This window comes from Alteromonas sp. CI.11.F.A3, assembly GCF_032925565.1.
GTDB lineage: Bacteria > Pseudomonadota > Gammaproteobacteria > Enterobacterales > Alteromonadaceae > Alteromonas.
The window spans coordinates 287,087-402,429 of sequence record NZ_CP136708.1; the positions used below are offsets into that span (position 1 = coordinate 287,087).

Below are 115,343 nucleotides of genomic sequence, written 5' to 3' on the forward strand. Positions count from 1 at the left end.
CTAGACGATACTCGCACCCCAGATTACAAAGATACTTCGCTAACACAAAATTCAAGAGCTGCTTATCCGTTAAGCCATATCGAAAAACGCGTTGAAGCAAACCGTGGCGGCGAGCCACGCTCTGTCGTGTTTTTAACCTGTGACGTAAGTGGTGTGTTACCGCCAGTGTCAGTGCTAAGTGAAGAAGCTGCGGCCTATCATTTCTTAAGTGGTTACACCGCGAAGGTAGGCTCTACAGAAATTGGTTCAACCTCAGACATTGAATCGACCTTCTCTACTTGCTTTGGCGCACCCTTCTTCCCACGCCCAGCTGGCGTGTATGCCGAGTTATTAATTAAACGTGTTAAAGCGTTTAACGCCAAAGTGTACTTGGTGAATACCGGTTGGACTGGTGGGCCTTATGGTACTGGTCAACGTTTCGATATTCCTACTACCCGCGCCATTATCGATGCCATTGTATCCGGTGATTTAGCCAATGTTGAAACCCAACATATTGAAGGCCTAAACCTTGATGTACCTGTTGCAGTATCAGGCGTTGACGAGAAATTATTGGTGCCTAAGCAAACGTGGGACGATGCAGAAAAATACGAAGAATATGCGCAGAACCTAGTAGATAGCTTCAAACAAAATTTCGAAAAATACGATGTTAGTGACGCCATTGTTAAGGCAGGTCCTGGCAACTAATTCTCGCTGCGTTTTTAGGGGCGCAGTTAGATGTTAGGGGAGGCAACCCTTCCCTTCCCAACCTTCATCACACTCAACGTGATTGATGTTTTGCCCGCGCTTAGCCGCGGGCTTTTTTCGTTTGGTCGTAAATGAATGTAAATGAGATTGACTAAAACAAAAATTTGATAGGGTGTTTATAGTGTTGTAATCTCGAATTATGTAAAAAGTTTCTTTTAAGTTAACACTCACATGCAATTTTTTATCTGCATTAATTGGGTTGTACATGAGACTAAGCTATTACCGGTTAGGTAAAAAACATCGCTCCTAACTCGACTTTTTGCTACCGCGATTTATCGCAATACATATAAAAATATAAAAATTATTTGAATTGCTCATTTTGAGAATTCTGTTTGTAAAGGATTACGGTAATGCAAATTAGCCGCTCAGTTTTAGTTCTCTTGTCAATGTTATTAATGCTAATTAGTAGCATTGCAGATGCCAGTGAAGACCAACCTTCTATTTATGAAAAGAATGGAGTTTATTACTTAAAAGCTTCTCCCACGTGGATCCCTATCAGTGGCTCAAGATTTGTAATAGTTCCCGTTTATGACGATGGTGACATAATAGAGTTAAAGCGCTCAGGCAATGGTTGGGTTTCAACAGCCATTAGTTTTTCACAATTTAATTCAATATCACCAACGATAAAAACGGGTTCTACATATGAATATGCAGACGTTAATGGCGATGGATTAAGTGATTTCTTAATAGACCTGCCGGGAGAAGAGTTGCAGTTGCAGTTACTTGCTTCCTCGGATGGTGGATATCTTGCCAGCAATGTTTCTACTATTAATAATACTAATTGGCTTACTAAAGGCGGCAGCGCAGCTGAGCAGAAATTCTCAGCCGCATCGATTGCTTCTACAAATTTCAATGGGCAAACTTCAGGCTCGCCTAGTGTTTCAGGGGGGGCCGCAGCGTACTCTATCCCTATCGATGTTGTCCCAGGGCGCGCGGGAATACAACCAGATATTAGTCTCCAATACAATAGTAGGTCAGGTGTGGGTGTTGCGGGAGTAGGCTGGTCTCTCAATGCTAATAATTCAATTTCCCGATGCGCAGCTACACTGGCTCACGATGGTGTAGTTGGAGCAATCAAGTTCAGCTATTCTAGCGATAAACTTTGCTTAAATGGTCAACGCTTGATAAACGTTTCAGGATCATATGGCTTTGCAAATACCGAATACAGATTCGAAATTGATAACTTTACTAGAGTGTTTCAAAGAACAGGTAACACTGATTCAAGCTCTACCTATTTCGAAGTTAAAAGCCCAGATGGTTCAATTTCATATTATGGGCAAACTACTGGCTCAAAAGTTTCTCCAAGTGGCACATCAAAAACACTGTCTTGGCTACTAAATAAGACTAAAGATGTCAGTGGTAAAAACCACATGAGCTATTACTATACCAACTATGGTGCAGGCGAAAAATTATTAACAAGTATTAAGTACACAGGCGATGGCACTACAGATGGAAATCGTAAAGTTGTATTTGTGTACCAAAACAAAAGTAAGCCCAGAAATTCGTATCTTTGGGGCACACTAACAGAAAGCACAAAACGATTAGATTACATCGACACCTTTTACAATAACTCTCGCGTTAAACGCTACAACCTTAGCTATAGTGCAAGTCGAGCATCTGGACGCGACTTGCTGTCAAACGTACAGGAGTGCGGTTATATAGGAAGAACACTCTGTAAAGAAAAAACGTCTTTTAATTGGAGTGATGATACGCCTTCAGTCGCCTTTGAACGATTCAGTTTCAATTCTAATGTGATGTATTCGTCTGAGAAGAAAATTGAACACATACTTCCCAGAGGTGATATCAATGGTGATGGCGTAAGAGATTGGAAAGGGTATTTTGTTAACGCAGAAGGTAAGTTAACTGGTACAACAACAAAGTCAATTAACCCTTGTCATACGAACCTTTATAAAAGGGTAGTGGTTTGTGCCGAGGGAGATTTTAACAAAGATGGCTTAACCGATGATTGGAGAAACCACAACGGTACGCTTCAGTTAAAACATTCATCAAATACTAATGGAAGTAGCTGGTTTTCAACCGGAATTTCATTAGCGAAAAAGAACACTTACTACTCAAACTTCCAAGACGACCATATTATGAACATTGCCGATTACAATGGTGATGGCTGGCCAGATCTAATGGTTTACAGGTTTGAAGATTATGAAAACGCTAAATTATGGTTTTATTCTCACACGGGTAACGTTTCTTCGCCTTATTCTGCACAACCTAAACTCGTTTATACTTTTCAATCGACAGGCAGGGTTTCTAGGCCATCAGAAATTAGACCGTTAACATCTGTCCAATTTATGGGCGATATGGATGGTGACAGTACTCCAGATTTATTGATTGCGAAACATAGTACAAATTCTAAGTACAGCATTGAATATCCTCAGCCTCAGCCATTGGGGTTCTTGTATAATTCGGGTAATGGTTATAGTTACACTACATCATCTTTTTCATATGTTGCTAGTGGTTCTTCGTGGGGGTCAAAAACTTTTTTCACCTATTTCACCGACATCAATGGCGATGGTTTGCAAGATTGGATAGGCTGGAAAGAAAATCCAGACAGTGACACTGAAAGTTTGTTAGTTGCCAAACTGAACAAAGGCAATAGGTTGTTTGGTGAAGAGCAACTTATTCAAGGTGACAACCTTGCAACTAAATACTCCTTTGTTTTCTTTCCTGGTGGTGGAGACGCAGAATTTACCGCACCTAAGTATGGCCAGGCTATCAAAGTGGCCGACATAGATGGCGATGGCATTGCAGAATTGCTTGAGCCAGGGCAACGCTTAGTAACGGGATGCATGGAAGTCACTGATCACAATGGTCGAATTCAACGGCGGTGTGGTGATAGTATTTATGGGGCGTATAGAACGAGTAGTGAATCAGTTGCGCACATTAATGCTAGCGAGAATGACGATAGTATTTATAAATGGAACGCATTTCACTTTAGTCAAGATTCAAACGGCACTATCAGACTAACAAAAAAATCAACTAATTATATTGGCCATGGCTATCAATCCGCGTTCGTAGATAGTCATGGTAAAGGTTTACCTGATCTAGTATCACTGCATACTAAGACGTGGCCTACAAACAGTTTTCAAAATACTGGAAGTGGAACTGTGATGGCCGCTCATTTTGAAAATTATGGTGCGTATTATAGTCGGAATAAAGGGGCGGCAAGAGGCAGTGAGCTTTACCTTCCTCATGACCTTCTTGAATCGGTTTCTGCACCTAAAGGTGTGTCTGCGACATGGAAATATCGCCCCCTTAGTAGTGATGAATACGATAGATCCGGCACTAACGCTCAACCTTATTATGAAACCGATTTCGATTACACGGAACAGTTAACGGGTGGGGAAGGTGAATACCTTCATTTTGCATCAAGTATGTATACCGTTGCTGAGTTTAATATTGATAATGGAGTCGGTGGAAAAAACAAACATCTTTATCGCTATAAGGGCGCTGTTTTCAACACGAAGGGACGCGGCTTCATGGGATTTAGGGAAATTACTCATGAGAATGTAGCAGCTAAAACCATTTCAGGCGTTGAATTTGGTCAAATGTTCCCTACGACTGGGTTAGTTGAAGCCTCTAGCGTAACAGAAGTTGGGCAAACAAGACCTTTCATAGTTACGACCAACGATTGGGTAGAAACATCAGCTTATAACGGAACGAATACTTATAAGCTTCACAATGCGAGACAAATAAAGCGAGAGTACGACGTAAACTCTTTGTACTCGCAGTTATCTGCAACGACTACCAGTATTGCGCAGTCTGATATTGACGCAAGAGGCAACGTACTTAAAAGTAGAACGGTAAAGGTCGATGAGTATAGCGAGTTAGAAATCATTAATACGGCTTCTTATAGTGCTTCAAATGATTGGCCGCATAAGCTTAATTGGAAAGCGACAACCTCCCACCTAAGCCCCAAAAATAGCTCAGTGTTGTGGGGAACCACCAATACCTTCTCACGCTCATCTTCTACCAAAATAGAACAGTGGGATACTGTACATAGAAAGCCGAAAGTTGTTGTTTCTACTGGTTCATCCAGTAAATTTTCCCGCAGCCAGTGCCTAAGCACTTCAAACGTAACGCCATGTAGTGTGGTAGAGACTACTTACAATAGCTATGGTTTACCCTCAAAGCAGCAAACAAAAGGCGTTGTTTTGAAGGGAAGTGGGAATAGCAAAGCGGTTGAAACGCGCACAGTAAGTACCACTTATTCAGATAATGGTTCTACAGAAAGTGCTAAGGGGTACTTCCCTTTCAAATCAATTCATGAGAACGGAAATTATGATCTTGTAACGACCGCGCAAACTAGTCCATATTTTGGCGGCGTGGAAAAAATTACAGATGCTAATGGGTTAGCTACTTCTACAAAGTACGACAGTTTATTTAGGCCGACTGAAATTAATGCGCCTGGTGTCGCGAAGCAAACGTTTAATTACTCTTCGCCAGATAGTGCAAAAGGTTCTCAACATGTGCTTTACATGGTTTCTACAAGCCAAGCAGGCATGCCTGGAACAAAAACGTACATGGACGAATTAGGCCGAAGTTTGCGCGAAGCTACTGAAGGTTTTGGCAGCGGGCAATGGAGCTTCATTGATAAACGGTACAACGCGCTAGGTCAACTAACGCATGAGTCCCTGCCCCATGGTGGTACTCCGGTTTATACATACTTTTCTGGTTACGATGTTATTGGAAGACTAACTGGAAAAACAACGCCAGCTGTAGATAGCCGCGAAGATTTTACCACTGAATATACTTATTCAGCGCTAAAAACGGAAATTGAAACTTATGCTAGCGATGGTCATAATTTATCGATGAGCCGTTCTCACGACAGCAACGGCTTACTGATGCAAACCACCGACGCAAAAGGTGGTGTAACACGTTATGGATATGATTCTCAAGGCAACCCTGTAGTTATTGAAGATGCTGCAGGAAACCAAATAGTGGCGCATTACGATAATTTTGGTCGGAAGCTTTGGGTTGACGATCCTAATCAAGGTAAAACCACCTTTACCTACAACGCATTTAGTGACTTAGAAAATGAACTTGATGCAAATGGTGATTACCAGCGTTACGACTACGATTTATTAGGCCGGGTGAAACAACGCTATTCTAGTGACGGAAATGCAACGTTTACGTGGGATACTAGAAAGCGTGGTTTGTTATCAAAAACATCTGCGTCAGGTGTATCGAAAGAGTTTTATTTCGATAGTTTGGCACGACCCAGCGAAGTAAGAACCTCCATAGACGGCACAGTTTATTCTACTAAAACTGCTTATAACGCTAGCCACGGCTTCGTTAAGTCCATTACCTACCCGAACGGGCTTAAGGTCGCTATGGACTATAATAGCAGGGGCTATTTAACAACGGAGAAAAATGCGGCAAGTGGCTATGTTTATCGTAAAATAAACGAGCAAGACAGTTTAGGAAATATCAAAAAAGCGAGTATTGCTAACAATAAACAGCAAGGTGAATACTTGTATAGCCAACGAACGGGCCAAATGTTGATGAGTTTAGTCACGGCAAATGGTTCGAATGTACACTATCTTGATTACGACAACTACGACAGCTACGGAAACCTGCGTAGCCAAGTGAACCGAGCAGTAAGCTCACCCCAACGAGATACTTATTCTTATGACAATCTGCAAAGGTTAACGCGTTCTGCAATCAGTGTTGGTAATACGACGACTTATATCGATTATGGTTATGACGCAGTTGGGAACTTGAAGAAAAAGTCGGATTATTCTACCAATAGCAATAGTGCGTATTTATATCAAAGTGGCACAAACAAAGTGACTTCAGTGGCACTTAAAGCCGGTGGTACAGCGACGTTTGGTTATGACAGAAAAGGCAACTTAATTAAGCGAAATAACGTTACCGAGTTTACTTATAACGTTATGAATAAGCCCACGGTAATTAATCGCCTAGGCTCGCGAGTTTCACTTTCTTACGACGCTGATTGGACGCGATTTAAGCAAGTTAGAACAGTAGATGGTAAAGCAATCACTACGCATTACATCGATAAGCTGTATGAAGTTGAAAAAGAAGGCTCAAATACAACACAAACGTCTTATGTCAGTGATGTTGCGGTTATTGTTGAGGGCACGAATCAGAAGAAAATACGCTTTACACATAGAGATAGATTGGGAAGTGCTACCACTCTCATGGATCACAATAACAACGTGATGGCCTATCGTTTTTATGACCCGTTCGGGAAACCGCGTATGGGTGACGGCAGTTTAATGCAAAGTTTTGGTAAATCCGCTCGTCTTGGAAATAATTTACTAGATGTAGATATGTCTACACGACGTGGTTTTACTGATCACGAGCACTTGGATGAAGTTGAAATCATTCATATGAATGGCAGGGTGTATGATTACAACCTTGGTAGGTTTATGTCGGTTGATCCTTTTGTGCATGGTGGCTCGCAAGGTTTGAATCCATATTCGTATGTTATGAATAATCCATTACGATTTGTTGATCCTACAGGTTATACAGCTGAATCTCCTGAGGAAGAACGAAAACCTTTAGAGATTGTAATTCGTTGTGGAGGAAATCAACCATCGTGCGGTGATAAGGATGAGGGTAAGACTGATGGAGTAATAAGTACCCACAATAAAGAAGGTAGAGAGGGAGATTCAAAGCGAGATAACAAGCCTAAAAGTAATGGTTCAGAGGGGCAGCCTCGCAATGAAAAACGAGATATACCTGTTAGCGATATCGGTTCAATGGGAACTCTTGCGCTTCAAACATACAGTGGAGTCAGTAACGGGAGTGAATCTAAGGGGTCTCATAATCAAAATCCAACCAGACATTCATCGACAGTCACTCCATCATGGCATAAATATATACCCGTATATGGCTCCATAATGCAGGCAAAAGAAGATTTTCAAAATGGTAATTATGGATGGGCAGTGTTTAATTCAGCCATGGCTGTCTCCGATGTTTTCCTTGTTAATGCTATTGCAAGAGCAGGAATGAGGGTTGCAATGGGGACAGCATGGAAAAAAGGATCTCATACTTGGGCTGCTACAAGGAGATGGTTAGGGAATACAGGGCAAGCAGCCAAAGGGCAACACGTACATCATTGGTTTGCACATAGAAATCAAGGGCCTTTCAAACACCTTCCCGATTCAATAAAGAATCAGCCTTGGAATCTGATGAATATGCCAAGTGCAGCAGTTCATACTGCCATTCATGGTAAAGGAAGAAACCCATACAACTTGGCCGGCAAGCTTTATTATGGAACTCCTCAGTGGGCAAAGGCGGCGAGCGCTTACGCTGGAGGAAGGTTAACTAATGAAGTTGCAAATGAAAATTATTAAGGAGGGTGGGTGTTGTTTCCAGCTGTGTTGTTAGGTCATGATGGCTCTATAGAAATTATCAAGCATGAACGACAATTAAAAGTTTGTGGTAAATCAGCCTTGAGTAATAAGTTTTATGAAAAAGCTTCTTTAATAGACTCTAATAGAGATATCATCAATTTTGATGATATACAGCTTGAGAAAAATCACGGTTGGTTTAGCGGATTTAGTATCTTTTCGGAAAGAAAGGTCGAGATATCGTTTCAGGAAATTAAGGTTGTAGAAGGAGCTTCACTGTTAGAGGTTGTACAAAAAATTATTAACTGTATGAAGGTTGATGAGTATTTTTGGGAGTCTACTGGAAGTATCGAATCTATTGAGAAGGAGCTACTTGAAAGCAGCGACTTTTCACATTTAATAGAGGTGCTTTCCCGATACTTATAGGACCAAAGCGGTCGTAGTAAATTGATTTGCCATGACATGTAAAGCAAAGCTTGCCCCGATGGCAGGCTTTGTTGTTTCTGGGGTTAGGCTGCCAGTTCATGTTCAGCCTGTTTGCTGGCTTCTTGCTGTGCCTCCTTTTCGGCTTGTTGTTCAGCAATGTACTCACTGGCCATGGCCTTGTGTTTATTGATGCTCATGCAGCGTGCTAAGGTTTTCAGCCGTGTTGCCATATCAGGCGTTTGGCCTTTATCGGCCTGTCCGCTTTGGGCATCCAGCTCTTGGCCGTTCACGAACCAGTGGCATTGGTCTTTGTGGCGGCTTCCGGCTACGTAGCTTGCGGCCCTGTCCATGGCGGTGGTTTACAGCACAAAGGTATCGCCATCGATGGTCGCACCTTGTGATGAATAGACCGTACAGGCATAAGCTTGCACCAGTTGCAGTCTGCCTTGCTCATCGGAGTAATCCGATTGATAAAAGCTCACGGTACGGCCTGAATCGAGCTTGACGGTAAAGCGAATATCATCCTCAAGCTGTAACACCTGAGTAATGGTGCCTTGCTCACCATTGGTGAAATCGCGCTTATAGTCGTTCTTGGTAAAGCGTACCCGCTCACCCTTTGAGAACGCAAAATACAGACTCTGATTGGACACCACGCATTCGGTTAAAATGTTCTCTGTGCCTAGCTTACCTTGGTCTTGATAGACGGTGCGCACCAAATCATTTAAGGGTTTAACGTCTTTCCAGCGCTGCGCCATTATCATGGTTTGCTTGTCGGGATTGGCCTCCACATATGAATTAAATAGGACACCCACCTTAACTGGCCCAAGGTTCAATTACGTGGCTTGTTAAAATAATCCAATAATTAAATAGGACATCCACCATAACTGGTCCAAGGTTCAATTACGTTGTTGGTTAAAATAATTGAAAATAGCGGTCATCAAAGTTTATATGGTGGCCGTGATGCCAATAGGACACCCATCATAACTGGCCCAAGGATCAATTACGTGGTTGGTTAAAATAATCCAAAATAGCGGTCATCAAAGTTTATATGGTGGCCGTGATGCCTAGAGCCAGAAATTCTCAAATCAGCTTGTCAGAAACCCCCTACTATCACTGCGTATCACGGTGTGTACGCCGTGCTTTCTTATGCGGTGAAGATAAGCTTACAAGCCAAAGTTATGAGCATCGTCGCCAGTGGGTTGAAGATAGAATTCACTACCTTACTGAAGTATTTTCCATTGATGTATGTGCCTATGCAGTAATGAGCAATCATACGCATTTAGTACTACACGTTGATTTAGAAAAGATAAAAACAATGACCTCTGAGGAAGTGTTTACCAGGTGGCATAAAGTGTTTAACGGCACGCTGTTAACACGCCAGTATCTGGTTGAGGAAAGCCGAGAGCGCATGCGAGAAGCACAACTAAAAACCATTGAGGCAACGATAGCGGTATGGAGAAAGCGCTTATGTGACATTAGTTGGTTTATGCGTTGCTTGAATGAATACATAGTAATTACTATGGACAGGCATCGTTAATTAAACTGGACACCCACCGTAACTTGAATTCAAATCCAGCTTCGGCGGGGTTTATATTCAATAAAAGAGAACTAATAGGACACCCACCTTAACTGGCCCAAGGTTCAATTACGTGGTTGGTTAAAATAATCCAAAATAGCGGTCATCAAAGTTTATATGGTGGCCGTGATGCCTAGAGCCAGAAATTCTTAAATCAAGTTAAGCGGGATATCCACTAATTAAACTGGACACCCACCGTAACTTGAATTCAAATCCAGCTTCGGCGGGGTTTATATTCAATAAAAGAGAACTAATAGGACACCCACCTTAACTGGCCCAAGGTTCAATTACGTGGTTGGTTAAAATAATCCAAAATAGCGGTCATCAAAGTTTATATGGTGGCCGTGATGCCTAGAGCCAGAAATTCTCAAATCAGCTTGTCAGTAATTAAATAGGACACCCATCATAACTGGCCCAAGGTTCAATTACGTGGTTGGTTAAAATAATCCAAAATAGCGGTCATCAAAGTTTATAAAGTTACATGGACACCCACGATAACTGTCATAGGGTTCAATTACTTCAAGCAATTAAATAGGACACCCACCATAACTGGCCCAAGGTTCAATTACGTGGTTGATTAAAATAATCCAAAATAGCGGTCATCAAAGTTTATATGGTGGCCGTGATGCCTAGAGCCAGAAATTCTCAAATCAGCTTGTCAGAAACCCCCTACTATCACTGCGTATCACGCTGTGTACGCCGTGCTTTCTTATGCGGTGAAGATAAGCTTACAAGCCAAAGTTATGAGCATCGTCGCCAGTGGGTTGAAGATAGAATTCACTACCTTACTGAAGTATTTTCCATTGATGTATGTGCCTATGCAGTAATGAGCAATCATACGCATTTAGTACTACACGTTGATTTAGAAAAGATAAAAACAATGACCTCTGAGGAAGTGGTTACCAGGTGGCATAAAGTGTTTAACGGCACGCTGTTAACACGCCAGTATCTGGTTGAGGAAAGCCGAGAGCGCATGCGAGAAGCACAACTAAAAACCATTGAGGCAACGATAGCGGTATGGAGAAAGCGCTTATGTGATATTAGCTGGTTTATGCGTTGCTTGAATGAATACATAGCACGGCAAGCAAATAAAGAAGACCAATGTACAGGTCGATTTTGGGAAGGGCGATTTAAATCACAAGCGCTACTTGATGAAGCAGCATTAATGGCGTGCATGACTTATGTTGATTTAAACCCTGTAAGAGCAAAGATGGCAAATACACCTGAACACGCTAAGCATACCAGTATCCAATACCGACTCAATGCTGCAAAACGCAAGGTAGCACCTAAGTACCTTATGCCGTTTGTAGGTAACCCAAGAAAGAATATGCCAAAAGGATTGCCATTCTCGTTGATGGATTATGTTCAGTTAGTCGATTTAACTGGTAGGCAAGTGCGAAAAGATAAAAGAGGAGCGATAGCAGATACCGAACCGCCTGTTATAGCTCGCTTAGGGTTAACCGCAGAGCATTGGTTTGAACTTGCAACAACGTTCGAATATTGTTTTTCAAGCGCCGCTGGAAAGCTGGAATATCTTGAAAACTATTGCAAAAGCCAATGTATGCAGCGGGTTTCTAGCCGGGCTAATGCTATTAGGTTGTTCACTTAACTGTTAATTCTACATTGATTAAATGAATATTTACTTCGAACTTAACGATGATTTAGAAACTGTCTGTATATGAAAGGAGTGGTTAGTATTTGTATGTTATTTTTTTGTGTACGTTGAAATATCAGGGTTACATGTACATTAATAAAAGTATAAATGAAAGATTCTAATGGCCTTATAAACATGCTAGCTTTATTTGTGAATTATCAAATAAATATGGGATTGGGTTACGTGATAAATTTTAAACATTTATTCTTGAGCTTTGCTCTATTTCTAATTAGCTTTAGTAGCTATTCTGCAAGTTGGAGCTATGGAAAAATTACTAAATTAGAATCGTATGCTAACTCAGTATATGTACAATGGGATGGCCCAAATACTGAAAATTGCACTCAGCAAACGATAATTATGTCAGCAACAACTCTCGGCAGTGAAGCAGCTCTAGAACGAAGTTTTTCAATAGCTCTGGCAGCAGTCGCTTCTAACAGTTCAGCACTATTCCGTTTGGTCGGCTGTGAGAGAGATAGGCAAAAAGCCGTTGCTGTTCAATTTTGCGCAAAAGATAATTGTGCGTACTAATTAGATAGAATAATTGGACGCCAAAAACTTACTATAGAATTGAACTTCGATAAATACATAATGTAGGTTCAGCGCTTTCCTAGCTATATGGTATTAAGGTGAGTAATTCAATAAATGCTGAATGACAATACAGCTTCCGAACAAAATTATATTGGCTTAGTATAAGTTAATTTTTTAAAGGATTAGATTATGAAGTTAAGATGGATCTTATTTGCCTTTTTTTTATTTGGTACTTTCGTAACTAAAGCAGATGGTTTAATTACAAGTATAGTGTTTTCAGGTCCCGACGATCCCTCACATCAGGATATTGTGCAAATTCAACTGGAAGGGGGATTTTCTGAATTTACCAATTGTAATAGCTCATACTCGGCAATCCGTAACACAGAAACTAGAGAGGCTATGATTAGTTTTGCTCTTTCAGCCTACTTAGCAAAAATACCTGTCGCTGTGAAATTAAACTCAAATGACAAGTATTTTTCTGACAGGTGCACTATAAGTCGTATTTATGCCCAGTAAAGAAGTGGGAGCCACCTTATTGTGGCACACCCACTCCGGTCAAGTTTAGAAGTAAGTTATGATATTAAGCGTGGGTAGTAAATCGTAACGGTATCTAATCACAGATACGGCTGTAGCAAAGAGCTATTTGATTTGTTAGCTTTACGTAGTATGGAAGCTCCAAAGATTAAAATTAGGATTTGTATTAAAATGATAAAAATCACAGTATTTACAGCATTAATTCTATTTTCAAGTATCGTGAATGCTTGGACGCCGAGTGGCTCCTCACTAACGGTAAAAGGAATTATCGAATGGGAAGGAAACGAGCATGTGGTAGTTTGGTTGTCTAATGATATAAAATGTTATGTCCCTTCAAACGAGTCCAATCTCATTAGTTTTGTATATGCCCTTTACTTAAATCAAAAGTCGGCCTCATGGCACTGTCATGATGCAGAGACAAATGTGGGTGGATATAAAGCGCATCGTTTGCACCGTGTGGTTGCACTTCAGTAGCTCGTATCTTTATAAATGGCTGTTAAGCGAGCTTAAATGTAATTTTCTCGACTTTAAAAACGAGTGAAGTTATCGAAAATTAAATCAAAGTATGTTTTGCCCGCTTCTGAGTGACTTATACTAAAGGCTTGGTAGTTTAAATAGGGAACCCACCTTAACTGGCCACAAGTTCAACTACCAGATTAGTTAAAACAAGCCGAAATAGCCGTCATCAGGAGGCGGGATGGCATTAATTTGATAAGTAAATTTTAACTGTAGTAAAAAGAATATAAATGTGTCAATGAATAAGTATCGAGGTTATATTTTTATCGGTGCCATTGACGATGCACTTGCCAACTGTTAGGACACCCACCGTAACTTGAAACCAAACTCCTCGTTTGTTGAGTTACTTTTGATTAGAATTAGCAACTAATGGAATTACCCATGAAGAGCGATATTCTCTTCACCATATTGTATCGTAGATAGAGTTGGGTGGTGTTCATTTATGAAAACTAAGGAAAGTAACTAAAGGAAAGTAACTAAATAGGACACCCACCATAACTTGAATTAAATAGGAAATTAAATAGGACACCCACCATAACTGGCCCAAGGTTCAATTACGTGGTTGGTTAAAATAATCCAAAATAGCGGTCATCAAAGTTTATATGGTGGCCGTGATGCCTAGAGCCAGAAATTCTCAAATCAACTTGTCAGAAACCCCCTACTATCACTGTGTATCACGCTGTGAAAGACCCAGTGCCAGTCACGTTCAATCAATGCTTGCCAGTAGCCAAGCCAAGGGCGTAAGGAATGGTCAAAGACCAAACCGGATACGCTATCCAGCCAATAGTCGATATGGACGCTTAACGCTGGCCATGGCGTAAGCCATGACCACGACCAGATAAGCAGACCGATGAAGGTAGGCAGCCAGACAATACCTGCTACCGTGATAATGCTCGCCCAATCTTGGCGACGATACGAAGTGGGTAGTGTACTCATTAGAATTTCACTCCCTTATCGTGCGATTGGCTTAGGGCTTGTTTGTGATCTTCTGCGGCCAAGTCCAAGGTGGTGCAGAGCATCTCAAATTGGACTTTGCGTTGACGCTGTTCAAGTTTGAGCAAAAGCTGTTGCAATTGTTGTTGCTCTTGGTAATGTGTCCAAAAGCTTCGAATGACATCGGCCACCGTGCAACCACGGCGCTCTGCTTCAATTTGCAGACGGGCGTGATCCTCGCCAGAGAATCGTGCCGTTACGGCTTTGTTTAAGTGTTTATTCATGGGGGAAATCTCCCGTTGCGTGAACAAGTTCAAGGGATTCAGGCTTTGTGCACCGTGGTAGCGGTGCACAGAGCGAAATCATTCTGGCAGTACCAGATACGGGAGTTTGTGAGCGATGACGCTGCGCCAGCGCGGCCACCACCGGTGAGTGGGGTTTGTGCTCATAATCTCTTGTTCGCTAGGAACCGAGTTGAAGAATCTCAACGTAGCGTGATCTGGGTGCTGTAGCTCTTCATCAAGGCGGTACAGATCGTTACGCACGGTTGAGAAACCGAAGCCGGGCAGCTTCAGACAGTCTTCATTCAACAGTTCACAGGCGAGTTTGGCGATGGCCTCACGGGTCAACGTGGGGTCGTCATACTTGGCGTAAATGGTCAATCCAAACAAATCTCGTCGTCGGCGTTCAGCATGAGACAGCCCATCCGCGAACAGACGTTGCTGAGCGTTACTGACGTAACGGGCTTTCATCTCGTCTAAGTCGGGGATGTAGTCTTTTGTGGCAGGCTTTGCGGCCAAGGCCCGCAAGGGCCCGACCAAGTCATGAGTCAGTAAGTCTTGCGAGTAGGCCCATTTGCAGAAATCCTGAGGGCGGATGTACTGCTCACCGTCTTTCTCAATGATCACCAACTCTTCGAGCAATACCGCATCTTTGATGGCGTCTAACAGGGTTTCACGCTCTTCACGCCAGCCGTTGTAATATTGCCCCGGCTCAAGGTGGTAACACAGCGGATCCATGCCCACACCCAAGCAGGCAGCCTCAGGCACCGTCCACAGTTTACGCTCGGCGTATTCCTCCCAGATCCAATCGCGGATGTCCATTAGCGGGAAGACGATTATCTGTAAGAGATCATCAGGGATTTGGCAATCCCGCTGCGCGTATTGCACCTCCTGACGGCGCAAGAGCTTGGATGGCTCAAACGGGTGACCCTCTTTGAGCAGCAAGCGAATCGCTTTTTGCACGCGTGTTTCAGCTTGTTTGTAAATGTCCGAATGAATGTCCGGGTAGTTTGTATCAAGTGTCATTTTATATTCCTCTTGGTTGCTTGAATGACACTGACATAATGGAAGATTGAATTTGTTGTAGATACAACAACGAACAATGGGCATGAAAAAATGCGGGTTTTACGACATTTTTAGCGTGACACATCGGCATCGTCCATAACTGCCAGTCACACCCTATGGTGACACAATTTTTTTAAAACGCCGGGCCGAAGTGAAAAAATAATTGATTTAGTTAAAACGGGTGCATCAGCTATGACAATTTCGATTATACAAACTGTGTCACTAAGTGTTATAGTGTAGGGTGTTGGAAGGGAATGAAATGCGCATATATAAATCAAAGTGGTTCACGAAGTGGGCCGATAAAAGAAGGACTGACGGATGATGCCCTTAAAGAGGCCGTCAGTGAGATGGAAAAAGGGTTAATTGATGCTGATCTCGGTGGCCATGTTTATAAAAAGCGTGCGCCCATTGAAGGTCAGGGTAAGAGCAGCGGCCTGCGAACTATTCTTGCATTTAAGGTGGGGAACAAAGCCTTTTTTATGTATGGCTTTCCTAAAAATGCGCGGGATAACATCGACAGTAAAGAGCTAAAAGCGTTTAAGCACTTGGCAAAAGAATTGTTGGGCTACAGTGATGCTCAACTGAAAAAAGCCCTTAAAACGGGCAGCATGGTAGAGGTGAAATGAGATGAAAGACAGTATCTTAGATGTCATACATGACACAGCAAAAGAGTTAAACGATGCAGGCGTGATGGATAAGCAAACGCTGCGCGAGTTTGATGCGCTGTGCCTGCCAAAAATCGAAGCCTATGATGCTCGCCGCATTCAGGCTATCCGTAAAAAAGCCCATGTGAGTCAGGCTGTGTTCGCCGCTTACCTAAACACGACTGCATCAACGGTCAGGCAGTGGGAGCAAGGCGGTAAAAAACCTCGTGGTACTTCGCTGAAATTGCTTAATTTGGTGGCCACTAAAGGGTTAGAGGTCTTGGCTTAATCATCGCGACGCGAGAAGGTGACAGCACTTGTTGGAAAACTAGGAAAACTAAATATGACACCCACCTTAACTGGCCCAAGGTTCAATTACGTGGTTGGTTAAAATATTCCAAAATAGCGGTCATCAAAGTTTAATTAATAAATGGCGAACTTTAGCGAATTACGAACTCGAACTAGCGAACTACGAACTCGAACTAAACTAATTAGGACACCCACTGTAATTTCAAACCAAACACGCTTCGGCGGGGTTGGTTTTTTTAGTAATTATGACTAGTTCTCATTATTGAGTAACTCCAACTCGACAATTATATCCACGTCCTTGATAATGTAGCAGGGTACGTTTTTTAATCCTGTACACTCAAGAGAGTTAACTACTGCGGCATTAGAAGCGTTTTCCCATCCACGTCCAGCAGGATCTGAGTTTTGACTTTCATCTGGACGTTCTGAAAGTCGCAACTGATAGATTCGAAGATCATCAGAGTTATCTTGTTGATTAAGATATTCTCTAGCTACTACTATATTTAGCCAACAATAAATACCATCGTTTAACCCATGCGGGTATCTAGCGGAGATTGCGCTCTTATCGTTAGTAGGTAGTAAAGGCGGGAGGGTTACATGAAATACTGTACACATAGAGTTTTTATATGAGTGAAAACCGATAAATTGTATCAGAAATAACTAGTATCAGAAATAACTAGAAATAACTAACTAGAAATAACTAAATAGGACACCCAGCATAACTGGCCCAAGGTTCAATTACGTGGTTGGTTAAAATAATCCAAAATAGCGGTCATCAAAGTTTATATGGTGGCCGTGACGCCTAGGACTAGAAATTCTCAAATCAGCTTGTCGGTTACCCCCTGCCATTAATTAAATAGGGCGTCCACGTGAACTGCTCATTCCAAACTTCCATTACACTCAACGTGAATGTTGTTTTTCCCGCATTTAGATTCTGATTTTTCTGCTTGGTTAAAAATGAATGTAAATCATGTTGACTAAAACAAAAGTTTGATGTCCATAAAGTGTGCTGATATATTCACGTTTTAAACAAGGAAGAACAAAAATGTTTTTAAAAAAGCCCTTTTTTATTTGCTGTGTTTTATTTTCTTTGTCTGCGCAAGGTAATCAGTCCACAAATGAAACCACTATAAAATTTCTTGAAAGCTGGACAACTACATCCGGTGATTTATACGTTAGAACAAATGAGAACTCATTAACCAATCCAGCCTCATGCTCGAATCCAAGCGTCTATGTTCTCCCCAAAAATGCCCCAGAAATAACTCATAGTATGTTGTTAGCGTCTACGCACGCAAACTCAACTTTAACACTAACAATTTACGGTGGCGGCTGCTATTTCAACCGTCCTCAGATCGTTGCTGTCAAAGTTATGAATCAATAACAAAATAGCCCCCCTTAACTGGCCCAAGGATCAATTACGTGGTTGGTTAAAATAATCCAAAATAGCGGTCATCAAAGTTTATATGGTGGCCGTGATGCCTAGAACCAGAAACTCTCAAATCAGCTTGTCAGAAACCCCCTACTATCACTGCGTATCACGCTGTGTACGCCGTGCTTTCTTATGCGGTGAAGATAAGCTTACAAGCCAAAGTTATGAGCATCGTCGCCAGTGGGTTGAAGATAGAATTCACTACCTTACTGAAGTATTTTCCATTGATGTATGTGCCTATGCAGTAATGAGCAATCATACGCATTTAGTACTACACGTTGATTTAGAAAAGATAAAAACAATGACCTCTGAGGAAGTGGTTACCAGGTGGCATAAAGTGTTTAACGGCACGCTGTTAACACGCCAGTATCTGGTTGAGGAAAGCCGAGAGCGCATGCGAGAAGCACAACTAAAAACCATTGAGGCAACGATAGCGGTATGGAGAAAGCGCTTATGTGATATTAGCTGGTTTATGCGTTGCTTGAATGAATACATAGCACGGCAAGCAAATAAAGAAGACCAATGTACAGGTCGATTTTGGGAAGGGCGATTTAAATCACAAGCGCTACTTGATGAAGCAGCATTAATGGCGTGCATGACTTATGTTGATTTAAACCCTGTAAGAGCAAAGATGGCAAATACACCTGAACACGCTAAGCATACCAGTATCCAATACCGACTCAATGCTGCAAAACGCAAGGTAGCACCTAAGTACCTTATGCCGTTTGTAGGTAACCCAAGAAAGAATATGCCAAAAGGATTGCCATTCTCGTTGATGGATTATGTTCAGTTAGTCGATTTAACTGGTAGGCAAGTGCGAAAAGATAAAAGAGGAGCGATAGCAGATACCGAACCGCCTGTTATAGCTCGCTTAGGGTTAACCGCAGAGCATTGGTTTGAACTTGCAACAACGTTCGAATATTGTTTTTCAAGCGCCGCTGGAAAGCTGGAATATCTTGAAAACTATTGCAAAAGCCAATGTATGCAGCGGGTTTCTAGCCGAGCAATTGCTATTAGGTTGTTTGCTTAGGGTTTAGTTGTTGATTAAAAGAGATTATTGGTGAATGAAATTTGACCAGGTGACAGCGTTTAGCATACATTATTGTTATACAATTTCTGGAAGCTTGTAGTAAATGGAATTTAGCCAATCTTACGTTGAAAGTGCGTTGAACTCATGAGCAGAGTAACGCTTAGAAAAGTATTTGGAAATGAAATGGCTCAAGAAGACCCCAATTTTCTTGAGTACGCGTTAATAAGAAATGAGTATCTAACGCCACTATCAGATACAGACTCAAAGGTAATTATTTTAAATGCCGCAAGAGGTTCTGGTAAAAGTGGTTTACTCATTTCCTTGTCAGAAAATCTTAAGAAGCAGAAAGATACAATAGTAATAAACCAAGACTACAGAGACATGACGTTCCCTAGGGGTGAGCTGTCTGTCAATGAAGCAATAAACTATTGGAAAAATATAATTCTATCGAAAATAGTATCTCATATTGGCCAATGCAAAGGTTGGGCAATATTGGATGATGATATTACTGCTGTAGAGTTAGCTGAAAGTTTAGGTGTGAAAAACAAGAACCTACTTACTACTATTCTTGATAGACTTAAATTTAAAGGTAGCCCCGTAGAAAAATGTGATTTTGACGGTAATATACCTATTGAAAAAATGTCTAGGATTGTCGCTACTTCTGAAAATAGATATTGGCTGCTCTTAGATGAGATGGATGATATTTATGATAATGGTGATGAGATAAATTTGTTGATCGGATTATTGCAGGCAGTGGCTTATTTAGCTGTAAGGTTAGAAAATGTTTGGATCCGCGTAACAATTCGCCCCCATATTTTGACCAGTCTTCGAGTTTCGAATGGAACGATTCAGAAGTTAAACGAGCACGAATTATCATTGTCGTGGAGCAAAGAGCAGCTAATAGAAGTTATAGCAAAAAGGCTAGATTTCTATCAGAAGAAATGTTCCTCAGAAAACCAGTTTCCACTAGATTTAGCCATGGTGGATGCAAATAAACAAAAAGAAAGTGAGAAAACACGTTTAATATCAAATTATTTCGAAGACTTTGATATGAGCTTTTCTGAGCAATCGGCGTCTGGGTATCGGGCATTTGCTACTTTATGTTTTTACCGCCCCAGGTGGTTAATAGAGTTTTGTAAAGAAGTAAGAAAGATTACCTCTGAGGGGAATAAAAGTAACTTGTACCACTATAAAAGGGCATTTGTTCCTTTTGGGAATAGACGTATTCAATTCATTTCGGGTGAATTTAATAAGACAATCCCTTATATAGAGGCGGCCATGAATGCTTTGATTGCCGTTGGTGTTTCAGGTTTCGGAAAATCCAAAAAACTTAGGTCTGTTATAATTAATCAAATTATTAAAACTAACATTGTTGAAGCACCGGAAAATGCACATCAAAGAGTTGCGTTGGAAATTGCGAAAAATATGTACAGAACCGAATTTTTAAGAGGAAAGTCGAAAATATCTGGTGCAGGGGGCTATCACCGCTTTTACTACTTTGTAGATAGGCCTGACTTATTGAGCTCTTGGCAACAAGAGGCGGATATTCTCTGGGAAATACATCCTACATTTCAGCGAGCTTTCAATTTGATTGATAGTCAAACGTATAAAGTTTCTGAAGACGTCAAACTAGTAGGTAAGAAAATTCAGGGCGAAGAAGGTACGTTTTAATAGCCTAGTAGAATCAAGTCAAATGGGTCTTGCTTTTACCTTAAATAATGAATAAAAATATGTGCTTTTATTCGCTTTTATTAAATTAATATTACGGAATAAATATAAAAAGGAATTAACATGAAAAAGATTCTATTGTTGGCAGGCCTTATCTTTCTTATCTTTCCACTTAAAGGTATGGCTGCTTGGTCTGGTAAGTATTCTATAAAGTCAGTTAAAGCGACAAGCGGGGGCGTGGAAGTCGTTCTTTCTGGGTTTACCAATAATAGCACAGAGGTCGTTTGTACCCATAACTCATTTGTTATTGGCAATAGTAATTCAAATTACCAAGTTAAAACGTCATTCGTATTGTCTGCATATATGGCGAAAGAGCCAATTAATATAAGTTACTACAGTTGTCGTTCAAACGGTCAAATCGAAGCTGGTTCTATATTGTTTCAGTAAATTGCATGCGCTAGATTTGTTAGTGATTTTAAGTGGATTATCATATAGAAACTTAGTATTCGCATATCTGAACTAGTATCTGAGCACACAGGCAGGTGAACCAGATAAGGCAGCATCGGATGCATCCAAAATCCTGCCAATCCAGCCCTATATCAAACAATAATCGATATTGAAACGTTGGTTGGAAGTAGTTTGTAACTATAGCGTAAGATTTTGCTTAAGGCTTCATAGAGTGGTAGCAATTAACTAAGGAAGCTCAGCCACTCAATAATAAGGTTCCGGGACTAATATATTGTTATGTCCTTTGCGCTCGCAGTATCTCGCCAAGGTGAATCACTACATTCTACGTATCTAGCTACAATTTTTCTTTTAGAAAGCATAGCAGCTGTTGTAATAGCAGTTACTTCGTCAATGTTAGGTATGCTAGTTGGTATCTTGATTAAGTCGCCATTACAACCGTTCTTTTTTCCTTTAAAGTAACGACAAGTGCCCAGTTGGTTGTGCGTATGCTTGAAATTTCACTTTGTTGACTATCTATAGAATAAGCAAGTGGCGTAACCAAAGTGCCAATTAAAGCTATTAATAGAGCTCGCTTTATCCTCATAGTATTTTCCATAATGGTTTGTTTCCATAAAAATGTAATATAAGACAATAATAGCTCCTCGTTTAGAGAACTATTATCGTACAGATATTATTCCAAAAATAGGTAATAGGTTTGGAAGTCTACATGTATCACTTTAGATATTTGTATTGATTTTATTGATACTATATATTGTTAGTGAAGATGGGTTTTATTCAAACATACTTAAGAATATTTTTGGGGAACCATTTTTGTATGTTTTTTAATTTTATTGTAGGAAAGAAATTGGAAAGAAATTAATAGGACACCCATCATAACTGGCCCAAGGTTCAATTACGTGGTTGGTATTAGTGAGATTCGAGTAAAATCTAACGTAATCTTTCCCGTTAGTGTCTCCCTGACATATTTACTTTCACGTGGTCTGCCCTACTCTCAGCTCCGACACAAAAAAGGCAGCTCCGCAATGAAAGTATCTAACATCCATTTATTCTTATTAATCCCTTGGCCTCATATTGAGCTCAATTGAAGCCACCACTATGTTGTTGCAAATATTGAAATTTACGTTTGAACTCACGCCAAAAATATAATATGTTTAATTGATATGCAAGTACCTTATTTTGAAAATAGAGCAATCAAAATAAGATTCACAGATTTAAGTTAACGTTAAGGAAATTCCTAAGTGCGTACAGCTTGAATCTAAGTTGCTTTAACACTAATCATAGTAAAAGGTTAAATAGTACAAGTCGCTCGTACTAAACCTCTTTCAGCGAGAATAAACAATTAAAACGAGTGTCCACTTTAGTGGGAGATCTCTTATGTCTATGCCGCAGGGTCTGGCACCGGAGACCAATTAATTAACGCTATTGAAATAGACTCTTTCAATTATCTACGAATTTACCTAGTTAGTGAAAATCATAGTTCAACGACCACTTTTTAAGTATCGCTCTAACAGTTCATTCAACTGGCAAGAAAGTGTATATGTGGTTAGATAACGCTCAGTGCGTGACTGAAGGCTCAAAAAATTATCCTAAACCGAGGACGATAATATTAAGAAATTACTAGTAGCTAAACGCAATACGAAACATTCTTTTTTATAAAGGCTATCCTGTGAAAATTTTAAAACCATTAATTATACCAATGCTCCTGATAACTTCGCCGTCCTCGTTTGCAGGAAATAATGACTTGGTCAAAGAAGTTTATTCCTGCGGAGACGATGTAATTATTACTATGAAGGATGCTGGCAAAGTCGTAATAATTCAAAGCCAGGTTGGACAAGTTAGAACTGACCGTATGACGAGCATTGCACTGACATTACTCGTTAGTGGAAAAAGAACTGGATATTTTAATGCTGGAACTCCTGTGAATAGGTGTGGTGTGACAGGTTTGGTTCCAATCACAGTACTTTCTATAAAAGCTGATTAGCCCTAATTTAATTGAAGAGTCTAGTATGAAAATTCTATTAATAATCTCGGGATTATTTATATCTTAAGCCAACGCTGCTGGAGTGTCTCAATTTCTAAATGTTGCCCAAGTTCGTGTTGACAAAAGTGGCTAGGGGTACGTGAAGTTTAGCAGTCCATTAAGTAGTAGTCCTGCCTCATGCGGTAGTCCACACCCAAAACCATTTGGCATTTTCCCTGGAGGTCAAGCTATTATGAGTCTAGCGTTGTCTGCACATGCAACTCATAAAAAGGTTTTTGCCAAAGGAATAGGGACATGTCCTGAATATGGATCTGTTAAGAGTTGGGATTGGTGCTTTATGAGTAATTAAATCGTCTTTTTAAGTCACGTTAATCATTATTAACGTTAACTGTTATCTTAAAATTAAATTTTCGAACACTTGTGATGAACAATAAAAATTCAAACGAAAATTTGTTCAGTAAAGTTTGGTCGATTCAAAGATCAAGTGAGCATTTACTTCAACGATGGTAAGGGCGGGATTTGAAATAAGTTCCACACCACACAACAAATGAAGGCCTAGATAGGTTATTTAGTGCAGCAATTTCGTATAAATTAGCCAATGAAAGAGTGACGGTACATTATCTAAATTTAGCGTCAAGTAGCGATATTTCTGTAACTGCAACCGATGCTACTGTCACAACAATGTGGTTGAACTAAACATTAAGTAAGGAAAACTGAACTTATGAGAAATTTATTTATATTGCTTTTATTGGTGGTATCTCCGTACGCTTTGGCAGGAAAAGCTAATACATTCAAAGTTGATCAAGTGAGGGTAGATAGAAATGGTAAAGGCTACGTTCAATTTGTTAATAACCTAGTTGAAACAAGTCCTTCATGCTCAACACACCCCAAACATTTGGCTTTTGATGTAAATGCCCCAGGGGGGCAAGCAATCTTTTCTTTAGCGTTAGCGGCTAAAGCATCAAACAAAAAAATATGGGCTGTGGGTACTGGCACATGTGATGTGTATGGTGTAGTAGAGTCTTGGTCTTGGGGAGTTATCAAAGATTAAATCAAAGAATATTTTGCCCGCGCTTAGCCGCGGGCTTTTTTCGTCTCCTATCTTGCACGACTTATACTAAAGGCGTACTGTAGCGTCCTTGGTAGTCAATAACGTTTTCACGTTAAAAATGTGCTCCAAACAAAAAAATCAAAAAACGTTGTAGTAAGTCTCTTAACTACAAATCATGCCCTGCTACACCAAAATATTGCACTATTTCGTTTAGAACCCTGTTTGTAAAGGAGCATGGATGAGCCGTCGTCCTATTACTGTTGTTATATTTTCCGGTTTTTTCTTACTGGGTATGTTGTTTATATTATGGGGTATTTTACTTCCAGATATTGCTGCCGATCTACGTATGTCAGAGTTGGTAAGTGGTTTGTTCTTCTCGCTTTTCTCATTGGGTATGATGGTGGGCGCCGTAGTAGGCGGAAAGTACGTAAGTCGCTTTGATTACATGCCATTGTTAGCATCGCTGCTAGGTATAAACGCTGTTTTACTGCTGATCATATCGTCACTGCAAGGGTGGCAATGGGTATTGGTGGTGGCCGTAGTGATAGGCATAGTCAGTTCCACAATTTTTACTATTGGGCATACCCTAATTGCACGCCTGTACGAAGAAAAGCGCTTTACCATGATGGGGCTGATGGACTTTATGTTCAGCTTGGGGACCTTTGCCGCTTCGTTTTTTGTAACCTTGCTTTATCTTCAGGAAGAAAATTGGCGTAGGCCTATTCAGGTGCTCGCATTATTTATGCTAGCCCTGTCGGCGTACACCTTTATGGCAGCGCACTCTCAAGCTAAATTACTTCGCGGGCAACCAAAAGCGCAGCGTAAAACCCTTAATTTTGGTGCGGTAATTAGACAACCTATCTTTATTTTTATGGCGCTGCTTAGTTTTGGCTACGGTGCGGTAGAGTTTGGCAACGCTAATTGGTTTGTAAGCTATGCGCAAAACGGCATTGGGTTTACCGGTGAACAATCTCGAAACCTACTCGCGTGTTTTACGGCGGGTATGGTAATCAGTCGGCTGGTTTTTCCTTTTTTATTGCGATTTATGTCGGTACATCGTCTTATCGTTATTTTGGCGACAGCGTCGTTGTGCGGTGTATTTTCCATCAAGCTTATGACTGACCTGTACAGTATGGGGGCAGGTAATTTACTGTTAGGGCTTGGCTTAGGTGGGTTATTTCCACTTATGTTATCGGCAGCCATGAATATTGATAGTGACAACGGCCCGGTATTATCGGGTATTTGTATTATCGGAAACTCTACTGGCGTACAAGTAGCCTCATTTTCAACAGGGTTGTGGGCCAACTATGTGCCCCTTACTACCGCGTTTTGGGTAATACCTATGGGCGGGTGTATGTTGTGGGTTGCTGCATGGGCTTATAGCCGAATGGTGAAACAGCACGGTTACGCATGAAGGGGTAAATAGAACTCTGCAATTAAGCCTTGCTGTGGGTGATTGCGCAGTTCCACACCGCCTCCATGGGCTTCTACAATACGCCTTATAATTGATAAACCTAAACCAGAGCCCGATGTACTTCGGGCTTTGTCGCCTTGCGCGAAGGGCATAAACACATGCTCTAATTCTGCAGCGGGAATGCCAGGGCCAAAGTCGCGAATTTTACAGTAAACCTGTTTCTCATTTCGGTTATAAAAAGTGGAGATAACAATATTGTCAGAGCCATAACGAAAGGCGTTCTCGATAATATTATCAATAACCCGCTTCATGGCCACGCGGCGCAAATCAAGCAAGGGAATATCGTTAAGCTTCAACGCGATATGATGCTTCTCTTCAATATGCCGCGCTTGAGCCAGTTCAATAATAAGACTGTTTAGGTCGGTGTTTTCTTTTATCTCTTCTGTATCGTAGCGGGCGTAGTCGATGAATTGATCGATAATGGCATTCATATCTTCAATATCATTAACAATGCCATCTTTTATCCAGTTTTGGGATTCAGGCAGCATTTCAGATGCAAGGCGAATACGTGTCAGCGGAGTACGTAAATCGTGGGATATACCTGCCGTCATCAAGGTTCTGTCATGCTCTAGTTGCTTTATGCCTTGATTCATTCGGTTGAAGGCGCGGGTAACTTGAATCATTTCCGTGCTGCCTTGCTCTTTAAGCGGCGCGGGGTGTTCGCCTTTACCTACCGCTAATGCGGCTTTTTGCAAAGAAGACAGTGGCATGGTCATGCGCCGTACAAATAGCCAACCACCCGCCACACTTAATATACCTATCACCATCAAATACATAGTTAACGGTGAGATATTCGCTTCGTTTAAGCCGGTTATGGGAATAGCAATCCAAGTGTCGGGGTAGCGAGACAACGAAATCCATACCGTATAGGGTGCGCTGGCGTCGGTTTTTTGCGAAACGGTGCTAATGCGAACATCGGCAAGTTGCTCAATTTGTTTGCTTACTTGGGACGACATAAACCCATAATAGACCGCGCTTTCTAAGCCTTTGGTTCGCGCTTTGCTGGCATCGAGTATTTGAATGTTGGTTTTGTCGTAATAGCGGGCTCTGCTGTCGTCATTACTGACTAATAAGTCTTCCGCTAATACCGATTTTACTTGCGTGGCAAGTAGGCTGTTAATTTGTTGGTAACTAGGCTGAATAAAATAATAAGTAACAGACAGATAAGAGACGACTTGGTTAATAAGCAAAAGTACGCCAATCAACATTACTGTTTGGCCAAATGCACTTTGAGGAACCAGACGCACTACTTCACCAGCCTATCTAAACAACCCATTTTTCCCATGGTTATTTATGCCTGCTCACCATCGGGTACGAATACATAGCCTAAGCCCCAAACGGTCTGAATATACCTTGGGTTAGCGGGATCTTTCTCTAGCATTCTACGCAGTCGAGATACCTGAACATCAATACTACGCTCAAGCGCACTGTAGTCTCGCCCGCGAGCAAGATTCATCAGCTTATCGCGTGACAATGGCTCTCTAGGGTGGGTAACTAAAGACTTCAATACCGCAAATTCACCGCTGGTGAGGGTAAGGGGGGTAGTGCCAGCCGTCATTTCTCGGGTAGCCAAATTCAGTTTGTATTCGCCAAATTCGATAACTTGAATGTCTTTAGAAGGTGCGCCAGGGGCTTCACTACTGCGTCGACGTAATACCGCCTTCGCCCGTGCAAGTAACTCTCGAGGATTGAATGGCTTAGGCAAGTAGTCATCGGCACCCATTTCAAGGCCAATAATTCTGTCTACTTCATCGCCTTTTGCGGTAAGCATGATAATAGGAAGTTCGCTACCGGCTTGGCGTAAACGACGGCAAATAGACAAGCCATCTTCGCCCGGAAGCATTAAGTCTAATACCATAAGGTGGAAGTTCTCGCGTTCAAGCAACCTGTCCATTTGCTCTGCATTTCCAGCGCTTCGCACCTGATACCCTTGTTCCACTAAATAGCGTTCAAGTAGGCTACGAAGGCGCATGTCATCATCGACAACGAGAATTTTGGACGTTTCCTGACCCATGATATGCCTTTAGTAATAGTTTTCCTCACTATAACGACTCGTCATCAAATACAAAAGAGAGGAATGCATGAAAGCCTTCCCCTCTTTGTTACAAATAGTGTCAGATATAGGTTTATATAACGTCGCTAAGGTAAACAAAAGCCAACTAGTTAAAGCGAACCACGTTTAGTGCTTTGGTGTCGGCGGTGCCGTTTAAGGTGTCGGAATATAAGGCAACAATTTGCTGAGAGCCTGTGTGTTCTTGTTCAAAAAAGGTATCTTGAACTTTGCCCGCGAAACCCTGCCAGGCCTTTGCGTATTTTGCTAAAAAGCCATCGTGTCCCCATTCCTGCTGGCGTTGTTTTACCCGAGCTGGTGCAAAAAATATCTCTGCATCTAAGGCTTTCTTGTTCGGTTTTTGCTCGGCTTTCCAGTCAGTCGCACCAATTAGCGTCACTTTTGAAAGCTTCTCACCAAGTGCATCGCCGAGTGACGTGATCAGAGCACCGTTGGCGGCAAAATCGAGTAGCCAGTACTGGTGATCTTTAGATAAAGTTTCTACATCGTCATAGCTAAATACCTGATCGTAGCATCCCGATGCCTTCACCATGTCTACATTTGACGCAGAGGTTAACCCTATTACTTGATAATTAGCATGTCTGTAACTTTTTTGATCTTTAAGCAGTTGAGCGGTGCCCAATGCGGTTTTGCTAGATGCACTTGAAAGTAATAACGACTCACCATGGCTAAATTCATCAACGAAGTCATCCAACACAAACGAAGTCATATATAAGGGGCGAAAATTTAACTGCCACGCTTCACGGCTGGCGTCATATCCAGGGTCGACGGCACAGCGTAGGTATTGGTCGTACACGGGGCTAATACTTTTGCGGTTTTCGTGTATATCAGAAAATCCGTGGGGTGCTACTTTTCCTGCCTTAATTACCCAGTGACTTGCCATAGGCAAGTAACCAAACACTTTTTCGCCTGCTTTAACATCAGCATGATTGGAGGCGACAACCGTAGCAAAGCCCCATACAGGCACAATGCCGTAATCTTCATCAGCAGGAAAGAAACCCCAGTAGCCCATGGTAAAGCCCAGCGCAGCATAGGTAATATTATTGGCTGAAAAACCAAAGCTATCGGTTTCAAGTAAAACTTCATCTTCCGCTAAATCATCGATAGACAATGTTTTGTCTACCACTTGGGTGTCGTCAATTTTATCTTTCTTCACCCATATCTGCGTACTGGTTACGGTCGTCATGGCGTCACCCTCAATCATATTGTAAAGGAGTACGATGACGCACTTTCTAGGTATTTTCGACTTTAGGTTGTAAATAGATTGTTATAGGAGTGACGAATACAAGAAGAAGCAGGCACATTTTGCTCGTATAGTTTGTTGTTTAGTGTGCCAATTCGGGTGCAATAGTGACGTTCAGTATTGAACTGACCGTCAAAGCTAATCTATGTGATTGCCCCTTTTACACCATTTAACTACTGGCGCTGCACTGTTTATTTATTATACTAAAGTCTAGCTTGGCGTTTGTGTAGGCACGGGTACAAATACCTATATGAGCGGAATAGTCAAAGGGAAAGAGCATGTTGAAGCGTAACGTAATAATTCTATTCACATTGATGATGTCGTTTTCATCATCAGCGGCTTTAGTGAAATTTTCATTTGAAGGCAAGGTTACTGATATTGACAATATAGTCGGAAGCTTTTGGGACTCATCAGTGATAGGCGCTAAAATTAGCGGTTACATGATTATGGATACCGAACGTGCCATAGGTGGGCGAGAAGAAACTTCATATTATTGGTGGAATAATATAGATAGTGACCCAGGCGCGTTAACCACATTTTTTGAAATTCTAGGCAAAAGTTACACACTCTCTGGTGACTATGATTATAACGCCATGTACGACAGTTACGTGACCGATGAATTTTTAGAGTATGGCGGTGGTATTGATGAATATGGTGATGCTGTTCCTGACAGTTTTGGGCTGAAAGATACTGAACAGCACGAAACTATAGTTAATGGCGAAGAGACTTTTATAAACAAAAAATTTGCTTTCGGTATTTCAGATAGCTTGATAGATTTTTTAACTGACTTTCGGCCTGTCCCTGGCGTTGGTGAGCCCCAACCCGATTGGTTACAAGAAATTTTATGGATAGATGACGGTACCATTGATAATGGGAAATCTGGCGGTGGATCTTTCGATTATTATGAGACCTTTGATGATGGGATAACAAGTCGAGAGACGGTTGCCGATGCTATGCTGTATTTTCGTTTTAACCAAGTTTCGACACAGCAAATCTCAAGTGTTAGCGCGCCTAATAGCGTTGCACTCTTTATAATAGCGGCAGTAATGCTAGTTTTTCGCTGTCGTTTACGATGATAGATGATTGCTGGTAGATAAAAAAAGCGCAGGTAGGTAAAAACGACCACCACTTTTTATGTGAGGTGGTGGTCGATGTTTGCGCTAGAAAGAATAACTAAACATGATTGAACCCGTTCGGCCTTCAGAAGGTTTAACCACGACCGAGTCAAACAAATCGGCAGACGTATAATATTCTTCTTCGAATAAGTTGTTTACGCTAAGTAGTATGCGGTAATTATCGGCTACATAGCCCACTGAGCCGGTCCATACTATGTAACTAGGCAGCAATATAGTTTCCATAACATCAGTATAGGTTTCATCAGCCCACCCAAAGCCAAGACTAGCTGTTACTCTGCCTCTCTCTAATGGCTTGTTGTAATTCAAAAACAAGCTCACAGTGTTGTCAGGCAGACCACCACGGTCAAGCTCTACACCTTCGCCAACAAATGTCGATCTGTCCCCTGCAATACGTCCACCATAAACCTGGTACGCTTCAAGACCATTTTGGGCCGCAAAGTCAGCGCCGTTGATCACCGCTAACGCACCATCACTCACCTCGGTGGTTTCAATGTGGGTGGCGGTTGCGGTAAGCGAGAAACTTTCATTTAAGATAGCGCGGGCTTCAAATTCAACCCCTTCACTGTATACGGCTACTAACGCAGAGGTTTGGCCAATTCGGTCGGTTTTTTCCTGATCAAATACGGCAAGGGCGGCATAGAGTGATTCATCGTCGCTGCTATATTTAATCCCTAACTCGGCCAAGGTCGATTCGGCTAAATACTCACCGTTATCCACACTACTTGGAATAATGCCACCAAGCTGGTTAGTGCTTAGCGAACTAGATTCGGCGTAAGTGGCGTAAGGCACAAAACCTGATTCCATCTTGTACGACATGCTCACGTTGTAACTAAACGCAGATTCGGTATCGGTATGCACTTCGCCATCGCCAAAAGGAATGCCTAACAAGGAAATGGCTTGGTCTTCAGATTCAACATCGAAATAATCGTACCTAGCGCCAAGCAAGATACTCCAAGACTCTAGCGTAATATCGGCAATATAAAACAGGCCCGCGTTAAGCATGGTAGAAACTTGTTCTTCGTTGTAGTTTCTTCTTACTGTGCCATCAATGCCGGTAGGGTTACCGTCTTCATCGTAAATAATGGTGGCATCTTCATAGGGGTCATCTACCGCCCAATCAATTCTATCGTCAGGGGTTGGCCCTACGATAATATCTCGAAAATCGAAAGTTTCGTCGTAGTACGCATGGTTGTAGTCAAGATCTTCGTTACGAATACTAATGCCGGTAATATGCTGAATAGTGGCATTATCGTGGAAAGTTTCGAAGTTTAGGCTCGACCTGAACTCCATGGCTTCGGCCCCAGGATAATCAGCAGTAAAGCCCCAGCTCTGGAACTTGGTGTGATCCATGTAATCGTAATAAAACTGGTTTTTCCACGTCATGTCGTCAGACAAATAGGTCGTAAAGTCTAAGTACGCAGTGAATGCTGTTGAGTCGGCAAAATCAATGTCGTCTATAAAGGTTGTTTTATGATCGATTTGAGCGGTACCAGGGTTACTGAGCGCATAAGCATTTTCAATACCGTCAGCCACTCCTGGGCAAGAAAGCAGCATAGCGTTATAGGTGTAGTTACTGTTATCTGCCGTGCCTGGGCTACAAAAGGTGCCTACGCCTGAAAACGACGAGTTAATGAAGTAAGGCGCAAATGGCGAGATAAAACCCGATTCTTGAGGCAGTAGTCTATCTGCCCCAATAGGGTTATCTGAATTCTTAGCCACGGGTGCACCTGTAATGTAGGTGCCATTATCAATTAAGTCTTGGGTTACCCGGTTCCAGCCTGGCACTTGAATGGCATCAGAGGTTTGGTATTGAAACCCAAATTCCATCAAAGTGTTATCGGTTAAATCGACATCTAGCGCCACCTGTACAATTTCATTCGTTGGTTCGTAGTTATCGTAATAAGAGCCTGAATCTTCTGCTTCAGCAAAAATGTACACGCCTGCTTGTTTATCGCCAAGCATGAAAGGCGTACCGCCCTCTACAGCAAGAATTTTTTGATCGTATGTGCCAAGGGTTAAGTGAATTTCGCCGGTGGCTTCATCAAAGTATTTAGTGGCATCTGATTTTGCCGATTTTGGTGAGTAATTTAACTGCCCGCCTACGCTACCATTTCCATATAAAGGGCTAACCGGCCCGCGCATCACTTCCAACCCTTTTGCCCCACGAATATTAGTTTTAAACGCACCTGGGTTGGCAATTCGCCTAAAGCCACGAAAGTAGTTATCGGCCGATTCACCACGAATATCCATGGCGCCTTGAATACCAAAAAACGAGCTGGTGAAGGCTCCAGGGGTGATGCGGACTAAATCATCCACCGAGCGCAATCCGTAAGCTTCTATTAGGTCTGAACTAATATCGGTAACCGATCGGGGTGTTTCTACTAACGACTTGTCTAAACCAAATGCGCTTTTCGATTCTATCGGAATGAGTGAGTTAAGGTCTTTTACCCCAGTAATTGAAATGGTTTCCATGTCTTCATCACTCGGTGGTTCTTGTGCCAAGGTAGCACTCGAGTATGAAGCAAAGAGCGAAAGCATCGTTAAGTAGAGGGTTTTATGCGTAAATGTTTTCATTGAGCTGCCTAGTGTGTGTTATCGCGCTATGCGCTTCTTTAGTTATGTATTAAATCGTTCACGCCTTTATTGCTTTAATTGGTGGGCGTATACAGTTTGGTTGTTGTAATGCACGGCTCAACAAGGCAATTTTTCTAGTTGTGTTAGTCGAACTTTTATTTCGACTGTTGTTTGATTTTTTCTACTGACGGTGACAGCGAAGCATCAGTGTTTTCTGGTTTCGTAACTTTATTCTCTGGAATTAAAATACTCATAATAATGGCGGTAAAGCCCGCAGATGTGACCGAGGAGGACAGCACGTTTTTAAAGGCTACAGGTAAGCCTTGTATAGCATCGGGTACCATCAGCACTCCTAACCCAGTGCCTAGCGAGGTCGCGATAATAAGTGACTTTCGACGATCGATAGGCTCGCTAGCCAATATCTTAATACCGCCTACGGCAATGGTGGCGAACATAACCAGTGTTGCACCGCCAAGTACGGGTTTAGGCATTAATTGAAGTGCGCCGCCGATAATGGGAAACAAGCCTAAAATGACTAGCATGGCCGCCACATAAAAGCCCACATGCCGGCTTGCTACGCCGGTTAATTGAATAGCGGCATTGTTCTGCCCGAATGTGGTATTCGGAAAAGTATTAAATATGGCGGCAATGGCCGAATTAACGCCGTCGGCCAAAATACCGCCTTTAATTCTCTTTATATATTTAGGGCCTTTTATCGGTAAGCCACAAAATAAGCTATTAGCGGTAAGATCGCCGGAGGTTTCCAGTGCGGTAAGAAAATAAATAAGCGCAATGGGAATAAATATATCGAGGTTAAAATTGATTCCATACTTAAAAGGAACCGGAATACTGACAATAGGTTGTTCGGCTAAACTAGAAAATGAAACCCAGCCTAAAATAGAGGCCACGATAGTGCCCAGAATCATACCTATCATGATGCCGGACAGCCTTACCCAAGGATTGCTAGAAACATTAAGCGCTATAATAGTCACTAGGACAAATAGCCCAAGCGCAAGGTTTTCTATACTGCCAAAGTTCGTGCTACCAAACCCGCCAGCTAAATCAGTGATGCCTACCTTTATAAGGCTAATACCAATAGTAGTAATAACAATCCCCGTGGTTAATGGTGTTATTACCCGCTTAATTTTATTGATAAACAAACTGACGATAATTTCGATGAAAGCACCGATAAAACAAACGCCCAGCAGAGTAGAAAGTATTTCTTCTTTGCTGCCTCCGTTAGCTTTAATAGACAGCCCGGCTATTAATAACGCGCTAATGAACGCAAAGCTGGTGCCTTGTACTGCAATTAAGCCGCAGCCGACTGGGCCAAAGGTTTTTGCTTGAATAAAAGTCGCAACGCCTGAAACAAACAGCGACATACTAATAAGATAGGGGATTTCGGATTCAAGCCCTAAAGCAGTGCCAATAATCAGCGACGGGGTAATAATACCTACGAAGCAAGCTAATATATGTTGCAACGCGGCAGTAATAGATTGGTTTACTGTTGGAATGTCGTCTAATGCAAATAAGACATCGGTATTTGGTTTCATTAAGTCCCTTTATAAACCAATTATCGCTACAAGGTTGTGATTACGGATTTACATGCACAATATCGCTATGCAAGAAATTAACCTTTTATGGTTTTTAATTTATCTAAAAACTCTATTTTTTATTAAAGTGATGTTAAGGGTATGAAATTTAAGTTTTTTATTACGTTATTTTTTGGTGATAAGGATAATGCAGAGTGTTGAACGGTATTTAAAAGGTAGCTGGAAGTTAGTAAAGGGCGGGTTTGGTGATCATTTTAGTGCATTCGATGAATTAGATTTTAGAAAGATAAATCGAGATTATTATACTTTAGTCTAGTTTTTAATTGGCACAAATATTAAAAAAGGGCTTGTTATAAAAGCCCTTTTTTTAAATTTAGTAAAGATTATATCGTACTGGAAATATTACTCATCTTGGGTGTTAAGCCAATCCATTTGATGGCCAGCACGACGCTTTCTATTTAAAATATCTTCCAATAATGGAGTAAGAATAAGCTCCATCGCTAACCCCATTTTACCGCCCGGAACTACAAGTGTGTTAATACGCGACATAAACGCGCCATCAATCATTTGAAGTAGATAAGGGTAGTCAACATGCTTCATTTCACGCCTAAAGCGTACCACAACAAAGCTTTCATCTTGTGTAGGTATTTCACGAGCACTGAAAGGGTTTGAGGTATCTACAGTAGGTACACGTTGAAAGTTAACATGGGTTTGCGAGAACTGAGGCGTGATGTACTGGAAATAATCATCTAGCCCACGGACAATGCTGCTCATTACCGCTTCACGAGAATGGCCTCGGTCGGTGGTATCGCGCACAATTTTTTGAATCCACTCAAGATTAACGATGGGAACCATGCCTACCAATAAATCCACATGCTTGGCCACATCATTCTCTTCGGTTTTTACGCCGCCATGTAAGCCTTCATAAAACAGTAAATCGGTATTTTGTGGTAAATCTTGCCATGGCGTAAAGGTCCCCGGCATTTGATTAAATGGCACGGCTTCATCAAATGTGTGCAGGTACTGGCGAAATTGGCCTGAACCAGAGCTTCCGTATTCTCTAAATAGGGTTTCGAGAAGTTCGAAATCGTTGGCCTTCGGGCCAAAGTAACTAATATGTCGGCCCTGTTCTTGGGCTTTGCGAATTTCCACTTCCATTTCCGGGCGAGTAAATCGGTGGAAACTGTCGCCGCCAACCACCGCTGCGTTCACATTCAGGTTCCTGAAAATGTGGCGTATAGCATTGGTTGTCGTGGTTGTTCCTGCCCCTGACGAACCGGTAATGGCAATAATTGGATGTTTTACAGACATAGAAATTCGTTTGAGAAATGACGGGTACTAGTTATAAGCCCACTGACACCATTAATCAAGAGTTAGACTTAAGTAAGGGGTAGAGTGAGCAATTACCCAGCACATTTTAGGTATCTTTTTCACGGGTGTCGTTTTTATGATGATGTTGCAGTAAACGAATGATTAGTCGAGCTTCTTCTTCATCTAAATCAAGAAGTGCTCGCATTCTCTCTAGGTGATTAGCATCGTGTTCGCTGAATTTCCCATCTTCTAACACCGTGCGAACGGTCTCTTTAAAGCGGTCTCGTTTTAGCTGCATTTGGGCAGTAAAACTGGATGACAATATACCCGCTGGCAGGGCGTAAAAGCAGATCCCTAAAATGGTGATTAAACCGCCAAACATTTTGCCACCAGGCGTGATGGGAACAATATCACCGTAGCCAACAGTGGTCAGTGTTACCAAAGCCCACCATAGTGAAGCGGGTATACTACTAAAAGCGTCGGGCTGCGCGGTGTGTTCAATATAATAAATGCAGGTGGCTGCAATAACGGTAAACAACATGAGCACGCTGAGGGCGGCAATTAATGCATGAGACTCGTTTCTTATGACGGTGATAAGCGTTTGCATCGAGCGTGAGTAACGGCCAAGCTTTAAAATTCGAAGCACTCTGAATACCCGTAATATGCGTAAATCCAGGGTAACAAACATGCTTAGGTAGAAAGGTAATATGGCAAGCAAATCAATCAATGCCATGGGGCTTTTTAGATAGTACCAGCGCTTTTGCCAAGGGGTATTAAATTGAATGTCTTTTGATGACGTTAACGCCGAAGACGGCGCGGCGCTGCTGCTCCAAATACGAAGTACGTACTCAAGAGTAAAAAGCGCAACAGAAACCACTTCAATAATGTGTAGCTCTGTACTGTATTGTGAAGAGGTGCCCGGTACGGTAGATAGCATCATGGTGGCGATATTAATCACAATGACAGTCACTAGTATCACATCAAAGTACTTACTTGCGTTGTGATGTGATTGAGCATCTTTATAAGAAGCTAAAATATTGTAGCAAGTGGTCTGAAGTGACATAAATGCCTTTGCGTTACAGGTACAGTTTAATACTCTACCAAGAATCGGCAGGTAAGCAAAAATACGCAGCAATAAAATAAGGATTAATTATGAAGGCAAGTCATTGGCTGGCGGCAATAATATGTACAGCCGCAGCTACAACAGGTGCTAATGCAGATGAAGCACAGCATATTAAAGCTGCACCCACAATTGATGGGGTAGCGAACGAGGCACTTTGGGAAGGGGATGATTGGTATCCTATGAATGAAGTAATCATAGGTGATACTCCTGCTGCCAGCGATTTTACGGGCAAGTATAAGCTTCGCTGGAACGAAGATGCCTTGTACTTATTGGCCGAAATTCGAGACGATCATTTATCTGACACTTACGCATCGCCATTAGAGCGCTATTGGGATGATGACTGTTTAGAAATATTTATTGATGCTGATGGCTCCGGTGGCGATCACTTCAACAACTATAACGCCTTTGCATACCATTTAGCGTTAGACAACCAAGTGGCGGATATCGGCCCTAGCATGGCAGCGGAAAATAAGGGTGAAGCTGTGCCTCAGCTTTATAACGACCATGTTGATAGTGCGTGGCAACGCCAGTCAGATGCCCCGTATGTGGTGCACTGGGAAACCGCAATAAAAGTGTATGCTGATGATTATGTTCACGGTGAATCAAATACCCCGGTAACGCTGAAAAAGGGCATGAAGCTTGGCTTTATGTTGGCTTATTGTGACGCCGACGGCGGCGATAGAGAGCACTTCATGGGGTCGCACCCGATAACCCCAATAGACGGGGATAAAAACCAAGGATACAAAGATGCGTCTGTATTTGATGTGCTTGAGCTAAAGTAAACGCGAGTTAATACAAACAAAAACGCCGCCTAAGTATTAGCTTAGGCGGCGTTTGAATGTGCTTTTATTCAGCGCTTCTCTCAATAAGAAATCAATAAGAAATCTATTAGCGCTTAGTCGGCACTAGACTCACGGGCAATGGCACGGTAGCCAATGTCAGTTCTAAAATACGCGTCTTTAAACTGAATGGCATTTACCAGCTCATACGCTTTCTGCTGAGCTTCAGTCACGTTATTACCCATGGCAGTGGCGCACAATACGCGGCCACCGTTAGTCACCACTTTACCGTCTTCTAGTGACGTACCTGCATGAAAAACTTTGCCGTCTAATTCGGCTGCTTGCTCAAAGCCGGTAATTTCATCGCCTTTATCATAACTACCAGGGTAACCACCGGCTGCTAAAACAACACCAATGGCAGCACGTGAATCAAACTCAATCGTTTGGCTATCAAGCTCGCCCTTACAGGCCGCTTGGCACAAAGCGACGATGTCTGATTGTAAACGCAGCATAATAGGCTGGGTTTCTGGGTCGCCAAAGCGGCAGTTATATTCAATCACTTTGGGCGTACCATCGGCCATGATCATAAGCCCGGCGTACAAGAAGCCCATGTAAGGATTACCTTCTGACGCCATGCCTTCAACCGTTGGCATAATCACTTCTTTCATCACGCGATCGTGAATTTCTTGTGTTACCACTGGGGCAGGAGAGTATGCACCCATGCCGCCTGTATTAGGGCCTTTGTCGCCATTCGCAGCGCGTTTATGGTCTTGGCTGGTGGCAAAAGGAAGCACGCTTTTTCCGTCTACCATAACGATAAACGAGGCTTCTTCACCATCTAAGAATTCTTCTACTACAACACGGCTACCGGCTTCACCAAAAGCGTTACCTGCTAGCATGTCGCGAATAGCGTCTTCTGCTTCTTGTAGCGTCATCGCTACAATTACGCCTTTACCTGCTGCTAGGCCGTCGGCCTTAATCACAATAGGCGCGCCTTTTTCACGCACATAGGCGATGGCAGGGTCAATCTCAGTAAAGTTCTGATATTCAGCGGTAGGAATATTATGGCGAGCAAGAAAATCTTTAGTAAAGGCTTTAGACCCTTCAAGCTGCGCTGCAGCTTGAGTAGGGCCAAAGATCATTAAGCCTTCGTTAGTGAACGCATCTACCACACCTGCAACCAACGGCGCTTCTGGGCCAACAATGGTTAATTCAACATCGTTACCTTTAGCAAAAGACAGTAAACCAAGAATATCGTTTACATCAATTGCTACGTTTTCTAGTTTAGACTCTATTGCCGTTCCTGCATTACCAGGAGCAACAAACACAGTTGAAACATCAGAAGATTGCGCCGCTTTATAAGCTAGCGCATGCTCGCGGCCACCGCCGCCAATTACAAGTACGTTCATTAACTATTCCGTTTTAAGGTTTTGATTTTACGACTTTGTTTTTACAAACTAGGCTTTTTAAACTTAAGCGTCATACGATTACTCTCGCCAATGGCAAGGTACTTCTCGCGATCTTGATCTTTTAATCTTAGGCTAGGAGGAAGCGTCCATACACCGCGTGGATGGTCGGCTGTATCTTTAGAGTTCGCGTTAATATCGCTTGCTTCTTCAAGCTCAAAGCCTGCTTTTTCGGCAGCAGCAACAACGAAAGAGCGCTTCATGTAGCCACTTTTTTCCATTGCTGAATCGTCAGCAGATTCTGGCAATTCATGTTCAACCACACCTAGCACGCCACCAGGCTTAAGGGCTTTAAAGAAAGCACCAAATGCGTTATCGATACCTTCAGTACCTTGCCCCATGTACCAGTTATGAATATTACGGAAGGTAAGTACCACATCGGCACTGCCCGCTTCTGCAATATCAAGAGCTTTGGTTGGGTGGAAAGCGGTAACTTTCACGCCTTGATATGGTGCGCTGTCTTTTACTTTTTGATTGAATTTTTCTAGCGACTTACGGTAATAATCGTTGGTAGATTCATCAACGAAGAAGTGAGCAGCAATGTACTGACCTTCTTTTTGAACCAAAGGCGCAATAATGTCGGCATACCAGCCGCCACCTGGTGAAATTTCAACTACTGTCATGTCTGGCTTAACGCCAAAGAATCGTAATGTTTGCTGAGGATTACGGAATTCATCACGTACTTTGGCTTGTGCTGAGCGGTGTTCGCTCATGGCTGCATCTGATATAGCATCGGCGCTAGCATAGGTTGCTGACATGCCAAGCGTGGCTGCGAGTACTAATTTGGCTAACTTCTTCATTGTTATTTCCTTATTATCATCGAGGGTAACGGCGATTACGTTAACTGCTAATACTGATAAACACCAGTTTCAGATTAAGCTTAACAACAAACTATTACACCTACCCGACACCCAACATGCTAAATCTGTACTCTGCCGTTTTGCTTTTTGTGGCTTAGAGCTCAAAGCTAAGAGCGAGAGCAGAAGGCATTCAAAACACGCGGTAAACCCATCCATGCTGTGGAAGGTTTCGAATGCCTTTTGCTCTCACTCCTATTAACCGGCGTCATACTTTTTGAGATTTGAGAGTAAAACATATTTAAAAGTGTGGTAAACCAATTCATTGGCGCTCTGCCAAAACATCTACGTTGTAGATTTGAATAACGTCTACACTCACTTTATTACGTTATCTGTACAAGATTAACTACTTTCTACGCTCTCAAGCTTAGTCATCGAAAGCCTACAAAGAATTTAATTCAAGACAGTTTGGAACATTTTTATCTTTAGGCGCGAGATGGATGCCACAGCGGAGTCCTTCACCTATCTCTAACCAGTTATTTGTTTCCAAAGCACGGCACGCAACAAGCTAGCAATATGTAGCGTGTAATTGCAGCGCTCTAGCGACACTTCAATACATAACTGGGTATTAGGCTAGATGGTAAGTAGGTAGGATTGATAAACCCTCTATGGTATAGCGGGGCCTTTCACCTACCTATAACCTACTACCTATTTCACTACGCGACACGCAAAAAGTTAGTAAGATGTAGTGAGTGAGTACGAGGGTGGAGCCCTCCACGGCAAGGATGCCGTGGCGGAGCCCCCATGGACGGGTTTACGGCGTGCTCCAAACTCGTACTCGCTTACTGCATCATTTGGCGTCTTACGCAGTTAATACATCATATTTTCTTAATGGCGGAAGTGGCGCATTCCGGTGAACACCATGGCGATGCCGTGTTCGTCGGCTGCATCAATCACTTCTTGGTCGCGCATTGAACCACCAGGCTGAATGACTGCTTTAATGCCTGCTTCTGCGGCAGCATCAATGCCATCGCGGAATGGGAAGAAAGCGTCAGATGCCATAACAGAGCCTGCTACTTCTAGGTTTTCATCAGCGGCTTTAATTCCTGCAATTTTTGCAGAATATACGCGGCTCATTTGACCTGCGCCCACGCCCACTGTCATACCGTCTTTGCAGTAAACGATGGCGTTAGATTTCACGTATTTGGCAACTTTCCAGCAGAACATCAAATCGCGAAGTTCGTCTTCTGAAGGCTTAAGTTTGGTGACTACTTGAAGGTCTTCCATTTCAACCATGCCGAAGTCGCGCTCTTGAACTAACAGCCCGCCATTAACACGTTTGAAGTCGTAACCGTCAGTCAATTGACCAGCCCAATCACCACACGCTAACAAGCGCACGTTTTTCTTCGCGCTAACAATGTCTTTTGCTTCGTCGCTAACCGTAGGTGCAATAATCACTTCTACGAACTGACGATCTACAATGGCTTGTGCCGTTTTTGCATCTAGCTCACGGTTAAACGCAATAATGCCGCCAAACGCAGAGGTAGGGTCGGTTTTAAACGCGCGGTCGTAGGCAGATAAGATATCTTCGCCAATAGCGACACCACAAGGGTTAGCGTGCTTAACAATAACGCAAGCTGGCTCTTCAAATTCTTTAACACATTCTAGGGCAGAGTCGGTGTCGGCAATGTTATTGAACGACAATTCTTTACCTTGAAGCTGAGTAGCAGTAGACACTGACGCTTCTTGAATATCGTTTTCAACGTAGAACGCAGCGCTCTGATGGCTGTTTTCACCGTAACGCAAATCTTGCTTCTTGCTGACTTGAACGTTGAACGTACGTGGGAATTCGCTGTGCTCATGGCCGCATTCATCTTCGCAATCAGCAGTATCGATACGCGCGCCAAAGTAGTTAGCAATCATGCCGTCGTATTCAGCAGTATGCTCGAACGCTTTAATGGCTAGGTCGAAACGGGTTTTGTAAGTCAGTGAACCTTCGTTTGCTTCCATTTCAGCTAGAACGCGGCCGTAGTCGGCAGCTTTAACAACAATGGTCACATCTTTATGGTTTTTAGCCGCAGCGCGAACCATGGTAGGGCCGCCAATATCGATATTTTCAATAGCGTCTTCTAACGTGCAATCGTCGTTAGCCACTGTTGCAGCAAATGGGTAAAGGTTCACTACCACCAAATCGATGGGAGCAATGTTGTTTTCGTCCATTACCGCTTCATCAATACCACGACGAGCCAAAATGCCGCCATGAATTTTAGGGTGAAGGGTTTTAACGCGGCCAGCCATAATTTCTGGGTGGCCTGTGTGATCAGACACCTCTGTTACTGGTAAGCCAGCTTCAGCGATGAGTTTAGCAGTACCGCCCGTCGACAGAAGTTCTACCCCAGCGTTATGCAGCGCGGTGGCGAAATCGAGGATACCGGTTTTATCAGAGACACTTAATAGAGCACGTTTAATGGGTTTTGGTGTTTGCATAAAATATAAGCTTCAAAGTTAAGAGTGGTGAAACAAAAAGAGCACCTGTAGGTGCTCTTCGGTGGGCTAGGCCCGGTGATTTTAGTTCATGCCGTACTGCTTCAGCTTTTTGCGAAGCGTGCCACGGTTGATTCCCATCATGATGGCAGCGCGGGTTTGATTGCCGCGGGTGTAAGTCATAACTTCTTCCAGCAGCGGGGCCTCAACTTCGGCCAGTACCATTTCGTACAGATTATCGATATTGGCGTTGTCCAGTTGCTTCAAGTATTTATTAACCGCTTGCTTTACTGAGTCACGAAGTGGCTTTTGTGCTTGCGTTTGAGAAGGCGTAGTTACTGTAGTAGTAAAAGGTGAAGTCACGTTTTGATCGAACATAATACTGTCTTGCTCTTAAGTTAGTCATTACTATGCTGCAGGAGAAATCTGTCGGGTTTCTCGATTCTGCAGCGCTTCAAAATAAGCGTTTAGTGCTTCAAGTTGCGCTGACGCATCCTCGATAGCGTTGAACGATTTACGAAATTGACGATCCGTATCGTGTTCCGAGAGATACCAGCCCACATGCTTGCGGGCAATTCTTACACCGGCGACTTCACCGTAGAAGCTTTGTACATTAGCGACGTGCTCGTGCAAAATCTCATACTGTTCAGACAATGGCGGTGGCGTTAGGTTCTCGCCAGTTTCTAGGTAATGCAGGATCTCTTTAAAGATCCAAGGATTGCCTTGAGCACCGCGACCTATCATCACACCATCTGCACCGGTACAATTCAGTACCTGTTGTGCTTTTTCAGGAGAGGTAATGTCTCCGTTGGCAATTACGGGTATCGAAATTGCCGCCTTTATACGACGGATAGTGTCGAACTCCGCCTCTCCTTTGTACATACATGCTCGCGTTCTACCGTGAACAGCCAGTGACTGTATGCCGTTTTGCTCAGCAATGCGGGCTATCTCAACCCCATTGCGGTTATCGGTATTCCAGCCGGTACGAATTTTAAGTGTCACAGGCACATCAACAGCGTTAACTACCGCTTTAATGATTGATTCCACCGTGCTCGGGTACTGAAGCAACGCGGAACCTGCCAGTTTCTTATTCACCTTTTTGGCTGGACAGCCCATATTGATATCGATGATTTGCGCACCGTTCTCAACATTAAATTGTGCCGCTTGGGCCATAAGCTCTGGATCAGCGCCTGCAATCTGTACAGAACGAATACCTTCTTCGCCCTCATGATTCATTCGTGCTTGTGATTTTGCGGTATTCCATACCTTTGGATTGCTAGAAAGCATTTCCGATACCACAAGCCCCGCACCCATACGTTTACATAGTTGACGAAATGGACGGTCAGTCACGCCAGCCATTGGTGCTAGCATCAAATTGTTGTCTAACGTGTAGGGACCAATTCGCATATTTCGCCATCTAGAACTGCACAGAATTTATACACCCGGCTAAAACGGGGCGCTAAGTGTACGTGTTTTCGCAATACTTGAAAAGGCTAAAAATCACACAAAATTTCACTCTATGGGCTTGACAGTGAAAAAAAACTGTAACATTAGCTATCTATCACTGTTTTGCAGAGTGAATTTTGTGCAATTCTCTTAAAGGCCGCGAATTGAAAGGCATTGAAAGACAAAAAATTTACATTTAGGCGTGTTTTTTACCAGACACTCGTGCCCATTCTCCATCAATCGCACTCTCATCAAGGGCGAAATCTCGGGTGTAGGCAGCTTCAATTTTGGTTACTTGTTCGGCAAGAATGCCCGAAAGGACGAGTAAGCCCGACGGTTTGCAGTAAGATGAAATAACATCTTGAAGCTCTAGAAGTGGCCCAGACAATATATTCGCCATCACTACATCGGCCTCTAGTGTGGGCTGATCAGCGGGCAAGAATACATCCAGTCTATCTTCAACACCGTTACGGCGGGCATTTTCTTGTGTGGCTTGAAGGGCTTGCGGGTCGATATCAATAGCAACTACCCGTTTAGCACCTAATTTAAGTGCCGCTAGGGCTAAAATGCCTGAGCCACAACCAAAATCCACAACCACTTTATCGGCAACGTCTATACCGTCTAACCAACGTAAGCAAAGGGCAGTAGTAGGGTGAGTACCCGTTCCAAAGGCAAGACCTGGGTCTAGCATAACGTTCACGGCATTAGGGTCTGGTACATCACGCCAGCTTGGGCAAATCCACAAGCGGGTACCAAATTGCATGGGGTGGAAGTTATCCATCCACTCACGCTCCCAGTCTTTATCTTCAAGGGGCTCTAGTTTGTATTTAAAATCTGAACCAAGAATGCGCGCTTTGCCTAATCGTTTGATGATGGCTTTCATGTCATCGGTAGCTTCAAATAAACCTACCACTTGCGTGTCGGGCCACAGCATGATTTCGCCGGGCTTGGGCTCGTACATAGGCGTGTCTTTCGCGTCTACGTAGGTTACAGCTTGCGAACCATTGGCACTAAGCATATCGCCAATTGATTCAGCATATTCTGAGGAGGTATTTATTCGTAACTGTAGCCAGGCCATATTCACACATGTTCAAAGGGTTTGGCTATATTGTACCGCTTGGCTAGTTAAAGCGAAATCATAATGCTGGCAGTAACGCGCGAATTAGCCGTTCGTTTGGGCGTTTTATCCAGTATTTTCATGTGAAAGCGTCTTTTTTTATCAAACTTAAGTATAAAGCGCATGTTTCTTAACTTCTGTTTTTAAAGGGTTTTTGAAATCATTAAGTCTTTTGGCGAATGGTTATTTATTGGCAAGTGTTTATAGTTAATACGTGTTCCATTACCATTTCGCCTTATGCACTATATTGTTGTACTTTTAATTATTTTGTTCTCTTCACACGCCGCATTTGCAAAGCAAATTGAAGTGGTCGTGGGTTGGACAAAACCTCCCTATGTTATCTCAGAACAAGATTCAGGCTTTGAGTTAGAACTAGTGCGGGCAATATTGCTGGAAATGGGGCATGACATGTCGCCTATTTATGTTCCCTTTGGCCGTACCGCCAGCCTAGTGAAAAAAGGCGGGATGGATATAGGGCTAACCTTAAACCCTGGCCACGATATTGACCCAGCTATACTGACTGATGCCTACGTTTATTATCAAAATGTTGCGGTAAGCCGTACTGACAGAAACTTGGAAATTAACGAAATAGAAGACTTACTCGGCCATAGCGTGATTGCTTTTCAAACGGCAATATCGGTATTAGGTGAAGAGTTTAAAAATACACTAGCCCATCAAAAAAACTATATGGAGCTTGCTCAACAAGAAAGGCAGGTCAATTTGCTACTGCTTGGCAGTGTGGATGTTGCGGTGCTTGATAGAAATATTTTTCAATACGTTAAACATCAGTTGCCTGTCGAAAAGCAATACGATACAAAAATACATGAGTTGTTCCCTGTTTCCTCCTACAGTGCGGCCATTCCTGACGAGCAATTAAGAAACGAGTTTAATAGCGTATTGGCTCAATTTATAAAAGACGGGCGCTACCAATCTTTACTTGATGAATTTGGTCTATTTAATTTTATTGAAGAACTGCCTGCACAACCTGCTAAAAAACTGAATTAAGCTTCATTGAATAGTCGCTCTTCGCGGTTTTCTACTTACTATCTTCAAACTCCCCGCCTTATAACCAAAGCCTCATAATCAAAGCCCCATAACCCAAGCCCCTCAATCACAGCAATAAGGCTTGTATTTCTATCTGTTATGTCTTCATTTGTCGCGTTTGCCGAATAAAATGAAGGTTTGAACCTAGTTAGCAACGTATTGCGTAGTAATCGTTTCTATGCACTACTAAGATATTCAAAACTAAAATGCAGATATCTTAAGAACTTGGGGATGAACCACATGAGGGTTACGCTTTTTTACGCCGCTATATTACTTTGCACAGCATGTGCACCATCGCAGTCGACCACAAAAGATGCGGCTGTTGATAGTTCAGTTGAAAATTCAGACGAAGGTACTATTTCTGCATCTATTACGTCTTGGTTAGATAAATCTGCATTAGAGCAAGCACAAGCTATTGCTGAAGGAGAGTTGTCGTCTGAGGCATTAGTGCAAGGCTATCTTGCTCGCATCGAAAAGCTTGATGGTGATGTAAATAGTATTTTGGCACTTAACCCCAATGCTATTGAAGAGGCAAAAGCGGCTGATTTGGCACGTAAAAATAGAATGCGAAAAGGGCCGCTGTTTGGTCTGCCTGTTTTACTGAAAGACAATATTGAAACCAGCGAGCTACCGACTACCGCAGGCGCGATGGCGCTTGTTAATAATGATACAAAGCGAGATGCCCCTATTGTGGCTCGCCTAAAAGCTGCGGGCGCCATTGTGTTAGGTAAAACTAACCTTTCTGAATGGGCTAACTTTCGGTCTGAATCTTCTATTAGTGGTTGGAGCGCCGTAGGCGGGCTAACCCGAAACCCGCATATGTTGTCTCGTAGTGCATGTGGCTCTTCGTCTGGTTCTGGTGCTGCGATGGCATTGCGTTTGGCATCTTTAGCGGTGGGCACTGAAACCAACGGTTCTATTATTTGCCCTTCTTCAATGAACGGTATTGTAGGTTTTAAACCCACCGTTGGGCTATTATCGCGTACCCACATTGTACCCATCTCGTATACCCAAGATACTGCAGGCCCTATGACCGCAAACGTTAACGATGCATGGTTAATGGCTTCAGTGATGGCAGGTGTAGATCCTAAAGACAGCGCCACTAAAGACGCTAGCAAGTATATGCTTAGCGCACCGCAGCAAAGCATGTTAGCGACCGATTTAAAAGGCGTGCGCGTTGGCGTTGTGCGATATCGTCAAGGTGATAACCCTCATGTGCTTTCTACTTATGAAAGAGCCCTAAGTAGCTTAACTGCTGCAGGTGCTGAAATGGTGGAAATTAGCGATTTCAAACAACCTGAAAGCTTTTGGGCAGACTCTTATCAAGTGTTACTCAGCGAGTTTCATTACACGATAAACGAATACCTTGAAAATAGCCCTGCGGATATTCCTGTGCGCAGCTTGTCGGAACTTATCACTTACAATCAAGCTAGCACTCGAGAGCTCGCGCTATTTAATCAAGATATATTCGAAAAGGCCGTGAACACAGACGATACCAAGAGCCAAAAGTACACCTCAGCGTTAGCGCTAGTGAGGGAAACCGCTAAACAGAATGGTATTGATGCCTTAATGGCAGAGCACAAGGTTGATGTACTTGTGGCACCTTCAAATAGCCCCGCTTTTCTGATTGATGGCGTGTATGGCGATCACTCCCCAATGGGCTTTATTGGTATTGGGTATTTGGCGGCTATTGCAGGTTACCCGCACCTTACAGTGCCCGCGGGTGAGGTTAAAAATCTTCCGGTGGGGATCAGCTTTATTGGCAAGCAATGGTACGATGAAAAAGTGTTACGCATTGGCAGTATATTTCAAGCGAAGCATGGGGCGTATATAAAGCCTGGTTTATTACCAAGCCGCCTACATAACCCCGAGTTGTTAAAGGCTGTGAAAGGGCTGTAGTTAGTTTAAACAGCTTAATGTAATTGCAAAAAAAAGCCCCAGTGTCGCTTCATATGTGCGCGAGACTGGGGCTCTTTTAATAATTCGCGTTATTAGCCTGGGCGTTTAACCCACGCACTACACCAACCATTGGCATTAACCAATTTGTTAGGGAATATGGCACAAGGGCGGTGTTGTTCACCGTCGGCACCTTGAATGTACATGCAGTTATTACATTTAGCACCGTCTACAGTAGACGCCGCAGTATAGTTTAATGCTTTCGCGCTTGGATCATCTGCTTGTAATTGTTCTTGCGCATTAGCACGTAACGCAACGCTTCCTAACGTTAGACCTATCAAAGATGTACCTGACAATTTCAGAAAGTCACGACGGTTTACAGACTTCATAATTCTCTCCAATTGAGATAATAACGATAATGATTCTTTTTTACTCAGCGCCTAAAACGCAAAAACCTGCCGCAAGGCAGGTTTTGAATAATCTAATTATACTATAACCCGTGGCGTTTGGATCTAATACAAAGCAATAAAGATTTGTTGATATAGATTAACTGTTGCCACCTGAACAACGCCTGAACAGCTAGCAAAATCAATGTTATATGGCATATACGCGCCGTTAATTTATGCGCCAGTTGCTAAACATGAATTATTTTTTAGTTATGCTCGTCTTTGTTAAAGGCTCGTTGGGTTTAGCATAAGCATATTGGGCTATCTTATGCGTACTGTGATAAGTGTCTAGCCCCGAAATGCACGAGGTTTGCAATGATTCAATATCAACATAACCATCTTCGGCGATAGCATTTTTTGGATTGGTATTTTCAAGGGCAGCGCTTGGTGCATTGCTTCGCTTAGTTATAAAGACCTCTTGAATTTCACCTATAATCATTTCGGTTTGATTACACAACGTAAAATGCTGTTCTACTTTCAAGCCCATCTTTACTGCGCTTTCTTTAACGTAAGGCGCGCTGAATGTGTCACTAAACCAGGGCGTTAGCCCAACCTCTTCGAACTCACTCACTCCATTATCGTACCGCGCAGACGTTTGATGCGCTTTGTCAGTCCAGCTCGTGTGAACATGATTTAACGTGAACACGCCTTGCTGCTTAATATTGGATAGAGAATCTCGCTGTACAGTGTGCGGACGCATAATAATGCCCAGCAATGGTGGGTTGGCCCCCACATGAACCACAGAACTAATAATCGCTAAGTTGTTGAATCGGCCATCGGTAGTGCCAAGTAAAGAGGAAGATTTAAAGCCTGATAAGCTATTTATAAAGTTGGCGCGATATCGTTGTGGCAGTGCATTGATGTCTTGCAACGAAAAGTGGGTACTACTGTCAGGCATTTTCCTGCTCCGCAATAATATTTAAGTCTTCGCCTTGTTGATAGACGCCAAGTTCAATAGGTTGGCAACATACTTGGCAATCAAGTACCTGCACCTGACCAACATCATTAACCTCGTCAATTTCTACATCATTGGCTGCCATGCAATAAGGGCAAGAGAATTCCATCGATCTCGTTAAGCTCATGATTTCCTCGTATGTGAATTACGTTGTGATAGTTATTACGAGTAAAGTAGAAAACTGGATTGACTGCCAACTTAGCATTGTGACTTAACAAACCACTACGCAAAAGCCCGTGCACCCACGCATGAAATAAAAAGGGAAAAGGTTGAATAATAGGGCTGTATAAATATACACTAATCAAGTATGCAATAGTTTGGTTTTATAATGCGAAAAGATTTGCCACCACGATATTACTTAGCCCACTTTTTTGAATTCTTAGCATTCTTTAAAGGGGCGAATGCTGCGTTGTTAAGCGATAACGCGCGTGACTTTATAGAAAGCTTTAACCAGTTAGATGCTGATAAGCAATGCATCATCGTGCGTGCGGCTAATCGTAAATATGCGGTCATTGATAGATCACAGTTTTCTTATGCAGAAATAGGGAACCCTCAGCAGCAAATTGATGAACTGATTGAAGCTAAGTGGTTCGGCGATTTGCACCATGCTTCGCTACAAGATATTGCAGGCGTACTGACTAAAGACGCGATTTTAAGGTTGTTAGGTGAATACGGTGCCACTCAAGGTTTGGCATCATTAACTAAGCCCGTGCTTGTCTCGCGCTTAGAAGCCTGTATCAATCAGCATGGCTGGCCTGAAGGGTTAAATGAACATACCTACTTAGTGTGTTTGTTTGATGCACCGCTAAAATTTTTATTATTCCTTTATTTTGGCAATACCAAAGGTAGGCTAAATCAATTCTCTATGCGCGACTTAGGCGTCATGCGTACGCGGGGCGATTCGGTGTCAGACATTACCCGTTTCGACAGTAAAGCAGATGCTGAAGCAGCCTGGTTTTATGCAAACCAATTAGAAAAGCTCCCTTTTCTTTCGTCAGCACAAGCTAATGCATTAGCCCAAGACTCCTTCCCCAACAGCGATGGCGTATCGGCTACGTTTTATCGCGATCAGTTTCTGTATGCATTAGCGTTAAAGTTACTAGGCGAGCACCGAGAACAGGCACTTCTTTTGCTATATCAAGCTCAAAGCGATAAAGCGAAAGAGAAATGGATTAGAGAAAGCTATAAAGACGGCAACATCGATAGTGTTAAGGAAGTGCTAGAACACATTATCGATTCGCCACCTTCCGATACGCTGCTGGCGTTTGCTGAAGATTTTTACGCTAGGAAATACCATAAAAAGCGCACCAGTGCAGTGACCGATATGCTAAGAAATGCAAGCCGCACTATTGATATTGATGTTAGCCAGAATCAACAGGTAGAGCGTGGCGTATTAGCCCATTATAAACGCTTGGGTATTGCTGGTTGGCGCACCGAGAACCGATTATGGCGCAGCTTGTTTGGGCTAACCTTTTGGGCACAGTTATATGAAGAAGATACGTTAGTCACTGAGTTTGACAGGCGGCCACTATCGCTTAAACAAAACAACTTTTATGCCCGTTTTGGTGGCAGTATTGAAGCCTTATTTGAACGGTTAGATAGCAAAGATAAGTTTCGCCACCACGTGCACAAAATGGCGACAGCCCACTATGGCAAAGTGAATAGCTTATTCATGTGGAGCAGCCACTTGCTTGAGCCTATCGATGCTCTTATCAAGCACGGGGAGCTTAGCGCTATCGTTAATCTGCTTCGAATGATGAGTGAAGATTTTGCCTCTTTAAGCGACGGCTTCCCTGACATTATGGTGTTTGATGAAAAGCTACGCTTTGAAGAAGTCAAAGCGCCGGGTGATCAGTTAAGACGCAATCAATTGGTGTCTATTCAGAGGTTGCAACGTGCAGGGTTTGAAGTTGCTGTTACTACGGTAAATTGGCATCGCGATCCTAACCAGCCTTATGTGGTGGTTGATATTGAAACCACAGGGGGCAACAACAGCTACAATCGAATTACTGAAATTGGCATGGTGAAAATTGTTGCGGGCGAAGTGGTGGATACTTATCAAACCTTGATCAACCCGCAGCGACGAATTCCGGCTACCATCACACGTCTTACCGGTATTTCTGATGATATGGTGGCTGATGCCCCATTATTTGTAGAAGTCGCTGAACGTATTGCTAGCTTTACCGACGAGGCGGTATTTGTGGCGCACAACGTTAATTTTGATTATGGCTTCATTAAGCAAGAATTTGCACGGTTAGAGCTTCCTTTCAAACGACCTAAGCTGTGTACAGTTCGAGAAATGCGAAAGGTGAACCCAGGGCTACCCTCATATTCATTGGCTAACCTTACTCGGCATTTCGATATTAAAATGGAGCAACATCACCGCGCGCTCTCTGACGCAAAGGCGGCTGCAGCTTTACTTGATATCATTCTAACGATGTCTGCCGAAACGATTAAATAAATGTAAGGTTAGGTAAGGCTAGGTAAGGTGAACATTTTTTCTATATTAGCGTAAAAGTAGTGTTAAATAACAAGAGCTAGCAGTATGCGATATATCGAAGAGCAACATAACGAAGAGCATCCTTCAAAAAAGCGCCCGTCAAAAGAGCATCCAACAGAGATTTATCCCTTAGAGCGTCAGTCTAAAGGGCGGTTTACCGAGGTTGAGCAATCTCGCGTAATTGAAATGGCGTGGGAAGATAGAACCCCTTTCGAGGCAATCGAAAAATTATATGGCTTGCCTGAAAAAGAAGTTATTAAACTGATGCGCAAGAATTTAAAGCATAAGACATTTAAAAATTGGCGAGCAAGAGTGTCTGGACGCAAAACCAAACACGAAATTTTACGTCCAGCTGGCGTAGAAAGAGGATATTGCCCTTCTCAGTACAAACCTAAGAGTGCGAATAAGTAACCTATTCTTCCGCTGGCTTCAACGGCTTTACGGCAGTGACTGGCAGAAGTAGCATCATGAGTTGCTGACGCCAAGGCGTGGGGAATAACGCCGTAGAGCCGTCTTGTGCAGGCTTAGTCTCTGAAATTTGTTGTTTATAGGCTTTATAGTCGGGGCAGCTTTCTTTAAGGCTTTCAATGCGACTTAACACCGAGTCGATAAAAATAGCAGGGCTACGTTGGGTGTTCTGCTTTAAATCTAGTACCAGTTCACGCAAAACATAGGCTTCCCATTCAGAACGGTATTCTCGTTCTAGCTTACTAGGGGCGTGGGAAAGATCTGCCATTTCTTGTTGTAACTTCACTTCGTTTTCGGGCTTATCGTAAAGCACACGCAGGGCAAGCAAAACGTCGATAGACAGGCGTGAAACAGGGAGTTGAGATTTTAGTTCTTCGTAGCGTTTGGGCACCTTGTTAACCTTTTTACCTAAGTGGTAAATATTGAAAAATGAGCAGTAATCGATAGCGCTTTGTGTTAGTAGACACTACCATACTTTAGTAAGCCGCTGTAGTAAATGACTGCGCTAACAAGCGGTTATGTGAATTAAAAAAACGTAATGCGCTGTTGCTGAACTTTAGTGTGTGGCACAAACGTATGAAAGGGTGCACTGTCAAAGTGCGTACGCGTTCTTGCTGTTTGGCCCATCATTTTGGTGGGCCTTTTTTATTGCTCAAATGACACCTTTATGCCAGCAAGTAGCCTACTAACGCTGTCTACCACATCGGCACGAATAAACCACTCTGTGTCATTAATAAGGGTAATGTCACCGCTTATTTCAGCTGAAGCGCCATGCCCGGTACCTAAAAAATCTTCAGTTAGCTCAGCCCTAGGACCAAAGCCTTCACTCACATAAGAATAGTGAGAAAAGTAGGATAAAGGGTAGTTACCCATGCTAGTTTTTCCACTTAAACCAATAACAAACTTTGAACTTGAAGATGACAGTTGTTGCACAGACTCAACGAACAAGGTGTGAGATGGGTTGTATTGCCAGCGATATTCACCGCGAACAAAGTTGCTGTCAGTCATTCGCTCTACACTCACTTCATAGCTGTGGGTCTGCCCCATTTTTGCTGAGTATTCTAATTCAACATAGTTGAGCTGGTGGAAGCTATCAAACGCACTATTGGCATTAGTATTATCAAGCTCGCCAATAACTAGTTCTATTTCGCTGTCCTTTTGCAGGGCATAAACACTTCGCATGCCTTTAATCCACCCGTCTTTAGACAGCCCTGACGAAGAAACGCGGCCTTTATAAGTGGGTATTATTCCTGCCTCCATTTTTCCTTCAGAAAATTCATAGCGTAAATATAAACGCCTAGCGTAAAGGTGATCTGAAGTTTCACTGCCGAAGGTGTTGTGACTGGACGCAAAAGACTCCCCGGTTACCACAAAGCTGTTTAACGACCACGCATCATCGGAGGAGAGGGAAAGCGACGGGTAATAACGCATTCTATACTGATTTCTATGATCTCGGTCTGAGCGCTCGTCAAAGCGAAACTGCATATCTAGCTTCTGCGAAAACACTACGCTCTCACCCAACGCATTAGCGCATATAGTAAAAAAGAGAACAGCAAATACAGTCGCGTTATCAGCCCATTTCATTTCAGTAAAGCCCGATTCATTTATGTGCAGGTTAATTCTAATCAGCTTATACGAAAAAGAACATGGATTAGGTAACTATTTGTCGGGAGAAATTAAGATAAAAAAAGCCGGCGAAAGGCGCCGGCTGAAGACTGGAGGTGGACTCCAATGAGGGTAAACACATAAAACACAACTAAAGTTTCAATAGCAGGGAGGGCTAGGAAACTGAGTTCAGTATATGCCCGTACTTCTCATTTGAAAAACCTTAAAATTTGATTGTTCTAATCGTAAAAACAGAATGAACCACGTGGGCTTTTGAAAACTAGAGCATGAATAGCAATTGGGTAGAAAGGTAGCGTGTAACTAAAGCGGCTTGAAAATGTATTGTAGAAAAAGCGTCAGTGCATATGGAAATATTAGAAAGGAAATAAAATCAGCGCCGTGTAAAACACGGCACCGAATTTTGAGTCTGTTAGGCTATGCCTAGTTTCTTCTCAAGGTAGTGGATGTTTGTTCCACCAGCAAAGAAGTTTTCGTCGGCCATAATAGCGCGCTGTAGTGGAATATTTGTTTTTATTCCCTCAATAACTAGCTCATCTAATGCATGTCGCATTCTAGCAATGGCCTCGTCACGACTTTCACCAAAGGTAATCAATTTACCAATCATAGAGTCGTAGAAAGGCGGCACGGTATAGCCAGAATAAATATGAGATTCCCAACGAATACCTAAGCCACCTGGCGAATGAAAAATATCAATCGTGCCTGGGCTAGGGATAAAGGTTTTAGGATCTTCAGCGTTAATTCGACATTCTATAGCATGACCACGAATTTGAATTTGCGATTGGTCGATAGACAGAGGCTGACCTGCCGCAATGCGCAGTTGTTCTTTGATTAAGTCAACGCCGGTGATCATCTCTGATACTGGGTGCTCAACCTGAATACGGGTATTCATTTCAATGAAATAGAACTCGCCGTTTTCATACAAGAACTCGAACGTACCTGCGCCGCGGTAATTGATTTCAACACATGCTCTACGGCAACGATCACCAATTTTAGTGCGCATTTGCTCAGAAATGCCTGGTGCAGGTGCTTCTTCCACTACCTTTTGGTGGCGACGCTGCATAGAACAGTCACGCTCGCCTAAGTGAATCGCATTACCTTGGCCATCGGCTAAAATCTGAATTTCCACGTGACGTGGATTTTCTAAGAATTTCTCCATGTACACGGTAGCGTTACCAAATGCCGCGCCTGCTTCAGCTTGCGTGGTTTCAATGGCACTAATGAGTTCCGCTTCACTGCGAACCACACGCATACCACGACCACCGCCGCCACCAGCTGCTTTAACAATAATTGGGTAACCAATGCGTTTAGCAATGGCTTTATTTTTATCATTATCGCCAGTAAGCGGGCCGTCTGAACCAGGTACACAGGGTACGCCAGCTTTCTTCATGGCACTAATTGCCGACACTTTATCACCCATCAGGTTAATGGTATCTGCTGTTGGACCAATGAAGATAAAGCCACTTTTTTCAACTGCCTCAGCAAAGTCGGCGTTTTCTGCTAAAAAGCCGTACCCTGGGTGAATAGCAATAGAATTTGTGACTTCTGCCGCCGCAATAATGCGAGGAATATTCAAGTAGCTTTCGGTTGCTGAGGCTTTACCGATACAAATCGACTCGTCTGCCAGCAACACGTGCTTTAAGTTTTTGTCAGCCGTAGAGTGTACCGCAACGGTTTTGATGCCAAGCTCTTTACAGGCACGCAAAATACGAAGGGCAATTTCACCACGGTTTGCAATGAGTACTTTATCTAGCATAGTACGAAGCCCGCTTATTCAATGATGAACATGGCTTGATCAAACTCTACTGGGTCTTGGTTATCTACCAGTATTGCTTTAACCACACCAGATTTGTCTGATTCAATTTGGTTCATCATCTTCATCGCCTCAATAATGCAAAGCGTGTCGCCTGCATTAACCGTTTGACCCACTTCAGCAAACGGTTTTGCTGTAGGTGAAGATGCGCGATAGAAAGTGCCTACCATTGGTGACTTAACCACATGGCCTTCTGGCGCTGCAGGCGCTGCTGCTTGTGCAGGTTCAGCCGCCGCAACAGGTGCTGGAGCAGGAGCTGGTGCCGCATGAGCTGGTGCAGCAAAGCTATAGTTCATTGGCGCTTGAACGCCAGTTGGGCCGCGATGAATTCGAACAGACTCTTCGCCTTCAGTGATCTCAAGTTCGGCGATGCCAGACTCTTCCACTAATTCGATGAGTTTTTTGATTTTTCTAATATCCATGTTCAGTCTCTACGTTAATTTTTTGATTGCGGTAAATTGATGGCGGCGGTCAAGGCTAGTGAATAGCCAATGGCACCAAGGCCAACAATGACGCCTGCCGCAACATCTGAGAAATATGAGTGATGTCGAAATGATTCACGGGCATGAACATTCGACAGGTGTACTTCAATAAACGGGATATTGACACTTAACAAAGCGTCGCGAAGTGCAACGCTGGTATGAGTGAAAGCAGCGGGGTTAATAATAATTGCGTCGATATTACCCATAGACTGATGAATACGGTCGATAAGCGCATGTTCTGCGTTCGACTGAAAATGGGTAAGGGTGGCATCAGACGATTTTGCCTGCGCGCTCAGGTCATCAACGATGTCCTGTAACGTTTGTGTGCCATACTTATCGGGTTCACGTTGTCCTAACATATTTAGGTTAGGGCCGTTCAGTAACAAAATATTCATTAAATTTGCTGCTATCTTCGGGAAAAAGTCAGTGTATTTGCCATTTCAACAAAATTTTATGACAGTTGCACGAAAAAAAGACAATTAATCCGGTCGTTTATTCATTTAGACGTTGATTATAGAGATAGTGAAAGATTTCGCAGCAAAATACTGGTCTAATCAGGTGTTTTCGACGCAAAGTTCTCTTTCCAGTCTATACGTGACCACAGGTGTGAGGCGGTGTATAAGAAAGTGCGTATGTGAATTTTATGTGATGCTCATATGAATAGTGAAGCTCATTCGAGTTCATTTTTTAACGTAAAAGGCACCGACATGTACCTTCCTTCGTACTTCGCCTTATACACAGCGAAGTGCAAATGGGGCAGGGATGAAAACCCTGTATTGCCAGAATAACCAATGAGTTCTCCTGCTTTTACTTTTTGCTCTCGCGTCACTACCACGCCTTTATATTTCAAATGATAATATTCGCTTGTGGTGCCATCGTCGTGCAGGATGGCAACAAAATTTGCATGCTTAGCAAACCGTTTGGAAGCGCCGCCTAATTGTCCATCATCCTTTGTATCTATGACTATCCCATCACGAGCGGCGAATACGGGAGTGCCAACCGGCGCTGCAAAATCTAATGCATAGCGAGAAGCGCCAGTATGACTATAGCCGCCCCCAAAACCTTGTACCACAGGGTAATTACCCGCAGGGCGAAGCGGTGGCAAATAGGTCACGTCATCATTGTGCACAGCATTCAGCACCCCTGAAGTCCAGCTTACTTTCATAGAGTGCCAAAATCGTCTTGGGCTTTTGATTACCCCCATCAATACAGGCGTATCGTCGTTTAAAAATACGCTGGATGTTGACCTGGGCGCAAGCCCACTGGGTGATAAGTCAGACGTAAGCCCGCTGGCTGATAACGTAAGCACAAGAGGCAGCGGTACCTTTCGCTGGGCATAAACTTCATAGTTGCCATTGGTGGGCGGCGAAATACTGATACAAAATCGATTGGCATCGTAGCAACCGGGCGCTTGGGTGGTCAGGTTTTGCTTCACGGTCTCTTGCGCCATCAGCGTTTTAGATGGCATGCATAAGGTAAGAGCGAACAAAAGCGTGAGTGAAAACTGAGGCATTTGGGACATAACTCACCCTTGAATTACGGCGAAATGTAATCAATCACCAATCATAATGTTAAAACGTATTCTCAATATGTTCAGCAAAGGCTGGCGCTTTCATAAATCCGGTTACCCGAGACTGCGTTAGCTCATTCCCGCTTTCATCGAAAAATAAAATGGTCGGCAACCCAAGAATAGAAAATTCTTCCTGAAAGGCCGTGTTGTTGGCAGAGGTATCGGTTAAATCTATCTGCATCCACACGGTATTATTAAGCGCATTAATAACATTAGGATCAGGGAAGGTATATTTTTCAAACTCTTTACAGGCCACACACCAATCGGCGTACAAGTCCACCATCACCGTTTTGCCTCGTGAATTAGCTTCCGCAACTTGCTGGCGTAAATCATCTAAATTCTCAACGACAATAAACGTAGGGTGAGCTAACTGGCTTTGCTGCGTGGCAGTGTCTTCAGGTGAAGTAAGGGTGTTATAGGCTAGCAGCGCACTGGCGAACAAACCTGCCGCGATAACTAACGTTCGCACGTATTTCAAAATGCCTTTTTTGCTCGCTTCATTGATCACAAAGTAATAGCCAAACGCCCCTAAACCTAGAGCTGCCCATAACAAATTAATGTAGTCGCTTGGCCATCCTTTTGGCCACAAACGCTCAACGAAAACAATGGCGACTGACAACATCATAAATCCAAACGACACTTTAACCACGTTCATCCACTGGCCGGCTTTAGGGAGCAATTTAGAACCTGTGATCCCAAATATAATCAGCGGAACACCCATGCCAATACTCAACACATACAGAGAAATAAAACCAAGGGTTAAATCGCCGCTTTGGGCAATAAACAATAAAATGCCCGTAAGCGGGGCTGTGGTGCACGGTGAGGCAATGAGTCCCGACAGGGTACCCATAGCGAATACACCCGCCATGCTACCTGGGGTTTGATTGTTACTTAAATTAGTTAAGCGAGTTTGCCATTTAGCGGGAAGTTGAAGCTCGAAACGGCCAAACATAGCCAAGGCTAGCAACACAAAAATACCAATAAAAATGCCCAGGATGGCGGGGTGCTGAAGCGCAGCCTGAAACTGCATTCCTGCCGACGCCACAATTAAGCCCAATACAGAATAGGTAATGGCCATACCTTGTACATAAATGAAAGTTAGCCAAAATGCGTTACTGGTTTTAGTCTGTTTACCTTGCCCAATCACAATACCCGACACTATGGGATACATAGGGAACACACAGGGTGTAAAGGCAAGGCCTATCCCTAAAGCAAAAAATAGCACCAATGTAAGCGTAAGGTTTTCTTTATTAATTAGCTTATCAGCTAAAGAGTACTGAGATGCTTGCGAAGCGCTTTGTGAGCCTCGTGCTGGTGTGTCGCGGTTATCGTTATTGGTTAGCGCATCTACAATAGCCGTTAAGTACACCGTTTTAATCGTCGGGGCATAACAAAGTCCGGCATCGGCACAGCCCTGATAGCGTATTTTGACTATGCCATCATCAGTAGATTGGGTAATTGGAACGGTTAGCGTGACTTCATCGTAAAATACTTCCGATTCACCAAAGTATTCATCTTCAATGATTACGCCTTTGGGGTAGCTAGGCCCACCAATAGTGGCTTGCTTAGCGACTAGCTTAAATTGTTTTTTATATAAGTAGTAACCGTCGGCGATGGTAAAAGTAAGGCTTAGGGTGTCGTCAGCTTGATTAAAATCGAAGGCAAAGGCTTGGTCTACCTTTAAAAACTCTTCCTGATCACTGAACACATCGTCAAATCTACCCAAGTTTTGATTAGAAGGTTGAGCCAGGGGTTGGGCATCAATTTGGGCATAACTAGGCAACGCAAGTGACGCGACAAATAGGCAACATGCAACAAAAGAAAATAAACGGGTGATGTACTTCATATAACGACTTTCTTTATCCTAAAGCTATTGGCCTATAAAAAGTTAAGACCGAGATGTATACGCTATTCTTTCACAATCCCAGTTTAACACAGCTACCGTCGGTCGCTTGAGTTTGCTACTTAACCCAAAGCGTTGCACCTTCGCTTGTTATTATGGTCTTTACCCCAATACTATTCTATGACTAGATGAAAGAGGAAATGTTGTGCGGTTTTTATTTTTATTGTTTGCCATATTACCCATAGTAGAAATTGCCCTGTTAGTTCAAGTGGGTGGCATAATTGGTGGCTGGAACACTATTGGTCTGGTGATACTAACGGCATTCATAGGTGCTTACTTTGTTAAGCGTGAAGGTATAGCAACATTACAAACCGCACAGGCAAAAATGCAGCGCAATGAACTGCCAGGCAAAGAAATGGTAGAAGGCCTAATGCTGGTAGTTGCCGGTATTTTATTAGTTACCCCTGGCCTTATCACCGACGTTCTTGGTTTTATGTTTGCGTTGCCAGGCTCTCGCCACCTTATTGCATCACAGCTAAGTAAGCACATGAAACTCCGTGTGGTTACTCAAGCGGGCGGATTTAATCAACAAGCTGGCGGGTTTAATCAGCAGGCTGGCGGCGCACAGTACAATCCATTTGAAAACCCATTTAATCAGCAACAGTCTGGTCAATCAGGCAGTTCAGATAATGGCGATGTGATTGAAGGTGAATTCTCAGACAAAACACAAAATGATGCAGATAAACGCCTTAAGTAATGTGTGCTTTTGGCCTTAAGTGCAAGCTTTGAGCATTAAAATCAATTTTTTTACATTTTTTTGCTCAAAAACCCTTGAACTTGCATGGCTACTCCCCCATTTATCCTCGCAGACACGATTTTAACTGCTCGGTAACGAGCAACCCAAGCATACGACATACAAATCATTGTGTGTCGACAATCATTAACTTGAATAGTGAAATTTTCAGGAGACTTGAAAATGGCAATTCGTCCTTTACACGACCGCGTAATCCTTAAACGCGCAGAGCAAGAAAGCAAATCTGCAGGCGGTATCGTTCTGACTGGTTCAGCAGCAGAAAAATCTACACGTGGCGAGATCATCGCTGTAGGTAACGGCCGCATCCTAGAAAATGGCGATGTTAAAGCGCTAGACGTTAAAGTTGGCGACACCGTTATTTTTAGCGAAGGCTACGGCGTTAAAACTGAAAAGCTGGATGGTGAAGAAGTTCTGATCCTAAGCGAAAGCGACATTCTTGCGATTGTTGAGTAATTACAACTAACGTTAAACGAATTAAGAGAGGAATTTAATCATGGCAGCTAAAGAAGTACGTTTTGGTAACGACGCTCGTACAAAAATGCTTAAAGGCGTAAACACGCTAGCAAACGCAGTGAAAGTTACACTAGGTCCTAAAGGCCGTAACGTAGTACTAGATAAGTCTTTCGGCGCTCCTACCATCACTAAAGATGGTGTATCTGTAGCCAAAGAAATCGAACTTGAAGACAAGTTTGAGAACATGGGCGCGCAGATGGTTAAAGAAGTTGCGTCTAAAGCGAATGACGAAGCGGGTGACGGTACTACTACTGCTACCGTGCTTGCACAAGCTATCGTAACTGAAGGTCATAAGTCTGTTGCTGCAGGCATGAACCCAATGGATCTTAAGCGCGGTATCGACAAAGCAGTACTTGCTGCGGTTGAAGAGCTTAAAGCCCTATCTACTGATTGTGCTGACAGCAAGTCAATTGCTCAGGTTGGTACTATCTCTGCAAACTCTGATTCAGAAGTTGGCGACATCATTGCGCAAGCAATGGAAAAAGTAGGTAAAGAAGGCGTAATTACCGTTGAAGAAGGTCAAGCACTTCAAAACGAACTAGACGTTGTTGAAGGTATGCAGTTCGACCGCGGTTACCTATCTCCTTACTTCATTAACAACCAAGAGAACGGTACTGTTGAACTAGACAGCCCTTTCATCCTATTGGTTGATAAGAAAATTTCTAACATCCGTGAGTTGCTTCCTACCCTTGAAGGCGTAGCGAAAGCAGGTAAGCCACTGATGATTATTGCTGAAGATGTTGAAGGCGAAGCCCTAGCTACACTAGTAGTTAACAACATGCGCGGTATTGTTAAAGTTGCTGCTGTTAAAGCACCTGGCTTTGGCGACCGTCGTAAAGCAATGCTTCAAGACATCGCTATCCTTACTGGTGGTACGGTTATCTCTGAAGAGATTGGTCTAGACCTTGAAAAAGTAGAGCTAGAAGACCTTGGTACTGCTAAGCGCGTAGTTATCAACAAAGACAATACCACTATTGTTGATGGTAACGGCGACGAAGAAGCGATTGAAGGCCGTTGTGCTCAAATTAAAGGGCAGATTGAAGACTCTTCTTCAGACTACGACAAAGAAAAGCTTCAAGAGCGTTTAGCTAAGCTTTCTGGCGGTGTTGCAGTAATTAAAGTGGGTGCAGCTACCGAAGTAGAAATGAAAGAGAAGAAAGACCGTGTTGAAGATGCATTGCATGCAACTCGCGCCGCGGTTGAAGAAGGCGTAGTACCTGGTGGTGGTGTTGCTCTAGTTCGTGCAGCAGCTAAGCTTGCTAGCCTAACTGGCGAAAACGAAGACCAAACTGTAGGTATTAAGCTTGCTCTACGTGCAATGGAAGCGCCTCTACGTCAAATCGCTAGCAACGCCGGTGCAGAAGCATCTGTTGTGGTTAACGAAGTGAAAAATGGCGACGGTAACTACGGTTACAATGCGGGCAACGACACGTACGGCGACATGCTAGAGATGGGTATTCTTGACCCAACTAAAGTAACGCGCTCTGCACTACAGTTCGCAGCATCAATCGCATCACTTATGATTACGACTGAAGCCATGATTGCTGATATACCTCAAGACGAAGCAGCGCCTGCAATGCCTGATATGGGCGGCATGGGTGGAATGGGCGGCATGATGTAAGCCACCCAAGCTTAATTGCTTGAAGGGTGTTTGTTTAAGCACCTAGATATAAAAGAAACCCTCCGTACCGGAGGGTTTCTTGTTTATACGTAAAATAAAACGCATTATTTACTTCCCTCCAGTAAAACACTCACTTTATTAAAAACCCTACTACGTCTTTTTTTGCTGCCACTCTAAGTGTTATTAGTATGGCGTTTACATCGTTGATGCAATTTGCGGTGCCAAGTAAGTGCCCCAGTACTTCGAACGTGCCATTTTTTAACATGGGCTTCCAGAGCTTATATTGGTCTTTGTCAGCATAGGTTACGTATCTAAAATCGCATAAAGTTTAACGTAAGAAATTTTAAAACTTACTGTGCGTTTGCTTAAAAACGATGATCTGCTATACACTCAACAGTGTACTCAAAAAAAATCGTTCGCCGTTAGCGTACTTACATGGAAAAGTGACTTGCTTAGAAGCGAGTACATAAAAAAGAGCAATTTGAACAATGGATGTGAAAAACAGTGGCATAAGGAAGGCGTTACCTGTTTTAACGTTTACGTTTTTCGTATTTGCGCTAATACTGGTTTGGTGCTTTTTTACGCTTAACCACAGTAATTTCTTTCATCAATTAAATGTTCGGCATTTCAAATATACGTCTGAATTAAGTGATCAAATTTCTGCGCCCGCAGAGCTTTTCTCAGAAGCACACCCTGTTAAATTAGATGATATTCGTCAAACCATTCTCAATATTCGTCGACAACCGTTAAATTGTTTGTCGATGATTGGCAATACCGAACGTTTTATCATGAAGATTATTGGTACCGAGTCGGTTATTGAAATATGTACTCGGGATGTTCAAAGTGCGAATAACTCATTGTCTGCATTGGCCAATTATGAGGCGGGTGATATTAGTCGCAAAACACTTCAAAGTCAGATAGTAAAATCACTTGAGGAGTTTAGAACAAACTCTTCTGATTTTGAGATTCCCGTCGAAAAAACCGTTAATTTTGTCGCCAACATTACCCTTTCTATTATTATTCTATCTTCAATAGTTGTATTGCTATTTGCCGTGTTTATTTCTCGTGCTGTGTCATCTGGATTAACCAGCAGAGAAGAGGCAATGAGAGCCTTAGCGGAAAGCGAGAAACGTAATAAACAAATGGCGCATACCGACGCCCTAACGGGGCTTCCCAATAGAAACTTACTTGAACATACCATAGATAAAGCCATCAATATGTCAGAGCGAAATAGCTTGCCTTTCGCGGTTATGTTCATTGATTTGGATCGCTTTAAAGACATAAATGATAGTCTCGGCCATGCGTTGGGAGATAAACTACTCGTCACTATGGCGCAGCGAATTTCGGATGCAATTCGCGCTACTGATGTAGTGGTGCGCTTCGGCGGTGATGAATTTGTGGCGGTAACGGACTGCTTCGAATCTATAGAAACCATTGATTTCATTGCCCATCGAATATTGGACGCAATCGGTAAACCAGTTAAGTTAGGTAATAATGATTCCTACATTACTGCGAGTATAGGCGTTGCCTGTTACCCTCAAAACGGTTCTAACTCTTCATTGCTGCTCAAACATGCTGACACCGCAATGTACCAAGCTAAAGATGCGGGCAAAAACCAATATCAAGCATTTGATAAATTATCGGCCATAAAACAAAACCGCAAACTGAAACTGGTTAATCAGCTTCATCATGCCATTGCCAATAATGAGTTCAGCTTGGTTTACCAACCCATCATTAGGCTTGCCGATGGGGTAACAGTTGGCAGTGAAGCACTATTAAGATGGACGAATCCCGATAACGAAGCCATTGGACCTGACGAATTTATTCCTATTGCCGAGCACTCTGGGCAAATTATTGATATTGGGAATTGGGTTTTGCAACAAGCCTGTGAACAATGCAAAGCGTGGCACGATGCGGGTGCTACGCATCATGCAATGGCTATAAATGTGTCTTCACATCAGCTGAAAGATCAGCATTTCGCGCAAAGACTCGAAGATATTCTGGTGAACTTGTCTTTGCCTGCAGAGTGTATACATATTGAGGTAACCGAGAATATCGCCATTATGGAAGAGCAAGCCTGCGTAGCATCACTGTACAGGCTATCTGAGCTTGGTGTTCAGCTGTTACTCGATGATTTTGGTACAGGCTACTCGTGCTTAAGCTATCTTAAAAATTTACCTTTTGATGTGTTAAAAATAGACAAGAGTTTCATGCCTGCGAATAACACGATTGCCACAACCATTATTGCAATGGGGCATGAGCTGGATATGGAAATTGTTGCCGAAGGTATTGAAACCGACGTGTGTTACACAATGCTGCAGAAGCTGAACTGCCAATATGGGCAGGGGTACTTTTTTCAAAAGCCAGTTCCTGCTAATGAGTTTGATATCTTCAAGCAATATAAAAGCACGTTTGCTAAACCTGTTTAACAGCCGCAAACTGCATGCGCTCTTAGTTAGTTGACTTAATTTACTGATATTAAGCCAAACACTTATTATGTAAACATGCACGCAATAAAAAGGTGGGTTGATGTGAAATTAATCCACCAAATCTAATGTCATTACAATACGAGGTTGGCTGCTTGATACCGGCGGTGAACGATGCACTATTCCGGCGTTCTCATTACCGTGCCACAACTCTCCTTTTAAAATAGCCACATCCCCTGTACCTAAAGTTTGGATATCTTGTGCTGTGCGATACAAACCCGAATTGTCATCGGTTAACGTACCGCTTTTATGGCCAAGCATTTCTCGGTCGGTGTTATTGTGTTCTAACCACTGACTGCCAGGCCCAACAAAGGTAGTCACTAACCGGCAAGGTACTCTATCAACATGAAAACGTGGGCACATGGCTTTGTCTAACGTTGATAATCTAAAACCAACGGTTTTAGCCTCAAACAGGCAGATAAACATGTCGACGAGTTCTGCTATATAGGCATGTAATTGAGGCGCAAAAGGTTGGTCATCAGCTAAGGTGCGAATATAGGCCTCGGCTGAATCTGAACTTAACTGCCTTGCGGCAGTGAGCTTGCCGCCATTTTTTACAAAGGCAGTTAATGAGGCTACAAAGTTCTCGTCTAAGTGTCGCTGCCAAATCGCAATATTACACTCATCGTTATAGATATCGGTAAGCACAATAGGCTCTACTGATGTACTCGATTTTTTAATGCGCGTATCAGCATTTGCAGGGGCGGTTTCAGCTAAAGGGCTAGCCGCTAGCGTCTGTGTCATTACAATCCCTCCCAACGCGGAAATGGGTCGGGCAGGGTACGCCAATAATCTACCCCCTTTATAAGGGCATCATCATCTAATAAGCACGTGTCGAGGGTTTTGGTGATTGTCGCCTCATCTAAGTTTTGCCCAATAAACACCAACTCTTGACGCATATCGCCAAAAGGTTCCATCCATTGTTTTTCAATCGAGGCTAGGTACTCTTCATCTTCAGGCCACTCAGACTCAGGAAGCGCCTTCCAAAACATACCACCGTAGCCGTAATGGGCAATACCACCAGCTTGGCTCCATTGACCTGCGCATTCAGGGCGCGAGGCTAACCAAAAGTAGCCTTTAGAGCGTAATAATTTTCCGTAATTTTCGGTGGTATGTAAAAAGTTATAGAATTTTTGCGGGTGGAAAGGACGGCGTGCATGATAGCTAAAGCTGCTAATGCCATACTCTTCGGTTTCTGGTGTGTGTTCACCGCGCATTTCCTTAAGCCAGCCTGGAGCAAGCTGGGCTTTTTCAAAATTGAATAGTTGTGTGCCTAACACCTCATCAATATCGATGTTGCCTTTATTGATAGGAATTATCTTGGCGCTTGTATTCAGGCTTTTCAAAATGGCGGTTAAATTTGCCACATGAGTTTCATCAACCAAATCTGTTTTGCTAACAAGGATAACGTCGGCAAACTCTACTTGGTCAACAAGCAAATCAGCTACACTACGCTCGTCTTCTTCGCCAAGAGACTCACCGGTTTCTTGTAAATATTTGGCTTCTTCGTAGTCTTTACTGAAGTTAACGGCATCAACCACGGTGACCATGGTATCTAGTCGCGCAATATCTGATAACGACACGCCGTCTTCATCGGCAAAGGTGAAAGTTTCTGCCACGGGAAGCGGCTCTGATATACCTGTGGACTCAATAAGCAAATAGTCAAAGCTGCCTGTTGCCGCTAACCGATTTACCTCAAGAAGTAAGTCTTCGCGCAAAGTACAACAAATGCAGCCGTTACTCATTTCAACCAGCTTTTCTTCACTGTGGTTCAGGGAAACATCGTTTTTAACGATAGACGCATCTATGTTCACTTCACTCATATCATTAACAATAACCGCAACACGTTTGCCTTCGCGATTATTAAGAATGTGACTGAGAACCGTCGTTTTGCCTGCACCTAAAAAGCCAGACAACACAGTAACGGGAAGTTTTGCGTTGTTCATTATAATTCACCCACAATGATTAAGGTTTATATTGTTACAATATAACATATCATAAGTGCGCGGTTTGAGAATAGTGAATTTGTGCTCTGATTAATAAAAGGTGCTGCACGACGAGGGAACAAAAGACATAGATAAGCGCAAAAACAACGTGCCTATTTATTACGACACAAACCGGCGTACTTCATCCAATTTGGACAGGTGTTGGCATCGTCGCAGCGCCATCTAACGCCACTTAAATCATATTTATCTTTTAAAAGATAAGGCTTAGATTCTAGGTTGATGATCTCGATATACTGGTAGTTTTCCCAGCGAATGAAGCAGGCATGTGAACCTGGGTTCACGGGGCGTATTCTTATTTCAATGCCGTTAGGATTGGAGCGTGTGATTAAGCAGCTTGTCGCGCCGCACTTGTCAGCTTGCACAATTAAAGGCGCAAAAATCAATGCGAAAAATAATAGGAAAACAATTAGGCGCATATACGCGTAAATCGCAATACTATTTGCTGGCCCACAATGCCTCTCCTGCCTTACGTAAGTAATACCTTAAATACAATTCTAGCGTGGTATTGGCAGTTTGCTTGCCCAATAAGGTTACATGGCAGTGTGAAGCGTTATTATTAATCTATTGGGGTATCTTTTAAGCCCGTGCAAACGCAAGGTAGTGAATGGGGTATACTTGCGCCGTATAACATTAATTAATAGGTATCTTGATGGCATCTGCATCCGCGTTACACATTCTAGTTAAAACTGAAAAAGAAGCTTTTGCAATATTAGAGCAGCTTAAAAAAGGGAAAGATTTTAGTACCTTAGCAAAGCGTCACTCAACTTGTCCTTCGGGGAAGAAAGGCGGCGATTTAGGTGAATTCCGTCGCGGCCAAATGGTAAAAGCGTTTGACGATGTGGTGTTTAAAAAAGAAGTGTTAAAAGTACACGGGCCAGTTAAAACCCGCTTTGGTTATCACTTAATAAAAACCCTATATCGAAACTAGGTTTATAGTAATCAAAAGCATCTAGTAATCAGGAGCATCGCAACTAAATCGAACTACCCACACCCTACGTTACGGCACCCAACGTTCGCCACAAACGCCATGTTTGGTATAAATACGGTAAGGGCTGTTAGTGCTGTGAATATCTTCACGTAATGCTTTGCCATGGTCTACTTCAATAAATGGAGTGCTAGACGCTGTACCTTGGCTATCTAACTCGTAGTAGCGTGACGCGTACTCCGTTAATTGCATCTTATTATTCTGAGCAACGTCGGTAAGGCGTACGCGGGTAACAGCTTTAAATCGAGTATTGGGGTCGGTAATTGAGAGCAGTTTTTTATAAAAATAGCCTTTGTCAGCTTGATGCTGAGAAAACGCGTTAAGAACGTTAATTAAGGCTTTAAGCCCAATGGCTTCACGCTGCAGCATAAAATCGTGTTGAGTATGCTTTGTGTTTTGCGCTACTTGGCCTGCCGTGTATACCTGCTCTTCTTCTAAGCCTGCTAGGTAGTCTTGGCCTTCCTCATTGTAGTTAATCAAGGCTGCGGTATTCATGTTTATCATGTAATCGCTGATGCCGGCAGGTAGCACTTCAAAGAGTAATACATCAGGGGTAACCACACCGCGCTCTTCTGGGGCTTGCGGACCTTTCGGTATGCAACTATCAGAAATGAAATAGTAGTATTGACCCGCATTCATTGCATGTGCCTGTAAAGAGGCAAGCAGCAGTAAAATAAAACAACATAAACGCATGTGAGGTGTCAGCCTATTACAATGGGTACAGATTGCATCGCATTGTACGCACTATTTAAAGCGGGTGACACTCCCCTCATCCGTCTGCTACTTACTTAACAGCATATTCTGGTCATATTGGTGTTCAGTTTAATTAGCGCGCAGCACAATGGCTTCATCTGAATATTCGGTGTGAATATTCAGGTTATCTGCAAGGGTGGCTAACAAGGCATCCACATCGTTAGTATTAAACAGCCCTGCAACTTGCAAATTAGCCAGGCTTGCATCGCCGAGCACAATTTCTTTGTCGGTATAACGGCTGACTTCGTCAATCACTTGAAGTAATGGGTCGCCCCTAAAAACAATTTTACCTTCTCGCCAAGATAGCTGCTTTTCCATTTCATCTTGGCTTATAACTTCTATGGCTGACTTTGGTAGCGATAGCAAAGACTTCTGACCTTGCGTCAGTACCAAAGCATTCGCGTGCTGATTAACAATTGGACGCGTAATACTTTTACTGTCCTCTAAGGAAAAATTATTTACTTTCACAATGCCTTCGGTAACAAGCAGTTCTAGATCGCCTTGGTGATATTGCACATTAAACGCGGTGCCTACGGCCTCCATGACCTTGCCCGCCGCTAACACGTTCAAGGGGCGCATAGGTTCCTTGGCAACATCGATATGAAGTTCGCCCTGAATGAGGTGTACAACTCGTTTTGTATCGGTAAAGGCAATGCTCACGTGTGAATTAGTGTTTAACCACAGTATGCTGCCATCTTCTAACTCAATCGTTTTATGTTCACCGGCTTTGGTCGAGGCTTGCAAACTATAATTGGGTGGTGAAACTTCAGTGGCCTTATTTTGATTTAAGTAGTTAAGGTGAAAATAGCTGGTGCCTTGCCAACTCAGTAATCCAACCAATAAAGCTGTAGCTGCCATGGCAAGATGGCGTTTCCAGGGCGTGTGATTGTTTTCAGGCGTGTGGGGAACAATATCGCTAAGCTGGCTTAGCACAGACATTTTGTCCCAAAGCGTCACCACTTCCATAAAAGCAGTGCGATTATGCTCGCTTTTTAACCATAGCTTCAATGCCGCGGTCTCTTGTTCCGATAAGCCTTCCTCAAGCTTCACCAACCAAAGGCTGGCCTGATCGAGCACATCCTCATGGACAATCAAAGGCACCACATTACTGGCTGCATCATTGTGCTGAAACTCATTATTCATGTGAGTTCCCCTTTACAGGCGCGCTACCCTGAAACGTATTCAAACGCGAACTATCTTCGGTTTGTTTACGCATAAAAAGAGTGCACCGTTTAATGCCTTCTGCAATGTGTTTTTCCACAGTTTTTTCGCTTATTCCTAGCTCTTTAGCAATCTCTTTAAGAGAGTAGCCATACACTTTCTTTAATACAAATGCGCGTCTGCATTGCTTGGGGAGAACACGAACCGCATCACAAAATTGCTTAAATTCTTGCTGGGTAGCCGTATTGTGACGGGGTTCGTCATCTATTCCGTTAACCGCGCTTTCTAATGCGTTTGCCGCCTCAACGCTGTCATCCACCATACGTGTGTCGCAGCGTTTAAGGTGATCGTAGGCTAAGTTCTTGGCGGTCTTAAATAAAAAAGATTTAGGCTCTTTTATATGAGACGTAGTTCTAGCTTGGCAGAGTCGAACGTATGTATCTTGTAGAATATCGTCCACTTCTTTAGGCGGCACAAGGCGGGACAGCATTTTCGCCATCGAGCTTCTCGCCGACATGTAAGCATTATGTATCGCGGTTTCTACGGGCATGTTTTTTATTTTTTATTCTTGTTATTTAGTAAGACGACATACCGGACATTTTCCCCCAGCCTAAATTGAAAGACCAATGAAATATAAAAGTAGTTAATAAGTTGTATATAATGCGAAGCTGATTTACAACAGTATTGCTTGTGATAATGGCGGGCAAAACAAAAATAAAAAACTGATACTTAAAAAGTAATTAAGCGTACATGCCGGTTATTCAGGAACAAAAGAAACAGCGTAAACTGTTGCCATACAAACCTCGTGTTTTAACGATGGCGATATGGGCGACCTCTTTTTGTATGCTTGGTATTCCAAGCACCTATGCGCAATCTTTTTTTAAAAAGCCGGTTGCTAAATCAACGGTTTCTGAATCACCTACCGTTGAAGCGAAAAGTGCTAGGCAAAAAGCGCCCATTATTTCTTTTAATATTCCAACTTCAAGTGGCGATGAAGCACTTATCGCCTTTGCTAATCAAGCTGAGTTAACGGTTGTTTTCCCCTACAACAAAGTGCGGCATGTTACGGCGAATCAAGTGGTTGGTAACTATACGCCCCAACATGCAATTGCGATGTTGCTTGACGGGTCTCCATTACATGCAGAAGTGATTAATAACAAGCGCATTAAAATTTTATCCGCTTCTGAAAACAGCGAAAAATCTCACCTTTTATCCCGTCTTTTTAATGCCATTACCGCTCAAGACGATTCGCTTATTGCGGTACCCGATGAAGCTGGTCGTTTCGATATCGAATATATAGAAGTGAGAGGGGTGCGTGCCCGGGTAACGCAGTCGGTGGGTATCAAGCACGATGCAGACGTCATTCTTGATACTATCCAGTCTGTTGAAATGGGGAAATTCCCTGACCAGAATTTGGCAGAAGCGCTTCAGAGAGTGTCGGGTGTGTCTATCGATCGAGCAGAAGGAGAAGGTCAGCTTGTCACCGTTCGCGGTTTTGGGCCTGAATTCAATCGTGTGCTAATTAACGGCAGGCCGTTGGCCACTGATAAGTTAGGTCGCGCATTTAGTTTCGATACCCTAGCGTCTGAAATTGTCAGCAGCGTGACCGTGCACAAGCAAGCGCAAGCGGCTATGCAATCGGGAGGGATTGGTGCCACTATCGATATTGAAACTGCAAAGCCATTATCATTTAGGGGAATGCGGGCAGCGGGAAGTGTTAAAATGCAATACGACACTAATTCGGCCAATTTTGCGCCCTCAGCAACCGCCATGTTCAGTAATACATATCTGAGTAATCGACTGGGCTTGCTTGCTTCTTTCACCCATCATGAACGAGATGCTCAAATCGAAGAAGCGCAAATAGACGGTTGGCTGGTAAATACCAGTATTCCCGCGTCAGAGCTGCCAGACAATGTTTCCACACTTTACGTGCCACGAAATTACGACCAACGGGTGCGTTTTGATCAGCGAACTCGAACTGGCGCTGCGTTGGTTTTGCAGTATAGACCGTCAGATGATGTCGAGTTAGCCGTGGATTATTTGGGGTCTCAGTTCGATGTAGATACCGCTGCAACCTCGATGGGGCATTGGTTTACATCAAGCAACCTAGAGGATGTAATATTAGACAGCAATGGTAGTGCACTAGCATTTTCACAATCAAGTGGTCACGCCACCGACTTCCACGCACGCACATTTAATCGCTCTTCCAATGTGCAAAGCTTAGGTTTCAGCGCAGATTGGGCAATACAAGACCACATCTTGTTCGACGCTGATATCTCTATTTCAAATGCCCGAGTGAATGATAAAAATGGAGAAGGAAATTCCCTATCGCTCATTGGCTATTTAAATCAGTCCGCCTTTGATCATACCGCAGGTGATGTGCTTCCTGCGATATCTGGCTTTCAAAGTGGTGTAGGGCAAGATGAGAGTAACTTTTTAAACCCTGCTAATGGTCGTTCCCACGTGATGCTGCGACGCGGGTGGAACATAGATGACGATATCGCCCAGGGTCGAGTAAACATTACGTATTTAAGTGACAATAGCTGGTTTAGTCAGCTCAATACTGGGGTGGCGATTACCCAGCGCGATAAAACCAATGAACGGCGCGACAATGAAGCGAATGCTAGGCACTGCACGTTTTGTGGTTACTTTGAAAACCCTGATATTCCAGATAGTTTTCAAACCGTTTTTGACGCAGGTAGTGGCTTTTTAAGCTCGGTCAGTGGGCATGAAAGTATACCGCACCAGTGGTTACAGCATAATGGTGCCACGCTTTTTAATTTTCTGCAAAATAATGCTGGTGTTAGTCTCGCGGCTGAAACGCGAGGGAGTTCTTTCGCGGTGGAAGAAACCGTATATGCAACATACCTACAATTTGCGCTGGAAAGGGATTTATCGCCTTGGTTTATCGACTTTCGCGCTGGCCTTAGAACCGAATATACTCATGTAAATGTGAATGGGGTAGATGAGCAGTTGTCGGCACTTATTATTCTAGATCAAACCGAGTTAGGACAAGAGTTTGGTCAATCAGTAGCGATAAAAAGCGACTCAAGCTATGTGAATTGGTTACCCAGTGTCAGCATGAAGTTAGGTTGGCGAGATGAGTGGGTACTTCGAACGGCTTACAATCATAGTTTAACTCGGCCAACACTCGAACAAATGGCACCAGGGGTAACGTACACAACTACCCGACAAGGTGGAGATTTACGAGCACGAATAGGTAATCCACAATTGTTGCCTTTTGAAGCTATTAATATGGATGTGGCGATAGAGCGTTATTATCAGAACAACAGCTATGTGTCGTTAGGTATATTTAGAAAAGAAGTTGATAATTTTATTATTAGTGAAAGTGACCAACTAACTTTTGATGGTGTAACCGACCCCAGCACGGGAAGCGACTTGAACGCACCGGACAGCAGTGATGAGCTTGCTATTTTTACGGTCAATTCGCCTAACAATGGAAGATCGGCCACGGTGGAAGGCGTAGAACTTAGCCTTCAGCACTTATTTAGAGAATCTGGGTGGGGACTTCAAGCCAACGCGAGTTATGTGAGAAGTAATGCCGAACTGGATACCACCAATATTCGTTCTACGTTTGCACTGACAGGATTATCAGGTACCAAAAATGTAGTTGTGTTTTACGAAAAAGATGCGCTTCAGTGGCGATTAGCATGGAACCACAGAGATGGCTTTTTGCAATCTCTCAATCAAACACAAAGTACCGAACCGACATTTGTGGCCCCTTATCAACAATGGGACATGAGCGTGGCGTATGACATTAGTAGTCACATATCGCTGTTTGCAGAAGGTATAAACTTAACCAATGAAACCGTGCATAAGCGCGGACGTTTTAGCAATCAATTATTGTTGGTACAAGACTCAGGCACACGATATGCCCTTGGAATAAACGTTACCTACTAACGAGTATTAGTTTCCTTTTTCAATCGCTTCAATCTTCTTCCATACGTCTTCAGATTCAGCGGTAAGCATTGAATAGGTTTTGATGTCGCCATTACGCTGAGCGTGCATTGCACGTTCTAGCAAGCCATCATATTGTTTGCGAAGTTTCTTTGTGGGGTTTTTATTAAATAGACCAAACATAGCATGAACCTTTTACTCATCATTCGGCAGTAGAACGTAAAAAATAACAAATTCGATCACCTTTTGTTCGCTTATTTAATATACGAAGCACGCATTTGCCGTTACTCTTCCTGTTTCTAAACAAGTGGGAAGTTGCATATGGTTAGGAAGAAGCCCGCTATGTAGCAAATTTGCAGGGTATACAATGGCACGGTTAAAGGCGGCGTCTACTTGGCCTATCTTCTCAAATAGCGCGCTATCATCATCAATATAAGCTCTAGGGGGCAACCCTACCGTAGTGGCTTGGCGTTTCAGAGTATTCATGTATTGAACATAGTTACGCGATGTTACCCGTTCCAGATACGTTTCTTTATGTCGGTAAAATGCAGTGCCCCCCAATGGCGCGCTAAATAAGTAGTGCACCATAGCCCATTCATTTTCTGAGTGTGTATCGATATGTGGAATGCACTGTATTGGTTTAAGCGCCGCGGCGCCGAATGTCGCCATAGAAAATTGCGAAATACTTAATGTAGCATCTGACCATCTTGTCGCGTACTCATTGAAATCATTATCGTGGTTTTGTAGGTAATGGCTAAGAAGATGCGGTAAAGAGACAGCATTAAATTCAACGTACGCGGGTGGGCTTTGATGACGTAACCCAGGGTAATGGTCGTCTTCGCGTTGCGTGAAGCGTGAAAGTGACAACTGTGAAAGTAAAATATTGGGCTCTGGGTAATAATTATCTATGACAAACACGGGTGTATTGCCAGTGCCCACGGTTAAATGACGAACAGAAGACGTCGCCTCATTCCTTTCAGGCTGTAAACGTAATACCGACGATTTAGTTTTCAAACCACGCATCACCTTGTTTGAGGGCTTTATTTTTCTTGTCTATTAATGCATAAATCTGAGCGTTTGATGCCACTACTATGTAGATAGCTTGCAGCCAGCCTTTGGCATGTAGGCTAGCAATTGATTCAGCGCTTAGTGCCTGCAGCTTTTCTTCATCAATAGTGTACAAACCAGTAATTGAGGTTTTTGACCCATTCTCGAAGGTAATATCTAACGTGAAAGGAGTGATGAGATCCAGTGATTGAAGGCAAGCGATAAATGATTGATTCTGCGCTTCGCCATCTAAGAGTTGCGCTAAAAGTTGTTGTTTTTCAGCGAGGAACGCCGTAGGTTCTCCTACTTTGTCGAACAGAGCATGACCGTCGCTTTCGTTCACTGCGGCATTATCCATATCAACACACAAAATAGGGTTGACGTCCTTATTCTGAGGTTCACTGCCAATGAAAAAAGGCAGCCTGTCAATTTGAGCGGGAATATACACCGCATCCCACTCGCCCTGTTGCCAAAACAAGTTTTCACCTTCTTCAAACCCTAACAGCGCGGATAAGCCGAACTTGCCTGTATCATCAAATTTTGTCAGCACAATAGAGTAGTGAACAATAAGTTTATTCACCTCAGAGACGACCACCGGCACAAGGTGCAGGTTAGCACCTTGGGTAAGAGTATCGTCGGTGATTTTTAAGTTGGCATGATGTTGATTGTTGATAGCAACCATATTTGTCATGGTATGTCCTTACACGGCTTGAAGGCCAAATTGATTAATTTTATTTATGAGATCGCGATGTGCAGGTAGTTTATCCACCAGCATGTTGCGCGCTTTTTGATTTTGAGCCAGTTGCTGCTTGGCAACGTTCTGATTAAACCATCGTTGCTGTGGTTCTAAATGCGTTTTAAAGCCCATTCCATAAAGCACATATTGGTAACTTGCTGCTGGAAACACCTCATTATTGCTTGTGAAATCAAGGTCTGAAGGCGGGTGGTACTGCCAAAGCGCTAAAAGCTCATGTAACGATTCTGGTATTGAACCACTATCACGATTGTCACGCCAAAACTCACTATCGTCGCGTTGACTTAAGCAGTAGTGGAGTTTCAAAAAGTCGACAATACGTTGCCAACGATAGCTGAAAGTATCGTTAAAGCGTTTAGCTATAATATCCATGACTTGACGGTTGGCCGGAAGCTGCTCGGCAATCATGGCGGCAGAAAGCTCAACAAGCACGAGTGCTGAGGCTTCTAAAGGCTCTAAAAAGCCAGCTGATAGTCCTACGGCCACACAGTTATTTTGCCAAAAGTACTTTCGGTAGCCACTGTGTATGGTGATTTCTTTAGGCGTGAGCTGACTAAATACGTCTTTGCCGTTTTGGTTGACGTAATGGGCTAAACGCTCATAAGCCGTATCATCGTTTTGGTGACGGCTAGAGTAAACGTAGCCAACACCTCGGCGCGACTGCAAACCTATATCCCATACCCAACCAGCATCTTGTGCTGTGGAAATAGTATGAGAGGCAATAGGGCTATTATCATGTTCGTAAGGTACGTGAACGGCAATAGCTCGGTCGATAAAAAGAACATCATCGCAGGGAATAAAAGGGACTTGATAGTGCTCACCCAATAGCTTCGACTTAAAGCCTGTGCAATCGACAAAAAGATCGCCCTCAATGTTTATACCTTGTGTGGTGTAGAGAGATTGAATATCACCGTTTTCATGGCTGGCGATACCGTTCACATCAGCGAGGATGTGCTTTACCCCCAACTTTTCTTGGCAGTGTTTGGCTAGGAACTGGGTAAATTTACCGGCATCTAAGTGATAAGCATAGTTGGCAGTACCCGCAAATTCGGCATGCCGAATACTTTTAGGCGCTAAACCGGCTTCGCAAATGGCTTCTTGAAAGCAGACTGCGTGGGAAAAAGACTCACCCAAAGTATCTTGTGTGGTCTGCCAATAAGGGCCTAAATTTCCTTTACTAAAGCCTTGAGGAAGCATGAGGGGGTGGTAATAAAAGTCGTCTTTTATACCCGTTTTCCACTGCGCAAATTTTGCGCCCTGCTTAAATGTAGCGTCGCATTCTTTGATGAACGAGGTTTCACTGATGCCCAGTTTGATAAGGGTAGAGCGCATGGTAGGCCAAGTACCTTCACCCACGCCGACAATCGGCACATTGGAGCTTTCAACGAGGGTTACTTGAATACGATCTGACGATGCACACTGATGCTCTGCAGCAATGCGCCCCGCAGTTAACCAACCTGCGCTACCGCCACCCACCACGACAATACGTGTTATAGGAGAATTTTTCACTGGCTATCCTATTGTAAAATAGTGGCTACCAGACGGTAGCCACATCGCGTGCAACTATGTGGATTTAAAAGCTTCCACGTACACCAAAGGCCCAACGCCTGCCGCTGTCTTCAACCAACAACAAGTGATTAGCAAAGCGACCTCTTTTATGAACGAACTCTTCGGTGAGGTTAATACCTTCAAAGAAAACCTCCATATTGTCGGTCAAACTGTAACTACCGCTAATGTCAAGTTGTTGATAAGATTCAACAATAGTTGGGCCATCGCCCTGCCCTTGTGTTAACGACTGAACAAATTCATCGCGCCAGTTATAGGCAAGGCGAACTTGATAGTCGTCAGTTTCATAAAATGCGACCAAGTTGTACGAATCGCTTAATCCTGTCAGCGCAAAAACTTGGTCTATGTTGAAAGGATCTAGCTCTGCATCGCTATTTACCAATGTGCCGTTGGCCAGCACGCCAAAGCCGTTGTCGAACGTATGTTGCAGCGCTAATTCAACACCGTAAACGGTGGCATCTTCACCATTATTAGGCAGCGTGTTAGTAAACACGGCTACTTCGTCTGAAGCATCTGTGGCGCCAGTGTTAGTACCGGTAGATGGGTCGGTGAGGGTTGTGCCATCGGCCAGTGTAAAGGTTTTATCTTCTTGGCTGTTAATAATGAAATCAGACACTAGCTTTCTAAAATAGCCCACTGACGCATAACTCGCCTCACCGTAGTAGTACTCAAGTGAAAGGTCTAGGTTGTCAGATTTAAAAGGTTCTAACCCAGGGTTACCACTAGTAGATGTTAAATCGCCACCTTGGCGGGTGGTGGTGATAACGGTAACCGGAGACATGCTATTGAGTGTAGGGCGAGTAATGGTTGATGATGCTGCTAATCGTGCGATTAAGTCATCGGTTATTTCTAACCGCACACTAAAGTTTGGCAGTAATACGTCATAATCTGACCCTGTTGCAATGCCTTGCGCTTCTCCGAAACCGGCTAACATTTCAGTTTGGTCAAGAATAGTTAAGCCTGTGATTGGCGCTTGTGTGCCATTGACTTCAACGTCGGTAGTTTCATAGCGAAGGCCAGCCGTAGCGCTTAAAAACATATCGGCAACTTCACCTTCAAAATCCATTTCTAAATAGGCAGAAAGGATATCTTCTTTTACTTCGAAGCTATTATTACGACGTACGGCATCAAAGCTAATTGCTTCACCGTTAACGCTTTGATAGTAAGCCTCTAAAAAGGCAAAGTTTGCTTCGCCATCGTGACCAAGCCACGAGGTAGGCATACGACCGCTGCCGCTGATGTCAGAAAGGAAGTCTCCACCAGCATCAAATACATATTGGGAACCGGCAGGAATTTCAGGTAGGTCAGGGTAGCCACAGTAGGTACAGTGAATACCGACACCCTCGTTATCCCAACGCGTCAACGATTTGGTTTCTGTACTGTATTGGCCGCCAAAGCGAATCTCTGTTAATCCGCTTCCATCGGTCACGTACTCGCCGTCAAAACGTAGTTGGCTAACTTCATCTTCTACAGCCCAGCCTCGTCTTAACATTACGTGAGCTCGGCTGTTGGCCTCATCAAGATGATTGCTGACGCCATCAGGGGTTAGCGCAGGGTTATAAATTGGGAAGCCATCTGGGCTGGTCACAATAGCGCCACCGAGTTCTTGCTGGCCGCTGTAAATGTTCGGGTTCGCCGAAGCGAACATGCTAGCCACGGGTAAAATACCATCATCGACTTGGAAGCGTACACGGTTAGCGTATCCAATAAGAGAGAGTTGATCCCCCCCGCCATTATTGGCTTCACGCTCTGCACCTGAATGGCTTAAATCGAACGCTAGGTTCAAATTGTCAGAGTACTGATAGTCAAAATTTAGCCCCAATGCATAGGTATCAGTCAGGCGATCAAAGGTTTTAGCATGCATATCAGTAGCCATACCTACTTCTTGGTACAAATCTACAATGGTGCCATTGGCATCCACGGTAGGGCTGCGTCTATTGCCGTTTTCGTCGAACAAACTACCATCATCACCTACACCTTGAATGTTCGGTGCAGTAAACCAGTGGCCGTAAGACGTGGCTTCTGACTCAACGTCAAAATCTGAGTAAAGCGCATCGGCGGTCACAACGAGTTTGTCATTTGGCGCATACTGGAACACTAAATTTGCATTGGTTCGGGTGCGCTCTTCAAAGGTAACTTTATGATCATAGTTGCGTGGAGAAAATACGTTACCTGTCCAACTTTCTCCATCTTGTGTAACGGGGTTGGATACGCCAACATTTTCCAGCCACCCATCCATTTGAGCTTGATTCAAACGGGTGTCACGTTCTTGATAAGAAACCGCAAGCAGCACACCAAAAGAATCGTCGTTGAACGTGTTGCTAATTAAGCCAGAAAATTGTGGTGTAGTTTCTTCACTATTTTCGTCGTAAACCCCTTTTATTGACCCAGCTACTTTAAATCCATTTAGCGCAAAGGGGCGTGCAGTATTAATATTTATAGTTGAGCCGACGCCACCTGACTGCATCGTTGCAGTAGAGGTTTTATGCACATCTAGGCTACTCACCAACTCTGATGCGATAGTATCGAAACTGAATGCACGAGTATCATTCTCAGACGCCATTTGACGGCCGTTGACCAGTACAGTATTGAACTGAGGGCCAAAGCCGCGAACGGTGATAAGTTGTCCTTCTCCACCTGAGCGATCGATCGAGACGCCTGTGATCCGCTGAAGAGATTCAGCTAAGTTGGTATCGGGAAAGTCTCCAATATCTTCAGCACTGATAGCATCTACAACGCCCGAAGCGCTGCGTTTTACATCCATCGATTTTGCCACGGATGATCGAATACCACTTACCTCAATCACTTCTACATCTTGGCTGGTTTGCGTGTCTTGGGCGTATGCACTGGTTGCAGGAATAGCGGAGGCTAAAACTGCTGCCACTGAGCAAGCAAGTTTGGTTTTCCTATACATGATGTTGTGTGTCCTAATGTTCCAGCACCTATTAACGTGCTGGCGTTTATTTTTAGTGTTGTGGTGTGCACCCCACAAACGGTTATTAATTAACAGTGCGTCACTGTTAATCCATCAAGACGACACCGATTGTAAAATCCCCCATATTTATTTAACAAATATCAAACAAAGTGCGTGTTCAGCTTCTGCCTTAGCTACCAACGTGGTTGGGCGGAAGGCTTATTAACCGCGGGCTTCCCCATCATTTGTTAAAAAGAGGCTACCCGCCTTCAACGCATTAATAATATCGACATGAAAGCATTCATAATTTGAATGGGAAGTCTTGTTAGTCATTTTTTTCTTCTATGCCAATCCCATATAAATTCTAGTTATGACTCGTAGCAAAATAATACTAGTTGAGAATGTGTAAATGCCGTAAGTTCTTTCGCTGAGTGATAAAAGTGGTCAGCGCTGGCCGCTACTTTTATGGCTTTTTAACAATGTGTTTTAGCGTAAATGAGGGATGAAAATAGTTTTGATTTCCAAAAGGCATGTTAAGCATAAGTGAATAAAATGGCTTGTTCATCTATAAAGGATGTCATTCTCGTGGAGCCTGGACGTGAGGAGAAGCGTGTGAAAATCATAGTATTAAACGAATCGAAAATACCGATGCCACTATCAAATGTGGAGAAGCGCTGTGCAGTAACCCCATCAAGTGTGCAACGCTTAGTGAAGAAAGGGGCTGAGCTTCACATAGAAAGTGGGGCGGGTTTGTTATCGGGATATGTCGATAACGAATATGTAGATGTAGGTGGAATTATTATTGATGATGTGAATAGTGCATTATCAACAGCCGATATGCTTGTAAGCGTAAATAAACCGGCTGAATCCCAACTGTCGGTGATGAAAAAAGGGGCCATTGTGGTTGGCCATCTTGACCCTTTCTTTGAGCAACCGCTGGTTGAGTCAATTGCAAACAAAGGCTTAACGGCTATTTCAGTTGAAATGATCCCCCGCTCATCTCGAGCTCAAAAAATGGATGCGTTAAGTTCACAAGCGAGCCTTGCTGGTTATGTCATGGTGATGCAAGCGGCGAACTACCTACCTTCTATATTACCTATGATGATGACGCCGTCGGGCACAATAAAGCCAGCAAAGGTATTTATTATTGGTGCCGGTGTGGCTGGCTTGCAAGCCATAGCGACTGCAAAACGCTTAGGCGCAAATGTATTGGCTTACGACACTCGTCCAGTGGTGGCAGAACAAGTGGAATCTTTGGGCGGCAAGTTTCTTAAAATTGATATTGGTGAAACCGGTCAAACTAAAGACGGCTACGCCAAAGAACTCACCGATGAACAAAAAGCCAAGCAGCAAGACGCGCAGCGTGATGCTATTGCTGATTCAGATATTGTTATTACCACGGCACAGCTATTTGGTCGCAAACCACCGGTGTTAATTAGCAAAGATACCTTGGCACTAATGAAGCCAGGTAGTGTGGTAGTTGATATGGCGGCCCAATCTGGCGGAAACGTTGAAGGTTCGGTGGCGGGTGAAGTAGCACAAGTGAATGGCGTAACAGTGATAGGCACAGGTAACTGGAGCCAAGCGGTTGCCCGAGCAGCCACAGACATGTACGCAAACAATATTTATAACTTGGTTGATGAGTTTTACGATGCCGAAAGCAACGCTTTTGGTTTGAATTTAGAAGACGATATTTTAAGTGGCTGTGTTATTGCTCATGGCGGCGCAATTACCAACGACATGTTAACCAACGCCTACAAAGGAGCGTAATCATGGAGATTATCTATTTACTGTTTATTGTGCTGCTTGCTGGTTTTCTAGGGTTTGAGTTAATTCGCAAAGTACCAGCGACGTTACACACGCCATTAATGTCGGGCTCTAATGCTATTTCAGGTATTACGTTAGTGGGCGCATTGGCCGCGTCTGGTGGCGACAACAATATGTTGACCACCGTATTGGGCACCGCAGCTGTGGCGCTTGCCAGCATAAACGTAGTGGGTGGTTACTTGGTAACTGATCGCATGCTTAGCATGTTCAAAAAGAAAGATAAAAAATAAGGAGTATGCAAGTGAATGATATCGAAACCATAATTAATCTTGCGTACGTTGTCGCTGCAGCGTTATTTATTTTAGGGCTAAAATTACTAAGCCATCCTGATACAGCAAAACGAGGAAACTTTGTCTCCGCCGTGGGTATGTTGATTGCCGTGGTAGTAACATTGCTCGACCAGCAAATTATCACTTACCAATGGATTATATTAGGTGTTGTTATTGGTGGTGCCTTTGGTGCTTGGAAAGCCAAATCGGTTGAAATGACAGCCATGCCAGAAATGGTCTCGTTGTTTAACGGATTTGGTGGTGCAGCCTCTTTATTGCTTGGGTGGGCTACGTTGTCTGGCATGGGCATGGTTGCACTTCAAACCGCCACGGCGTTTACGTACATTACCTTGTTCTTCACAATTTTAGTGGGGGGCGTTACTTTCTCTGGCTCCGTGGTCGCGTGGGGTAAGTTGTCAGGCAAAATGTCATCTAAAGCCGTTATTTTCACCGGTCTTCGGGAGCTTAGCGTACTACACCTTATTGCTATGCTGGTGGTGGGGTACTTTTTTACCACAGAACCTCAAAATACCCTGTGGCTGTACTGCGCTATTGCGCTGGCGCTAAGCTTCGGTCTATGGGCAACTATCTCAATTGGTGGCGCCGATATGCCAGTGGTTATTGCCTTATTGAATAGTTATTCAGGGGTAGCGGCTACGGCGGCAGGTTTAGCAACCGGCAACACCATTTTGATTGTTACTGGTCTATTGGTGGGTGCCTCAGGTCTTATTCTTACTAACATAATGTGTAAGGCGATGAACCGCTCGTTAATGAACGTGTTGTTGTCTGGGTTTTCGAAACCTGTGGAAGCGGGTGAAAAAATTGAAGGCGAAATTAAGATTTTGTCTGCCCAAGATGCATTTTATGTATTAGAAGCGGCGCAGTCGGTATTGGTTGTTCCAGGTTACGGCATGGCGGTAGCGCAAGCACAGCATGCAGTACGTGAAATGCAGTCGTTATTGGAAGAGAACGGGTGCACGGTAGATTACGCTATTCACGCGGTAGCAGGGCGTATGCCCGGTCACATGAATGTTCTACTCGCCGAAGCCGATGTTCCGTATGACCAATTGTACGAAATGGATGACGTTAACCCGCGTATGGAAAACTACGACGTGGTTATTGTTATTGGGGCTAACGATGTAGTTAACCCTGCCGCGAAAGAAATGAAAGGTAGCCCCATTTACGGTATGCCAGTTATTGAAGCGTATCGCGCTAAAACCGTATTCGTGCTTAAGCGTTCTGCAAATGCTGGTTTTGCTGGTGTAGATAACCCGCTCTTCTTTAAAGATAATACCCGTATGGTATTGGGCGATGCAAAAGAAACTATTAATAGCATCGTGAGAGAGTTTGGTGACGATTAAGGTATAAAATATCAGTGGCAGGTATGAAAATGCCTGCTACTGTTTATACTCTTAGTGATAAATGCTACACCTAACCTTCTGTTTCTTTTTCAGTTTATTCTTTTCCACTAAATTTACCTGCCAGTAAGCACCATTTTTTTCAGCGAAAAAGATGAGACATTTCTTGTACAACGACAATAATCACCTTTACCATTGCACATGCTACTTTAGTCGAGCTATTGAAAGGGATTGCAGTTAGTCAGATGTCAAAACAGCATTATCACATTGAAGTGTTTCAAGATCTTATTTTGGTAACACTGCGCGGGCGTTGGGATATGAATACCAACATTCAATATCTAGCAGCTTTTGGTGACACGCTCAAAGCAAGGCGAGGAAAAGCCTTTCATGTCATTGTAGATATGCGCTCTTGGGAAGTGCCGCATTCAGAGTCTTTTGCTCGAATGAAAGCCCCTATTCACCTCGATAGGCGCAACCAAAAAATCGAAATCTGGCTTGAGGATGACAACACCGTCTCCGATCACATAGCCGCAAAATTCTTTAATGAGCAAAACTTCACATTGCACCGTACCAAAGACCATGATTCGTTTATGACACAGGTAGACGTGGTGTTTGATCTTGAAACTAAGGCCTATGTTCAGGATTGGGTTACGGCGAGTGCTGTCGATAAACAAAATTAGTCGAGACAATCGATATTTTACGTAGCGCCACACTATACGTTGTCTATAATACCGCCCTATTTCGCATTAATTTCTGAACAGCAGCGTTCAGCATAGTTTTTAAAAGGTGACTACATTGTCAGATTGGAGCATTGAAGAAGCAGAGCGCGTCTATGGCGTGTCTCAATGGGGTGGCGGCTATTTTCAAGTTGGTGAAAATGGTAACGTGCATGTAACTCCAGTTCCTGATGATCCCAGTATTCGCATCGATTTTAAATCGGTTGTTGAAGAGATTCGAAAAGAAGGGGTTCAATTCCCTGTAGTGGTGCGTTTTCACGATATTTTGCGCTCTCAAGTCGCTAGTTTAAACAAAGCGTTTCGCAGCTCTATTGAAGAAGCTGAGTACAAAGGTCTTTACCAAGGCGTATATCCGGTAAAAGTAAACCAGATGCGTGAAGTGGTAGAAGAAATTGTAGAGGCCGGTGCACCTTTTAATTACGGTTTAGAAGCGGGCTCAAAAGCTGAGCTGCTTACCGTACTTGCCATGAATACCAACGAAGATTCTCTGACCATCCTAAACGGTTATAAAGACGACGAGTTTATGCGCCTAGCATTATTAGGTAGAAAGCTTGGTCGCAAAATAGTAGTGGTGGTTGAAAAGTACAGTGAACTATTGCTGTTGGTAAAAGTGTCTAAAGAGCTGAAAATAGACCCTATTATCGGCGTGCGCGCTAAAATGACGGTGAAAGGCCGTGGTAAATGGGAAAGCTCGGGTGGCGAGCGTGCCAAATTTGGGCTTACCATCACGGAAATTATTAAAACCGCCCGTTATCTTGAAGAACAAGGCATGTCTCATTGCCTTAAGTTACTGCATTTCCACATTGGTAGTCAGCTAACCGATATTCGTGCCGTAAAAGAAGCGATGACCGAAGGCGCGCGTATTTATGCCGATTTGCACAAAATGGGTTTCCCACTAGATTATGTTGATGTAGGTGGCGGCTTAGGTATCGATTACGATGGTAGCAACTCTACTAACGAGTCTTCACGCAACTACAGCATGCAAGAATACGTCGCCGACGTGGTTTACGGCATGAAAGAGATGTGCGACCTAGAAGGCGTTCCGCACCCTAATTTAGTGAGTGAAAGTGGCCGAGCCATTACCGCCCACCACAGCTGTGTAGTGACCGAAATTGTAGGCGAAATTAAGTCGAATGCGGCTCAAATCGACACGTCTGCAAATGAAAACGAACATGTATTTTTAAAAAATATGCGTGAGTTGTCAGACGATTTCGAGAATCAAACCAATATGCACGAAGTGTATAACGATGCATCGCAATATAAAGAGCAAGCGCTAGGTGCTTTTAAATTGCGCGTGTTGTCGTTGGAAGAATTGGCAAAAATTGAAACCCTTTACTGGGATATCATGGCGCGTTTGCAAGTATGGTATCGCAAAGAAGAATATGTACCGGAAGAACTGCAAGAATTAGATTACAGCTTGTCGTCGCAATACTTATGTAACTTCTCGGTATTTCAGTCTGCCGCTGATACATGGGCCATTGACCAGCTGCTACCCGTAGTGCCGCTTACGCGTATGAACGAAAAGCCTACGGTGAACTGCTCATTGGTTGATATTACTTGTGACAGTGACGGCAAGATTGATCAGTTTTCGATTGGCCGTGAAATTACCGATGTATTACCGATGCACCCGCTTAAGAAAGATGAGCCTTACTATATTGGCCTATTCCTAACTGGCGCGTATCAAGACGTAATGGGCGATATGCACAACTTGTTTGGTCGTTTGAATGAAGTTCACATCTTTAGCTACGATGACGATCCAGAAGATTTTTACATTGAAGAAGTGGTGAAAGGCTCTTCTGTAGAAGATGTTCTGAACATTATGCAATACAACCCACGTGCCATGGCATCTGATGTGAAACGTCTTATAGACAGACAAGTGTCAGGTGGGAAAATTAACCCGAAAGAAGGGGTTCGCTGGACCGATTTTTACGAAAATTGCTTAAGCGGTTATACCTACTTAAAGCCGTAATTTAGGCGCTTTAACGTTAACCTTACGCATGATGGCGCTTTTAACCTGTAATAGAAAATGGGTTTTAAGCGCCATTCTAATCTTTAGCTTCAGCCTGCTTAAAATAACGCTTCCAAAACTCAGCCGTAGTGGAATTGATCATGTTCGATTCGGCATTCATTAGCATCACATATCCGGTTTTATAATCGGGCGCAAACGCCACATCGGCACGATACCCTTTTACCCAGCCACCATGGTAATTAATACGCTTGCCATCAAAATCATACACTCGCCAGCCTAGCCCATAATGGGCGTCTTTTAGCATGCCGCGCCAACCCCTGCGCCTAGTTTCCCGCTGGGTTTTAACCCGTGGTGTAGTGACTTCATCAATCATGTCAGGTGAGATCACCGTAGGGAATTCGCCTAGCAAAGCCTGCAAGTAAATAGTCATATCAGTAATGCTGGCGTTTACACCTGCTGCGGGTGAAAAACGGTAGTAGTTGCTTTCAACTGCGCCTTCACGCCATCGGTCTCTGGCAATAGCAATGTGTGGGCGAGCCCATGAAGCAGACGCAAGCAATCCGCCTTTTCCCACGCTTGCTGTATTCATGCCCAGCGGAGTAAAGAGCTGTGTTTGTACTTCCCGAGAATAAGATGAGTAGTTGTTCGTAAGGTAATACTCGAGCGCCCCAAACAGTGCATTTTGGTAGGTGTAGCACTCGCCAGGTATGCATAAAGGGTCGAGCTCACTCAATGAGGTTAACACCCGCTGCAATGAATAATCTGCTTCAATTAAGTTGTCGTAAGCATTGGGCATAAAGCCGCTAGATTGCCCCACAATATGCTGAAGCTGCAATGTTTCCATACCTTCCACATTGAAAGGAATGTCAGGTAACAGGGTAGAAATGGGAGTATCCCAATGTAAGCGCTGTTGCTCAACCAGTTTGGCAGAAAGTAGGGCGGTGAAAGTTTTTGATACCGAGGCTAGGCGAAATACCGTGTCTTCAGTAATGCGCTTTCCACCTTTGTGCGTTCTGCCATAAACATATACTTGTGGCGCCTTGCCTTGCTCGTAATAAACAAAGGTATAGCCGGGCACATTATATTTTGCGGCTTCGCGCTGCACATAGTTGGCGTAATCAGAAAGCCAATCGGCGCTTAATGCGGGATATGTCACGGTAAGCGTGAAAAAGAATAGGCTAATTCTAATCAAGCGCGGTACTAAATTGCGCGTGGTTTGCAACATGAATTGGGCTCAGTAAGGGCGCACCCCAAAGGTGGCAGGCACTATTATTTTTACGCCATTATGCGGTTGCTAGTGGCGATTATCAACTCTACTGATATTTTACTGTCAGTTCCGATTTTGTCGCACCCTTACTAGGGGAACAGGATACAATTAAATCTTAATAGCGCAGTGACGGTTTAAACCCGCACATTAACCCGAGCCATAGTATGAACACGGACATAAAAGATTCAGCGCATGAAGATAATGAGCACCGCGATACTTACGCTAAAGCTAGGGTGAGTAGAGATGCCCGTTTTGATGGCCGCTTTTTTGTGGCGGTGAAAACCACGGGTATATTTTGCCGGCCAATTTGCCCAGCCAAATTGCCTGATGAAAAGAACGTGGCCTACTATAACCATGCTGCTCAAGCTATGAGTGATGGCTTTCGTCCCTGTTTACGATGCAGACCCGACAGCGCGCCGTCTTCTTTTGCATGGTTAGGTGTAGGCACAACAGTGACAAGAGCGCTAACGCTATTAAGCGATATACCCGTGCAGTCTATTTCCACCATTTCAAGCCGATTGGGTATCAGTGAGCGTTACTTAAATAAACTCATGGTGTCGCATACGGGGTTGTCTCCTAAACAATATCAAGATTTGCAACGAGTGTTGTTCGCAAAGCAGTTGCTACAGCAATCCACCATGAAGCTTACTGATATTGCTTTAAGCGCGGGGTATGCCTCTACAAGGCAACTTCAGCGCGCAGTGCAAACTTATTGCAAAAAAACGCCTACCGAATTACGAAGTAAACGCCATACTGCACTGCCTGAAATATCACTAAGATTGCACTTCAGGCCACCTTACCATTGGCAGCAAGTCAGAGAGTTTCTTGCATTGCGGGCTATTCGGGGCGTAGAAATGGTGTTCGATAATACCTATAGCCGTTATATTAGCGTTAACGGGGAGTCGGGATTTATCAGTGCGACTTTTAATGAGAGCGCAAATGGCTTCGATGTAAAAATGCGTTTGCCAAATTTAGCTTACGTGTATAAAACGGTTGAACAAATAAAGCAGCTGCTCGATTTACATGCCGCCCCAGAGTTAATTGAAAAATCGCTATTAGCAGCGGGCTTGCCTGATAGCCTACTGACTAAAGGGTTGCGCCTTCCTGGTACTTGGACTGTTTTTGAAAGTGGGTGCAGAGCCATTGTAGGCCAACAGGTCAGTGTAAAAGCGGCAATCAATCAAGCGGGGCTGCTTGCAAAGCATTTAGGGGCGGTAGCCACTGAGGAGCCTGTCGAGCCAAAGCAGCATTATTGCTTTCCTGAACCCGAAGCGGTGGCTAACAGTGATTTAGCATTTTTGCGCATGCCAAATGCTCGTAAGCATGCACTTCGTGATTTTGCGGCGCTATTTTGTCACGGGAATCAGCCTACTCATGATGAAATATTGTCAATCAAAGGCGTTGGTCAATGGACATTAGATTACCTTAAGATGCGAGGTGAACGTGATCCTGATGTGTACTTGGCTGGCGACCTTATTGTAAGAAAAATGGCCGAGAAGTATCCGGTGTCGCCGCAAGAGGCTGCGCCATGGCAAAGCTACTTAACACTACAATTGTGGCAGTTAAGTAATAGTTAACGTGTTTTTGGGTATACATTTATCAGTAGGAATAAGTCATGACAGTATGCAAAAGCTACCTTGAGTCTCCACAAGGGCTTATTGAAATAGCAGCTACTAGCAAAGGAATTAGTGCCATTACTTTTGTCGATAGCGTTAATGCTGACGTTGACGGCGGCGTTCACAGTAATGACCTTACTGAAACAGCGAAAGCGCAGTTAGCGGCTTATTTTAATGGTAGCCTCACCCAATTCGACTTACCTTTTGATACCAAAGGCACTGCATTTCAGCAGGCGGTATGGAAGGCGCTATGCGATATCCCTTATGGCGAAACCGCCAGTTATGCCGATATTGCCAATACGCTAAATAATCCTAAAGCGGTTCGCGCCGTGGGTATGGCCAACGGGCGCAACCCTATTGCGATAGTGGTACCATGTCACCGAGTTATTGGAAGCAATAAAACCCTAACGGGATATGCAGGTGGGCTTGAACGTAAGCAATATTTATTAAAATTAGAAGGGGCGCAAGGCGTACTATGGGCTTAAGAGATATTGCTGCACTATTATTATTAGCATCTATTTGGGGCGGCTCATTTATTTTTATGCGGGTGGCGGCGCCAGAGTTTGGTATTTATGTACTGGTAGCCATTCGTACCGTACTTGCTACCTGTGTGCTATTACCTATTTTAATGATGACCGGTGGCGTGAACCAAATTTTTAGGTATTGGTTCCCCATTGCATTAGTGGGGCTAGCGAATACAGCTGTGCCCTTCGTATTATTTAACTACAGCAGTTTGCATTTAGAAGCTGGGGTTAATGCCATTTTAAACGCGACCGCACCAATGTTCGGGGCGTTAGTGGCGTGGCTATGGCTGGGTGACAAACTTACTCCCACAGCTATCGCCGGATTAGCACTTGGGTTTTTAGGGGTAACGGTTATTAGCCAGCAAAAGCTAGGGGAAGGTGATATTAGCTTTGTGCCTATTCTAACCGCTTTACTTGCTACTACCTGCTACGGCATTGCGGCCAGCATGATGAAACGGTGGCTGCAAGGCGTGCGACCTTTAGTGGTGGCTACTGGAAGCCAAGCAATGGCATCTATTATGTTAGCGCCTTTCGCGTTAAGTACATTACCAGCCACTATGCCAAGCACGAATGCATGGTTGAATGCCGTGGCACTTGCCATTTTAGGTACCGCTATTGCGTACATCCTGTATTTCAAATTGATCGCCAATGTCGGCCCAGCAAAAGCGATATCGGTGGCCTACATGGTGCCATTATTTGGCATTATTTGGGGCGTATTGTTTTTGCAAGAACACTTGTCGTTACAAACCATTGTTGGTGGGGTAATGATATTGACAGGTGTGGCACTCACTACCGGTGTGATAGGTATGATAAAACGTAGCCGGGCAGCCAAAACGGCGTAAGAAATTTGCTTGCTCGGTTCGAAAGGGCGTTAGCATCATCACCGTTTAGCTAAAAGCGGCTGATACGGTGATGATGCTAAGCGTTATATATTTGAAATCTATTCATTAAATTTCAAATAGAAAAAATAAAAGCTCCGCAGCTTATTTATTCAATAAGCTGCATACGCACTAAATTGTGCCCATCTCTTTTCGCCTGATACAGCGCATCTTCTGCATGGGCGGTAACTTCATTCATGCTACGAGTAGTAGCAGTAAACGATACCCCAAATGAGGCGGTTAATTGTAGCTGCGGCGATTCACTTAACGGCGTTAATGTAGCAATGCCATGACGCAAATTTTGTGCAGTATCGAAGGCTTCGTGCGGCCCTGTTTGAGGCAGCAATATAATAAACTCTTCGCTGCTCCAGCGACCAAGCACATCTTGCTCACGCAGGTGGTCAGAAAGATACGCCACCACTTTATCTAACACGTCATCACCTGCATTTCGGCCATGGGCATCAATAATATGCCCAAAGTCGTCTACGCTGATTAAAATCACGCTAATAGAGCGCTGTTCTTTTAATAACGATTGATAGATAAGTTCTAGGTTAGTGCGGTCGGGCAAACGATTAGCATGACGCACAATTAAATCGGGCTGCATGTCTCGTCTGAAATAATAAAGTAAGTTGTAAATAAGCAAAAAGAGAGAGAAAACAACCACTAGCAGCGTCACTACACTAAAGATGAAAGCTTGTGATATCTCGGTTTGCCTGTCTTCTAATGGGCTAAGTAAAAAGACTGTCCATCCAAATTGGTTTAATTTAACTTCCGCTATCAAAAAGTCTTTTTGATTGATAGTCACCAACTTGTTATTAAGGGCTTGCTCGTCTTGAACCGTAATCGGGAGACTGGCATACCAAGGTAGCTCTGAAAGGTTGGTGAAATCAGAATACGAGGCCACCAGAGCAGGATCGGAAGACAGCATGATGTCTCCCTTTTCATCGACAAAAAGAAAGTCGTAGCCGTATTGTTCTTTGTAAGAATCAAAGACATTGATGAAGCTGCGTAAGCTTTTTCCTACGCCGAAGAAGCCTAAAAATCGGCCATCGTCATCAAAAACCTTCAGGTCGATATAAAAATGGGTATCTTCCCATTTACCAATATCTGCCACTGCATCGTCAGGGCCGTCACGGTACTTAAAATACCAACTGACTTCGCCTTCAATTAAATCGATGGTAGTGCCATCAGAATTAAATTGGCGTTTGACATTTTCGCTGGCAATAAAGAAAGATAAACCGAATTCTCTTTCAAGTCGGTTTAGGGTGTTAAATATCGCGGCTTCGTCAACCTCGTCGCCTTCCATCAAGGTAACTAATTCAGTGGAATGGCCTAACGCTTCAGACGTGTGAAGAGGCTTTAATAACTGCTCGACAATAAGAGACACCGCTGGCGACAATGACTGTTGCTGTGCTCTGCTTTGCTCCGCCACAATTTTAGAAATACTAAAATGCACTAGGGTAACAATCGCTAAAACCACGACGGCAAACAGCACCAATATACTTCGGTGAAGTGTTCGAAAAGTATTCACTGACTACGCAAGCTCCTTTGCTGCTACAATCCAATTCAGTTGAAAAGTAAAGTATACCCGTTGATTTAATGAACTACTAGGCTGTTCAACTCAGATCTAGACTTAAGAATGAGCCTTCAAAAATCAATCGCTGACATATAATCACGCCTTAGATACACTAGGCAAAAGTTCGTATTATCGATTTTCGTAAAGGAATAGCATGGCATTTTCAGTGGTAGTTTTAGCCGCAGGCAAAGGCACGCGCATGAAGTCTTCGTTACCAAAAGTACTTCATAAAGTGGGCGGAGTGCCCATGGTGCAGCGTATTATCAACACCGTTCAAGCCTTAGAGGCTGATAGTATTCATTTAGTTTATGGTCATGGAGGCGACAAGCTAAAGGCCACAATAACTGGCGAAAACTTAAATTGGTGTTTGCAAGAAGAACAGTTAGGCACGGGTCATGCGGTGCAGCAAGCCGCGCCGCACATTAACGATGATGAAGATGTACTTGTATTAGTTGGCGATGCCCCCCTTATTCGCGAAGAAACCTTGGCTAAACTGAAAGCCGTAAAAGCCGAGTGTGATTTAGCCTTGCTTACCGTTGAATTAGACGACCCTACAGGAATGGGCCGAATTATTCGTAAAGACGACAACATCACCGCCATTGTTGAACACAAAGATGCTACCGATGCACAAAAGCAAATTTGTGAAATCAATACGGGCATGATGATGATGTCCGGAAGCGATTTAAAACGTTGGTTGGGTGCGCTAAGTAATAGCAATGCACAAGGTGAGTATTATCTTACTGACGTGATTGAAATGGCTGCTAAAGAAGGTAAGCGTATTCAATCGGCACAACCACAAGAGGTGGTTGAGGTTGAAGGGGTAAATAACCGCATTCAATTGGCGCATCTAGAACGCGCACTTCAGCTTCGCCAAGCAAACGAACTAATGACCAATGGTGTGGCACTGGCCGACCCTCAGCGTTTTGACCTAAGAGGCACATTAACCACGGGGCAAGATGTCACCATTGATATTAATGCAGTGGTAGAAGGTAACGTTATTTTAGGTAATAACGTAACTATTGGGCCAAACTGCGTTTTGAAAAATTGTGAAATTGCCGACAACGCGGTTATTGAAGCAAACTCTATTATAGAAGAAGCTATAGTAGGTGAAAACTGCACGGTAGGGCCATTCGGCCGACTGCGCCCTGGCGCGGTAATGCATGCAAAATCCAAAGTAGGTAACTTCGTTGAAATGAAAAAAACCGTGCTAGGTGAAGGTGCTAAGGTAAATCACCTTACTTACCTCGGTGATGCTGAAGTGGGTGCTAATGCCAATATTGGTGCGGGCACAATTACTTGTAACTATGACGGCGTGAATAAATCTAAAACCGTAATAGGTCAAAATGCCTTCGTGGGTTCGAACTCTTCATTAGTGGCCCCTGTGATCATTGGTGATAATGCTACGGTAGGTGCTGGCTCAGTCATTACCACCGAAGTAGAAAGTGCGGCACTTGCTGTAGCGCGAGGAAAGCAGCGTAATATTGCGAACTGGCCTCGCCCGACAAAAAAATAACCAGCATGTAATAGCTTTAGCGCGGTTTAGTGGTAAATGAAAGGACAACCAAGGTTGTCCTTTTTTGTGCCTGCCGATTTATATGTTGATAGCTTACTAGTAAAAATTGTACGAAAAACTTGCGAAATAGCCGCGAATAGCTTACATTTCTTTCACTTCGTAAATCATAACTTTCGTTTTGAAAGTTATGATTCAGGAATAGTGTAGAAATGGTTTAGAGAAGGCACTGTAGTTTCCTTCATATCAGGGTTGGATTGAGTTTGAAAACGAGTCGTTCTGTAGATCAGCGCCGCGCTGGCATTATTAAATGGGTAAACACGCACGGCTACGCGCAAGTTGAATTGCTCGCGGCCCAGTTCAGCACATCTGAAGTGACTATTCGAAAAGATCTAGCCGCCTTGGCAGACCAAAAAAAGCTTATTCGCCAATTTGGCGGTGCCGCACCCCTATCTGCTTCTCAAGGCGAAACCAATGTAGTGAACTTACCTTCATCAATAAAACAGAATATAGGTAAGCTTGCTGCTAGTCGCATTCAGCAAGGGTCAAAAATAGTGTTGGATTGCGGCAGTACCATCGCTGCGCTTTTACCCTGCCTTCGTGATATACCCAACTTGGTAGTGATGACGAATGCATTAGATGCAGCGAGTCAGCTGACCAAAAGTAATAACGAACCCACTATTTTGATGACAGGTGGTACCTGGGATCCCGCATCTCGTTCATTCCAAGGTGCAATGGCCGAACAATTGGTATCGGCTTATAGTTTTGATATGGCGTTTATTGGTGCGGCGGGTATTGATGTGAATCGCGGAACCACTACCTTTAATGAATTAACAGGGCTTACTCGCGCCATGGCACGTGCTGCTCATGAAGTTGTTGTAATGGCAACGTCGAATAAGCTGTCGAACAAAATGCCCAATTTAGAATTGGGCTGGGAAAATATCTCTACTCTTGTGACTGATAATGGCATCAGTGACGAGGATAAATATCTAATTGAACAACAAGGCGTAACGGTGCTGGTCGCTGCGCAAAACGGAGAGTAATTATGTGTGGAATTGTCGGTGCTGTTGGTGAGCGTAATGTTGTTGAAATTCTATTAGAAGGCTTAAAACGACTTGAGTATCGTGGTTACGACTCTTCAGGCGTAGCTTTGTTGCAACAAGACGGCACACTAAATCGCATAAGAAGTACCGGTAAGGTACAAGAGTTGGTAGATATTATTGCCAACGATGAAGCGCTAGGTACTACCGGTATTGCACATACCCGTTGGGCTACCCACGGCGGCGTGACGGTGGCCAATGCCCACCCACATTTTTCAAGCGATCGCGTTGCCGTAGTGCACAACGGCATTATTGAAAACTACCAAGCCCTACGTGAACAGCTTTCAGCAAAAGGTTATGTATTCAGTAGCGATACCGATACCGAAACCATTGCACACACGGTTCACGAAGCGCTGGATGCTGGTAAAGACTTATTAGAAGCAGTTCAAACGTCGGTTAAAACCTTTCATGGTGCATACGGCACGGTTGTTATTGATAAAGAAGATGCTGGCCGTATGGTAGTAGCGCGCTCTGGTAGCCCGCTAGTGATTGGTTTAGGTTTAGGCGAGAATTTTGTCGCATCAGACCAAATGGCATTGTTACCTGTAACACGCCGCTTCATCTTTTTGGAAGAGGGCGATGTTGCCGATATTACTCGCCGCACCATTGCTATTTATGACAAAGACGGCAATGCCGTTGAACGTGAAATTATAGAGTCGAACGTTGAACACGACGCTGGCGACAAAGGCGCTTATCGTCACTATATGTTGAAAGAAATTCACGAGCAGCCGGTGGTAGTGCGCAATACATTAAAAGACAGACTGACCGAAAATGGATTAGCGGCAGATGTTTTTGGAAACGGTGCCGATGATATTTTCAGTAAAATTAAGCACGTTCAAATTGTTGCCTGTGGTACCAGTTATCATTCAGGTATGACAGCACGATATTGGTTAGAGCAATACGCCAATGTGTCGTGCAATATCGAAATTGCTTCAGAGTTCCGTTACCGCAAGTCAGTAGTTCACCCGAATAGCTTACTTATTACTATTTCACAGTCGGGCGAAACAGCTGATACCTTAGCCGCATTACGTCTAGCCAAAGAAATTGGGTATAGCGCAAGTTTAGCTATTTGTAACGTACCGGGCTCATCGCTAGTGCGCGAATCAGATTTAGCGTTTATGACACGGGCTGGCGCAGAAATTGGTGTTGCATCTACCAAAGCATTTACAACGCAGCTAGCTGCATTCTTAATGCTTACCTTAGCGTTAGGTGAGAAAAACGGTATGGCTGAAAGTGATAGTAAAGACATCATTAGTGCCCTTCAAAGCTTGCCAGCTAAATTAGAAGAAACCCTTACCATTACACAAGGTATTGAAGATTTAGCCGAAGAATTTGCCGATAAACAACACAGCCTGTTTTTAGGCCGTGGTGACCAATATCCTATTGCTATGGAAGGGGCGCTTAAGCTAAAAGAAATTTCTTACATTCACGCAGAAGCCTATGCTTCAGGCGAATTGAAGCACGGCCCATTGGCACTTATCGATGATGAAATGCCGGTGATTGTGGTTGCGCCTAATAACGAGCTGCTAGAAAAGCTTAAATCGAATGTGGAAGAAGTACGTGCTCGTGGTGGCATCATGTACGTGTTCGCTGATAAAGACGCGGCGTTCAAAGGTGACGACACCATGCGCGTAATCAATGTACCGCACTGTGAAGCGCCTATTGCCCCTATCATCTATACCTTGCCGTTACAGTTGTTGTCATACTATGTAGCGTTAATTAAAGGTACTGATGTGGATCAGCCTCGTAACTTGGCGAAGTCGGTTACGGTAGAGTAGGGTTTAGATAGTGCGGCTGAGGAATTGTCACATCCAAACTAAGTTGGAAAGTCATGCATACGGGCTCCTATTTGAGGAGCCTTTTTGATGTAACTTGAGTGAAGTTTTTAAGAACTAAAATCACAAGTGTGAAATGGAATAGAAGAAAATTACCTTTTCTGGTAATTCTTATTTTTGATATGAGAATTGACCCAATCTTCAAGCACTTTGTGAGTAAATGAAATATTGTTGTTTGATCTACGAATAAAACCTTCCTGTTCAAGAATTTTTAACAAATAATTGCGTTGCCGATCATTTTTTATCAAGTTTTCTTCTGGGACTAGGTGTTTATGTGTAGACAGATATTTAGCAATGTTTTCTAGCTCATCACTATCGTCATCTGTTAATCGAGAAGTAACGTTCTTCCACATTCTTTCGATTATTGCATCTAATTCAAATTTAAGATCTTCTGTCGATGTAAGTTCTAATCTATCGCTCTTAAAGCGACTATCTAAAAGTGAGAAGATTGTTTTAATGATAATAGGGTAGCCCATATCAATTGGCGACATCAGATTAATAATCTTCTTAAGATATTTTTTATTCTCTGATGTTTTTATCAATTGAGATATAAGCTTTTTGGTGCTTTTTTTACTTAAAGCCTCGACAGTTAGTACTTTTAAGTCATTAAAAAAACTCACGTCGCTATATTGAAGCCCTAACTCATCAATATTTCTACCTGAAACTACCATTCTAATTTTATCATTAGTCATTCTTAAGTGGCGCAGTTCGTCCATCAATTGCCGGCTTTCTATTTCGTTCTTAGAGTTAAGTAATTCTGTAAAGTCATCAAGAACTAGTAACAAAAACTCGTTATCATCTAAACTATTTGCTACTTTGGATGCCAATTTACTTAGGGATGAGTTTCTAGGCGTTTGCAGCGAACTTGATTTGAAAATTGAGCCTATAAGTGAATAATTTCGATGTACTACAGACAATTCTTCAATAAGCGATTTTCTTACTGAATCTAAATTTTCTCTATCATGATTAGCATTAATATAAATAGGTTTGAAGTTGTTGCGACGATTTTGAATGACATGCTCAAGAATATATGTTTTTCCAATACCTTTAGGGCCAATTAGCATTAAACTAGAATATTTTAAAGTTCGCCAAATTTGTTCAACTAATTCTTTCTGTTCATCTAGTAATGCATCTTGAGCTCTTGGTTTATCACTTGACATACTAACTTCCGACAACTTTATTTTGTAACCAAGAACGACGTACAATTGAAAACATGAATTCTACAACCTTGTCGTTCATTTTAAGTAAATGATTCTTTTTCTAAAGCTGATATGATGCTTTTAAACAGTTTTCTCTCTTCTTCAGTTTGACAAACTTCATTATATAAAGTTTCCTCATCTAATTTTCCATTGTCTGCCTGTGCTACTTTATCTAATATATTCAGTACAAAATCACGAATGCTATTCTCATAGTAGTCTGAGTTTTGTAATCTTAAAAAGTGATCTTTGTCAATATGCAACAAATCATTAGCATCGCAGATCATTTTCTGAACGATTGAGTCAACGTCCGCAACTGTTAATTTATGCTTAGCACCAAATAAGCTCAATGTAATTTGCCTTATGTAAAAAGGTACGCCGTCTGCATGCTCCCATATTCTATAAAGTACTTGATCGTCGTACTCAGTGCCTTCTTCATCAAAAAGTAGTTTTGCTACAACACTCCCTTCGTCTTCTTCGAGTGTAGGTATCGGGTAAATGAATGCTGTATTTACCATCGGAGGGTTTTCCCTTATTGCACCATTTAATTTATTAAGAATATGGTGCAATCCCAAAGAACCTGCGTATACCAAAGTCAGACGCTGGGAGTTTTTTTCCCCCATAGCTCTAAAAAAATTGAGTACTTCCGCTGCTGAATTCGGGTTTTGATTCACCATAATCTTATGCAGCAACAATGGCAACTCATCTAGAAAAATAACTATTTTTCCTTTATTGCAAGAAATTAACGAGTCAATTGTCATTTCAGCTAAACTTTTCCAAGAGGCACTGTTTAGCTTAGGTAATGTTACAGGGCCTAACTTAAGTTCACTAAGTAAACACATCCACTTATTGAATTTAGATTTTGATTTATCAAATAATTTAATTCTATCTCTAGAATAAGAGTATAGATTATCAGCTAATCCTCTTTCGTCTTCTGCGCTTTGTAAATCAATCCAAATAGGAACAAAACCATCTTTAGGTTTGTCAGTCATGTCTCTCATGAGGGTTGTTTTTCCCATTCTGCGAGAGGCATTGATTACAACTAACTTATTGCTATTGATTATCGTCCATAATTTTGATTTTAATGATTCTCGTGGAGTTAAAAAGTCCCTATCCATTTTTTGCCTTTCAAATTAACTTAAAATATGTTTTTCAATCATCTTACTATAGTTTTTAAAGCTCAAAGTTTCATAAGGTAATATTCACTTTTCTTACAAACGCTCGCATATTACTATTAGGTTGTTCTATTTCGAACTGCCGTATGCAGTTATTAATTTTTTCCATAGGCTTGATAACTTACCACGTCTTCTGTAAAGAGGGTGGATCCATGCTGTCGATAAGTAAGTATATTCACCTTTAGAGATCACCATTGTCACTTGGCCTATTAAACACTGCCTTATCTCTAGACTGTCAATCATTTGTATGTCTTCAACTATCTGATAACCCTCTATATCTTCCCATGCATCATTTGAAGTATCTCATCTAAATCCATCGTTATATTCTTTACCTTGATAGCGACGTAAAGCAACACAAGCTTCTTAACGTCATGGGGTTCTCCAACTTTCAGAATAATCAGCACTTTTTGACTCTGGTGGGTTATTGGGGAACTTCATTTTCACCGTCATTGGAAATGGAAAATCAACTCCGAGTAGGAGCGCTTCACCTTGTCCCAAAGTCGGCAAGAATGAAGCTGACCTCTGATCAATTGCACCTACAGCTTTTTTTATAATTTCTTGATCGAGTTGATTAGTTAATCGGTGAACTATAAGTGTACCAATTTGGCTAAGTACATCTTCTGGAATATCTCTTGGCCTTTGTGTTGCGATAATAGTATTTAAACCATATTTTCTGCCTTCTTTTGCGATGTTGCCAAAGGCATCTAGTTCAAACCTACTGCTATCGTCCCCAACTTTCTTATTCAGGAATTGATGTGCTTCATCAATAAATACTAGAAGTGGCGAGTTATAATTTATCGCTCCCTTTCTGGCTACAGAAAGTAACTTTCTTCCAATAGCATTTACTAAAACCTCTCTTGAATTAGCTTCAAAAGGTACCTCGGACAAATCAAGCCTGATAACTTGTTGAGTGTTTTGAGGTGAACAAAAGTTTTCAATTACACCAGATACTGTTGATAAGGACTGGTTTACATCTATCATCCATTTAAGGTTAGGGTTACTAGAATAGGCTTTAATCCTAGATATTAAGTTTAGACAATGGCCTACATCATTGTCAGCTCTCCCACCCCACACAGTAGGATTTGGGTTTGCAGCGTTTCCTCCATTAGGCCATACGCATTCTTGGACAATTTGTTCAGCTAAATTCGAAAAATTCCAAGGAGTCGAGTTAATAGTTTGATTTATACCTAGCAAAGCTTGCTCAAATGGATATTTAGTTTGGGCAGCTTTCTTCAGCAAGAAGTTGGGGGAGATTGCTAAACCATGGCCTTGAAGCCTATAGTAATGGGTTACTACTTTTTGACTTTCTATTGCTGCATCTAATTTAGGGGATTGACTTTGCGCCGATGGACGTAAGAAGGCTCTTATATCAGAGTCTGTAAACTGCCAATGCGGGAACGTTAGTTGATTCTGAGGTGTTGCATTTGGATGGTTTCCTACATAATAGCTATGACAATTTAAGGAGTTATATTCTCCTGTAGGATCAATAATAATGGCCTTGCCACCGGCAAGCTGTACTTGTTCAATAATGTTTGTCATTGAAAAGCTTTTACCACCACCTGTTGTGCCTAGAATTGCACAATGTCGTGCAAACAGCTTTTCAGGAGTAACGTTAATAGTTACAGCTTCATCATGAGGAAGTGTCGCTATTGGCAAATGATATTGATTTGAGCGTTCATCTTGTTTTCCCTCTGCAAGTAGCGAAACTAAGTGAGGGTGCGCAGAATAAATTTGACTACCTAACCTTGGATGAAACTTGATACCTCTATAGTTGCGGCCATTAGATGGCTCAATACTTACTAATAATTGAACCAATCCAATAGGATGATTAAGCGATGGCTTATCTGTTAGAGCGTCTACAGAGAGACGTTCTCCGCCTTCAAGCCATACTTTAACTAAACGACCAAATATTGCAGTTTCACCTACATCAATGAAAACAAATTCATTAACTTCACCAGCAGCAATTTTATTACCAAATGACCAACTTGGCTCGCCCGTGCCAGCTTGGGAGAGATTAACAATAACTTCTGTCGCGGAAACGTTTATTACACTCCCTATCCGCCTAGATGAATCATAAGGAGAAAACCAATTCGCATAATCCATTAAAAATTTCCTTAGCTTGCATTCGCAGTTAATTTCTCGAAGAGTTTGAACAGATCTTCTTCTGGGCTCTTTCCTCTTCTTTCTGGCAGTATATTGGCAAACTCTTCAAACGTTGAATCTAGGATTGCGATTCTCCCATCTCCATGTTCGATCGCGGAAAGTAGCAACTTTCTTATATCGGAATTAAATGAACCATTGGCGTTAAAAGGATCTTTTGTGGCAACCATCATCATAAATTCTGGATTTGTTCTTAGAGCCATAGTTAAAGCATTATTGATATGTTTATCATTAAATCCAAACCCTAGGCATAAGACACCTGTTTTGGGCTGCTTAACTGCATCTAAAAACGAAGTCATCATGTCAAGATAAGGAGAGTCGTAAGAAGATTGATATTTACTGCTGCTTGGGTAAATAAATACAGGATCATCAAGGTTACTATCTGCGTGTACTTTCCTAACTCGTCCATTAATTTTACGCCAGTCAACGGAACCGTGCATTTTGTATAATTGGATGACATTGCTTATGTATGACCCGTCTTTGTTTCCCGATTGACACCTGTTTACAATGTCATAGTTAAACCACATTGGATTAAAATATGAAGGGTTGGAAAACTCGAAGCCATCGATCACCACAAAGCCCGAATTAGAAGCAGAATGCTCAAAAGCTAAATCATAATTTGTGGTAAATAATTTAAGTCTTTTTTGCTGAGCACTTCTTCTTCCCACAGCTCTTAAAAATTTACCGTGGCTGGTCCATTTTGCCTCATCGCAAATTAGATCGGTAAAGTCTGTTTTTTCCAATATTATTTTTTTAGCTTTGTTGAGAAAGTTTTTGACCTGCTTGGTTCTAGTTGGTGATAAGTCACCTACAGCTAGAGAGGAATCACAAAGAGACAGTAGCAATTCAATATCGGGTTCAGCATTTCCCTGCGCATTTTTCTTTGTCTGAAGTTTATTATAATTTGTTGCAGCTAATGTCAGCCTAAACAACTCAGGATTAGCTTGCATGCATGCTTCCCAAAGGTGCCACATGCTCGGTGCAATATATGGCTGGTCTCGTTCATTAAAAGTTAGCGATGTTCCTGAACCTGCTAATACAATTAAGTTATCAATATCTAAAGTCTTATTGATGAACTTCAAAAGCGGCTTTAGATCTTCATTTGCTTTATCATTTATTTCGATTTCCTTCGGCTCTTTTTTCCCTGATATATCGCTTTTGGAGATATCAGCTGAAATAAATTTTATTTTCACAGGCTCGCGCATTCTTCTTCCCTAAATTATTCTTTAGTATTTTTGGTTAATTCAGCATAGTTTTTTCGCAAAAATTCCAAGCCATCAGAACTGTCTATATTGATATCTAGTTGTTGCCTTATAAACTCTAAGCGATGCTTGCATTCATTTATGAGCTCCCCCCAAGTTTTTACCCAAATAGTAATGCCTTTGGCGCTATGCAAGATACCTCGGTCTAATTTGTCACCACTGAGCCTATGTTTGGTATAAGAATCTAGTTCATTTGAGATAATCCAGAAGTGCCAATTAGTATCTATAGTGTTAAATCGTTCATCATCAGCTACCGCAAAAGCGTATGATTCGATTTGATTAATCTCTTTTTGTCCTATTTTTACTTTAGGTGCTTTCAATTCAACAACTAAGTGCTCACGCTCTGTAGGATGATTTCGAGCAATATTTCTGGTAAGCATTAAATCTACAATACCAACCGAGTCATCTAATCTTTTCACTGGTGTATCTGTGACAATCTCAATGCCTTGGTTATCTAAATGTTTACGTAATACCTGTGTTAAAGATTGGTCGCTTACAGATAGCGCAAACTGTTCACCGAAGATCCAAGTATTGTCTTCTATTATTTTGTGCAACTGGCTTCGCTCTTTGAGCGCTTTCTTTAGTTCGGGATTAAATATTATTTCTTCAATTCCAGCTAAAAATTTTAATCTGTCGGTTATAACTTTTGTGGTGCTGATAATGGCCGAAAGAGATGCATCTTTGAGTAACTCTGCAAAGTCTTTTTGTTTTTGTTCACTTAAACTCAGTACTTCAGTCAAAATTGTGTGAAGATCACTGGGCTGAGTTGAGACAATTTGCTTTAGCAGACTCAATTGTAATTTCTTCAATTGCAATGTTGATTTGTCAAACTCAGGAACCAGTTCGTTGATATTAAGCGCAAGGAAATCAAACATTTGTTTTTCAGCAACTTCAACATGGCCACTAACGGCATTTTTATATGGATAGACATTTTCGTTTTTCCATTTTTCCAATTGATCTGAAGATTGCTCAATTTTTCTTCTTATCAAGTAATCTTTGATATGTTTAGTGGCTTCTTCTATTGGCGCTTTCAAAGATGTTTCTAATTCACCTAAACCAAGCGTACCTTGCCTGTTTAGCTCCGTAATATGATCAGATTTCAAATATGCAGTAAATGAAACATTCCCGCTTCCTTTAACCTTTTTGTCTAGTGGTAGTAGAGGAAAACCCGCTTTGTTACATAGCTGAATTTGATTTTTTGTTGATATTTTCCATTCAATTATTTGAAGTTCATAATTAAATTCTTTTCCCTCATAAAACACCTTAGGTAACTCAATTACTTCTGTATTAGATATTACAGAATCAGGATCGATACGCACTCCATCAATATAAAGCATTACATCTTTGTACGTGGATAAGTAGGTAGCAAATGTCGAAGTAAGATGTTCTGCTAGTCGACCATTAGTTAGTGAGGGAAATTCTTTCAGCGGTTCATAAATAGAGACGTTAGTTCCCGGTTTAGTAATTTGGCTTTGTGCTTGTGGGCTTAAGGAGAAAGTTTTCTTGTTATCTGCAAATCCTTGTATTTTATATTCAAAAAAAACACCGTCTTTTGAGCTGAATCTAGTATTCCACTCAACGACTCGACCAATTGAAAATGATTTGAACCTGCCTTGACCTTCTTTTCCGTGTAGAGCCCTGCCTGTTGGTGACAAACCATTTGTACTTTTCCAAGAGCCACCAAGGCCCCTAAAATAAGTTGATGCTTTATCATAGTGAATACCATGCCCATCGTCTTTTATATGAATGGCAGATAGCCCTATATCGTCAGCATCTACTAATACTTCAACTTTGGTGGCATCAGCATCTACAGCATTCCATACCAATTCAGATATAGCGTTTAGAGCGTTGGCCTTGGATACCTTATCTAAATGATCCCCCTGCACTTCTACTTTAATGTGCTTGTTCATAAACCTTCCTTGATATTAAATTAGATCTGTATTCAAGCCTGCGGCCTTTAGTCTTTTGGTTAAATTTCGCATTTTACTGAATTCTGTGCCCAGACTTTGGTTTAGCCCCATTTCCTCACAAAACTCTTTAGCCGTGATGTGCTTTAACTCATCAGCAAACTTAATCATTTGTAGATGAAGTTCAGCAGTGTACTGATTACGAGGTGCTTCAGCTAAAGCTAGTTTTATTTGCTCAAATATCGCTTTATTAGACATTGATAAAGATTAGATTTTAACCGTTTTGCTAAATTAGCTAATTTAGCAATGATATGCAAAGACTACCGTCAAAGAATAACACTAGCGGTCATTTTATGTTCGTGAGTTACTGATTTTTAAATTAAGTTCCATTAATACATGTAGTTAATTACTTCCCCATGGTCCATTTGAATCCTTGTTTACTATAATTTGGTTACGTAAAAATCGTCCATAATTCAAGAATTGAATCTAGTTTTACAGTTTACGTTTAAATTAGAAGGTAAAGCGGATCGCGAACTATGTTCAAAATACAAGAAAGTGTGAAAAGTGGCTTAACGAAGGTCGTGGGCAAGGACGTAATGAAGATTACAAGCCATGGTTGCATGTGCGTGAGGTGCCTTCGCACGGCTTATCTTTTCGTCATCCCATCAAAATAACCCCCTACGACTACTGGAGAACATACTCTAGATGAAGCTCTTGGTATGCATACCTGATATGTGCTTTTCCTCCAACATCGCATATTTAGATTGATAAGTGACCGCTGTTTCATGTTAGTCAGTTTCAAACATTGATATAGTGTATTTTAGTGCGTTTTAAAGTTTAGGTATCGATAGTTTCAAACTTCAATTAGCTTGCAAGGAATCTCTTTTGTTGTACCACATTTTAGGTACCGTGAGCGCAGTCGCTTTTTTGCTGACTTGGTACGGCTTAGCAAAACAAATCCTCAATATAGAGGCGCTTCGCAAAAGTCATCAGAGCGCTACTCAAAGCTTGTCGGTAAACCAGTTTACCTCAAGCTTTTTTGCGTTTTATGCCAATTTTATTTTCGGTATTGCGATAGAGCCGCTTAGTCATTATCTAGTGTGGACTCGTTTCGGTGCGCTGCTTCTGATATTGGCCATCCTTTATCAAATTTGGCGAGACAGACGGTCAATATCAACGAGTTTTGTCGTTAGCTTGTGCGCCGGTGCTTTGGTGATAGGGCTAGGTTCTATAGGTTTTCGGCCTTACCCTAACCTTGCCAAGATTGGGGCAAACAGCTTGATGCTGGTAGTAACCGTGCTACTTGTTCAAGGCACGTTACACCAAATAATGGTGCTAAGGCGTAGCCGGGTGATTGGCGCGCTATCACCAGCGTTATTCCGCAGTATTCTAATTAAAGATGTCACTACACTCGCGTTTGCGTTTACTATGCCGTTTACCGTCGCCTGGCCCCTTATTCTACTGAATGGGGCCAGCGTAATTACCCGTGGCGGCTTGCTGATTCAAATGGGTAAAATCAAAAATAATGGGCCAGAAAAATAGTGGGGTCAAAGTTAGTTAAAGGAGCTAACTAAAAAGATGAGTTACCCGGGCTTTTTAGCCAAGAAAATAGTGTGCTTACTCCCTTTACCCTTGCGTGCCCTGGCAATACGAGTACTCACTACGTAGCCTGCATTTTTCAAGCGTACTGAAAACAAGTAATCAGGCCCCGCAGACCAAATGGCTAACATGCCATTGGGTTTAAGCACCTCATAAATATCTTCTAAACCTTCGATTGAATAAATCCAATTATTGTCAGAATGGGTTAAGCCTTCAGGGCCATTGTCTACATCAAGTAGTATGGCATCGTAGGTTGGCGTTTTAGTATTTAGAAGGTGTTTTACATCACCTACTTTAACATTCGTTCTAGGGTCTTGAAGTGGGTTCTTAGCGCAGTTACCAAGTGGGCCTTTGTTCCATTCCACCACCTCAGGAATGAGTTCGGCTACCGTGACCTGCGAACTAGCAGTGACTTCTTTTAACGCCGCTGCAAGGGTGTATCCCATCCCTAAACCGCCCACTAAAACGTGTGCGTTAGGTGTGGATTTAAGGTGCTCACAACCCATCTGAGACAGCTCTTTTTCTGAGTTGTATACACGGCTATTCATCAACTCGCCACGAATACCGGAAAGGCGAATACTGAACTCTTCATCGCGTTGAGAGAACGTTAGTTCCCCACCATTATTTGGAATTTTAGCTGTGCCCAATTTAACCCATGGAACCATCGGAAGGTTTGTCCTTTTAACAGAATGTTGTGCTTGAACTGAATCTAGGCGCGCAGAATAACACATTTGCCGAGCATTGATGGAGTCAGAGCATTTATAGGAGTTCAAGTAATAGAGGCTTGGCTCTAATAAAACCAGTGTTTATTAAAGGTAAAAGTACTATAGATTTTTGTTTTCTAACTTCTACAAAAATATATTTTCAAGTAAGTTTTTTTCAAAAAATTCATGCGAGATGCCTTTTTAATTAAAAATTTAATATTTTAAATTCTTGTAAGTTGCACTAATGAAAGCCTCGAAGTGTCTATTTATTTATTCAAGGTTTCTCGCTTTTTTAATTTCACTTAATTTTTTCAATTTAACCTTAATAGTCTTTGGTTATTTTTCAATATTAAAATTTAACCCTGTAAAGTTAAAGGGATAATTTAATTCAGCTTAAGAGGGGTAGTGTTACTAATGTGCTTATTTTGTGCATAAAAGCACACAGCTTGTGCACTGCGGGTAGAAGTTCGTTTCAAAAATAATTTTAACCTTTTTTTCATGCGTTTATCGTAATTTTATGTAGTTCTATAGATTTTTTATAAAATCAAAGTTGGCATTCTTAATGCAAAATATGCATCGCCCTATTTAAATATAGAGAATATATTTTAATGAAATATATGTGCTCTCTTAAGTGGGTGGATTTAGTGAAATTATAGGTTGAATTTAAGTGCGTATTTATAGGGATGTGTTATGAAAAAAAGTTTATTTTTATTAGTGTTGTTTTTATCCGGTTGCGGTAGTGATGATGACAACTCGAAAGAAGCTGGCGGAGCAAGCTCGTTTGATATAGTAGGTGCGTCTATTTCAGATATTCATAATGCTATACTAAATTCAGAAACGACTTGTGAAATTATTATTCAAGAGCAGCTGGATAGAATTGAATCACTTGATAGACAAGGTCCTGAATTAAATTCCTTAATTCAAGTTAACGAAAATGCGCTGTCTGAAGCTATCGCATTGGATGATAAGTTTGAGGAAACCGGTGAGCTGGATGCAATGCATTGTGTTGCTGTCACCTTGAAAGATAATGTTAACACAAAAGATATGCCAACTACGGGGGGGGCATTAGCCTTTAATCAACCTGATGATGATGCCTATATTACACGTAAGATACGAGAGGCCGATGGAATAATAATAGGGAAAGCTAATTTGCACGAATACGCATTTGGTTACACGGGAGGTAGCTTGTTAGGTGGTATCCCACGAAATGCATACGATTTATCTAAAGGGCCAGGCGGTTCTTCTTCTGGAACTGGAACATCCGTTGCCAGCAGTCTCGCGGTAGTCGGTATCGGAACTGATACTGGAGGCTCTATCCGAGTTCCATCGAGTGTGCAAGGTTTGATTGGTTTACGTCCGTCTATGCGGTTAGTTTCACAAGATGGGATAATGCCTTTAGCTCCTTTTCAAGATACAGCGGGGCCAATGTGTAAAAAAGTCGCCGATTGTGCAGTGTTTCTAAATGTCATTACTGGTTACGATAGCAGTACCTACAGTGGGCAAAGAGAAGAATTTGCGATTGATTCCCCATTAATGACAAACGAACTTCAGTATCAAGTGGAAACAGGTGTAAAAGACTACAGTGAAAACTTAGATGCAAACGCTTTTCAAGGAGCAAGAGTTGGTGTTATTCGCGAACTATTTGGAGATGGAGATAGTGTCGAAAATCTTGAAGTTCAGCGTATTATGAATGCTGCTATCGAAAATATGAAATTATTAGGTGCGTCGGTTGAAGATGTTACAGTGCCTGAACTCGAAGATACGCTAAATAATTTTGTGAGCTTATCTCGCTATGAATTTTCCTACAGTTTAACTGATTACCTATCTTCTTGGTCATCTGTATCTGATTTGCATTACAGAAGTTTTGACGAAGTGTACTCTAGTGGGGAATATTTGGAGCGCAGTGAGGGAAGCTTTTCGTTTTATGCTTTGCTCGGTGAAGATCGTTGGAACGATGAAACTTATCTAAAGAACGTGTATGAGCGCCCTACTATTGTAAGAGAACGCTTTACGAGAGCATTTGATAACACTGATGTGTTTGGAGATCGAATAGGGTTAGGATACGACATCCTCATATATCCATCTATTACAGGGCTTGCTGGTTCTTATGGAAGCAGTCCAACTTCTTCGGGATCAGCCAATCGAATAAGTCCATTTACAGGCTTTCCTGCATTGACAATGCCTGTGGGTTACTCATCTATAGAATCAGAGCTCCCATTGCCCGTAGGAATGGAAATGTTGGGAAGAGAGTTTAGTGAAGCAGAGTTACTGTCTTTTGCATATGCATATGAACAAGCATATCAGCCTCGTATTGAACCTACGTTAACTAGTGACATGCTACCACCGTCACTAGTTGAAGAAGGGACAGCTAAATCACTTACAATTGAAAATGTTTATGAGGGAAGTAATTTCAATTAATCATTTTGATGGGCATCAAAATAAGTGAAAGCATCCTCTCATTTGAGAGGGTGCTTGCTGTAAATAATACTTAGAATTCGGAGTTGATGAAAACTGCTAGACTATAATTTTTCTTAGCGGCGATACATCGCTGGCTCACCCTTTTTAGGTGTGCTGTTTTTGATAAACTCACGTAAATCTTGATTAGACTGTTTTAGGTCGTCTCGTCGCAAGTACATCATATGCCCGCTTCTATAGCCTTTAAAGCTTAAACGGTCTTGCATGTTGCCGCTTTGATCAAGCTGCCACATGGTATATTTGGCATCAAAATAGTTGGTGGCGCCGTCGTAGTAACCTGCTTGAATCATCACATTTAAATAGGGGTTTTGTGCCATGGCAAGACGCAGGTTTTCACCAGATTTATTGCCACTTCTGTCCCACGGGTGAACATCGCCAAACATATTATATTTGGTGTCGGTTTTGTAATTTAACTCTTCTCGCAAGTAGTAGTTAATCGCGGGGGTAAACGAGTGCAGCCACGACGTTAGTTCGGCCCAGTAATCGGGTCTATCACCCGCTTGCTTAGCATCGATACCCAAATAGCGGCTATCTAATCGGCCTAAAGTTTTACCTTCATCACGAAGTAACGATTTCCAGAAGTAGGCGGTGCTTACATCAAGATTGTTTTGTGAAATTGCGTCTTCCGATAACCCTGAATAACGCGCTATTTTTGCAAGCACGCTACGTTTTTCCTCAGCACCAATAAAGCCACCTTTCGCCAGCGCTGGAATAAGTGTGTTGATGGTGAAATCTTCTACTTCAGGAAGCAGTTCGGTTAAGTCTTTGTTTTGAAGTTCAGAGTCTAACTTGTTGTGGTACCACGCGGTTGCGGCAAAATACGGTAGTCGGTTTGCGGCTTTTACTGGCCCATTTCGTTCAATACCAATATCGGTAGGCGATACCAATATCACACCATTTAAATACATCCACTGGCGGTTTTGTAATTCTAGGGCTAAGCCCGATACCCGAGTAGTACCATAGCTTTCACCTATGAGGTATTTCGGTGAACGCCAGCGATTATGGCGAGTCACGAAGGTATTTACCCAATCTGCAAGGTAGCTAATGTCGGCGTTGACGCCAAAAAACATACTCTTCTGAGCATCCTTTGATGGCATTTCACCTTTTTCATTCTCAAGTACGCGGCTGTATCCGGTATTGACGGGGTTAACAAATACGATGTCTGCCACATCTAATATTGAATACGGGTTAGTTTGAACGCCATAAGGTTGTACAGGGTAGCCTTCATCATCAATGTTTAAAATTCGAGGGCCCGTATACGCTACGTGCATCCATACTGATGCTGAACCAGGGCCGCCGTTAAAAGAAATAACAAGTGGGCGAGACCCGTCGTCTTTTAAATCGGTGCGCTGGTAATAGGTGTAAAATAATGTAGCGACAGCGTCATCTGTGTTGTTCCACACTGGCTGCGTGCCCGTTGTGGCGCTGTATTTCACGCGCTTACCTAGTATTTTGGTTTCATGTTCGGTCACTACATGGCTATCGATGTCGATAGTACGTTCATGTGTGTCTTCTGCTGCTTTAGCGGTAATAGCGAACAATGCCACTAAAAAAAACCATGTAGCCTTGCTTTTGATTGTTGAATTTATTGAGTTCATCGCGTTTTCTTTTCGTTGTTATTCATTTAATAGATGTTACGTGCATCACTATACCTCGCCGCATGAATATAGTGCTCTTCGCACGACAGAATAGCCGATATTTTCGACTTGTGTCTGCCTTGAATTGCATTTAGCCGAGGAGCAATTCTCAACACACATATTAAGAAAGCCAGCGCTAAGTAAAAGGGCCGTTAAATTGTACACTCTACGTAAGTGATGTTATAACATATCTATAGTGAATTCATAATAGTAAGATTTCATTAAAAGAAACCTGTGAAATCATATTCTTAGTCTAGAGCTAATAAGGTAATCGAATGAAAACGCCAATCATTCCATTAAGTTACGAACAATGGAAACATTGCATTATAGAAGAGTGTGGTATTCCCCTAACAGCCTCTTTTGTCGATGAGCGCATCGCTGCCATGAACGATGTAAAGAATGAGTACACGCGACAGTTTTTAAACTGTTACGGAAAACATCATTATGAAAATACGTTGCGTTGGTTGGCTCAAGCTAAGGAAAGTTTGTCATGAATCAGTTACTTGATAAACAACAGCTTCTAGATGCACCGCCCGACGATTACATGTGCGATGCTCAGCTGGATTTTTTTAAAACGTTGCTCACCGAGTTAAAGAAAAAGACGATGTTGCATATAGAAGAAATGAAGGTGCAATTGAGCAACCCACCAGAGATAAACGATGATGTAGATCGTGCGCAATATGAAGAAGACTCACGCATTGGTTTACGTATTCTAGATAGAGAAAGAAAGCTAATTCTTAAAATTGATAAATCACTTAGGCGCATTACCGAAGGTGATTTTGGCTATTGCAAAGAGACTGGTGAGCCTATTGGCATACCTCGGCTTTTGATCCGGCCAATTTCAGAATATTGTGCAGACGTAAAACAAGTTAATGAAGGGAAAGAGCGTCATTTTCAACGAGAGCAAAAGTAACTAGCGTGTAGAAGAAAAGCGATTAAACACATTAGCAAAAACAAGAATGGCAATGTTTACACTGCCATTCTAAACGTTGAATTTTAAGAGCTGCTTTCACAGCTATATTAATCGACTTCTTTTAGAAGTAACCCCTCACACCAAGTGCAAAGCTACGGCCAGGTCGTGGCGCAATATCTTTTAAGAATGAAGTATGCACTCTGGCTTCGGTATCGGTCAGGTTTGTGCCTTTCACATACACTGAAATATCTTGGTTAAGCACATTTAAATCGTAAGACACACTGGCATCTACTAGGGTATAGCCATCGGTAGCTGTTTCACCTTCACCAATACGGTCTTGCTCGTCGTAGCGTGTAATATCGAGGTGGGCACTTAATCGTTCAGTTTGGTAGCTAAACTGCGTACCAACTCGAAGCGGTGGAGTGCGAGGCAAATCGCCGCCATCTTGTAAACGTGCTCTCACGTAGTCGGCAAATACCGTGGTTTTGAATTCATCTGTGGTTTGCCAAGCAACTTGTGCTTCAAAACCATGCAATATTACATCGTCAGTTTTGAAAATATAAACGGGCAGTTCATCAGTGTGTTCGTCGTGATCATCACCACCTTCTTCTTCGCCACCTTCTTCTTCACCGTGGTCATGTCCGCTTTCAGCGAAAAGGCCGGTATTGGTTTGGTAGTAATAGTTGTCGATTTGGTTATAAAACGCATTTAATACAAACCCTAAGTTACCTTCGGTTTTACGTAAGGTAAGGTCGATATTATTAGCAGTTTCAAGTTCAATACTGCCTTCACCAAGCTCTATATGCGCTTCGCCTTCCTCTTCATGAAAGGCGAATAAAGCCCCCACTTCATAAGTACTGGTGCCAATATGTGGGCCAAATGAAAGTAGTTCAGAGGCTGATGGCGCACGCTCTGAACGAGATACTGAGATACCCACGTTGTAGCCTGGTGCAAAGTCCCATACCAAACCTGCCGAGATGCTTAATGCAGTAAAGGATTCATCGATAGGGAATACTAGGGTGTCTTCATGCTCGTCGTCATGAACATCGTCGTCATGGCCATCATCATTATGCTCTTCCTCATGATCATGTGTGTCCAAAGAGGGCAACAAAACGTTATCAGCTTCTAGCGACACATGTTCTATACGTGCACCGAGTTGAACAAGTACATCATCAAAGCGCTTTTCTTCCATGATAGCCATCGCAAAGGTTTCAGTAACCGAAGGGGGAGTAAACGCTTCTTCACCTTGGGCTGATGCATCGCTATTTTTGTAATGAAAGCTTAACGCGCCGTTCCAGTCATTCATTGGCGCGTGTAAAACATCGAGCTTTAGTTCATGGGTTTCATTTTCAAACAAGGTACCCGCTTCACCTTCTTCAATTTCAGCGTGTTCATAGTCGGTAAATCCACCGCGTAACTGAATTTGTTTTACCCAACTCCCTGCTACATTGTATTCACCTTGAAGCTGAACACGGGTTTGCTCTAGGTCGGCAAAAACGGATTCTTCCTCGTGATGCTCTTCATCAAATTCTTCGTCGTGGTCGTCATCATGCTCTTCTTCGCCGTGGGTATGGCCAGGAATGCCGTATTCACGATTAAATTGCTCAACTGAAAGCCCTACATAGCCTTTCTTGAACAAATAACTGGTGCCAACGGTAAAGCCACTCGACGCTTCGTTGCTGTTCTCTACTACTCGCGCCTGCTCTTCATCATGTTCATCTTCGTCATGATCGTCGTGCTCTACTTCAGGTGAAACAGGAACATCATAATCGTTAGATTCGCGCCAATACCCATCGGCATAAAAGGCGAAAGACTCATTCCCCGTGGTTACATTGAAAGAGCCAAGCTGTTGATCATCAACCGAGTTGGTTTCAAGTAACCATTCGCCTCGCGTTGTACTATCGGTAGGAATGCGACCATCTACTACATTCACAACACCGCCAACTGCGCCACTACCGTAAAACAAGGTTGCAGGACCACGTAGCACTTCGATTTGCTGCGCCGTTGAAGCCTCTGATGCTACTGAATGATCGGGGCCTACTCGTGAAACGTCGCTCACATCTAAACCATTTTGTGCAATAAGTACTCTTGGGCCACTTAACCCACGGATAACAGGTGTGCTGGCTACTTTAGCGTGGAAGCTAGTGTGTACACCGGCTACTTTTTCTAAACTATCGCCTAAAGTAGATGTTTGCTGGCGGCGAAGAGTCTCACCCGCTAACACACTCACCGGTGATGCAGATTCCATCACTGACAAATGAATAGGCGTAGCAAGTACGTCAACCACTTCAATTGGAGAACGATTTAGCGTAAATGAAAGTTGCAGCGGCTTGCCTTCTACCAGCGTAATATCTTGATGAAGGTGAGCAAAGTTGGGTGCCGAAATATGCAACTCGGCGTTGCCGTTGCTAACATCACGTAGCGAGAATCTACCTTCGCTGTTGGTCACCGTGCTTTGGTTTGTTCCCTCTACTTCAACCTTGGCACCTACTACGGCATTGCCATTTTTATTAAGCACAGTGCCTTCTATATTCTGTGCTAAAGCGCTTGTTGATAACAATGCGCTTATTAATGCTGCTACCTTGGTAACCCTAATCATTCCTAACCCCGATACTAAGTTATAATTTTAATCTTATTTTATGTTATGTTATAATGTATCAAAATGAAATCAATAGATAATTTAGAAATAGATCAAGAAGCGTGTAAATTCACGTATGTTAATTGGCTTGTTCTATACAGAGATTCACGAAGCTGGCCTAGCGTGTACACATGCCACTTCGGTCAAAAGACGTCGCTCATTATTGAAAATTTATAAGAAGGTAGATTCATGAAAAAGTCCTATTTAGCAGTCTCTTTATTCTTTTTTTCTAGTTTAGGATTTACAGTTAATGCGCAGCAGCATGTACACGGGCAAGGCGAGCTTTTGGTTTCTCAAGAGGGAAACATGCTTCACCTTCAGCTTGTATTACCTGCCGCAGACGCCCTTGGTTTTGAGCACGAGCCTGAAACCACTGAACAACTAAATAGTCGAAGCTTTCTTGCCGAAAGATTGGCATCAAATACCAATGTGATTGATGTAGAAGGACAATGCGAGTTAGTGAATGTTGAGCACACATTAGAAACGCATGATGACCATCATGAAATGCATAAGCAGCACGATGAGGGTCACGACGAAGATCATGAGAGCGAACATGCTTCGCATAAAGAACATTACGTGCACGATGAACATGCAGGGCACGAAGAACATGAAGAAGAAAATCACCAAAATATAGAAGTTGAATATCAATTTCATTGTGATGATGCGGTGTCGGGCATTACTGTTGCCCTGTTTGAATCTATGCCATCGCTAAGCGCTATTCAAGCTCAGTGGATCACCGAGCGTGGACAAGGTCTTTCAGAGTTATCTGCCGGTAAGCCAACGTTAAGCTGGTAAGCTAAAAATCGGGTAGGTTAAAGATAAGGAACCATACTGAATGAATTTTCAAAAAATAAGCGATAAAGCTGCCATAGCCCTGTCTATGTTATGCGTGGTGCATTGCTTATTGTTGCCTGTTTTATTAATTCTGCTTCCCCCGTTAGCAGGGGCTTTAGCTTTTGATGATGAGTTATTTCATAAAACGTTGTTATTCTTTGTTGTGCCTATCAGTGTTATTGCACTCATGATGGGGTACTTTTATCACCGAAATCACACCATGCTTTTAGTGGGTGGGGTGGGGCTAACATTGCTTATTCTAGCCGTAGTGTTAGGACACGACGTGTTAGGCGAATACGGCGAAGTGGTGTTAACGGTAATAGGCTCTAGCTTCATCGCATTTAGTCATATTCGAAATCTTAGGCTGCGCAGCCAAACAGACAATGAAACCGATTATCCGCACATCATTACACATAAATAACGGCGTACAGGAAGGGTGTGTATGACAACAGGTAAG

The 115,343-nt window shown here is 42.8% G+C and carries 96 protein-coding genes (2 of these 96 running past the window's edge); 46 read left to right on the forward strand and 50 right to left on the reverse strand.

Translation table 11 applies throughout. The features are described from left to right. The 3 genes from R1T43_RS01280 to R1T43_RS01290 form a co-directional block, all read left to right on the forward strand. Positions 1-684, forward strand: the end of a protein-coding gene (locus tag R1T43_RS01280; RefSeq protein ID WP_317352002.1) for a phosphoenolpyruvate carboxykinase. Its footprint begins 879 nt before the window's first position; the window shows 684 of its 1,563 coding nt (coding positions 880-1,563); the start codon falls outside the window, past its left edge; the stop codon is at positions 682-684. Between the two features lie 410 nt (positions 685-1,094). Beyond that, on the forward strand, positions 1,095-8,081 hold the full coding sequence (locus R1T43_RS01285; protein WP_317352005.1) for a SpvB/TcaC N-terminal domain-containing protein: 6,987 nt from the start codon (positions 1,095-1,097) through the stop codon (positions 8,079-8,081). 9 nt (positions 8,082-8,090) lie between these two features. Beyond that, on the forward strand, positions 8,091-8,504 hold the full coding sequence (locus R1T43_RS01290; RefSeq protein ID WP_317352008.1) for a hypothetical protein: 414 nt from the start codon (positions 8,091-8,093) through the stop codon (positions 8,502-8,504). Positions 8,505-8,587: 83 nt separating this feature from the next. On the opposite strand, the gene R1T43_RS01295 is transcribed toward R1T43_RS01290, so the two are convergent. Then, positions 8,588-8,854 (reverse strand): hypothetical protein, encoded by a 267-nt coding sequence (locus R1T43_RS01295; protein WP_317352011.1) that lies wholly within the window; start codon positions 8,852-8,854, stop codon positions 8,588-8,590. Between the two features lie 9 nt (positions 8,855-8,863). Then, positions 8,864-9,259 carry a hypothetical protein gene (locus R1T43_RS01300; protein WP_317352012.1) on the reverse strand — a complete coding sequence of 132 codons (396 nt, stop codon included), beginning with the start codon at positions 9,257-9,259 and terminating at the stop codon, positions 8,864-8,866. Positions 9,260-9,564: 305 nt separating this feature from the next. Between R1T43_RS01300 and R1T43_RS01305 the strand changes: the two genes are divergently transcribed. The 5 genes from R1T43_RS01305 to R1T43_RS01325 all read left to right on the forward strand — a co-directional run bounded on the left by R1T43_RS01305 (position 9,565) and on the right by R1T43_RS01325 (position 13,270). Next, positions 9,565-10,041 carry a transposase gene (locus tag R1T43_RS01305; protein ID WP_317352015.1) on the forward strand — a complete coding sequence of 159 codons (477 nt, stop codon included), beginning with the start codon at positions 9,565-9,567 and terminating at the stop codon, positions 10,039-10,041. Between the two features lie 664 nt (positions 10,042-10,705). Further along, complete coding sequence (locus tag R1T43_RS01310) at positions 10,706-11,689, forward strand: transposase (RefSeq protein WP_317352017.1); 984 nt, start codon at positions 10,706-10,708, stop codon at positions 11,687-11,689. Positions 11,690-11,842: 153 nt separating this feature from the next. Further along, positions 11,843-12,262: a hypothetical protein gene (locus R1T43_RS01315; RefSeq protein WP_317352018.1), complete on the forward strand. Its 420-nt coding sequence runs from the start codon at positions 11,843-11,845 to the stop codon at positions 12,260-12,262. Positions 12,263-12,451: 189 nt separating this feature from the next. Continuing rightward, on the forward strand, positions 12,452-12,778 hold the full coding sequence (locus R1T43_RS01320; RefSeq protein WP_317352021.1) for a hypothetical protein: 327 nt from the start codon (positions 12,452-12,454) through the stop codon (positions 12,776-12,778). 189 nt (positions 12,779-12,967) lie between these two features. Beyond that, positions 12,968-13,270 (forward strand): hypothetical protein, encoded by a 303-nt coding sequence (locus tag R1T43_RS01325; RefSeq protein ID WP_317352026.1) that lies wholly within the window; start codon positions 12,968-12,970, stop codon positions 13,268-13,270. Positions 13,271-13,951: 681 nt separating this feature from the next. Here the strand turns inward: R1T43_RS01325 and R1T43_RS01330 are convergent. The 3 genes from R1T43_RS01330 to R1T43_RS01340 form a co-directional block, all read right to left on the reverse strand. Beyond that, a complete protein-coding gene (locus R1T43_RS01330; RefSeq protein WP_317352029.1) occupies positions 13,952-14,248 on the reverse strand; it encodes a hypothetical protein in 297 nt (98 codons plus the stop codon). Beyond that, on the reverse strand, positions 14,248-14,529 hold the full coding sequence (locus tag R1T43_RS01335) for a hypothetical protein (RefSeq protein WP_317352032.1): 282 nt from the start codon (positions 14,527-14,529) through the stop codon (positions 14,248-14,250). The genes R1T43_RS01330 and R1T43_RS01335 overlap by 1 nt, the downstream gene beginning before the upstream one ends. A gap of 78 nt (positions 14,530-14,607) precedes the next feature. Then, positions 14,608-15,552, reverse strand: a complete 945-nt coding sequence (locus tag R1T43_RS01340; RefSeq protein ID WP_317352035.1) for a hypothetical protein — start codon at positions 15,550-15,552, stop codon at positions 14,608-14,610. A 293-nt stretch (positions 15,553-15,845) separates the two neighbouring features. Between R1T43_RS01340 and R1T43_RS01345 the strand changes: the two genes are divergently transcribed. The 5 genes from R1T43_RS01345 (at position 15,846) to R1T43_RS01365 (ending at position 21,115) form a co-directional block, all read left to right on the forward strand. Then, a complete protein-coding gene (locus R1T43_RS01345) occupies positions 15,846-16,217 on the forward strand; it encodes a type II toxin-antitoxin system RelE/ParE family toxin (protein ID WP_317352038.1) in 372 nt (123 codons plus the stop codon). A 1-nt stretch (position 16,218) separates the two neighbouring features. Next, on the forward strand, positions 16,219-16,524 hold the full coding sequence (locus tag R1T43_RS01350; protein WP_317352041.1) for a DNA-binding transcriptional regulator: 306 nt from the start codon (positions 16,219-16,221) through the stop codon (positions 16,522-16,524). A gap of 1,492 nt (positions 16,525-18,016) precedes the next feature. Beyond that, positions 18,017-19,000, forward strand: coding sequence for a transposase (locus R1T43_RS01355; RefSeq protein WP_317352043.1), 984 nt, complete (start codon positions 18,017-18,019; stop codon positions 18,998-19,000). Between the two features lie 183 nt (positions 19,001-19,183). Beyond that, on the forward strand, positions 19,184-20,671 hold the full coding sequence (locus tag R1T43_RS01360) for a P-loop ATPase, Sll1717 family (RefSeq protein ID WP_317352046.1): 1,488 nt from the start codon (positions 19,184-19,186) through the stop codon (positions 20,669-20,671). A gap of 120 nt (positions 20,672-20,791) precedes the next feature. Next, positions 20,792-21,115: a hypothetical protein gene (locus R1T43_RS01365; protein WP_317352047.1), complete on the forward strand. Its 324-nt coding sequence runs from the start codon at positions 20,792-20,794 to the stop codon at positions 21,113-21,115. 439 nt (positions 21,116-21,554) lie between these two features. Here the strand turns inward: R1T43_RS01365 and R1T43_RS01370 are convergent, their stop codons facing one another. Further along, positions 21,555-21,767 carry a hypothetical protein gene (locus tag R1T43_RS01370; RefSeq protein WP_317352049.1) on the reverse strand — a complete coding sequence of 71 codons (213 nt, stop codon included), beginning with the start codon at positions 21,765-21,767 and terminating at the stop codon, positions 21,555-21,557. 1,035 nt (positions 21,768-22,802) lie between these two features. On the opposite strand from R1T43_RS01370, the gene R1T43_RS01375 reads away from it, so the two are divergent. From R1T43_RS01375 to R1T43_RS01385, 3 genes are all read left to right on the forward strand, one after another. Then, the gene (locus R1T43_RS01375; RefSeq protein ID WP_317352052.1) at positions 22,803-23,117 is read left to right on the forward strand and encodes a hypothetical protein; all 315 of its coding nucleotides are present in this window, start codon (positions 22,803-22,805) and stop codon (positions 23,115-23,117) included. Positions 23,118-23,838: 721 nt separating this feature from the next. Further along, a complete protein-coding gene (locus tag R1T43_RS01380) occupies positions 23,839-24,168 on the forward strand; it encodes a hypothetical protein (protein WP_317352054.1) in 330 nt (109 codons plus the stop codon). A gap of 238 nt (positions 24,169-24,406) precedes the next feature. Further along, positions 24,407-25,582, forward strand: coding sequence for an MFS transporter (locus R1T43_RS01385; RefSeq protein WP_317352056.1), 1,176 nt, complete (start codon positions 24,407-24,409; stop codon positions 25,580-25,582). On the opposite strand, the gene envZ is transcribed toward R1T43_RS01385, so the two are convergent. From envZ to R1T43_RS01400, 3 genes are all read right to left on the reverse strand, one after another. After that, on the reverse strand, positions 25,573-26,889 hold the full coding sequence (envZ, locus tag R1T43_RS01390; protein WP_317352058.1) for a two-component system sensor histidine kinase EnvZ: 1,317 nt from the start codon (positions 26,887-26,889) through the stop codon (positions 25,573-25,575). The genes R1T43_RS01385 and envZ overlap by 10 nt on opposite strands. A gap of 44 nt (positions 26,890-26,933) precedes the next feature. Continuing rightward, on the reverse strand, positions 26,934-27,656 hold the full coding sequence (gene ompR, locus R1T43_RS01395) for a two-component system response regulator OmpR (RefSeq protein ID WP_317352061.1): 723 nt from the start codon (positions 27,654-27,656) through the stop codon (positions 26,934-26,936). Positions 27,657-27,801: 145 nt separating this feature from the next. After that, positions 27,802-28,899, reverse strand: a complete 1,098-nt coding sequence (locus tag R1T43_RS01400; RefSeq protein WP_317352065.1) for a DUF2855 family protein — start codon at positions 28,897-28,899, stop codon at positions 27,802-27,804. A gap of 335 nt (positions 28,900-29,234) precedes the next feature. Here R1T43_RS01400 and R1T43_RS01405 point away from each other — a divergent pair, with 335 nt between their 5' ends. Next, positions 29,235-30,032, forward strand: coding sequence for a hypothetical protein (locus R1T43_RS01405; protein WP_211070229.1), 798 nt, complete (start codon positions 29,235-29,237; stop codon positions 30,030-30,032). An 84-nt stretch (positions 30,033-30,116) separates the two neighbouring features. On the opposite strand, the gene R1T43_RS01410 is transcribed toward R1T43_RS01405, so the two are convergent. From R1T43_RS01410 to R1T43_RS01425, 4 genes are all read right to left on the reverse strand, one after another. Further along, complete coding sequence (locus R1T43_RS01410; protein ID WP_317352068.1) at positions 30,117-32,666, reverse strand: TonB-dependent siderophore receptor; 2,550 nt, start codon at positions 32,664-32,666, stop codon at positions 30,117-30,119. A gap of 155 nt (positions 32,667-32,821) precedes the next feature. Then, complete coding sequence (locus tag R1T43_RS01415) at positions 32,822-34,219, reverse strand: nucleobase:cation symporter-2 family protein (protein ID WP_317352071.1); 1,398 nt, start codon at positions 34,217-34,219, stop codon at positions 32,822-32,824. A gap of 402 nt (positions 34,220-34,621) precedes the next feature. Further along, the gene (locus R1T43_RS01420) at positions 34,622-35,530 is read right to left on the reverse strand and encodes a phosphoribulokinase (RefSeq protein ID WP_159534032.1); all 909 of its coding nucleotides are present in this window, start codon (positions 35,528-35,530) and stop codon (positions 34,622-34,624) included. A gap of 106 nt (positions 35,531-35,636) precedes the next feature. Then, positions 35,637-36,593 (reverse strand): ion transporter, encoded by a 957-nt coding sequence (locus R1T43_RS01425; protein ID WP_317352076.1) that lies wholly within the window; start codon positions 36,591-36,593, stop codon positions 35,637-35,639. Between the two features lie 89 nt (positions 36,594-36,682). Here R1T43_RS01425 and R1T43_RS01430 point away from each other — a divergent pair, with 89 nt between their 5' ends. Continuing rightward, positions 36,683-37,435 (forward strand): sugar-binding protein, encoded by a 753-nt coding sequence (locus tag R1T43_RS01430; protein ID WP_317352078.1) that lies wholly within the window; start codon positions 36,683-36,685, stop codon positions 37,433-37,435. A 113-nt stretch (positions 37,436-37,548) separates the two neighbouring features. Here the strand turns inward: R1T43_RS01430 and purD are convergent, their stop codons facing one another. The 6 genes from purD to prmA form a co-directional block, all read right to left on the reverse strand. Then, entirely contained in the window at positions 37,549-38,841 is a 1,293-nt protein-coding gene (gene purD / locus R1T43_RS01435) for a phosphoribosylamine--glycine ligase (protein ID WP_317352080.1), read from the reverse strand. 41 nt (positions 38,842-38,882) lie between these two features. Further along, a complete protein-coding gene (locus tag R1T43_RS01440; protein WP_317352083.1) occupies positions 38,883-39,698 on the reverse strand; it encodes a methyltransferase in 816 nt (271 codons plus the stop codon). A gap of 885 nt (positions 39,699-40,583) precedes the next feature. After that, positions 40,584-42,182, reverse strand: coding sequence for a bifunctional phosphoribosylaminoimidazolecarboxamide formyltransferase/IMP cyclohydrolase (purH, locus tag R1T43_RS01445; RefSeq protein WP_211070222.1), 1,599 nt, complete (start codon positions 42,180-42,182; stop codon positions 40,584-40,586). An 81-nt stretch (positions 42,183-42,263) separates the two neighbouring features. Beyond that, on the reverse strand, positions 42,264-42,557 hold the full coding sequence (gene fis / locus R1T43_RS01450; RefSeq protein WP_012520109.1) for a DNA-binding transcriptional regulator Fis: 294 nt from the start codon (positions 42,555-42,557) through the stop codon (positions 42,264-42,266). 30 nt (positions 42,558-42,587) lie between these two features. Next, positions 42,588-43,586 (reverse strand): tRNA dihydrouridine synthase DusB, encoded by a 999-nt coding sequence (gene dusB / locus R1T43_RS01455; RefSeq protein WP_317352104.1) that lies wholly within the window; start codon positions 43,584-43,586, stop codon positions 42,588-42,590. A 235-nt stretch (positions 43,587-43,821) separates the two neighbouring features. Continuing rightward, positions 43,822-44,703, reverse strand: coding sequence for a 50S ribosomal protein L11 methyltransferase (gene prmA, locus R1T43_RS01460; protein WP_211070220.1), 882 nt, complete (start codon positions 44,701-44,703; stop codon positions 43,822-43,824). A gap of 276 nt (positions 44,704-44,979) precedes the next feature. Between prmA and R1T43_RS01465 the strand changes: the two genes are divergently transcribed. Continuing rightward, the gene (locus tag R1T43_RS01465) at positions 44,980-45,747 is read left to right on the forward strand and encodes a substrate-binding periplasmic protein (protein ID WP_317352107.1); all 768 of its coding nucleotides are present in this window, start codon (positions 44,980-44,982) and stop codon (positions 45,745-45,747) included. A gap of 279 nt (positions 45,748-46,026) precedes the next feature. Continuing rightward, entirely contained in the window at positions 46,027-47,685 is a 1,659-nt protein-coding gene (locus R1T43_RS01470; protein ID WP_317352110.1) for an amidase, read from the forward strand. A gap of 92 nt (positions 47,686-47,777) precedes the next feature. Here the strand turns inward: R1T43_RS01470 and R1T43_RS01475 are convergent, their stop codons facing one another. The 3 genes from R1T43_RS01475 to R1T43_RS01485 form a co-directional block, all read right to left on the reverse strand. Next, entirely contained in the window at positions 47,778-48,071 is a 294-nt protein-coding gene (locus R1T43_RS01475) for a high-potential iron-sulfur protein (RefSeq protein ID WP_013786614.1), read from the reverse strand. Between the two features lie 256 nt (positions 48,072-48,327). Then, on the reverse strand, positions 48,328-49,026 hold the full coding sequence (locus R1T43_RS01480; protein WP_317352114.1) for a flavin reductase family protein: 699 nt from the start codon (positions 49,024-49,026) through the stop codon (positions 48,328-48,330). After that, the gene (locus tag R1T43_RS01485; RefSeq protein WP_317352117.1) at positions 49,019-49,210 is read right to left on the reverse strand and encodes a CPXCG motif-containing cysteine-rich protein; all 192 of its coding nucleotides are present in this window, start codon (positions 49,208-49,210) and stop codon (positions 49,019-49,021) included. Before R1T43_RS01485 ends, R1T43_RS01480 begins: the two co-directional genes overlap by 8 nt. Before the next feature lie 201 nt (positions 49,211-49,411). Between R1T43_RS01485 and R1T43_RS01490 the strand changes: the two genes are divergently transcribed. Continuing rightward, a complete protein-coding gene (locus tag R1T43_RS01490) occupies positions 49,412-51,544 on the forward strand; it encodes an exonuclease domain-containing protein (RefSeq protein WP_317352119.1) in 2,133 nt (710 codons plus the stop codon). Between the two features lie 225 nt (positions 51,545-51,769). Further along, a complete protein-coding gene (locus R1T43_RS01495) occupies positions 51,770-51,994 on the forward strand; it encodes a TIGR03643 family protein (RefSeq protein WP_317355612.1) in 225 nt (74 codons plus the stop codon). A 1-nt stretch (position 51,995) separates the two neighbouring features. On the opposite strand, the gene R1T43_RS01500 is transcribed toward R1T43_RS01495, so the two are convergent. From R1T43_RS01500 to R1T43_RS01530, 7 genes are all read right to left on the reverse strand, one after another. Further along, complete coding sequence (locus R1T43_RS01500; RefSeq protein WP_317352122.1) at positions 51,996-52,442, reverse strand: hypothetical protein; 447 nt, start codon at positions 52,440-52,442, stop codon at positions 51,996-51,998. A 254-nt stretch (positions 52,443-52,696) separates the two neighbouring features. Continuing rightward, positions 52,697-53,635, reverse strand: coding sequence for a hypothetical protein (locus R1T43_RS01505; protein ID WP_317352125.1), 939 nt, complete (start codon positions 53,633-53,635; stop codon positions 52,697-52,699). A 451-nt stretch (positions 53,636-54,086) separates the two neighbouring features. Then, a complete protein-coding gene (gene accC / locus R1T43_RS01510) occupies positions 54,087-55,430 on the reverse strand; it encodes an acetyl-CoA carboxylase biotin carboxylase subunit (protein WP_317352128.1) in 1,344 nt (447 codons plus the stop codon). A 14-nt stretch (positions 55,431-55,444) separates the two neighbouring features. Then, the gene (gene accB / locus R1T43_RS01515; protein WP_211070210.1) at positions 55,445-55,909 is read right to left on the reverse strand and encodes an acetyl-CoA carboxylase biotin carboxyl carrier protein; all 465 of its coding nucleotides are present in this window, start codon (positions 55,907-55,909) and stop codon (positions 55,445-55,447) included. A 14-nt stretch (positions 55,910-55,923) separates the two neighbouring features. Next, positions 55,924-56,364: a type II 3-dehydroquinate dehydratase gene (gene aroQ, locus R1T43_RS01520; protein ID WP_013786605.1), complete on the reverse strand. Its 441-nt coding sequence runs from the start codon at positions 56,362-56,364 to the stop codon at positions 55,924-55,926. 275 nt (positions 56,365-56,639) lie between these two features. Continuing rightward, positions 56,640-57,491, reverse strand: coding sequence for a M23 family metallopeptidase (locus R1T43_RS01525; protein ID WP_317352133.1), 852 nt, complete (start codon positions 57,489-57,491; stop codon positions 56,640-56,642). 49 nt (positions 57,492-57,540) lie between these two features. After that, positions 57,541-59,385 (reverse strand): protein-disulfide reductase DsbD, encoded by a 1,845-nt coding sequence (locus R1T43_RS01530; RefSeq protein WP_317352136.1) that lies wholly within the window; start codon positions 59,383-59,385, stop codon positions 57,541-57,543. Between the two features lie 202 nt (positions 59,386-59,587). Here R1T43_RS01530 and R1T43_RS01535 point away from each other — a divergent pair, with 202 nt between their 5' ends. The 4 genes from R1T43_RS01535 (at position 59,588) to R1T43_RS01550 (ending at position 64,759) form a co-directional block, all read left to right on the forward strand. Then, positions 59,588-60,139 (forward strand): FxsA family protein, encoded by a 552-nt coding sequence (locus R1T43_RS01535; RefSeq protein ID WP_317352140.1) that lies wholly within the window; start codon positions 59,588-59,590, stop codon positions 60,137-60,139. A gap of 219 nt (positions 60,140-60,358) precedes the next feature. Continuing rightward, the gene (locus tag R1T43_RS01540; protein WP_013786601.1) at positions 60,359-60,649 is read left to right on the forward strand and encodes a co-chaperone GroES; all 291 of its coding nucleotides are present in this window, start codon (positions 60,359-60,361) and stop codon (positions 60,647-60,649) included. 40 nt (positions 60,650-60,689) lie between these two features. Further along, positions 60,690-62,330 carry a chaperonin GroEL gene (groL, locus tag R1T43_RS01545; RefSeq protein ID WP_317352145.1) on the forward strand — a complete coding sequence of 547 codons (1,641 nt, stop codon included), beginning with the start codon at positions 60,690-60,692 and terminating at the stop codon, positions 62,328-62,330. A gap of 488 nt (positions 62,331-62,818) precedes the next feature. Next, positions 62,819-64,759: a putative bifunctional diguanylate cyclase/phosphodiesterase gene (locus R1T43_RS01550; protein WP_317352148.1), complete on the forward strand. Its 1,941-nt coding sequence runs from the start codon at positions 62,819-62,821 to the stop codon at positions 64,757-64,759. Between the two features lie 108 nt (positions 64,760-64,867). Here R1T43_RS01550 and R1T43_RS01555 read toward each other — a convergent pair whose 3' ends face one another. The 3 genes from R1T43_RS01555 to R1T43_RS01565 form a co-directional block, all read right to left on the reverse strand. After that, on the reverse strand, positions 64,868-65,560 hold the full coding sequence (locus R1T43_RS01555) for a DUF1826 domain-containing protein (protein ID WP_317352150.1): 693 nt from the start codon (positions 65,558-65,560) through the stop codon (positions 64,868-64,870). Next, positions 65,560-66,762 (reverse strand): zinc metallochaperone GTPase ZigA, encoded by a 1,203-nt coding sequence (gene zigA / locus R1T43_RS01560; RefSeq protein ID WP_317352152.1) that lies wholly within the window; start codon positions 66,760-66,762, stop codon positions 65,560-65,562. Before zigA ends, R1T43_RS01555 begins: the two co-directional genes overlap by 1 nt. A gap of 152 nt (positions 66,763-66,914) precedes the next feature. Then, positions 66,915-67,103, reverse strand: a complete 189-nt coding sequence (locus R1T43_RS01565) for a hypothetical protein (protein WP_317352155.1) — start codon at positions 67,101-67,103, stop codon at positions 66,915-66,917. 368 nt (positions 67,104-67,471) lie between these two features. Here R1T43_RS01565 and ppiC point away from each other — a divergent pair, with 368 nt between their 5' ends. Then, entirely contained in the window at positions 67,472-67,750 is a 279-nt protein-coding gene (ppiC, locus tag R1T43_RS01570; protein WP_013786522.1) for a peptidylprolyl isomerase PpiC, read from the forward strand. A 69-nt stretch (positions 67,751-67,819) separates the two neighbouring features. Here ppiC and R1T43_RS01575 read toward each other — a convergent pair whose 3' ends face one another. The 3 genes from R1T43_RS01575 to R1T43_RS01585 all read right to left on the reverse strand — a co-directional run bounded on the left by R1T43_RS01575 (position 67,820) and on the right by R1T43_RS01585 (position 70,271). Further along, the gene (locus R1T43_RS01575) at positions 67,820-68,446 is read right to left on the reverse strand and encodes a hypothetical protein (protein WP_317352159.1); all 627 of its coding nucleotides are present in this window, start codon (positions 68,444-68,446) and stop codon (positions 67,820-67,822) included. A 183-nt stretch (positions 68,447-68,629) separates the two neighbouring features. Then, the gene (locus R1T43_RS01580; RefSeq protein WP_317352162.1) at positions 68,630-69,703 is read right to left on the reverse strand and encodes a FecR family protein; all 1,074 of its coding nucleotides are present in this window, start codon (positions 69,701-69,703) and stop codon (positions 68,630-68,632) included. Continuing rightward, the gene (locus R1T43_RS01585) at positions 69,696-70,271 is read right to left on the reverse strand and encodes a sigma-70 family RNA polymerase sigma factor (RefSeq protein WP_317352164.1); all 576 of its coding nucleotides are present in this window, start codon (positions 70,269-70,271) and stop codon (positions 69,696-69,698) included. The genes R1T43_RS01580 and R1T43_RS01585 overlap by 8 nt, the downstream gene beginning before the upstream one ends. A 200-nt stretch (positions 70,272-70,471) precedes the next feature. On the opposite strand from R1T43_RS01585, the gene R1T43_RS01590 reads away from it, so the two are divergent. Continuing rightward, on the forward strand, positions 70,472-73,642 hold the full coding sequence (locus tag R1T43_RS01590; protein ID WP_317352167.1) for a TonB-dependent receptor: 3,171 nt from the start codon (positions 70,472-70,474) through the stop codon (positions 73,640-73,642). Positions 73,643-73,648: 6 nt separating this feature from the next. Here R1T43_RS01590 and R1T43_RS01595 read toward each other — a convergent pair whose 3' ends face one another. The 5 genes from R1T43_RS01595 to R1T43_RS01615 all read right to left on the reverse strand — a co-directional run bounded on the left by R1T43_RS01595 (position 73,649) and on the right by R1T43_RS01615 (position 79,920). Next, positions 73,649-73,822 (reverse strand): DUF6435 family protein, encoded by a 174-nt coding sequence (locus R1T43_RS01595; protein ID WP_317352170.1) that lies wholly within the window; start codon positions 73,820-73,822, stop codon positions 73,649-73,651. 75 nt (positions 73,823-73,897) lie between these two features. After that, positions 73,898-74,653 carry a DUF6445 family protein gene (locus R1T43_RS01600; protein WP_317352173.1) on the reverse strand — a complete coding sequence of 252 codons (756 nt, stop codon included), beginning with the start codon at positions 74,651-74,653 and terminating at the stop codon, positions 73,898-73,900. Further along, the gene (locus tag R1T43_RS01605; protein WP_317352176.1) at positions 74,643-75,377 is read right to left on the reverse strand and encodes a SapC family protein; all 735 of its coding nucleotides are present in this window, start codon (positions 75,375-75,377) and stop codon (positions 74,643-74,645) included. The genes R1T43_RS01600 and R1T43_RS01605 overlap by 11 nt, the downstream gene beginning before the upstream one ends. Before the next feature lie 9 nt (positions 75,378-75,386). Further along, complete coding sequence (locus R1T43_RS01610) at positions 75,387-76,949, reverse strand: tryptophan halogenase family protein (protein WP_317352179.1); 1,563 nt, start codon at positions 76,947-76,949, stop codon at positions 75,387-75,389. Between the two features lie 64 nt (positions 76,950-77,013). Beyond that, positions 77,014-79,920, reverse strand: a complete 2,907-nt coding sequence (locus tag R1T43_RS01615) for a TonB-dependent receptor (RefSeq protein ID WP_317352182.1) — start codon at positions 79,918-79,920, stop codon at positions 77,014-77,016. A gap of 612 nt (positions 79,921-80,532) precedes the next feature. Between R1T43_RS01615 and R1T43_RS01620 the strand changes: the two genes are divergently transcribed. The 5 genes from R1T43_RS01620 to speA all read left to right on the forward strand — a co-directional run bounded on the left by R1T43_RS01620 (position 80,533) and on the right by speA (position 86,080). Next, complete coding sequence (locus R1T43_RS01620) at positions 80,533-81,690, forward strand: NAD(P) transhydrogenase subunit alpha (RefSeq protein WP_317352185.1); 1,158 nt, start codon at positions 80,533-80,535, stop codon at positions 81,688-81,690. 2 nt (positions 81,691-81,692) lie between these two features. Beyond that, positions 81,693-81,977, forward strand: coding sequence for an NAD(P) transhydrogenase subunit alpha (locus R1T43_RS01625; RefSeq protein ID WP_317352188.1), 285 nt, complete (start codon positions 81,693-81,695; stop codon positions 81,975-81,977). Between the two features lie 11 nt (positions 81,978-81,988). Next, the gene (locus tag R1T43_RS01630) at positions 81,989-83,377 is read left to right on the forward strand and encodes an NAD(P)(+) transhydrogenase (Re/Si-specific) subunit beta (protein WP_317352191.1); all 1,389 of its coding nucleotides are present in this window, start codon (positions 81,989-81,991) and stop codon (positions 83,375-83,377) included. 242 nt (positions 83,378-83,619) lie between these two features. Beyond that, positions 83,620-84,054: an arginine decarboxylase gene (locus R1T43_RS01635; RefSeq protein WP_211070199.1), complete on the forward strand. Its 435-nt coding sequence runs from the start codon at positions 83,620-83,622 to the stop codon at positions 84,052-84,054. 115 nt (positions 84,055-84,169) lie between these two features. Continuing rightward, positions 84,170-86,080 (forward strand): biosynthetic arginine decarboxylase, encoded by a 1,911-nt coding sequence (gene speA, locus R1T43_RS01640; protein WP_211070198.1) that lies wholly within the window; start codon positions 84,170-84,172, stop codon positions 86,078-86,080. Positions 86,081-86,156: 76 nt separating this feature from the next. Here speA and R1T43_RS01645 read toward each other — a convergent pair whose 3' ends face one another. Further along, positions 86,157-87,305 (reverse strand): serine hydrolase domain-containing protein, encoded by a 1,149-nt coding sequence (locus R1T43_RS01645; protein ID WP_317352196.1) that lies wholly within the window; start codon positions 87,303-87,305, stop codon positions 86,157-86,159. 206 nt (positions 87,306-87,511) lie between these two features. On the opposite strand from R1T43_RS01645, the gene R1T43_RS01650 reads away from it, so the two are divergent. From R1T43_RS01650 to R1T43_RS01660, 3 genes are read left to right on the forward strand one after another with little or no spacing between them, the layout of a single operon-like run. Beyond that, positions 87,512-88,924, forward strand: a complete 1,413-nt coding sequence (locus R1T43_RS01650) for a DNA-3-methyladenine glycosylase 2 family protein (RefSeq protein WP_317352199.1) — start codon at positions 87,512-87,514, stop codon at positions 88,922-88,924. Between the two features lie 38 nt (positions 88,925-88,962). Beyond that, a complete protein-coding gene (locus tag R1T43_RS01655; protein WP_317352202.1) occupies positions 88,963-89,448 on the forward strand; it encodes a methylated-DNA--[protein]-cysteine S-methyltransferase in 486 nt (161 codons plus the stop codon). After that, complete coding sequence (locus R1T43_RS01660) at positions 89,439-90,329, forward strand: DMT family transporter (RefSeq protein ID WP_211070194.1); 891 nt, start codon at positions 89,439-89,441, stop codon at positions 90,327-90,329. Before R1T43_RS01655 ends, R1T43_RS01660 begins: the two co-directional genes overlap by 10 nt. Positions 90,330-90,474: 145 nt before the next feature. Here the strand turns inward: R1T43_RS01660 and R1T43_RS01665 are convergent, their stop codons facing one another. After that, a complete protein-coding gene (locus tag R1T43_RS01665) occupies positions 90,475-91,896 on the reverse strand; it encodes a diguanylate cyclase domain-containing protein (protein ID WP_211070193.1) in 1,422 nt (473 codons plus the stop codon). 199 nt (positions 91,897-92,095) lie between these two features. On the opposite strand from R1T43_RS01665, the gene glmU reads away from it, so the two are divergent. From glmU to glmS, 3 genes are all read left to right on the forward strand, one after another. Beyond that, positions 92,096-93,454 carry a bifunctional UDP-N-acetylglucosamine diphosphorylase/glucosamine-1-phosphate N-acetyltransferase GlmU gene (gene glmU, locus R1T43_RS01670; RefSeq protein ID WP_317352208.1) on the forward strand — a complete coding sequence of 453 codons (1,359 nt, stop codon included), beginning with the start codon at positions 92,096-92,098 and terminating at the stop codon, positions 93,452-93,454. A gap of 260 nt (positions 93,455-93,714) precedes the next feature. Next, positions 93,715-94,494, forward strand: coding sequence for a DeoR/GlpR family DNA-binding transcription regulator (locus tag R1T43_RS01675; RefSeq protein ID WP_057796518.1), 780 nt, complete (start codon positions 93,715-93,717; stop codon positions 94,492-94,494). A gap of 2 nt (positions 94,495-94,496) precedes the next feature. After that, complete coding sequence (gene glmS / locus R1T43_RS01680) at positions 94,497-96,329, forward strand: glutamine--fructose-6-phosphate transaminase (isomerizing) (RefSeq protein WP_211070192.1); 1,833 nt, start codon at positions 94,497-94,499, stop codon at positions 96,327-96,329. Between the two features lie 149 nt (positions 96,330-96,478). Here glmS and R1T43_RS01685 read toward each other — a convergent pair whose 3' ends face one another. The 5 genes from R1T43_RS01685 to R1T43_RS01705 all read right to left on the reverse strand — a co-directional run bounded on the left by R1T43_RS01685 (position 96,479) and on the right by R1T43_RS01705 (position 104,089). Further along, positions 96,479-97,546: an ATP-binding protein gene (locus R1T43_RS01685; protein WP_317352217.1), complete on the reverse strand. Its 1,068-nt coding sequence runs from the start codon at positions 97,544-97,546 to the stop codon at positions 96,479-96,481. Positions 97,547-97,626: 80 nt separating this feature from the next. Beyond that, positions 97,627-98,700: a hypothetical protein gene (locus R1T43_RS01690; RefSeq protein ID WP_317352220.1), complete on the reverse strand. Its 1,074-nt coding sequence runs from the start codon at positions 98,698-98,700 to the stop codon at positions 97,627-97,629. A gap of 426 nt (positions 98,701-99,126) precedes the next feature. Continuing rightward, positions 99,127-100,860, reverse strand: a complete 1,734-nt coding sequence (locus R1T43_RS01695) for an ATP-binding protein (RefSeq protein WP_317352223.1) — start codon at positions 100,858-100,860, stop codon at positions 99,127-99,129. Between the two features lie 11 nt (positions 100,861-100,871). Continuing rightward, on the reverse strand, positions 100,872-102,122 hold the full coding sequence (locus R1T43_RS01700) for an SIR2 family protein (RefSeq protein WP_317352225.1): 1,251 nt from the start codon (positions 102,120-102,122) through the stop codon (positions 100,872-100,874). A gap of 14 nt (positions 102,123-102,136) precedes the next feature. After that, on the reverse strand, positions 102,137-104,089 hold the full coding sequence (locus R1T43_RS01705) for an ATP-binding protein (protein ID WP_317352227.1): 1,953 nt from the start codon (positions 104,087-104,089) through the stop codon (positions 102,137-102,139). Between the two features lie 882 nt (positions 104,090-104,971). On the opposite strand from R1T43_RS01705, the gene R1T43_RS01710 reads away from it, so the two are divergent. Continuing rightward, the gene (locus R1T43_RS01710) at positions 104,972-105,628 is read left to right on the forward strand and encodes a hypothetical protein (protein ID WP_317352229.1); all 657 of its coding nucleotides are present in this window, start codon (positions 104,972-104,974) and stop codon (positions 105,626-105,628) included. 41 nt (positions 105,629-105,669) lie between these two features. Here the strand turns inward: R1T43_RS01710 and R1T43_RS01715 are convergent, their stop codons facing one another. Then, positions 105,670-106,350 (reverse strand): hypothetical protein, encoded by a 681-nt coding sequence (locus tag R1T43_RS01715; protein WP_317352231.1) that lies wholly within the window; start codon positions 106,348-106,350, stop codon positions 105,670-105,672. A 729-nt stretch (positions 106,351-107,079) separates the two neighbouring features. Here R1T43_RS01715 and R1T43_RS01720 point away from each other — a divergent pair. Further along, positions 107,080-108,807: an amidase gene (locus tag R1T43_RS01720; RefSeq protein WP_317352233.1), complete on the forward strand. Its 1,728-nt coding sequence runs from the start codon at positions 107,080-107,082 to the stop codon at positions 108,805-108,807. Positions 108,808-108,920: 113 nt separating this feature from the next. Here the strand turns inward: R1T43_RS01720 and R1T43_RS01725 are convergent, their stop codons facing one another. After that, positions 108,921-110,462, reverse strand: a complete 1,542-nt coding sequence (locus R1T43_RS01725) for a S10 family serine carboxypeptidase-like protein (protein ID WP_317352235.1) — start codon at positions 110,460-110,462, stop codon at positions 108,921-108,923. 314 nt (positions 110,463-110,776) lie between these two features. Between R1T43_RS01725 and R1T43_RS01730 the strand changes: the two genes are divergently transcribed. Both R1T43_RS01730 and R1T43_RS01735 read left to right on the forward strand, forming a co-directional pair. Beyond that, entirely contained in the window at positions 110,777-110,995 is a 219-nt protein-coding gene (locus R1T43_RS01730; RefSeq protein ID WP_317352237.1) for a hypothetical protein, read from the forward strand. After that, positions 110,992-111,414, forward strand: a complete 423-nt coding sequence (locus tag R1T43_RS01735) for a TraR/DksA C4-type zinc finger protein (protein ID WP_317352239.1) — start codon at positions 110,992-110,994, stop codon at positions 111,412-111,414. The genes R1T43_RS01730 and R1T43_RS01735 overlap by 4 nt, the downstream gene beginning before the upstream one ends. Before the next feature lie 121 nt (positions 111,415-111,535). Here the strand turns inward: R1T43_RS01735 and R1T43_RS01740 are convergent, their stop codons facing one another. Beyond that, positions 111,536-114,013 carry a TonB-dependent receptor gene (locus R1T43_RS01740; RefSeq protein WP_317352241.1) on the reverse strand — a complete coding sequence of 826 codons (2,478 nt, stop codon included), beginning with the start codon at positions 114,011-114,013 and terminating at the stop codon, positions 111,536-111,538. A gap of 228 nt (positions 114,014-114,241) precedes the next feature. Between R1T43_RS01740 and R1T43_RS01745 the strand changes: the two genes are divergently transcribed. The 3 genes in view from R1T43_RS01745 to R1T43_RS01755 are tightly spaced (at most 40 nt apart) and all read left to right on the forward strand, a layout consistent with a single transcriptional unit that may run on beyond the window. Further along, entirely contained in the window at positions 114,242-114,847 is a 606-nt protein-coding gene (locus tag R1T43_RS01745) for a ZrgA family zinc uptake protein (RefSeq protein WP_317352243.1), read from the forward strand. A gap of 40 nt (positions 114,848-114,887) precedes the next feature. After that, positions 114,888-115,307 (forward strand): MerC domain-containing protein, encoded by a 420-nt coding sequence (locus R1T43_RS01750; protein WP_317352245.1) that lies wholly within the window; start codon positions 114,888-114,890, stop codon positions 115,305-115,307. A gap of 21 nt (positions 115,308-115,328) precedes the next feature. Next, positions 115,329-115,343: the start of a GTP-binding protein gene (locus R1T43_RS01755; protein ID WP_317352247.1), read on the forward strand. The gene runs 1,101 nt beyond the window's last position; only the first 15 of its 1,116 coding nucleotides appear in the window; it begins with the start codon at positions 115,329-115,331; its stop codon lies beyond the right edge, outside the window.

Coding starts and splice junctions, on each gene's coding strand:
- R1T43_RS01285 (WP_317352005.1), top strand. CDS start 1,095: ATGCAAATTAGCCGCTCAGTTTTAGTTCTCTTGTCAATGTTATTAATG.
- R1T43_RS01295 (WP_317352011.1), bottom strand. CDS start 8,854: ATGGACAGGGCCGCAAGCTACGTAGCCGGAAGCCGCCACAAAGACCAA.
- R1T43_RS01300 (WP_317352012.1), bottom strand. CDS start 9,259: ATGGCGCAGCGCTGGAAAGACGTTAAACCCTTAAATGATTTGGTGCGC.
- R1T43_RS01305 (WP_317352015.1), top strand. CDS start 9,565: ATGCCTAGAGCCAGAAATTCTCAAATCAGCTTGTCAGAAACCCCCTAC.
- R1T43_RS01310 (WP_317352017.1), top strand. CDS start 10,706: ATGCCTAGAGCCAGAAATTCTCAAATCAGCTTGTCAGAAACCCCCTAC.
- R1T43_RS01315 (WP_317352018.1), top strand. CDS start 11,843: ATGAAAGATTCTAATGGCCTTATAAACATGCTAGCTTTATTTGTGAAT.
- R1T43_RS01320 (WP_317352021.1), top strand. CDS start 12,452: ATGAAGTTAAGATGGATCTTATTTGCCTTTTTTTTATTTGGTACTTTC.
- R1T43_RS01325 (WP_317352026.1), top strand. CDS start 12,968: ATGATAAAAATCACAGTATTTACAGCATTAATTCTATTTTCAAGTATC.
- R1T43_RS01330 (WP_317352029.1), bottom strand. CDS start 14,248: ATGAGTACACTACCCACTTCGTATCGTCGCCAAGATTGGGCGAGCATT.
- R1T43_RS01335 (WP_317352032.1), bottom strand. CDS start 14,529: ATGAATAAACACTTAAACAAAGCCGTAACGGCACGATTCTCTGGCGAG.
- R1T43_RS01340 (WP_317352035.1), bottom strand. CDS start 15,552: ATGACACTTGATACAAACTACCCGGACATTCATTCGGACATTTACAAA.
- R1T43_RS01345 (WP_317352038.1), top strand. CDS start 15,846: ATGAAATGCGCATATATAAATCAAAGTGGTTCACGAAGTGGGCCGATA.
- R1T43_RS01350 (WP_317352041.1), top strand. CDS start 16,219: ATGAAAGACAGTATCTTAGATGTCATACATGACACAGCAAAAGAGTTA.
- R1T43_RS01355 (WP_317352043.1), top strand. CDS start 18,017: ATGCCTAGAACCAGAAACTCTCAAATCAGCTTGTCAGAAACCCCCTAC.
- R1T43_RS01360 (WP_317352046.1), top strand. CDS start 19,184: ATGGCTCAAGAAGACCCCAATTTTCTTGAGTACGCGTTAATAAGAAAT.
- R1T43_RS01365 (WP_317352047.1), top strand. CDS start 20,792: ATGAAAAAGATTCTATTGTTGGCAGGCCTTATCTTTCTTATCTTTCCA.
- R1T43_RS01380 (WP_317352054.1), top strand. CDS start 23,839: ATGAGAAATTTATTTATATTGCTTTTATTGGTGGTATCTCCGTACGCT.
- R1T43_RS01385 (WP_317352056.1), top strand. CDS start 24,407: ATGAGCCGTCGTCCTATTACTGTTGTTATATTTTCCGGTTTTTTCTTA.
- ompR (WP_317352061.1), bottom strand. CDS start 27,656: ATGGGTCAGGAAACGTCCAAAATTCTCGTTGTCGATGATGACATGCGC.
- R1T43_RS01400 (WP_317352065.1), bottom strand. CDS start 28,899: ATGACGACCGTAACCAGTACGCAGATATGGGTGAAGAAAGATAAAATT.
- R1T43_RS01405 (WP_211070229.1), top strand. CDS start 29,235: ATGTTGAAGCGTAACGTAATAATTCTATTCACATTGATGATGTCGTTT.
- R1T43_RS01410 (WP_317352068.1), bottom strand. CDS start 32,666: ATGAAAACATTTACGCATAAAACCCTCTACTTAACGATGCTTTCGCTC.
- R1T43_RS01415 (WP_317352071.1), bottom strand. CDS start 34,219: ATGAAACCAAATACCGATGTCTTATTTGCATTAGACGACATTCCAACA.
- R1T43_RS01420 (WP_159534032.1), bottom strand. CDS start 35,530: ATGTCTGTAAAACATCCAATTATTGCCATTACCGGTTCGTCAGGGGCA.
- R1T43_RS01425 (WP_317352076.1), bottom strand. CDS start 36,593: ATGTCACTTCAGACCACTTGCTACAATATTTTAGCTTCTTATAAAGAT.
- R1T43_RS01430 (WP_317352078.1), top strand. CDS start 36,683: ATGAAGGCAAGTCATTGGCTGGCGGCAATAATATGTACAGCCGCAGCT.
- purD (WP_317352080.1), bottom strand. CDS start 38,841: ATGAACGTACTTGTAATTGGCGGCGGTGGCCGCGAGCATGCGCTAGCT.
- R1T43_RS01440 (WP_317352083.1), bottom strand. CDS start 39,698: ATGAAGAAGTTAGCCAAATTAGTACTCGCAGCCACGCTTGGCATGTCA.
- purH (WP_211070222.1), bottom strand. CDS start 42,182: ATGCAAACACCAAAACCCATTAAACGTGCTCTATTAAGTGTCTCTGAT.
- fis (WP_012520109.1), bottom strand. CDS start 42,557: ATGTTCGATCAAAACGTGACTTCACCTTTTACTACTACAGTAACTACG.
- dusB (WP_317352104.1), bottom strand. CDS start 43,586: ATGCGAATTGGTCCCTACACGTTAGACAACAATTTGATGCTAGCACCA.
- prmA (WP_211070220.1), bottom strand. CDS start 44,703: ATGGCCTGGCTACAGTTACGAATAAATACCTCCTCAGAATATGCTGAA.
- R1T43_RS01465 (WP_317352107.1), top strand. CDS start 44,980: ATGCACTATATTGTTGTACTTTTAATTATTTTGTTCTCTTCACACGCC.
- R1T43_RS01470 (WP_317352110.1), top strand. CDS start 46,027: ATGAGGGTTACGCTTTTTTACGCCGCTATATTACTTTGCACAGCATGT.
- R1T43_RS01475 (WP_013786614.1), bottom strand. CDS start 48,071: ATGAAGTCTGTAAACCGTCGTGACTTTCTGAAATTGTCAGGTACATCT.
- R1T43_RS01480 (WP_317352114.1), bottom strand. CDS start 49,026: ATGCCTGACAGTAGTACCCACTTTTCGTTGCAAGACATCAATGCACTG.
- R1T43_RS01485 (WP_317352117.1), bottom strand. CDS start 49,210: ATGAGCTTAACGAGATCGATGGAATTCTCTTGCCCTTATTGCATGGCA.
- R1T43_RS01490 (WP_317352119.1), top strand. CDS start 49,412: ATGCGAAAAGATTTGCCACCACGATATTACTTAGCCCACTTTTTTGAA.
- R1T43_RS01495 (WP_317355612.1), top strand. CDS start 51,770: ATGGCGTGGGAAGATAGAACCCCTTTCGAGGCAATCGAAAAATTATAT.
- R1T43_RS01505 (WP_317352125.1), bottom strand. CDS start 53,635: ATGAAATGGGCTGATAACGCGACTGTATTTGCTGTTCTCTTTTTTACT.
- accC (WP_317352128.1), bottom strand. CDS start 55,430: ATGCTAGATAAAGTACTCATTGCAAACCGTGGTGAAATTGCCCTTCGT.
- accB (WP_211070210.1), bottom strand. CDS start 55,909: ATGGATATTAGAAAAATCAAAAAACTCATCGAATTAGTGGAAGAGTCT.
- aroQ (WP_013786605.1), bottom strand. CDS start 56,364: ATGAATATTTTGTTACTGAACGGCCCTAACCTAAATATGTTAGGACAA.
- R1T43_RS01525 (WP_317352133.1), bottom strand. CDS start 57,491: ATGTCCCAAATGCCTCAGTTTTCACTCACGCTTTTGTTCGCTCTTACC.
- R1T43_RS01530 (WP_317352136.1), bottom strand. CDS start 59,385: ATGAAGTACATCACCCGTTTATTTTCTTTTGTTGCATGTTGCCTATTT.
- R1T43_RS01540 (WP_013786601.1), top strand. CDS start 60,359: ATGGCAATTCGTCCTTTACACGACCGCGTAATCCTTAAACGCGCAGAG.
- groL (WP_317352145.1), top strand. CDS start 60,690: ATGGCAGCTAAAGAAGTACGTTTTGGTAACGACGCTCGTACAAAAATG.
- R1T43_RS01550 (WP_317352148.1), top strand. CDS start 62,819: ATGGATGTGAAAAACAGTGGCATAAGGAAGGCGTTACCTGTTTTAACG.
- R1T43_RS01555 (WP_317352150.1), bottom strand. CDS start 65,560: ATGACACAGACGCTAGCGGCTAGCCCTTTAGCTGAAACCGCCCCTGCA.
- zigA (WP_317352152.1), bottom strand. CDS start 66,762: ATGAACAACGCAAAACTTCCCGTTACTGTGTTGTCTGGCTTTTTAGGT.
- ppiC (WP_013786522.1), top strand. CDS start 67,472: ATGGCATCTGCATCCGCGTTACACATTCTAGTTAAAACTGAAAAAGAA.
- R1T43_RS01575 (WP_317352159.1), bottom strand. CDS start 68,446: ATGAATGCGGGTCAATACTACTATTTCATTTCTGATAGTTGCATACCG.
- R1T43_RS01580 (WP_317352162.1), bottom strand. CDS start 69,703: ATGAATAATGAGTTTCAGCACAATGATGCAGCCAGTAATGTGGTGCCT.
- R1T43_RS01585 (WP_317352164.1), bottom strand. CDS start 70,271: ATGCCCGTAGAAACCGCGATACATAATGCTTACATGTCGGCGAGAAGC.
- R1T43_RS01590 (WP_317352167.1), top strand. CDS start 70,472: ATGCCGGTTATTCAGGAACAAAAGAAACAGCGTAAACTGTTGCCATAC.
- R1T43_RS01595 (WP_317352170.1), bottom strand. CDS start 73,822: ATGTTTGGTCTATTTAATAAAAACCCCACAAAGAAACTTCGCAAACAA.
- R1T43_RS01605 (WP_317352176.1), bottom strand. CDS start 75,377: ATGACAAATATGGTTGCTATCAACAATCAACATCATGCCAACTTAAAA.
- R1T43_RS01615 (WP_317352182.1), bottom strand. CDS start 79,920: ATGTATAGGAAAACCAAACTTGCTTGCTCAGTGGCAGCAGTTTTAGCC.
- R1T43_RS01625 (WP_317352188.1), top strand. CDS start 81,693: ATGGAGATTATCTATTTACTGTTTATTGTGCTGCTTGCTGGTTTTCTA.
- R1T43_RS01635 (WP_211070199.1), top strand. CDS start 83,620: ATGTCAAAACAGCATTATCACATTGAAGTGTTTCAAGATCTTATTTTG.
- R1T43_RS01645 (WP_317352196.1), bottom strand. CDS start 87,305: ATGTTGCAAACCACGCGCAATTTAGTACCGCGCTTGATTAGAATTAGC.
- R1T43_RS01650 (WP_317352199.1), top strand. CDS start 87,512: ATGAACACGGACATAAAAGATTCAGCGCATGAAGATAATGAGCACCGC.
- R1T43_RS01655 (WP_317352202.1), top strand. CDS start 88,963: ATGACAGTATGCAAAAGCTACCTTGAGTCTCCACAAGGGCTTATTGAA.
- R1T43_RS01660 (WP_211070194.1), top strand. CDS start 89,439: ATGGGCTTAAGAGATATTGCTGCACTATTATTATTAGCATCTATTTGG.
- glmU (WP_317352208.1), top strand. CDS start 92,096: ATGGCATTTTCAGTGGTAGTTTTAGCCGCAGGCAAAGGCACGCGCATG.
- glmS (WP_211070192.1), top strand. CDS start 94,497: ATGTGTGGAATTGTCGGTGCTGTTGGTGAGCGTAATGTTGTTGAAATT.
- R1T43_RS01685 (WP_317352217.1), bottom strand. CDS start 97,546: ATGTCAAGTGATAAACCAAGAGCTCAAGATGCATTACTAGATGAACAG.
- R1T43_RS01690 (WP_317352220.1), bottom strand. CDS start 98,700: ATGGATAGGGACTTTTTAACTCCACGAGAATCATTAAAATCAAAATTA.
- R1T43_RS01695 (WP_317352223.1), bottom strand. CDS start 100,860: ATGGATTATGCGAATTGGTTTTCTCCTTATGATTCATCTAGGCGGATA.
- R1T43_RS01700 (WP_317352225.1), bottom strand. CDS start 102,122: ATGCGCGAGCCTGTGAAAATAAAATTTATTTCAGCTGATATCTCCAAA.
- R1T43_RS01705 (WP_317352227.1), bottom strand. CDS start 104,089: ATGAACAAGCACATTAAAGTAGAAGTGCAGGGGGATCATTTAGATAAG.
- R1T43_RS01715 (WP_317352231.1), bottom strand. CDS start 106,350: ATGGTTCCATGGGTTAAATTGGGCACAGCTAAAATTCCAAATAATGGT.
- R1T43_RS01720 (WP_317352233.1), top strand. CDS start 107,080: ATGAAAAAAAGTTTATTTTTATTAGTGTTGTTTTTATCCGGTTGCGGT.
- R1T43_RS01725 (WP_317352235.1), bottom strand. CDS start 110,462: ATGAACTCAATAAATTCAACAATCAAAAGCAAGGCTACATGGTTTTTT.
- R1T43_RS01730 (WP_317352237.1), top strand. CDS start 110,777: ATGAAAACGCCAATCATTCCATTAAGTTACGAACAATGGAAACATTGC.
- R1T43_RS01735 (WP_317352239.1), top strand. CDS start 110,992: ATGAATCAGTTACTTGATAAACAACAGCTTCTAGATGCACCGCCCGAC.
- R1T43_RS01740 (WP_317352241.1), bottom strand. CDS start 114,013: ATGATTAGGGTTACCAAGGTAGCAGCATTAATAAGCGCATTGTTATCA.
- R1T43_RS01745 (WP_317352243.1), top strand. CDS start 114,242: ATGAAAAAGTCCTATTTAGCAGTCTCTTTATTCTTTTTTTCTAGTTTA.
- R1T43_RS01750 (WP_317352245.1), top strand. CDS start 114,888: ATGAATTTTCAAAAAATAAGCGATAAAGCTGCCATAGCCCTGTCTATG.